The organism is Tateyamaria sp. LSS28 (assembly GCF_059611725.1).
The window spans coordinates 447,143-561,311 of record NZ_JCAPFI010000001.1; the positions used below are offsets into that span (position 1 = coordinate 447,143).

Below are 114,169 nucleotides of genomic sequence, written 5' to 3' on the forward strand. Positions count from 1 at the left end.
GTTGGCCAGACCCGATGCGTCCGCACCGTCGATGATACCAGTTTCCAGAGCCGTAAAGATCTCGGTGAAGTCCATCACGATGGGCGACGCGCCCAGCTTTTCAAAGATCTTGGTTTCCATGCCGGGAGGCGAACGGAATTTCCAGTCCTTGAAGTCGGCGACCTTCTCGATCGGCTTCGAGGACGCAAAGGATTCCTGACCGTAAACCCACCAGCCGATCAGCTCCATGCCGTACTTGTTGTACAGCGGCGCCGCAGCTTCCTTGCCACCGCCGAAATACAGCCAGCTCAGCTGCTGATAGGGGGTTTCATAGCCGCCCATGATGTCGCCCACGAACTGGAAGGCGGAGTTCTTGCCGGTCTGGTAGCCACCACCGGTCATGTCGCAGTCCAGGATGCCCGTGGAGGCCGCGTCGAAGGTTTCGACCGACTTCACGACGGACGAGCTGTAGAACATCTCGACTTCGATCTCGCCACCCGACATCGTCTGGATGTCTTCGATGTATTGCGCAGCGAGCTTGCCCGAGACAGTCTCGGGGGCATAGTGCGTTTGAATCCGTAGCTTCGTTGTTTCTGCCGACGCCGTAAGCGCCGTGGTGGCCGCAAGAGCAGCAACAGCAGCGACCGAAGCCGCCCTCTTCAGAAATGTCATGTCATCCTCCCTGACATTTTATGTGTGCGCACTTGGCAGGTTCGAACGCCCACCTTTTTGTGTCGTAAGGGAAGGCTATGCGCAGTTGCCCCTGTCGGACAACAAAAAAATGAAATTAGAGATATTTTTGAGATTTTTATGGAATTTCGTGATTTCGTGATTTATCGAAGAGATATATCACGAGTTCATACGACCCATGCCCTACGATACCGACATCTTCGAAACGCTGCGCTACCGCCTTATGACAAACGCTTTTGAGCATGGAAAAAAGGTGCGGGCTGAACACTTGCGTCAAGAGTTCGGCTGTTCTGCAAGCACGATTCGAGAGGTGTTGTTCAGACTATCGACTCTCGGTTTGGTTGAGTTCCAGGAACAACGCGGCTTTCGCGTTCCGAAAAAGTCACGTGAGGTGATTCACGAATTGACGCATCTCCGTGTGCTGCTTGAGGCCGAAGGTACGGTGATGTCGATCCGGCGCGGCGGCGTTGCGTGGGAGGCCCGGTTGACTGCTGCCCATCACCAGCTCAGCCACCTTGAAATGCGGCTGAACACCGCGACCGACCGATCACCTTTTGTCGACCTTTGGTTCGGGGCCGAGGCACAGTTCCATGAAACCCTCATTTCGGCCTGCGGATCGCAGACCCTAATCGATACCCATCACCGTGTGTATTGCCGGTTCCGCCAGCAATTGATGGTGGAGGACCGCGACTTCAATTTCATCTCGAACAACATCATGCACCATCAGCATATTCTGGATGCTGCGATGGCCGGGGACGAAGATCTGACCCGGCAGAAGATTCACGATCATCTGGCGAGACACCTGATGGATGCGGACCAGATCGAACCGGCCTGACACAACGGCGATCCACGGCCTGCACTCAGGTCGCGTTGACCTTCGCCCGTCCGCCGCCTAACACCCTATGCCACTCCAAACCCGATTCAGGCAGTAGCAAAAATGCGCGACCCACACGCCAAAACGCCAAACAAGGCGACCCACCTTGTCGTGGGAGATGGCATCACTGCGCTCGCTTTCGTAGAGCAGTGCCGCCTTGCCGCCGGTGATCACCTCGTCGTGTTGGGGCGAAGCGCATCCCAATTGGGCCGAGGTGCCGCATATGCAAAGGGTAGAGAAGACATACCGTGGCGATACGCCTATTTGCTCAACTCGCCGGCGGATGACATCGATCCTGCCTTTGCCCGCTGGCTGTCCGACCGCTGGGACATGGTGGCCGACACGATGACCGGACGCGCGCCGAACTGGATGCGGGCAGCGCAGCCGCTGGTAAACGCAGGGGACGTCTATGGCGTAAATGCACCCCGCGAATTCTACGGCGACTTCATGGAACAGCAAGCCAAAGAGGCTTTGGCGCGCCAAAGGGATCGGGGTGTACACGTGACCTTGATCGACGATTGTGCCCTCACCCTGCAAAGCGGATCAAATGGCACGACTATCCAGACCGAAGCCGGTCACACAATCACAGCCCGAGCCGTGGACGTTGCACCCGGCGGTCCGTCCACCCTGCGTCTCGAAGGCGATGACGGCGCATTTGCCGTCCCAAGCGTCTTTGGAAACGAGGAAGAGATCGCGGAACACATCAAACGTGGAGCCGAGGTTTTCTGCATCGGTGGAAATGCGGCGATGCTTGATGTGCTGCGCCTGTGCCAAAGCCTGATCCCAGAGGAACAGTTGCGCTTTATTGCCTGCGCCCCAGATGGCGAAATCCCCGCTGCACTTGTTCCGCGCCTACCCCGCAAACTGACCCGCCCCAATCTGTCATCCGGGCATGACACGGCTAAAACTTTCCTGGCCGAAGTCCAGCGCGAGATTGATTTGGCCCAAAAGGCCGGAGACGAAATGCGCGAGATCCGGGCGGGCTTTCGCGCGCATTTTCTGGCGAACCCGCTCACCAACTACATCGATGATGCAGATCAGGCCCGACGCGTCCCGGCGCAGCTGCGCTTCTGGTTGCGAGGCGGCACGCGAGACACGATCATGGACATGCACAGGCTGGTTGAAGAGGGCAGTGCACGGATGATTAAAGGCGCAGTCAAAGCCATTGAGCATGGGCCAGATGGGGCCAAAGTACGGATCGTTGACGCTGACGGAGGCGAGACGGTTCACAACACCGGATTTGTCATAAACTGTGCGGGTGCCGGACCAACCTCTCACTACGACCCATTGACCGAGAACATGCTCACTCAGGGCCTGATCGGCATCTGTCCAGTCTCAAAGGGCCTGACTGTAGGTCCGCAATGCAAAACCGGAGCATCCGGCGTACGTTACCTCTCCCCCGCCACAACGGTCATTGGAGACGAGGTCATGGCAATGCCGCTTTACGACGCCCACATGCTCCGCACCTATGCCGCACGGGCGGGTTAACGGCCACCCAACTCGTCCTCAATGTAAACATCGATGATCTCGCGGAACGTTTTCTCTGCCTCGAAGCCCAATGCCGTCGCTCGTTCCGGCGCGAAGTTGCGCGGCCAGCCTTCGACGATGTTTGCCACAGCCTCGTCACGCTGCGGTTTGATCAGCGCCACAACGTTGTTGCCAGCGACCTCACGCAGCGCCTCGATCTGTTCCGCCACGGTGCAACTGAGCCCCGGCAAGTTCAGCGCCCGCCGCCCTTCAAGCCGATCCGTGTCCAGAACGGCAGCATGGGCCAGAAACCCGGCCGCCGACCGCGGTGACGCATGCCAGTGGCGCACAGTGTCGTCCACGGGCAGGACGGCTTCCAACCCGTTCAGCGGCTCGCGGATGATACCCGAAAAGAACGACGATGCGGCCAGGTTCGCCTTGCCGGGTCGTACACAGATCGTGGGCAGCCGCAGCGACATGCCGTCAATGAAACCCTTGCGAGAAAAGTCTTGGACCAACAGCTCGCACGCAGCCTTCTGCGCGCCATAGCTGGTCTGGGGCGAAGTCAGGAACTCGTCCTCGATCTTGTCCGGGTACGGTCCGCCAAAGACAGCAATCGATGAGGTGAAGATCACCCGAGGCACATAAGCGCCGCCCGTAGCCCGGTGCTGTGCCCGTAGCGCCTCAAGGAAATGCCACATCGGCCAAAGGTTCGTTTGCCAGCCTAGATCAAAATTCGTCTCCGCTTCACCCGACACAATGGAAGCGAGGAAAAAGATCACGTCGAACCGCTCCGCTGCCAGAGCCGCCCCCTCTGCCAGAACCGACAGGTTACCGACGCGCTGGTCGTCACCCACAGCGTCTTTGGCAAATCCCAAATCGTGCAAAGTAACGCTGAAATCGCCAAAACCGGTCAGCCCTTGCGTTTCAAGCCTCTTTGCCAACTTCTGACCGACCATGCCGCCGCCGCCAAGAATCAGTATGCGTTTCATGCGCGATCCCCCTGCCGTGCCTTCAGTTCAAGATACAAACCTGAGTGATCCCGGTCCGCACCATTCATATGATCAACAAAATGGGCGAACCGATCCCGCACGTCCTGCACCATGGGCAGGGTCACACCAGCAGCCGATGCCTCGACCAATACGTTGTCCAGATCTTTCAGTTGAAACTTCGACAGTCCTCCGGGCTCGAAGTTACCAGTGGTCATGCGTTCCCCATGCTGCTGCAGAATGGTGCTGTCAGCAAAGCCACCTTTCAACGCGGCGCGCAGCGCGGCAGGGTCCGCGCCCCCCTCCTCGGCCAGCAGCATCGCTTCAGCCACAGCACCGATGGTCACTGCGACAATCGCCTGATTGCAGAGCTTCGACAATTGCCCAGATCCGGTGGGACCGACATGCACAGGCCGACCCATCTCTTCAAAGATCGGGCGCGCACGATTGAAGTCGGCAGCTTCACCACCAACCATGATGGCAAGGGACGCCGCCTCGGCCCCCTTGGTTCCGCCGGAAACCGGCGCATCCAGAAATCCGACACCCACCTTTGACAGCAGCGCACGGGCCTCGCGTGCCTCTGCCGGTTTGGTCGATGACATGTCGATCCACAACGCGCCCCTGGACAGGCTGGGCGATACCTCGGCAATGACAGACAGCACCGTGGGACCATCGCTCATCATCGAAATAACGACATCCGCCCCAGTCACTGCGGCATTCGTGCTGGCTGCCACCGCTGCACCCTCATCCGCGAGCGGCTCCGCCTTCACCTGCGTCCGGTTCCACACGGTGACCGGCACCCCAGCCCGCGCCAGGTTCCGTGCCATGGGAAAGCCCATCAACCCCGTGCCCAACAAGGCTACATTCTCGAACGCCATGACAATCCTCCGATTTTGCCGTGACGTCTGGTCAACTCCCACAGCTTGTCCTACGCTAACACCAAAACGCAGACCTTCGGGCTGCGCAACACCTGATCGGATAAGGGGGGAGTGCATGGGCCGTCTCGACGGAAAGCGCGCACTTGTGACTGCAGCAGGCCAGGGCATTGGCCGCGCCAGCGCATTGGCAATGGCGGAAGAGGGGGCAAAGGTCTTTGCCACCGATATCAACGCCGACGCTTTAAGCACATTTGACCACGCAAACATCGATGCTTTCCCTCTCAATGCGCGTGATGCAGCAAGCATTCAGGACGGGGTGGCCAAGGCCCAACCCGACATCCTGTTCAACTGCGCGGGTTTCGTACATCACGGCACGATCATGGACAGCACGGATGATGAATGGGATTTTGCCTTCGATCTGAATGTTCGGTCCATGTACCACACCATCCGCGCCGCCTTGCCGGGGATGCTGGAGCGCGGCAACGGCTCGATCATCAACATGTCATCGGCCCTCGGGTCCATCATCGGCGCGCCCAATCGCTTCATCTACGGCACGACCAAGGCCGCCGTCGTCGGTCTCACCAAATCCGTCGCCGTGGACTACATCACACAAGGCATCCGCTGTAACTGCATCTGCCCCGGCACCGTCGAAAGCCCCAGCTGGCACGACAGGGTCAAGGCACTGGGCGAACAGCTTGGCAGCTACGACAAGGCCATGGAACAATTCGTTGCTCGCCAGCCCATGGGCCGTGTCGCCAAGGCCGAAGAAATCGCCGCGCTTGTCGTCTACCTTGCCAGCGACGAAAGCGCATTCACAACAGGACACACCCACATCATTGATGGAGGCTGGTCAGGACAATGACCAAGAAAATCGGAATAGAAGACCTGCGTTCCCGCAAGTGGTTCATGAACCCGGACAACCCGGAAATGACCGCGCTCTACCTCGAACGCTACCTGAACTACGGGCTGACGCGGGAGGAGCTGCAATCCGGCAAGCCGATCATCGGCATCGCGCAAACCGGCAGCGACCTGTCGCCCTGCAACCGCCACCACATCGAGTTGGCGAAGCGTGTCCGCGACGGCATCGTGGCCGCGGGTGGCACCTGCATCGAAATCCCAGTTCACCCGATCCAGGAAACCGGCAAGCGCCCCACGGCCATGCTCGACCGCAACCTCGCCTATCTGAGCCTCGTCGAAACCCTCTACGGCTACCCGCTCGACGGCGTTGTCCTGACCATCGGCTGTGACAAGACCACCCCGGCCCTCCTGATGGCCGCCGCCACCGTCAACATCCCCGCCGTGGCGCTTTCGGTCGGCCCCATGCTCAACGGCTGGTTCCGCGGTGAACGCACCGGCTCCGGCTCCATCGTCTGGCAAGCGCGCGAGATGATGGCACGGGGCGAGATTGACGGCGAAGGGTTTATGGAACTCGTCGCCTCCTCCGCCCCTTCGGTCGGCTACTGCAACACGATGGGCACGGCCACGACCATGAACTCGCTCGCCGAAGCGCTCGGCATGCAACTCCCCGGCTCCGCCGCCATCCCGGCCCCCTACCGTGAACGCAGCCAGATCAGTTATGAGACCGGCAAGCGCATCGTCGACATGGTATGGGAAGACCTGCGCCCCTCCGACATCATGACGCGCGAAGCGTTCGAGAACACGATCGTCATCAACTCCGCGATCGGCGGGTCAACCAACGCACCCATCCACCTGAACGGCGTGGCCAAGCACCTCGACGTACCGTTGAACAATGACGACTGGCAGCAAGTCGGCCACCATGTACCCCTGCTCGTCAACCTTCAGCCCGCAGGCGAATACTTGGGCGAAGACTACCAGCATGCAGGCGGCGTCCCCGCCGTGATCGGAGAACTGATCGCCGCAGACCTGCTGCCTCACCCCGATGTCATCACCGCCAACGGCAAGACAATGCGCGAAAACTGCGCCCACCTGCGCAGCGAAAACACCGAGGTGATCAAGCCGGTGTCCGACCCGCTGAAAGCGGAAGCCGGGTTCATCAACCTCAAGGGCAACCTATTCGACAGCGCGATCATGAAAACCTCTGTGATTTCCGAGGAATTCCGCAACCGCTACCTGTCCAATCCCGACGACCCCGAAGCGTTCGAAGGGCGTGCCGTGGTCTTCGACGGGCCTGAAGACTTCCACCACCGCATCGACGATCCGGCGGAAAACATCGACGAACATTGCGTCCTCTTCATGCGCGGCGCCGGTCCCAAAGGATATCCCGGCGGGGCTGAGGTCGTGAACATGCGCGCGCCCTCCTACCTGCTCAAAAGAGGTATCCAGGCGCTGCCCTGCGTCGGTGATGGCCGCCAATCCGGCACCTCCGGCTCGCCCTCGATCCTCAACGCCTCGCCCGAAGCAGCAGATGGCGGCGGCCTTGCCCTCCTCGAAAACGGCGACCGCGTGCGGATCGATCTGAAGAAATGCACCGCCGATATGCTGGTGGACGACACCACGCTTAAGGCGCGCGCCGGAGCGATCATGGCAGCGGGCGGCTACCCCGTCCCTGAAAGCCAAAGCCCCTGGCAAGAGATCTTCCGCGACTACGTGGGCCGCTTTGACGAGGGCATGACCCTGCGTGGCGCCACAGAGTACCAAGACATCTCGCGCAAATACATGCCGCGCGACAATCACTAGAAAGGCCGTTCATGAAACTCGTAAGATACGGTGACACTGGTCACGAAAAGCCCGGCCTCATGGACGGCGACACCCTCCGCGACCTGAGCGGCCACATCGATGACATCCACGGCGCCACGCTGGACGACGCCACGGTCGACAAACTGCGTGCCATAGACCCGGCCACGCTGCCCGCAGTCGATGGCAATCCCCGCATCGGCCCCTGCGTCGGCAATATCGGCAAGTTCCTCTGCATCGGCCTCAATTACTCCGACCACGCCGCCGAACAGGGTCTGCCCATCCCCGAGCATCCGATACTGTTCTTCAAGGCAAACTCCGCCATCGTTGGCCCCAATGACGATGTGGTCATGCCGCGCGGCTCGCGGCGCACGGATTGGGAAGTCGAACTGGGCGCGGTGATCGGCAAGACCTGCAAGTACGTCTCAAAGGCCGACGCGCTCGACTACGTGGCAGGCTACTGCATCATCAATGACGTGTCAGAGCGCGAGTTCCAGCAGAACCTCACGGGACAATGGACCAAGGGGAAATCCTGCGACACATTCGGCCCCACAGGTCCGTATCTTGTCACTCGCGACGAAATCGAAGACCCGCAAGCGCTCGATATGAGCCTGTCGGTCAACGGCCAGCGGATGCAGACAGGCAACACCGCCACCATGATCTTTTCCGTGGCCGAGATCATTGAACACCTCAGCCAGCTCTTCACCCTGCACCCCGGCGACGTGATCAGCACAGGCACCCCTCCGGGTGTGGGCGACGGGATGAACCCGAAAACCTACCTTAAGGTGGGCGACGTCATGGAACTGGACATCGCTGGCCTCGGCACCCAACGGCAAGAGGTGAAACAGGATGCCTGATCTTCTGCAAATCGGCGGCATCACCGATACCATGCGTGACCGTCTGTCCGAGCGGTTCACCATCCATCAGGCCAGCGGCGATTATCCGGCAGAGGCGATCACCCATATCGTCACCAACGGCCATGACGGCGTGCCTGCGGATATCCTTGCCAAGTGCACAAACGCCAAGGTCGCTGCAAGCTATGGCGTGGGCTACGACGCGATAGACACCGACGCTTGCGTCGAACGGGGCATCATTGTCACCCACACGCCCGACGTGCTGAACGCCGAGGTGGCAACGACGGCGATCATGCTCATGCTCACCAGCTTCCGCAGTTTCCTGTCGGACGAGGCGCACGCCCGCTCCGGCAATTGGGAGAAAAACGGCAACGCACCCCTATCACGCAGCGCCGACAACCGGCGCGTCGGCATCCTCGGCCTAGGCCGCATCGGCCAGGCCATCGCGGACAAGCTCAAAGCGTTCGATGCCGACATCCACTATCACACCCGCAGCGAAAAGGACGTGCCCTACACCTACCACGCCAACCTCGTGGACATGGCAAAGGCGGTCGAGGTGATCATCTGCATCACCCCTGGCGGTCCCTCGACGCATCACATCGTCAACGCTGATGTGATGGAAGCACTCGGCCCCGAAGGGACGCTCATCAACGTCTCGCGCGGCTCGGTGATTGACGAGGCCGCGATGGTCGCCGCCCTCCAATCCGGTAAGCTCGGATACGCCGCCCTCGACGTATTCGAGGAAGAACCCAAAATCCCCGACGCGCTCAAGACCATGTCCAACGTCATCCTTCTGCCCCACGTGGGCAGCGCCACGCATGAAACGCGCGCCGCGATGGGCACGTTGGTCGTCGACAACCTCATCAGCCATCTCGACAACGGGCTGGTGATCACTCCCGTGCCGGAAACCAAGCATCTCAATGGCTAAGGTCACCGACGTCACTGCCCGCCTCTTCGCCGTGCCGCTCGACGAAATCCTCGTCGACGCCAAGCACGGCGATCACAGTCACTTCCACCTGATCACAGCGACGGTCACACTGGACGACGGGCGCACCGGCACGGGCTACACCTACAACGGCGGGCGCGGCGGGCATGCGACGGCAGCGATGATCACACACGATCTGGCTCCCTTCCTGATCGAGCAAGACGCAGAAAACGTGGAACAGCTCACCCACGCCATGAACGAACATCTGCACTACGTGGGGCGGGGCGGCATCCTGTCCTTCGCCATCTCCGCCGTGGACATCGCGCTGTGGGACGCGTGGCTGAAAGGCACCGGGCAATCGCTGGTGCAAGCCGCTGGCGGCGCATCGGACCAGTGCCGCGCCTATGCCGGCGGTATCGACCTCGGCTTTGACCTGCCAAAACTGTTGGACAGCATCCGGGGCTATCTTGCGCGCGGCCACAACGCGGTCAAAATCAAGATCGGCCAACCCACCGAAGCCGAAGATGTGGAACGGATCAAGGCTGTTCGCGACCTGATCGGCCCCGACATCACCTTCATGATCGACGCCAACTATTCGATGACCACCGATCAGGCAATCAGCCTTACCAACGCGGTCAAAGATCAAAACATCACGTGGTTCGAGGAACCGATTGAGCCGGACTTCTTCGAAGACTTCGCTGCGATCCGCGCGGCCACGGGCATGGCCACAGCCCAAGGCGAAAACCTGCATACCATGCACGAATTCCGCCGCGCCATGCCCCATGTCGATTTCATCCAGCCCGACGCATCAAACTGCCTTGGCATCACCGGCTGGCTTCAGGTGGCCAAGATGGCACAGGACGCTGGCGTCCCTGTGTGCAGCCACGGCATGCAGGAACTGCACGTTTCGCTGGTCTCCAGCCAACCCCATGGCGGCTGGCTGGAAGTGCACAGCTTCCCCATCGACCGCTACACGACCCGCCCGCTGGTGATCAAAGATCACCTCGCCGTTGCACCAAACGTGCCGGGAATCGGTGTCACGTTTGATTGGGATAAACTGACGCCACACGAGGTGGCGCTATAACGGCTTGGTGCCACAGTTTCAGGATGGCTTACACTCACGGGTCACAATGCATAAAACAGGCGGCTCTCCGAAAAAGCAGCGAACGCTCACCGATTATCACCGGCGCATAGAGCAGGTCGTGGACCTGATCCGCGCCCGTCCTGAACATCCGCATACAGTCAAAGAACTTTGCAAACAGGCGGCCTTCTCAGAGTTTCATTTTCACCGCGTGTTCCGCGCCGTGACCGGAGAATCCGTCGCACAGTGTATCATCCGTCTGCGATTAGAGATGGCCGCCAGCGCGCTGATCTATCGGCGGCAAAGGTCGGTCACGGACATCGCACTGACATGCGGATTTTCCAGCAGCGCAAATTTCTCCAAAGCCTTTCGGAAAGCTTATGACTGCTCACCGACACGGTATCGGCGTGATCGTCCTCCTGATTTCAGAATGCGCAGGATGAGAAAAGTCGCACGACCTGCACCAATGTATCCAGACGGCATGAGCGTCGACGTGGAAATCAAGACTGTGCCAGAACGCAGACTGGCAAGCCTCCGACTGGTCGGTCCTTACAGCCATGCAAGCATCAGCAAGCTTTATTCCGATTTGGGCAAATGGCACCTGTCGGCTCTTGAACAGCCTGCGCCCGACGAGGCTATCAGTATTACATGGTCGGACTCTGCATTGGCAGATCAGAGCACATGGAGGCTGGATGCCTGTTACGAAGTAGCCAAGGACACGAAGACAACAGGCCAAGTCAGGCTTCGCAGCCTCGCCGGGGGACGTGTCGCATGTATGAAAACAGAAGTCCCGGAAAACGAGATGCATCGTATCTCGGACTATTGGGATTGGTTGTTTTCCGACTGGTTGCCACAATCCGGGTACGAACCTGCGGATCGCCCCGCCTATGAGGTGTATCGCGGTGCCAGCAAGCAGCCCGGCTTCAACGTCACGCTCTGTCTTCCCTTAGCAAACAAACATGCGGAGCATGACGATGAATGACACCTACACTCTAAGCCCCATTGGGCAGTGCGAGATGATCGACGGGCAGTTTGCCGTGCGGTTGATACCTGACGTCAGACGCGGTCTGGAAGGGGTGCAGCCTTTCAGCCACGCCATAGCCCTTTGGTGGGCACACGAAGCGGACAGCGATGCGCAGCGCGCGCGCTACAGCATCGTGTCACCCTATACCGCCACCTCGGGGGAGTTAGGTGTATTTGCAACGCGGTCGGAAGCCCGACCCAACCCGATAGGTCTGTCAGTGTTTTCAGTTGCATCCGTCGATCTGGATGCTGGGATCGTGTTTTCCCACTACTTCGACATGTTGCCAGGAACGCCGGTCCTGGACCTCAAGCCATACTTCCCAGCCTCGGATCGTGTGGAAAATGCCCATATCCCAGACCATTTCAGCCATTGGCCCAACTCGCTTGAGGCATCCGCGGCGTTTGATTGGGAAAAGGAATTCAGAGCCTAAGGATCAGCACTCCGATCCGTTTACGTCGGCTCGTTTCTCGACGCAAAAGCCCGCAAGAGTGACGCACGGTGGCTTGATCCACCGTGCGTTTTGCTCATTTGGAGCTTGCTTGGCGGTCATCTTCGACTGGACCCAGCGCGTTCAGACCTTTCAGGATGTCGATGGCATAAGCCAACTGATAATCCTCTTCCCGTAGATCAGCAGCTGCTTGGGCCTTTGCACGATCTTCCTCGATCTGGCGCACCTGATCGTCAGTCAACGAGTCGTTGTCGAGGCTGCCGCGCAGATCGCCCTCGGTCCGGGGGCCGACTGCACTGGCCGGTTCATCCTCTTCCTCGGTCGTGGGGCTGCGGCGGGGCTGCTCTACAATGATATCAGGGCTTACGCCCAGCGCTTGAATCGACCGGCCTGACGGCGTGTAATACCGCGCCGTGGTCAAGCGCATGGCACCATCGCCGCGCAGTGGCATAACCGTCTGAACCGAGCCTTTGCCAAAGCTCTTGGTACCAACAACGATAGCCCGGCGGTGATCCTGCAATGCGCCCGCAACAATCTCGGACGCCGAGGCCGATCCGCCATTGATCAGCACAACAATCGGCTTGCCCTTCGCCAGATCACCCGGCGTTGCATTGTATCGGTCGCCGTCTACCGGATCACGGCCACGCGTCGATACGATCTCGCCTTTTTCCAGAAACGCGTCCGAAACACGAATAGCCTGGGTCAACAGCCCCCCGGGATTGTTCCGCAAATCCAGGACAAATCCGTTGACGTTGTTCATCCCGCCAAGGGTTTCGACCTCTTCTTCCAGCTTGGACATGAGGTTCGGCGTGGTCTTGTCGTTGAAGGTGGTCACACGCAACACAACGGTATCGCCTTGGGTCCGGCTGCGCACCGCCTGCAACTCGATCGTGTCCCGAATGATCGACACATCAAATGGTTCGTTCTCACCTTCACGAACAACTGTGATGATGATCTCGGACCCGACCGGGCCGCGCATGCGATCCACGGCTGCGTCCAGGGTCAGGCCCAGCATCGACTCTCCATCGACATGGGTGATGAAATCGCCCGCTTCGATCCCGGCTTCGGCGGCGGGCGTGCTGTCGATAGGCGACACAACCTTGATGAAGCCCTCTTCCTGGGTCACTTCGATTCCCAGACCGCCGAACTCACCTCGGGTTTGCACCTGCATCTGCGCCGCGTCATCTGGCGACAGATAGCTGGAGTGCGGATCAAGCGACGTCAACATGCCGTCAATAGCCGCTTCGATCAGCTCACCGGGCTCAACATCCTCGACATATTGGTTCCGGATGCGTTCGAAAATGTCGCCGAACAGATCCAGTTGTTCATATACGGTCGCACTCGAAGCACTTTCCTGCGCCAAGAGTGGCCCTGCAACCTGCGTCGTTGCGATTGCACCTGCCATCGTTCCGCCCAAGGCGGCCATCACGAATTTCTTCATTCCAGCTTATCCATCCTGTTCGGTGCTGAACCACGTGAGTGGGTCCATTGGCACATTATTCTCTCTTACCTCTATATAGAGCGTTTCCGAGCGGTCAGTACCACCCCCTTCACCACCTGTTGATGGGCCATTTTGTGCCGGAAGCCCGCCCATCAGGCCCAAAGGCGTGCTTGCTGCGATGATCTGTCCCGTCTCACCGTAGCTGATCGCCATCCCCGCGAGGATGATCAGGGTTTCGGGGCGTGGCTCAAGAATCGTGACAGTGCCAAAGTCCAGAAGCGGCCCGACGTAGCGCAATGTGGCCGCGGTTGGCGACGTTACCAGCGTGCCGGGGCGGGTCGCCAGCAGGATACCGGGGCGGGTGATACCAGCAGCATCAGGTTCTCCAGCACGCCGCAATATCACACCACGCGCGGGCATTGGAAACTCGCCAATCAGGTCATCGATCTGCGGAGGTGTCCAACCTGCATCCCCTTCGGCAATGCTGGCCAACCCGCTCGAAAACGCATCCAGAGTTTCCGCCGACGCAATCAGGATCGCGGTTCGCACCGGGTCTTCGGTAAACCGTTGGGGTAGATCTTTCCGTTCTGCCATCGCCTGGTTCAGTGCGGATCGCGCGGTCTGCACCTCGGACAACCCGGTTTGCAGCTGCTTTGCCGCCTGCTCCTGCAACACACGCAGACCTTCGACGTCGTTCAAGTCCTGCCGCAACTGGCTTGCGCGCTGGTTCAAGGCCGGGGTGAGTTCGGCCAACAACATCCCCGCACGTGCTGTTCCGTTGGGACCGTCGGGATGCAGAAAGGCCGTCGGTGACTGGCCCGGGCTCAGGGTCTGCAATACAGCAACAAGCTGAGCGATCTCGGCATCACGGGCCTGAAGCTGGCCGCGCAACTGTGCCTCTCGTATGGAGGCCCGGCGCAACCCTGCCCGCATCGCGGCAAGCCCGGCTTCGTAGGCGTGCACGGTGTCCGTCAAGGCACGCACTCGGTCGCGCGCGCTGTCAGCCTCTGACAGACGGACCGAGGCTGCCTCAAGCTGCACACCCGCGCCACGGGCAAGCGCACCAGCGTCTTCCTGCGCGGACAGAGGCAGCGCAAAACACATCAAAAGGGCTGCAGCCAGAAGTCTCATGTAATCAGACTGACGCCCGTCATTTCTTCCGGTTGCTCCAAACCCATGAGCTGCAGGATCGTCGGCGCCAGATCGGCCAGCTTGCCATCCCCGACCGTCCCTTCTGCACCAATCAACGCCACCGGGACCAGATTGGTGGTATGGGCCGTGTGCGGGGCGCCGGTCTCGGGGTCGATCATCGTCTCACAATTCCCATGATCGGCCGTCAGGATCATCGCACCACCAGCCTTTTCAAGCACCGGCAGAACGCGGCCCAAACCGGTATCCACGGCTTGGCAAGCCGCAATTGCGGCATCCAGGTCGCCCGTGTGCCCCACCATGTCCGGGTTGGCATAGTTGACGACAATCAGATTATAGCCCTCTTCAATGGCCGCAATGAACTTGTCCGTGACTTCGACGGACGACATTTCCGGCTGGAGATCATAGGTAGCAACAGCAGGAGATTTTGGCATCGCACGATCCTCTCCGGTCTCCGGTTGCTCTTCACCGCCATTCAGGAAAAAGGTGACATGCGGGTACTTCTCGGTCTCGGCCAGCCGGAACTGACGCAGCCCGGCCTTGGCGACCCACGCCCCTAGCGTATTCACGATCTCGGGCTTGGGATAGACAGTGGTCATGTAGGCGTTGTGTTCTTCCGAATAGTCCGCCATGCCGATCAGCCCGGACCACTCCGGACGACCTTCCGGCACGAAAGCATCAAAGCCGGGATCGCCCAGCGCCGCCATGATCTCTCGCGCGCGGTCGGCCCGGAAATTCAGACAGAACAGCCCGTCGCCATCCTTGGCGCCCTTGTAGCCGTCCATGACCGTGGCAGGAATGAATTCATCGGTCTTATCATCGTCATAGGCCGCTTCAATCGCCGCCTGCGCACTTTCAACGATGTGCGCATCGGCCCGCACCATCGCGGCAAAGGCCGTTTCAACCCGGTCCCAACGGTTGTCGCGATCCATCGCAAAGTAGCGGCCCGTCAGCGTCACGATCCGTGCGCCAGCGGGCAGGGCATCATGCAATTGCTCAAGATAAGTCAACGCAGATTTCGGGGGCACATCACGCCCATCTGTGATGGCATGGATCAGCACGGGAAGACCCGCATCGGTGCAAGCCTTGGCCGCTGCAACCATGTGATTGATATGACCATGCACACCTCCTTCAGACAAAACACCCATCAGGTGCGCGCGTCCTTCAGCCTCCTTGATCCGCGCAATCCAGTCAGTCAGGCGCGGGTTGCGGAAAAAGCTGCCATCCTCAATCGCCAGATCAATCTGGCCCAGATCCATCGCCACCACGCGACCGGCACCGATATTGGTGTGACCCACTTCCGAGTTGCCCATCTGGCCACGTGGCAGACCCACGTCCTGACCATGGGTTATCAGGGTCGCATGCGAACAGGTGTCCATGATGTGATCAAATGTCGGCGTCCGGGCAAGCTTCGGCGCATTGCCTGTTTCGTCCTCGCGCAGACCCCAGCCATCCAGAATGCACAAAACGACAGGTTTGGGTGGTGCCATTGCAGGATCCTTCCGATGTATCGTCTGCGTTCTACCGCGCGGCCATGCCGTTGGAAAGAAGGCTTGCGCAGCTCATGCGACGCACTAGGCTTCCAACCTACGGAGGGCAAAGGAATGAGCGAACACATGCTGGTGCACTTGAACGTCGTGCGCCCGGTTGGCCCGTTCAGCGCCAGTCACCCGCATGCGCAGTACTTCTTCGGTCAACTGCCCTTGGTCTTTGCCCGGGCCAAGGCCGATGACGGGATGTTTTGGCACAATCACGGCGCGCGCATGCCGGACGGAACCTATGGCGACATGGGGGATTTGCTCGCCCTGCAAACAGATCAGACCGAGGATAACTTTCACATCCTGACCATGGCCGGATGGCGTGACGTGCAGGCCATGCACCGCTTTGCCTACCGCGACGCGCTACACCGCGAGGGGATGAAAACCCTGCGCGATTGGGTGGATCGGTCAGATGGGCCGACAATGGTGATGTGGTGGGTGCCAAAGGGCACGCGGGTCAGCCTTGATGAGGGTTGGGAACGTCTGCACCTGTTGCGGCAGAACGGGCCGACCGAACAGGCATTTACCTTGCAAACCCGGTTTGCTCAGCCCGATTGATTACGTGATGCGATCTGGCAGGCCACGCCCATTGTTCCACCAACGATGGGGATTGTCGTTGTTCGGATCATAGGCGGCACGGCTCGCCCAATTCTCGCGCAGGAAAATCACGGGTTCTTCGTAGTGATGAACCTCCAAAGCGGCATCCATCACTTTTGCCAGCAGCGCCACATCGCGCTCGATGGAAATTTTCAACTCGACCATGGGATAGGTCTCGGTTCCTCCAGCCTCGAACCCCTCCACATGGGTTGTCGTCGTCGATCCGGGTTCAGGTTGCGCCGTCTCTGCTCCGACGGCCGAGATGCTGGCGTTGCGCTGATATCGACCATATCCCAACGGATGCACGGCCATCACCGCATCCAGAATGCGATCCGTGTCTTCAGGCACGGTCTGGATTTCAAGTGTCCACACGGGAACAAACGTGCCGGATGCGGCCTTGTAATCGGTGAGTGCTGTCATTGTGAGGCTCCTTCAATCCGGGTTGCCGCGGGTAAAACTGATCTTGGACAGATCGGGGGCGGCCTGCGTCGTCGGCAACACCTTAACTGGGGCCGCGCCCGGCGTGAGGATGTGGCGCAACAGGCCCACGGGATGCGCTCTCAGGGTCAGGCGCGTCGACACGTAATCTTCTACCACCTCTTCGCCCAAGCTCATCTCGGGCAACAGGGCCGCAGGCTCATCTACCACCTCACCATCCAGATCCGTGGCAAACAAGGGCAAGGCGGATCCGGGGACAATGGCCTTGGCCTCCCAAAGCGCCTCACGCCGATTGATGCCTGCAGTGGCAAAGGCATCCGCCTCGGCCAGCCGCACGATCACGGCAGGTCCCAGCCCTGCACGCCGCCACACGTCCCGCACAGAGCGGTAGCCATTCCCGCGCGCCGCGGTCAGCCAGCTGGCATCCTCCTCGCTCATCCCCTTGAGTTGCCGAAATCCCAACCGCAGGGCCAAGCCCCCCCTGCCATCAGGCTCCATCGTATTGTCCCAGAAACTGGCGTTCACACAGATCGGCCGTACCTCAACCCCATGCTCGCGCGCATCCCGGACGATCTGGGCCGGGGCATAAAACCCCATGGGCTGCGCATTCAGCAGCGCACAGGCAAAGATGCCCGGATGGTGGCATTTGATCCAGCTTGAGGCATAGACCAAGAGCGCAAAGCTCGCCGCATGACTTTCGGGAAAGCCATAGCTGCCGAACCCTTCGATCTGGGAAAAACACCGCTCGGCAAAGTCATCCTCATAGCCGTTCTTGCGCATGCCATGCAGGAACAGCGCCCGGAATTCACTAACACTTCCGTGCTTCTTGAAGGTGGCAAGTGAGCGCCGCAGCCGATCCGCCTGATCGGGGGTAAAGCCCGCCCCAACAATGGCGATCTGCATGGCCTGCTCTTGGAACAACGGCACACCCAACGTCTTGCCCAGCACCTGACCGAGTTCATCCGATGGAAAGGACACCTCCTCCTCCCCGTTCCTACGCCGGATGTAAGGATGCACCATGTCGCCCTGAATGGGGCCGGGCCGGATGATCGCCACCTCGATCACCAGATCATAGAAATTGCGCGGCCGCATCCGGGGCAGGAAGTTCATCTGCGCCCGGCTTTCAACCTGGAACACCCCGATACTGTCGGCCTTGCACAGCATGTCGTACACGCGCGGGTCCTCTTTGGGCAGGGTAGCAAGGGTGTAGCTTTGCTGATGGTGCATTTTCAGTAGGTCAAAGGCCTTGCGAATACAGGTCAGCATCCCAAGGCTCAGCACATCGACCTTCAGGATGCCAAGACTGTCGATGTCATCCTTGTCCCAGCAAATGACCGTGCGATCCTCCATCGTGGCGTTTTCGATCGGCACCAACTCGTCCAACCGCCCCTCGGTCACGATGAACCCGCCCACATGCTGGGACAGATGCCGGGGAAAGCCGTTGATTTCATAAACCAGCTCGATGGTCTGCCGCAGGCGACGGTCACGGAAATCAAGGCCGATCTCAGCCATCCGTTCCGCCTCCAACCCCTTGGTGGAAAAGAAACCCCAAAGCTGCGAGCTGAGGGCGCTGATCGTATCCTCGGTCAACCCCATGGCACGGCCCACCTCGCGGATGGCACGCTTGCCGCGGTAATGCACGACCGTGGCGCACAGGCCCGCGCGGTGGCGGCCATAGCGCTCGTAAATGTGCTGGATCACCTCTTCACGCCGTTCGTGTTCAAAGTCGACATCGATGTCAGGCGGCTCATCGCGGGCTTCGGACACGAAACGTTCAAACACCATCGTGCCCATCTCGGGACTGACCGAAGTGATGCCCATGCAATAACACACCACCGAATTGGCGGCCGAACCCCGGCCCTGACACAGGATGCCACGGCTGCGCGCAAAGTGGACGATGTCGCGGACGGTCAGGAAATAGGGTTCGTATTTCAACTTGGCGATCAGGGCGAGTTCATGACGCAGAAGCGTCTTGGCTTTCTCTGGCGCCCCGCCAGGATAGCGCCATTTTAACCCTTCATAGGCCAGCCGGTTCAGCCGCTGGCTGGGCGTTTCATTCCTGGTGATTTCCGACGGGTATTCATAGCGCAACTGGTCGAGCGAAAAGGTCAGGCTGTTCGCCAGTTGTCCTGCCCGATGCACCGCCTCCTCGTGGCCGGCGAACAACCGCAGCATCTCGGCCTCGCTCCGCAGCCGCCCTTCCCCGTTGCTGAGAGCCGCACGGCCCAGCGCATCGACGCGGCACTTGAGACGGATGGCACTGACCACATCCGCCAGCTTGCGCCGTGCGCCGTGATGCATACGGGGGGCAGCCGAGGCGAGAGTGGGCAACCCCAACATCCGCGCCTGATCCGCCAGCCGATCAAAACGAACCGTGTCACGCCCATCATAGCGCGGGGTCATCAGCACCTGGATGTTTCCAGCAAAGCGGCGCGTCAGCCGTCGCGCCGTTTGCATCCAATCAACCGCGCCGCCCTGCACCGTCTGCGCCTCTGGCCACAGAAGCAGATGCAGGCCTTCCGCAAACTCTTCGAGGTCTTGCAGGCTCAGATCACATGCGCCCTTTTCCGCTTTCAACCGACCCTTCGAAACAATGCGGCAAAGGCTGCGCCAGCCTTGCCGGTCAACAGGCAGGATAGTGATCGGGGGCGCATCGCTGAACAACAACCGGGCTGCCGGGATCAGGCGCGGAACCACCGTAATCGGTATGCTGGGCGGTACAGGGACATGATCAGGCTTTGGGGGGCCGATCAGACCATAGAGCGTGTCAAAATCCCTCCGCTCTTTGACACTGCGCGCAATAGCTTTGGCCTGCGTATGCGCCCGCACGATCCCCGCAACCGAATTGTCATCAGCAATGGCCAGTGCCTCCATCCCCAACAGGGCGGCACGGCTCACATACTCCTCGGGGTGAGACGCCCCGGTGAGGAAGGTAAAATTCGATGTGATCGACAGTTCGCAAAACATCAAGATGGCAGATTCGGTTACAGCAGGTGGACAGTATATTCACTTTTTGTTCTCATTTGAACGGCTGGATTTGGGGCTCTGCTTCATTATGCGGACTCTCCGGGCTTTTTAGGACCAGAGAAGCCCCTCTATTGCACAGCATTCGGGTCGCTTCGTGCCAATCGCCCGGTGCAAGATCGGCGGAAGGAGATATCATATGCCCAAATTCACAGCCCTGCCCACCGACCTCGTCCAAACCTACCGCGCTGGCGGACCGGATGCTTTTGGCAATCCGCCCGAACGCAAAATCTCGGACGGCGGTGCCAACCCCTGTCGCCACTGCCTGCGCAACATCCCTGCGGGCTCAGAAATGCTGGTCCTCGCCCACAAACCCTTTGATGGCACCCACCCCTATGCAGAGGTTGGACCTATCTTTCTATGTGCGGATGAATGTGCCCGTGGTGGCGGCGCCGATCTGCCGGACATCCTCACCACATCACCGGACTACCTGATCAAAGGCTACTCGGCGGACGACCGCATCGTCTATGGAACCGGAACGATCACGCCAACGCCCGACATTCAGACCCGCGTGGCCGCGATCTTTGCGGACCCGGACGTCGCCTATATCCACGTGCGTTCTGCCCGCAACAATTGTTACCAGACACGCATCGATCGCGACGCGTAACCCCTTGTGCGGTCTGCTGCCTTGGCCCATAAACGCGGGCGCACGCGCCCCAGCCAAGGATAGCCAACATGCCGATCGACGCGCCCGAAACCAAGACGGTCCACACCCACCGTGTGGCCTGTGACGGGAGCGAAGGGCCCCTGGGACACCCCCGGGTCTGGCTGCAGATTCCGGAAGACACCGGATGGGTCGAATGCCCCTATTGCGACTGCAAATATGTCTATGCGGACGAGGCAGAAAGCTAAGCGCTCAGTCGTCGATCACCTGATGGATCAACGCATCAACCTGGGCTTGCACACGCGTGTTGGCCTGCTCGATCTTTTCTGAAAGCTCGCGGATTTCCGTTGCGATAACGGCAAAGCCACGCCCCTGTTCACCAACATGCGCTGCCTCAATTGATGCGTTGATGGCAATGAGGCCGACGTTCCGCGAAATCTCACTGATCTCGCGCAGAGCAGTGCGGGCATCGGCGCCTGTCTGGTTTGCAGTTGCACGTCGGACGATCCGATCACTGTGCAAGTGTTCGCTCAACCGATTGACCAATTTCGCAAAGTGCTCGTTGAACGCACCTGCTGCAAAGCGCGTGACCTCGCGCACATCATCAGGCTTGCACGTTTCATTGGCAAAAGCTTTTGCCAGGTCTGACACGGCGGCCACGAAATGACCCATCTGTACAATACTGTCTGGCATGTCAGCCACGGTGTCGCGCAGCCATGCCAGCGCCACGGGGTCAATGCCCGGCTCGACCTCACCACCAGACAAAAGGCGCACGCCTGCATGCGCCCCCGGCATGGCACGGCCTATACCGGCAATACAGGCCTCACGATCCCGCGGATCGTCGAACAGCAACCCAGCGGCGCAGTACAATGTGGCCCGTGCACAATGGGACCGGATCATATCCACGGCGCGCAACAGTTCGACACGGGCGGCAATACCAGTCGCCCCCGACTGCTGCCCCAGAACATCCGTGATATCGGCCAAACGGTTCATCGCTTTCATATCGGACTTGTGGCAAATCCGGGTTAACAAAACGCTTGTGCTTTCCCCTATTCAGGAATCGTGGCACATCACCTGAACAACAAGAAACCAAGGGGGCGATGAACATGGCATTTGGTAAAGGGTGTCACCTGCATCTGATCGATGGCTCGGCCTTCATCTTTCGCGCCTACCACGCGCTCCCGCCGCTGACCCGCAAGTCCGATGGCCTGCCCATCGGGGCCGTCAGCGGGTTCTGCAACATGCTCTACAAGTATGTCGAGGGGAACCACGGCCCCGACGCACCCACACATGTCGCCGTTATCTTTGACAAGGGCAGCCACACCTTCCGCAACGACATGTACGACCAGTACAAGGCCAACCGAGAGGCTATGCCAGAGGATCTGCGCCCCCAAATCCCGCTGACCCGCACGGCGACCGAAGCCTTCAACATCGCCTGCAAAGAGAAAGAGGGGTATGAGGCCGACGACATCATCGCCACGCTGTCGGTGCAAGCACGCGAGGCCGGGGGCCGCGTCACCATCATCAGTTCTGACAAGGACCTGATGCAGCTTGTGGGCGGCGGCGTCGAAATGCTGGACGCGATGAAGAACAGCCGCATCGACCGCGACGGCGTGTTCGAGAAATTCGGTGTCTACCCCGAGCGTGTGGTGGATGTGCAGGCGCTTGCGGGCGACAGCGTCGACAACGTGCCCGGCGCACCCGGCATCGGGGTGAAAACGGCGGCGTTGCTAATCAACGAATACGGCGACCTCGATGCCCTGCTCGAACGGGCCGAAGAGATCAAGCAACCCAAACGCCGCCAGACCCTGATCGACCACGCCGACCAGATCCGCCTGTCGCGAGACCTTGCGAGACTCGACGAAAAGACGCCCCTCGACTTCACGCTCGATGACCTCGAAGTGCAGGACCCGAAACCGGATCAACTGATGCCGTTCCTCGCGGAAATGGAGTTCCGCACCCTCACCAAGCGCATCGCCGATCAGCTTGGCGTCGAAGCGCCCGAGATCAAGGAGCCGGCACCTGCGGCGCAGGACGCACCCGACGCGCCCAGCTTTGACGATGCAACCTACGAGCACGTGCAGAACGCCGACCAACTGCAAACCTGGATCGACCTGATCTATGAACGCGGATGGGTCGCCATCGACACCGAAACCACCGGCCTCAATGAAATGATTGCTGACCTCGTGGGCATCTCTCTCTCCGTGAACCCGGGCCATGCCTGCTACATTCCGCTGACGCACAAGCAAGGCGACGATGACCTCTTTGGCTCCGACGATCTGGCGGAAGGGCAGATGCCCTTCGAACAGGCGCTCGAGATGCTGAAACCCGTGCTTGAGGACGACAGCATCCTCAAGATCGGCCAGAACATGAAATACGACGCCAAGATCTTTGCGCGTCTGAACATCGACGTGGCGCCCATCGACGACACAATGCTGCTGTCCTACGCGATGCATGGCGGTCTGCATAATCATGGCATGGATACGCTGTCCGAACGCTATCTTGGCCACACGCCGATCCCGATCAAACCGCTGCTAGGGTCCGGCAAGTCGGCCAAAACCTTCGACCAAGTCCCGCTCGAAGACGCCGTGAAATACGCCGCTGAGGACGCCGACATCACTCTGCGTCTATGGCAGCTTTTCAAACCGCAACTGCACCGGGCGCAAGTCACCAAGGTCTACGAAACGCTCGAACGCCCCATGGTCCACACGCTGGCGGGCATGGAGCGCTCCGGTATCAAGGTTGACCGCGACACGCTTTCGCGCATGTCCAACGCCTTCGCCCAGAAAATGGCAGGGCTCGAGGATGAAATCTACGAACTGGCAGGCCGCAAGTTCAACGTGGGCAGCCCCAAACAACTCGGCGAAATCCTGTTCGACGAGATGGCAATCGAAGGCGGCAAAAAAGGCAAAACCGGGGCCTATGCAACAGGCGCCGACGTACTCGAAGACCTCGCGACCGAACACGAGCTGCCCGCCCGCGTGCTGGACTGGCGGCAACTGTCGAAACTGAAATCCACCTACACCGACGCGCTGCAGGACCACATCAACAAGGACACGGGCCGCGTGCACACGTCCTACTCCATCGCAGGTGCGTCCACGGGGCGGCTGGCGTCAACCGACCCGAACCTGCAAAACATCCCGATCCGGACCGAGGAAGGGCGGCGCATCCGCGAGGCCTTCGTCTCCGAACCCGGCAAAACCCTCGTAGCCCTCGACTACTCCCAAATCGAGCTGCGCATCCTCGCCCACATCGCGGATATCCCGGAACTGAAACAGGCCTTCGCCGACAACATCGACATCCACGCGCTCACGGCCTCGGAAATGTTCGACGTGCCGCTCGACGAAATGACGCCCGAGATCCGCCGCCAGGCCAAAGCGATCAACTTCGGCGTCATCTACGGCATCTCGGGCTTCGGCCTTGCGCGCAACCTGCGCATCCCGCGGTCCGAAGCACAGGGCTTCATCGACCGCTATTTCGAACGCTTCCCTGGCATCCGAACCTACATGGACGACACCAAGGCCTTTGCCAAAGAACATGGCTACGTCCAAACGCTCTTTGGCCGAAAAATCCACACACCAGAAATTGCCTCCAAAGGCCCCCGCGCCGGTTTCGCCGCACGCGCCGCGATCAACGCACCCATCCAAGGCACCGCCGCCGATGTCATCCGCCGTGCCATGATCCGCATGCCCGAGGCGATCAAGGACATACCTGCCGCTATGCTGCTGCAAGTGCACGACGAACTGCTGTTCGAAGTCGAGGACAGCGCTGTCGATGACCTGATTGGCGTGGCAAAGGAGGTCATGGAAAGCGCCAATGACCCCGTTGTGCATCTCGACGTGAAGTTGACGGTGGATGCGGGTCAGGGGCAAAACTGGGCCGAAGCGCATTGACGGAAAGGAGCCCAACATGACCATGATGCCTGCACCGGAGGACCTGGCCTTCCGCGACCAGTTCGAAGCAGGGCGCGTCGCGCCGGATGACTTCAACCACCGCGCCCACCTGCGACTGGCCTATGTCTACCTCTGCGAAGGGCCGGTCGATGCCGCCATGCCCCGGATGCGCGTAGCGCTCCACGCGTTCCTGAAAAGCAACGGCGTACCTGTAGACAAATACCACGAGACACTCACCCGCTCGTGGCTGATGGCCGTCGCCTATTTCATGGACAAGGCGACGCCAGCCGCCTCCTTCGACAGCTTCCTGAAACAGGATGACCGCCTGCTCGACACGCAGATCATGCTGACGCACTACCACAAAGATACCCTGTTCTCCGACGCAGCGCGCGCCGCCTTCGTGGCACCCGATCTGCAAGCAATCCCGCCCGCCCCGTAAGTTCACGTTAGGCATGGCACCCAGTACTGCGAAAATACTATGTTCGGCCTACGCATAGACGAAGACACCCAAGACTGGGTTATCGACTCTTTCTTCTGGGCCATCGACAACCACCTGATCACGCCCGGCACGCGCGCCATCCATGCGACCAAGTCCAACTTCCCGGCACCGAATGGCCCTCACCAAGAGGTCGCGCAGGCGCTGATCCACGCCATCCAGAAGCACCTTGGCATCGAAAATCAGGATATCGTCGCCGCACCTTTGAACGGCCTGCCTGCGGAATACCGGCATCAATATGGGCAATTCTCTTCTGTTGGCGGCACCTGGCAAAGCGACGGCACGCAGGCTCTCATTACCTATGATCCTGAAACCATCACCCAAAGGCGCGCCTTCCTGTCCACGCTCGTGCACGAGGTGATGCACCACCGCCTGCACATGACCGCGCTCGACATGCCCGGCGGACCCGAGGCCGAGGAGCTTTCGACCGATCTGCACTGCATCACGACAGGCTTCGGCGCGCTGCAAATGCAAGGTGCGGAAGAAGCCGGGTGGCAAGGGTACCTCAGGCAGGAAACGCGCGCCTTTGCCTATGCCGTGTTTCTTTTGCTGACAGAGCCTGACAGCAACACCCGTGACAATGGGTTACCATCTCGGTCGTCAAGACTGGTCAAAAAAGCATCCAAGCTGTTGCGGAACCGGCAAGACGACATGCATGAATTGCGGGATGCCTTGCACAGTAAGGGTTAACCATGATCCACACTTGGGAAGATCTCAAAACTCTTGGCCTGTCATTGGGTTTACCCAAAGTCGAAGTCGCAACAAGCTGGGGCAACGAAGCCCTAAAGGCCCATGGCAAGTTGTGGACATGGTGGTCGCCCTACGTGGACGCCGCCATCTTCAAGGGCAGCATCGACGAACGCGAAATGCTGATGCAAGCCGACCCCGACACGTTCGTCCTGCACCCCCATTACGCCAAGCACGGCTTCATCCTTGTCGCAGCTGGTCGGATCGATCCGGATTGGGCCAAAGCACGCCTCCGCAGCACGTGGCGCGACATGGCGCCAAAACGGTTCCTGAAATCTTACGATGCCGGTGAGGTGGACTAGACACCGCGCACCCAGCTGCTTTTTGAAAACCGCGCCCTGTCGCGCACCATGGTGCGATTTTAGCAGTTAACATCCAGTACCAGACCGCGCGCCGACCCAACCATCTGAAACCGCGCGAAAATCTCAAAGGCGTTAAAATCATGCAAATGAACCGAACAGCTTGTCCCCGCGGGGACAAACCCTAGTCCGGTCGCGTTATTGACGCCACAAACCGCCGCGCGACGGGCGCCACCACCAGCACAATCGGAAAGGCAACGGCCCAACTGGGCAGCCACGCGCCAATCCATTGACCAACGAAGCCTGCAACCATGCCCACAGCCAAGAACGTCGAAATTCCGGACACAAGAAACGACATCATGCCACTTAGGACAAATCCAAAAGCAATATGCGCATAGCGGGCTGGGATCATGACGAGGCTCCTTCTTCATCGCTCGGCGGCAAAGTGTTGTTCAAATCGTCGGAGCGCAATTCCACACCGGCGCACAGGCTCAGCGCATCCAGCCCAGTGTTTTGTCTGTGCGCCCATCCGTACGATACTCGGCACTGACCCAGCCATCGTACCCGCTCGCGTCGATAGCATCGAACAGGGCCGGGAAATCAATACATCCCTCTCCGGGCGCAACCCGCCCGGGCGCATCCCCGATCTGGATGTGCTGAATAAGGGGCTGCATCGCCTCGAAGGCACCCAGCGCGTCGCCGGTAATCTGCTGGGCGTGATAGCTGTCAAACTGCAGACCGATATTTGACCCACCCACAGCGTCGATCACTTCGGCAGCCAGCGCAAAGCTGTTCAAGAAATAGCCGGGATGACTTTCGCCACAGAGCGGCTCAAGCGTCATCGTGAGACCTTCCGGCAACGTGGCTGCAGCCCGTTTCAGATTATCGATAAGCGTTGTCTTGGCCGCGTCACCCGCACCATCACCGGTGATCACGTGAATGACTGACGCCCCAAGCGTTTGCGCGTAACGCACTGCCCGACGCATGTCATAGTCGAACCGTTTCTCGCTCCCCGGCACAGCCGCAAATCCACGCGCGCCGCCCGTGTAGTTTGGCCCAGGTGCATTCAGCAACACCATCTGCAACCCGTTGCGGTTCAAGGCTGCCAGGGTGTCAGGCGCAGGCACATCATAGGGTTGCTGCACCTCAACAGCGGCAAACCCGGCGTCGGCCGCCGCATCGAACCGATCAAGGTAGGGCAACTCCGCCCACAGATATGTCAGGTTGGCAGAAAACCGCGGCATAACGCGGAACCTAGCGCGCAGTTGTTGAGCATTCCAGCGCGATCAAAAGCGTTCGACCCAAGGGCGTAGACTCAACTCGTTTGACCATGTCGACCGGTGTTGGTCGATCAACTGCATGTAGGCCGTGGCGATCGCGTCCGGGTCCAGCATCTTGTCCGTTCCGTTATCCGTGCGTTCGGAGCGCGCCGTATTGGAAATTCCGCCATCAATGTTGACCCAAGCCACATGAACCCCCTTGGGATGCAACTCCCGCGCCATGGATTGGGCAAGGCCCCGTTGTGCGAACTTGCCCATGGCGAAAGGTGCGGACTGCGCAAAGCCTTTGACACCGGCCGAAGCACCGGTGAACAGAATGGTGCCGCGTTTACCGTCCTGCTCGTCCTGATCCTGCATGATGCGCGCAGCGGCTTGCCCCATCAGGAAAGACCCAAAGGCGGTAATCTCGACAGCACGACGCACCTCCTCGGGGTCAAGCTCCGCGATGGGTCCGCGCTGACGGGCGGATGGATTGTAGACGGCAACACGCAGTGGGCTCTCTATCGAGTCAAAAAGGGCGTTCATCTGTTCAGGGTCACTGCCGTCGATGGCCACGGTGCGGGCATTGGTTTCCGAAGCAAGCGCGACCAGCTTGTCGGTGTTGCGCGCGCCCAGAACCAGATCGTGACCTCGCGCGTGAAGTTGGCGTGCAACTGATGCGGACAAACCGCTGCCCGCGCCAATGATAACTGCTGTGCCATGGGTCATCGTCTTGCTCCTGCTGTCAAAGAATGCGGCGGACGACACGTCCGCCTTACGTGAAAAAGATGGCGCGGATTGGTGCGGTCGGCCAGTAGGCCCTTCTGCACACTGAATGTGCATGCGGTAAGGCGGAGGTCACCTCCGCCTTACAGGTGGTTGGACTGCGCGCTGGAAAATCGTAAGGCGCAGGTGTCCTGCGCCCCGCCCGTCAGGGCAACTCGTTCGACGGTATGATCCCGAAGAACTGGCCCTGCGACCACACCCCGAACCACCCATCGTGGTGGCTGCCAAGGTCAACAAGACGATAAAAACTCTTGCGGTCGATCAACGCCTCAAGGTCCGCCCGCATCAGAATGTAGGGCGACGGTTCACCTGTCTCCGGTTCGCGTTCAACGCGGATCGGATGATCCGGACCGGCCACAGCTACGTCATCCACATGGGTCACAAAGGTCAGCACCTGCGCCTCGCCGGTCCCCTCAGCCTCGAAATCGATGGCGACAAACGGAGCGTCATCGACCGTGATTCCCACCTTTTCGACCGGTGTAACCAGGAAATACTTCCCGTCCTCGCGCTTGAGAATGGACGAGAACAGCTTGACCAGCCCGGGCCGCCCGATCGGCGTGCCTTGATAAAACCAAGTTCCGTCCCGCGCGATCCGCATATCAAGGTCGCCGCAGAACGGCGGATTCCACAGATGCACCGGCGGCAATCCGCGTGTTTTTGCTGCAGTGATCGACGCCACAAGGCCATCTGCATCCGGTGTCACGGTTTTTTGTCCGCTCATATGTTTTGCCATTCTCAATTGAGGGAATAGGTTGGTACAGAAATATATATCCCGAATGGAAGAGATGTCATGACCGAAGCAGAGGACCTTGTTGCCGAAATCGAGACGCTGGGCAACAAGCTGGCAGAGGCCAAGGCCTCGATCACCAAGCGCTTCATCGGGCAGGAGCGGGTCGTGGACCTGACCTTGACCGCGCTGCTGTGCGGCGGCCACGGCCTGCTGATCGGTCTGCCCGGTCTGGGCAAGACACGTCTGGTCGAGACACTCAGCACGGTCATGGGGCTGGACGGCAATCGCATCCAGTTCACGCCTGACCTGATGCCGGCGGACATTCTGGGATCGGAAGTTCTGGACACAGCCGAGGATGGGACACGTGCTTTCCGCTTTGTACCGGGTCCGGTGTTCTGCCAGCTTTTGATGGCGGATGAAATCAACCGCGCCTCGCCCCGGACCCAGTCCGCCCTGTTGCAGGCGATGCAGGAAAAGACAGTGACTGTGGCCGGACAGGACCGCCCCTTGGGGACACCGTTCCACGTGTTGGCAACGCAAAACCCGATCGAGCAGGAAGGCACGTACCCGCTGCCCGAAGCGCAGTTGGACCGCTTCCTTGTCCAGATCGATGTACTCTATCCCGACCGCGAGACAGAAAAAGATATCCTGATTGCCACCACCGGGACAGAGGACGCGCAATCAACCGCCGTGTTCACCGGCGAAGAATTGCTGGCGGCCCAAACCCTGCTGCGCAGGATGCCCATCGGGGACAGCGTGGTCGAGATGATCCTGGATCTGGTGCGGGCCTTCCGGCCGGGTGAGGCCGATGCGTCCGACAAGGTACGCGAGACGGTCGCCTGGGGCCCCGGCCCCCGTGCGGCCCAAGCCTTGATGCTCGCCGTCCGCGCCCGTGCGCTGTTGCAGGGCCGCCTGGCCCCCTCCGCTGAGGACGTGATCGACATGGCCCGCCCTGTTCTGATCCACCGGATGGCATTGAACTTCGCGGCTCGTGCGCGCGGCGACAGCCTGTCTGACCTGATCGAAGAGACCGCCGCCGGTCTCAGCCGCAAGGAAGCCGCCGCGTGATCACCCCCCTCGCCCTGCGCGAAAAGGCCGAAACGCAAGCGGCCCGGCTGCCCGCGCTGCTGGCCCGGGCCGAGCAGTTGGCGGGCGCCGTTCTGTTGGGCGACCACGGCCGGCGTCGTGCGGGGATGGGTGACGATTTCTGGCAATACCGACCGGCCCAGATCGGCGACAGCCGCCGCTTGATCGACCACCGCCGCAGCGCCATGGGTGATGTGCAGTTCGTGCGAGAGCGCGAGTGGCAGATTGCGCAATCTGTGATGCTGTGGGTCGATCAGGGGGCAGCGATGCGCTTTGCCTCAAACAACGATTTGCCAACCAAAGCCGAGCGCGCCCGTGTCCTGGGCTTGGCCACCGCGATCCTTCTGATCCGGGGTGGAGAGCGTGTGGGCCTGACCGGAACCCGTCTGCCGCCCCGCCGGGGCAATACGCAAGTCCTGCGTCTGGCTGAGATGTTTACCGAGGATGCCGAGGAAGACTACGCCCCGCCGGAACACCGGGCCATGATCCCGCATGCGCGGGCGGTATTCATCTCGGATTTCATGGGCAATATCGACGATGTCAAAACCGCGCTGACCAAAGCCGCCGACCGGGGTGTGCGTGGCGTGCTGCTGCATGTCCTTGATCCAGCGGAAGAGGCGTTCCCCTTTCGGGGGCGCACCATCTTTGAAAGCGTGGGTGGGACGTTGGAGCATGAAACACTCAAGGCGTCTGACCTGAAGGATAGGTATCTGGAACGCCTTGCCGAACGGAAGGCCGAATTGCAGCACCTGTGTTCCGTTGCGGGCTGGCAATATGGTCTGCACCACACCGACACGCCTGCACAATCGGGCCTGTTGTGGCTGTGGCGCGCACTGGATGCAGGACGGGCGCGGCCATGACCGTGTTTGGCCCTATCGGCTTTGCTGCCCCGTGGTTGCTGGTGGCGTTGATCGCGCTACCGATCCTGTGGCTGATCCTGCGCGCGATCCCACCTGCCCCGATCCGCCAGCGCTTTCCCGGCGTGGCCTTGCTGCTCGGCTTGCAAGACGACGAAACCGTGTCGGACCGCACCCCGTGGTGGCTTTTGCTGATCCGGATGCTGGCCGTGGCCGCGATGATCATCGGCCTGGCTGGACCAGTGCTGAACCCTGAGGATGACGGCACAGCGGTTGAAGGGCCGTTGCTCGTGGCCGTAGATGGCAGCTGGGCCGGTGCCGCGCGGTGGCCGCGGCTTGTCCAGGCACTGGATGCCGAGTTGCGTCGCGCAGGCGCCAACGGGCGGCAGGTGGCGCTACTGGACTTTGCCGATCCTGAACAGCCCGTCTTCCGGGCTGCGAATGCGCTTTCGGCAACGCTGCCCGGTCTGGCTCCGTCGCCGTGGCAGCCCGCAGATGCGGCCGACATTGTGGCCGTCCTGCCCGAAGGCAGCTTTGAAACCGTTTGGTTCAGTGATGCGCTCGACTACCCGGCGCGTCCTGACCTGCTGTCGGCCTTGCAGGCAAGAGGACCAGTGCGGGTGGTGCAAAGCGCAACTGCCATCACCGCATTAACGCCCGCCACATATGCGGACGGTCTTGTGGAAGTAACTTCCGTGCGGGCTGACGATGGCCCTGAGCGCACGGTTGGTATTCTGGCGCAGGGCCGCGACCCCGCGGGGAACGCGACCATTCTGGCTCGCGCCAATGCGGTCTTTGATACAGGTGCAACCACGGCAACGGCGTCTTTATCTCTTCCAGCTGAACTGCGTGCACGCGTCACCCGTTTCGAGATTGCCAATGCCCGCTCTGCCGGTGCCGTCACATTGGTCGATGACAGCCTGCGCCGCCGCGAGATTGCCCTGATAGCAGGCCGCGAGGGACGCGAAGGGTTGGAGCTGTTGTCGCCCCTACACTACCTTGAGCGCGCCCTTGCGCCCAATGCAGATCTGTTGCGTGGGGCATTGAGCGATGTGTTGCCTGCAAATCCGGATGTGATCGTGCTGGCGGATGTCGCCACGCTGTCGGATGGCGAAACAGAGACAATTCTTGAATGGGTGGATCAAGGTGGATTGCTGTTGCGCTTTGCCGGCCCGCGTGTGGCGGCCAGCGACATCAGTCGCGGTGAACAGGACCCTTTGATGCCGGTGCGCCTGCGTGCCGGAGGCAGGAGCGTTGGTGGGGCCATGAGTTGGGGATCGCCCAAAACGCTGGCACCCTTCCGCGAGAACTCACCCTTCTTTGGCCTGTCAGTGCCCGATGACGTCGCCATCACAGCGCAGGTCATGGCCCAGCCTGACCCGACGCTGGCCGAAAGCGTGATTGCCGAATTGAGCGATGGGACACCCCTTGTGACGCGCAAGCGTGAAGGTCAGGGGCAGATTGTACTGTTCCATGTGACCGCAAACGCGGAATGGTCGTCCCTGCCCTTGTCGGGTCTGTTTGTTGAAATGCTTGAACGTCTGGCGGTCTCTGCCACCACTTCGTCGCCCGAGGCGGGTGATTTGGAGGGCACGATCTGGACGCCGGAGGTGGTTATGGATGGATTTGGCGCGCTACGCGATGCGGGTGCTATGCCCGGGGTGCCGGGGCCTGCACTGGTTAGCGACCCGACGGGGCCAAACCTGCTGCCCGGCGTTTATGTCTCGGGTGATCGGGCCTTGGCCCGCAACGTGCTGACAACCGACGCGACACTAGAGCCGGCCACATGGCCCGCCGATGTGCCGGTGTCGGGCCTGACTGCCGCACCTGAACGCCCGCTGGGTGGGATGCTGTTGGCTGCGGCCATCGGACTTTTGCTGCTGGATGTGTTGGCGTCCCTCGCCTTGTCCGGGCGATTGACGGGCCGCGTCCGCGCAACGACGGCGGCCCTGATTGGGGCCGCGATGTTGGTTGGTTTCACCGCGCCCGGCGCACAGGCACAAAACGAACCCGCGGATGAAGTGGCTGCCGCAGCCGAGGTTGTGCTGGCACATGTGGTCACCGGCAACCGCGATGTGGACGAGGTGGCGCAGGCCGGTCTGCGCGGTCTATCCGATACGCTGTTCTTCCGCACATCGGTTGAGCCCGCCACGCCATTTGCCGTTGATCTGGAAACGGACGAGTTGGCCTTTTTCCCGATCCTCTACTGGCCCATCACACCGGATCAGCCACGCCCCTCGCAAGAGGCTTATACAAAGCTGAACGACTATTTGCGGTCCGGCGGTTTGATCCTGTTTGACACCCGTGACGGCGATGTGGCGGGTTTTGGCGGCTCGACCCCGAACGGGCGCAAGTTGCAGGATTTGGCGGCCCCCCTGGACATTCCGGCGCTTGAGCCTGTGCCCCGTGACCATGTGCTGACCCGCACATTCTACCTGCTGCAGGATTTCCCCGGTCGCCATCAGAATGGCGAGGTCTGGGTCGAAGCCGCGCCACCCGGTGCTGAACAAGTCGAAGGCATGCCTTTTCGCAATCTCAACGACGGCGTGACCCCTGTGGTCATCGGCGGCAATGACTGGGCCTCGGCCTGGGCCGTGACATCAAGCGGGCAAGCCATGCTACCCGTGGGCCGTGGCTTTGGCGGTGAACGGCAGCGCGAGCTGGCCTACCGCTTTGGCGTGAACCTGGTCATGCATGTGCTGACCGGCAATTACAAAAGCGATCAGGTCCATGTGCCTGCCTTGCTGGATCGGTTGGGCCAATGACCGGAACGGTATTGTTTGATCCACTGCTGCCTTGGTCCGTGCTAGCTATTGTTGCTGTCTTGGCGATTGCCGGGGTTGTCCTGGCCCTGATGCGCGGCCTGAACGGCTGGGCTTTGCGCGGTATGGCAGCCCTTGTTGTGCTCGCAGCATTGGCGGGACCATCGTTACAACAAGAGGACCGCGCGCCTCTGTCCGACATTGTCATCGTCGCCGAAGATGAAAGTGCCAGCCAAAGGCTGCGGGATCGCCCTGATCAAACGACGTCCGCCGCTGATGCAATCGAAGCCGCCCTGTCCGCCCGCGAAGGCACCGAGGTGCGCCGTGTCACTGTCCCGGACGGCGAGGAAGACGCAGGCACCCGCCTGATGACCGCCCTGTCTGACGCGCTGGCCGAAGAACCGCGCGCCCGTGTTGCAGGCCTGATCGCGCTCAGCGACGGGCAAGTGCATGACGCTGACCTGCCCCTTGATCTGCCCGCCCCCCTGCACCTGCTGCTGACGGGGCGTGAGACGGATTGGGACCGCCGCTTGCTGGTCAAGAACGCACCAGCCTTTGCAATCATTGGCGAGCCTGTAACCCTGACCTTGCGGATCGAAGATATGGGTGCCGTCCCCCCGGATGTCGGGCTTGCCCCGCTTGATATCTCGGTCGACGGTGCGCCGCCGCAGCGCTTCAACGTGCGCACCGGCGAAGATTTCGAACTACCCATCAGTCTGCCCCATGGCGGTCGCAACGTGATCCAGTTCACTGTCCCCGAAGCGGACGGAGAGCTGACGGATCGCAACAACACCGCCCTGATTCAGATCAACGGCGTGCGAGACCGGCTGCGCGTGTTGCTGGTGTCGGGTGAACCCCATGCCGGTGGGCGGACGTGGCGCAACCTGCTCAAGTCCGACAGCTCAGTCGATCTGGTCCACTTCACCATTCTGCGCCCACCCGAAAAGCAGGACGGTGTGCCTGTGGGAGAGCTGTCCCTGATCGCCTTCCCAACCCGCGAGTTGTTTCTTGAGAAGATCGACGATTTCGATCTGATCATCTTTGACCGGTACAAGCGGCGCGGCATCCTGCCCGCCCTCTACCTCGACAACGTGGCGCGGTACATCCGCGACGGCGGCGCGGTGCTGGTCGCGGCAGGGCCGGATTTTGCCAGTGCCGACAGCCTGTATCGCTCGCCCCTTGGATCGGTGATGCCTGCTCAACCCTCGGCACGTGTGCTCGAGGAGGCCTTTCGCCCGCAAGTGTCCGAGCTGGGGCAAAAGCACCCTGTGACCACGGGCCTGCCTGCCGCTGGTGATTGGGGTCGCTGGCTGCGTCAGATCGATGTTGCCGCCGAGTCCGGCAGCGTGGTGATGGAAGGTGTGGATGAACGCCCCCTTCTGATCTTGGATCGGGTGGAAGAAGGCCGCGTGGCGCTTCTGGCATCGGATCACGCGTGGTTGTGGAACCGGGGTTACGAAGGCGGCGGGCCACAACTGGAATTGCTACGCCGTCTGGCCCACTGGATGATGAAGGAACCCGAGCTTGAGGAAGAGGCACTGACCGCCACCGCCACGGGTCAGTCGATGCGGATCGAGCGGCGCACGCTGTCCGATACCGTGCCTCCCGTGATCATTACCGACCCGTCCGGCAACGTGGTGGAACTGGAGATGACCGAAGTCAGCCCGGGCCGGTTCGAGACGCGGTACGAGGGGCCGGATATCGGTCTTTACCGTCTTGAGAATGGTGACGCGCGCACCGTCATTGGTTTGGGGCCTGCAGCGCCAAAGGAGTTCGAAGCCACGATTGCGACAGGCGACCTGCTTGGACCGCGCGTAGAGAGCACGCGTGGTGGCGTGCTGCGGCTGGAGGACGGCACGCCGCGCATTCGAACAGTGCGCGAAGGGCGGCCCGCTGCCGGGCGTGGCTGGATCGGGATCACACCGCGCGGCGCCTATGAAACGCAGGATGTACGCCAGATGGGCTTGCTGCCCCCTTGGCTGGTTCTGCTGCTGGCTTCCGGCTTCATCATAGGCGCATGGCTGCGCGAGGGGCGGCGCTAGGGTCGGACCTCGACCGCAGCGCGGGTTGAACGGCCCGATGCGTCGATCACCGCTATTTCGGAAAATCCGGTGTCCAGTGCGCCGATGGTGATTTGCCGGTCTCGTGCCCCTGTGGCGACCACGGCTCCGTTGACCAGAACGGTCAGGGGCAAGGCCCCGCCTGCCACCTTTACGACCGCATCGCGTTGCGCCAGCCGCGCGCCGTCCGGCGGAAAGACCATTTCTGGTCCGTCGCCCGTGTCCGTCCGTGCGCCAAAGCGTTGAAGGGGCAGCGGCAAATCCGCGGTTGCAAGCAGCAATGTGTCCGGCGGTGGTGGCGGGGCTGGTGCAAGCTGTGGCTTCAGGCGACCAAACGCCTCGAACAGGATCGGGGCCGCATGTGCGCCGCCGAAAGCGCCGGGCACAGGCGTGCCATCCGGCCGGCCTATCCAGACGCCGATGACATGCCGTCCGTCGAACCCGATAGCCCATGCGTCGCGGTGCCCGTAGGAGGTGCCCGTTTTATAGGCCAGCCCTGATGGCGCACCGGGCGGCGGCGCAATCCCCCGCAAGATATCACCAACTTGCCATGCAGCGCGCGGCGCGATCAGTGTGTTTGCGCGACCCGAGGCAAGGTGGCTGTAGACAGTTACAAGGCCTTCCAGACTGAGGCCCACGCCACCCAGCGCCACGGCAAGCCCCGCCTGCCCGCCCGGCAGCTTGGGCTTGGCACCAAGTGCGCGCAGCGCTGCCATAAGCCGTTCCGGGCCAAGGGCTTCGGTCAGGGCAACCGGTGGGATGTTGAGCGACAGCGTCAGGGCTTGCCGGGCCGTAGCATCGCCACGGAACACGCCATCGAAATTCTGCGGTGCGTAGCGGCCAAAGCGCGTGGGTCGGTCAGCAAAGACTGTTTCGGGATGCGCAAGCCCGCGGTCAAAGGCCAGCGCGTAGATCAACGGCTTCAGGGTCGAGCCAGGGCTGCGCTTGGCCCGTGTCATGTCGATGAACCCCGGTGTGCCACCTGTGTCGGCATAGTGCGGGGCGCCTACGCGGGCCAGCACCTCGCCGCTTTCGTGATCCATTACCATCAGCGCCAGCGAAACGCCTCGCGCCTGCAGCACTGCATGTAGTTGGACAAGATCGGACATGGTCTTTTGCACGCGCATCGACAGGGTCGTGTTGAAACGCTGTGTATCGGGATCCGCGGCACGCAAGGCGTCGGCGTGGTGTGGGGCCAACCGGGGCAAGGCGTGAGCCTGTGTGGGAACACGGGTATGCGACGGGTCGGCGCCGACGCGGGCTAGAACCCGGTCGCGTGCGGCTTGGGCGGTGTCTGGGTGGCGGTCTGGTCGCCGCGCCTCCGGTGCTTGTGGCAGAGCCACGAGCAGGGCCGCTTCCGCTTCGGTTAGACGCGTGGGTTCCTTGCCGAACCACGTGAACGTGGCGCTGCGAACCCCTTCGATCCGCCCGCCATAGGGGGCGTGTTGCAGGTAGAGATGCAGGATGTCGTCTTTGCTGAGGTGTCGTTCCAGCGCCCAGGCCACCCGCATCTGGCGCAGCTTGCCCTTGATCGATCCGGTGCCCGAGTTTTCGAGCAGACGAGCCACCTGCATCGTGAGTGTTGATCCGCCAGAGATAACGTGACCCGACCAAAGGGCCTGCCCCACGGCGCGTACCATGGCACGCCCGTCTACGCCGTTATGTTTGCGGAACCTCTTGTCCTCATAGGCGATCAGCATGTCGGTCAACCGTGGGTCAACGCCACCGCGGGGGACCGCCAGCCGTATCCGCCCGTTTTCGACCGCAAAGGCGCGCATCAGGTGGCCGTGCCTGTCGCGCATCTCCACCGATGTCTCGGCCAGCGTTGTGGGCAGCACCGTCCGCTCCACCCACGCATCCCACGCGTCATGCAGGCTGGCCACTGCGAGCATCGCGCCCGCGAGGGCGAACAGGGGGCGGTGCGGCCGTTTCACTCGGTCACGACCGTGCGGCTTGTGCCGGTGACCGCGCGATATTCCGCGCGGTACATGTCCTCGACCAACGCTGCGGGGTGGTGGAAATCGCCGGGGCTGACGGCGCGGGCGATGTAGGCGAGGCGGAATGTCTCTGACCCGCTGTGGTTCACCGCGGCAAGGAAGCGATCAGAGCGGAACTCGGCATGTTGGGTATTTGCCGTCTCCAACCAATCCAGGCCTGCCACGTCACCGGATCGGATCAGGTTCGGGTTGTCGATCTCGATCCCCGCTGGCAGCGGATCATCGACCATCAGCCGCGCACCGACTTTTTCGAACGGCGTGACCGTCAGCACGATCACGCGTCGTTCGCCTATGGTCCAAGGCCCATCGGCAGGTGCACCTTCCAGCGTGTAGGCATCGCGGGCGATGCTGTAGCCGTAGCCCCCTGCCTCGGGCGGGGTGAGCGGCACGCCGTAGGTGCTGAGCGTCACATTCTGGGGCTGGCCCGAAACATTGCGGATGATCGACGCTGCGTCGCCCAACACTCGGCTTTGGACCACTGGGCCGGACACCGGCGTGTCATCCACCGAAAGCACTGGTGTCCCAGCACCGTCGCGCAATGCCTGCGCGGCCATGAGAAGCTGAGCCGCCTCTTGGGTGGAGTACCCACCGCGGCCCGCCGTCACCGTTGCGGCAAGGCGGGACTGGTCGATACGGGTGCTGCCCGCCTCTGCCGCCAGATGCAGAAGGCCCGCCGCATCGCGCAAGGAAGTCCCGTAATCGGCGCGCCACAGGCCAGTGTCCGTGTTGTTCCGTAGCGCCAGGTCCTGCGCCAGACCAAAGAGCCGATCGGCGCGGGTCTGTTCCCCGTAGCTGGCGAGGGCTGCGCCCAGTTGTGCGCGGGCAAGCGGAGTAGAGAACGCTTCTGCCTTGGTATCAGCGTAGTAGCGCAGATCGCCAATTGATGCCGACCCGGCACGGGCCAGGACCATAAGAGCATAGGCGATATCTTCGCCCCCTGCATCGAAATCCGGGGCGTAGTTGATCCTGTTGCGCAGGTTATCTAGGGCAAGGCGCCGGGCGCGCTCCGGCACCGCGTGCCCTTGATCACTTGCCCGCAGGAGGAAATCGGTGACGTAGGCATCCAGCCAGAAATCCCCTGACTGCGCTCGCCAGAGGCCAAAGGCCCCGTTGCTGGCCTGTCGGGTCAGGACGCGATTGATGGCCGTCGTGATCCGCTGGTCGACATCCGCCAGACCCGCCGCCTGCGCCGTGCGCGGCAGGTAGAGCAGCGGCAGTGCTGCCGATGTGACCTGCTCGGTGCAGCCGTAGGGATACCGGTCAAGCTGCCCGATCAACCCCGGCATGTCGAACCGGGCGAGCGGTCCAGCCGCGAGCGTTGCCCTTGCGCTGTCGGGGCGGAGATCCGCAAAGACATTGTCGTCGAAAGTCAGCGCCTCACCCGCTGCCAGTTCCAGACGCTGGGTGACGGCTATGGTTGGGTCGTTGGCCCGAACGCCAAGTGTCAGCGACTTTGTCAGGACCATGCCATCAGGTGTGGTCAGCGCCACATCGATACTGTGATCTCCGATCTCTTGCGCCGTGAGGGGTAGGGACACGCGGACGGTGCCGTTGTCGGCCAGGTCAATGGTTTGTGGTGCTGCTCCGACCGATAGGCCGCTGCCTGACACTTCCAAAGGCATCACACCTGATGTGCCCGCGGCGTGCACGAATTCAAACTGTACGCGGCTTTGGTCCCCCGGGGCAAGGAAGCGCGGCAAGGCCGCCGAGATCACAACGGGGTCGCGCGCGATGAGGTCGGAAGCGGCTTGTCCGACGCCTTTGTCCGACCAAGCCACAGCCATTAGCCGGATCGTGCCGTTGAAGTTGGGACGCGGGATCATCACCTGGGCAACGCCGCTGCTGTCGACTGGGATTGGACCTGAAAAGGCGGCCATGACCGCCTCTGTTGGGGGCGGGCTTTGCCGTTGCATTGAATTGCCTGCATCCCCGCCAGACCGAACCATGCCCAGCGCGCCGCTTTGACCATCGATCAGGCGACCGTAGACATCGCGCAAGTCAACGCCAAGACGGCGCTGGCCGAAATAGTGACCTTGGGGGTCCGGTGCTTCGAAGCCCGTCAGGTTCAGGATACCGACATCGACGGCAGCGAGGGTGACAAAACCTTGAGCGCCTTCAAGACCATCAATGCGCACTGCCACCTCGGTCTTTCCTTCTTGGCCACCCACCTCTTCCGGGGCGTCGATGGCCACAGTCAGTGCTTTGTCCTCTGGATCAATGGCGGCATGGGCCAGTCCGAGCACGCGGGCCGGGCCGGGGTCGCTGGACACGCCTGCGCGCAAGACCGATGCAGTGACATAGGCACCTGTGCCCCAACCTTCCGTCACCTCAAGCGGGATCACCGTTTCGCCCGCGCGCACAGGGATGGCCTGCCGCGAGATCACGCTGCCGGACAGGACGGATACAAGCGCCACGCCGTCGTGGGGCGGCACAATCCGCAGTTGCGCGGTATCGCCAACCCGATAGTTCTCGGCATCGAGTGACAGCGTTAGGCGATCCGGGGTCGCGCTGCTGTCAGCAGCTCCATACCAGCCAGATGCAAATGCGACCGAGCTGGCGGTATAGGCCCCTTGCGTGCTTTCGACGACAAGCTCGTAGTCGCCCCATTCGGTGGGCGTATTGATCTGCACGGGCGCGTCGCCAAGAACCGCAGCGCCTTGAGACACGCGGATACGGCGCGTGATCGGTTCCCAGTTCCAGTTGCCGTTCAGTTGATACCATTGGTACCGTGTTTCGATCTTGTTGACTGTCCACTGCACCGGCAGGTCGGCGGGTGCATCAACTGCGATCACTTCGAAATCGGCGCTGCCGCCTTCGGGCAGGACATCGTCGAAAGCGGGTTTGATGCCGATCACCGTACCTTCAGGCGCAATGGGACGGGTCAGGCTGCGCTCAACCGGGCGGCCGCCACTGTCGGACACGCGGACAGTCGCCACGGCTTCGAGTAGCACGTCATCGGCTTCTACCTCTGGCCAAGGCAAGGACAGGTAGGACCGACCCTCCGCATCCGTGCGTCCGCCCTGCACGTAGCGACGTTGTGGAGAGAAAGCCGCGTCATGCCGGCCAAACAGATATCCGGGATACGCCGCGAGCCCGGTGCGTTGCCGCACCTGAATATCGCCTTCGACCGCTAGATCTGCACCGGGCGCACCAAACAGGTATTGCGCGTCCACATCCACGATTGCGGGGGCATCAAGGCTGAGCGGTGCGTCGTCAGCCGTCAGCGTCACATCGATACGGTCAGGGATGAAATCCTCGACCAGCACGGTTTCGGTGGCGAGCGCGGGCGCCTTCAGATCGCCCTTCACCTCGATCCGCCACGTCCCGCGCGGCACTGTTGGTCCAAGTGGCAGCGATACGACGTGGCCACCGCTTTGTCCGTTGGAACTTACCGTCCGGCTGTATTCGACACCATCCGGGCGGCTGAGAATGACCGTCAGCGGCAAGCCATCGATAGCTCGCGCTTTGTCGTCACGCGCCAGCGCTGTCAGGTAGATTGTGGCGCCGGGGCGATAGGCACCGCGATCTGTCGTCACAAACAGGTCAATCGGCGGCGCGGGCGGGCGTCCCTCGACCCCGCGGTCGGACAGATCAAAAGCCGGGTCCGTGAGCGGCAGGAATACGAAATCATCCGCTGTTTCGACCTGCACCATTGCCGGACGCGCGGATCCAAGTCCACGGGTCAAGCCAGTATCGAACTGGACAAACCCTTCGGCGTCTGTCTGCGCCTCTCCCAGCACCGCGTTGGCCTGAGAAATGAGCCGCACGGTTGCCCCGTCCACGGCACCGGCATCGCTAAGCGCCCGGACCGAGGCTGTCAGGCCGTCATTCCCCTGCCACGTGCTGAGCCCCAGATCGGACAGCACAAACCACTGCGTCGCGGCCACAACGTCATAGCCATCACGCCCCTGTTCGCGTGCGGACAGGACATAGACGCCGGGAGGCTGGTCGCCCAACGCCTCATCCAGAGGGAGACGCGTGCGCATTTCGGTATTGAGGTCATTCTGCACCTCGCCCGTGCCACGCCAGATCTCTTGCGCGATATCCGAATTGAATTGCTCAACCTGCCATTGCGACAGTGGGCGACCAAAGAAGTCACGGCGCAGGGATTGGATAAGGTTGCGGTCACTGACCCGGCTGAGCACGAGATCAACCTCGTTCACATTCACCGTCTCGATGGGGATGCTTGCCCCGGCCCCGCGGGCCAGAACGTAACCTCGCCCCGGAAAGCGAACGACCGGCGTGCGGTCGCGAACATAGAGATTAAGCGACACGTCCTTGGCCAGCACCTCTCCGCTTTCGGCTGGAAGGCCGGAGCGGAATGTGACGCTGTACCGCTCTCCGTGCCGCACCCCGTCGATGCACAGGTCGCGTCCATCTGCAGCAACGACAAGGCCGGGTGTCGCCGTACGCACGAACGGCTCGTAGTCCACGCCACCTTTTACCAAAGGTTCCGAGAAGGTGGCGCAGATGCGCGGGGCGGCACTGTCATTGTCCACCTGATGTTCGACAACACGGAAACCGTATTTTGCGATGGCTTCGTCCAACGCTCGGCCCACGTCATCGCGCGGCTGGATACTTTGCGCCAGGCGCAAAGCTCGGATCGTGTCGCGCCCCCGCCCGTTGAGCTCCAAGGCATCCGCAAGGGTTTGCAAGGCGCTGACCTGACCACCCGGGGTGTCAGCACGCAAGTAGCCGTTCAAGGCTGCAGGCACGGCAGCTTGCCGGGCGCTGCGACGCTGGCCTGACGGCACATCATCGCCTTGGCGCAGAGCGATGTAAGCGTAGCGTGTCCACAGGTCTGGCGCGTCCGTCAATGCAAGTGCCATTCCCGTCCAGCGCAGGGCTGCGGCCCTGTCCCCACGGTCCCACGCGGCGCGGGAGGCCGTCAGCGACGCGTCCAACGCCTGACCCGACTGGGCAAAGCGCAAACCAATGTCAGAGGCCAATCCGCGCGCCTCATCAAAATCAGCCTCGGGTAAATCCAACGCAGCGGCACGGCGCGCAGCCACTGTTTTCAGATCGTCAGATATGACAATCCGTCTGGCCGAGCGCGCACCGGCATAGGGCTGCTCTTCACTGATCTGGGCCTTGGGAAAACAAGCGTTTGACCGATCGTTGAACGTGAAGCCAATGCATGCATCATCCGCGCTGCAGGCCCGCGCGCAGGCATCAAACGTTGTATCGAACAGAGATGTGCGATCCTGACCAGGATAGTCGACATCCTGGGTCACGATATACCGATCATCCGGTATCGGACCCTGCCCCCACGCCGCCGCTGCCCAAAGTAGTGCAACCAGTCCAACCAACGCGTGGCGCATGATGCCGCTCCCAAATTCAATTTAAGAATTCCGTCAGTCTGACACGGCCCATGCGAGCGGCGCAACGGGCCACCGAAGCAGTTAAGCGGTTCTTCACCGTCGGCGTGACATATGATGTGGGAATCTTGTGTGGCGGAGGACCGGTATGAGTCTTGCAAACAAACTGGCAGAAGAGCGGCGCGGCCGTCTGGCCGCGGAACGTTTGCTTGAGCTGAAGGAAGCCGAACTGTCAGCCGCCAACCGCAAGCTGGGCAAACACGCCGCCGCCCTGCAGGGAGAAATAGTCGAAACCCGGGCCGAGGTGGCAACGGTCAAGACCGAGAATGAGCGCGTCAAAACCGAGCTTGGACAGGCCAATCAGAAAGTCCAGATCGCCGAACGCCGCCTGTGGCATTCGGTACAGACGATCACCGATGGCTTTGCGTTCTTCAACTCCGACAACCAGATGATCGCGGCCAACGCCAGCTACCTCGCGATCTTTGACAACATCGAAGCGATTCAACCCGGCGTGAACTACGTCACCATTCTGCAGGTGATGACGGACGAAGGTATCGTGAACACCGAAGGGATGGACGCCCAGGCGTGGCGGCAGAAGATGCTGGACAGATGGATGCAACCCCAACCTGATCCGGTGACCGTGCGGCTGTGGAACAATCAGTATGTCAAACTGGTTGACCGGCGTGGGCAGGCCGGGGACATCGTTTCGCTTGGCCTCAACATCACCGAATCCGTACGCTACCAGCAGGAACTCAAGACGGCCCGGGCAGAGGCGGAGGCCGCCAGCCGCGCCAAGTCGGCATTCCTTGCCAATATGAGCCATGAAATCCGAACGCCGATGAACGGTGTCGTGGGCATGGCAGAACTGTTGGCGGACACGGGGCTAAGTGAAGAACAACATCTCTATGTCGACACGATCAAGAACTCGGGCGAGGCGCTGCTTGTCATCATCAACGACGTTCTCGACTACTCCAAGATCGAGGCGCAGAAGCTGCAATTGCATCTTGAGCCCTTCGATCTTGAGCGCAGCATTCACGAGATCATCATGCTGCTTCAGCCCTCCGCACGTGACAAGGGTCTGACCCTTCTGCTGGATTACGACCTGTTCCTTCCGACCATGTATGTGGGTGATCCGGGACGTATCCGGCAGGTGCTGACCAACCTGATGGGCAATGCTGTCAAGTTTACCAGCGAAGGGCATGTATTGGTACGTGTCACTGGTGTTCCGGACCTGGAAGCCGGCCATGCGGATGTGACCATCGTGATCGAGGATACCGGCATCGGCATTCCAGAGGACAAGATCGATCACATCTTTGGCGAGTTCAATCAAGTCGAAAACGAACGCAATCGCCAGTTCGACGGCACAGGGCTTGGCCTTGCCATATCGCAGCGACTTGTGTCGCTGATGGAGGGCGAGGTTTGGGTTAGTAGCGAGGAAGGGATCGGATCGGTCTTTGGTTTCCGCATTCCGCTCAAGCTGAGCGAGGCAAAACTGCCAGAACATCCCCCGGTTCCGGAAGGGCTGCGGCGTGTGATGGTCGTTGATGACATTGAGGCCAACCGAACAATCCTTCAACGTCAGCTGGAGCAATTGGGTCTGGGCGTTGTGTGTTGCGCCTCAGGTGAAGAGGCGCTTGAGCAGTTGACCGACATCGACCTGATCCTGACGGACCACAACATGCCCGACATGGACGGCCTTGAGCTGGCCGAGGCCGTGCGTGTGACGGGCGCGAACACGCCAATCCTGTTGCTGAGTTCAAACCCGAGCTTTGCCACCAACGACCCCGGTGCCGAGCATCTGCATGCCATCATGCAGAAACCAGTGCCCCGCGCTGACCTGTTTGCACGGCTTGAAAGCGTTGGCCCCGTAATTGGTGCGAATGGCACCTCTCCCAAGCCGGTCGAAACGCGACGGATGATTGTGTTGGCAGCCGAGGACAACAAGACCAATCAGCTCGTCTTTGGCAAAATGGTCAAGGATGCGGATATCGATCTGCATTTTGCGAACAATGGGATCGAAGCAGTCGAGATGTTCGAAAAGATTTCACCAGACCTGATCTTCATGGACATCTCGATGCCCAAGATGGACGGCAAGGAAGCAACCGAAACGATCCGCGCGAAGGAGAAGGAGATCGGGGGCCACGTGCCCATCGTTGCGCTCACCGCGCATGCCATGGATGGTGACGACAAGGGGATTCTGGAGGCCGGTCTGGATCATTACCTGACCAAGCCCCTTCGCAAACCCGAAATCCACGGCATGTTGCACGACATGTGCCCCGACGGCGTCACCCCGCCCTTTGGCGAAGTGCCTAAAGAAGGTGCCGCTTAGTTTTTGGGATAGGGTCGGACAAACACCGGTTTGGCATCCGTAGACAGGTCCGGTTTGTATTCGTAGCCATCCGTATTGAAACTGCGCATCCCGTCCAGATCCGTGATTCTGTTCTGGATAATGTGCCGTGCCATGGCGCCCCGCGCGCGCTTGGCAAAGAAGCTGACGATCTTTGGGCCTTGCCCCTTGTCCTCCATGAACGCGGGCGTAATCAGCTGCAGCTTCAGCGCCTTTTCGGGCACGGCGCCAAAATACTCCTGGCTTGCGCAGTTCACGAGCATATCAGCGCCCGTCTGTTCGGCCTGCGCGTTCAGCGCCTTTGCCAGATCGGTCCGCCAGTAGTCGTATAGCGAGGCACCCCGGCGAGTCTTTAGCCGGCTGCCCATCTCCAAGCGGTAAGGCTGGATCGCATCCAATGGACGCAATAATCCATAAAGCCCCGAAAGAATGCGCAGATGGTCTTGGGCATAGGTCGTGTCATCCGCTGACAGTGACGCCGCATCCAGCCCCTGATACGTGTCCCCAGCAAAGGCGAGCATTGCGGGGCGGGTCGTTTCAGCACCCGGATCGTCGGCAAAGGCTTGAAACCGGTCGCGGTTCAAGCGGGCCAGATCATCACTCAGGTCCATCAGAGACTTGAGTTTGCCCAATGTCAGATTGCGTGCCGTCCGCGCCAAACGCACCGCGTCGTCCTGCATGGCTGGGGCCGTCGTCTGCACGTCCCGCTCTGCCCAATCCAGCCGTTTGGCCGGAGAAATCACCACCAGCATCTCTGCCCCTTCATCCTTATTCTCGCTGATCTAGCCCGCGGCCCGCAGCACGTCCAGAAACGCGGGACCAAAACGTTCCGCCTTGCGATCGCCCAGCAAACGTTCGAGCCCAGCATCATCATCAGGACGCAACTGCGCCACCTTCGCCAACTGAGACGCCGAACAGCTCAGCGGTTTGTCCGTGCCATCCCTGCCACGCGCCAATTCCGCCTGCACCGCCAGCAACTGGTCATAGATTGTGCCGGCGGTATGCCCCGCCAGTTTGCGGCGCGACGGGTGCACGGCCTCGGCCTCTCCATTGATCACTTCAAGGAAGGCAGATCCAAACTTCTCCAGCTTCTTGGCCCCGACCCCGTTGACCTGCGCCATCTTGTCCAGGTCCGCGGGACGCCGTTCGGCCATTTCAATCAAGGTACGGTCGGGAAAGATAACGTAGGCGGGCACTTTGGCCGCCTCAGCGAGTGCGCGGCGCTTGGCCTTGAGCGCTGACAAGAGCGGCGCGTCTTCCTCGGACACCATCGATTTTACCGCCGGCCGGCGTGCTGCTGCCGCCTTTATCGTATCTTTGCGAAGCGTGATCTGCGCCTCGTTCCGCAGGATTGGCAGGGCCGCATCCGTCATGCGCAGCGCGCCGTAGCGATCAGGATCGGGCCGAACAAGGTCATGGCCCATCATCTGCCGGAACACCGCCTGCCATTGCGGCTTCGAGTATTCCTTGCCCACGCCATAGGTGGGCAGGCTGTCATGGCCACGCTGGCGGACCTTGTCGGTCTCAATCCCCAGCAGGATGTCGATCAGGTGACCCGCGCCGAACCATTCGTCGGTGCGCAGCATGGCCGACAGCGCCTTGCGGACAGCTGTTGTGCCATCGAACACCTCAGCAGGCTGGTCACATAGGTCGCATTTGCCGCAACTGATTTCTGCCTCGCCAAAATAGCCAAGAAGCGTCTTACGTCGGCATTCCAGCGCTTCGGCCAGTCCAAGCAGCGCATTCAGGCGGGCATGGTCTGCCATGCGGCGTTCGGGTGGTGCCAGCCCTTCATCGATCTGGCTCCGGCGCAGCTTGATGTCGTCGGGACCAAACAGGGTCAACGTCTCGGCAGGTGCACCGTCACGGCCTGCACGCCCGATTTCCTGATAGTACGACTCGATAGATTTCGGCAGATCCGCATGAGCCACCCAACGGATATCAGGCTTGTCCACACCCATGCCAAAAGCCACGGTGGCCGCAACGATCAATCCATCCTCTTGCTGGAAACGGCGTTCGGCGATACGCCGATCTTCCGCCTCCATCCCGCCGTGATAATGGACTGCAGCGTGACCCGCCTCGCGCAGCGCTTGGGCCAGCGTTTCGGTCTTGGCCCGCGTGCCGCAATAAACGATGCCAGACTGCCCTTTGCGGGCGGCGGCGAAATTCAGGATCTGCGCGCGCGGGCCATTCTTGGCCGCAAATGCTAGATGGATGTTGGGCCGGTCAAAGCCGCGCAAGAAGGTACGCGGTTGCACGCCGTCAAACAGCTTCTCAATGATTTCGACCTGCGTTTCGGCATCCGCCGTTGCGGTGAACGCAGCCAGCGGCACGTCCAAGGCCCGCCGCAATTCGCCAATACGGAGGTAGTCGGGGCGGAAATCGTGCCCCCACTGGCTGACGCAATGGGCCTCGTCCACGGCAATCAGGTTGACGCCGATGCGGCGCAGCATACCGATGGACGACCCTGCAGCCAGCCGTTCGGGCGCAATATAGAGCAGTTTCAACTCGCGCCGTTCCAGCGCCTCCCACACGGCGTCCGTCTCTTCCGGCGTGTTGCCCGAGGTCAGGGCCCCCGCCTGCACGCCCGCTTCCTGCAATGCGCGCACTTGGTCGCGCATCAGGGCAATGAGAGGTGAGATAACAACCGTTACGCCATCACGGATCAGCGCAGGCAATTGGAAACAAAGAGATTTACCGCCGCCGGTCGGCATGATGGCCAAAGCGTTTTCGCCCATCGCTACGGCATCGACTATCTCTTCCTGCCCGGGGCGGAAGCCGTCGAACCCAAACACATCCCCTAGCAGCGTGGCAGCGCTGGCCATGTCCGAAACCCTGTCAAATTTTATGTAGTCTGCTCTTTGGATACAGACTCACATTTTAACGGGCCGTGAACAAGGGGGATCAGAAGAAGATGGCCGGCAGGATGATGCTGCGCAGGGCGATCACGATGACAAAGGCCACAAGCGGCGCCAGGTCTAGCGGATGCGTGTCTGGCATGAACCTCCGGATTGGCTGGTAGATCGGCTCAAGCAACCTGTTCAGCCCCGTCCAGATCTGCCCCACGATGGGCTGGTGCATGTTCAGCACCTGGAAATTGATCAGCCAGCTCATGATGATGTGGACGATCATGATCACATAAACGACGCTTAGAACCAGATCGAGCAGTTGATAGATCACCAGCATGGGCGGTTTCCTTCGTTATTCCAGCCACAGACCTAGGCCGTACGCCCATGTGGCGCAAGGTCACGTGGAACACCCATTGAACTTTCGCTGCAACGCGGCAACTAGGAGGGCAAGGAGTTAAGCCCATGTTTCCATTTGTTCGCCTTGCCAAAGAGATGGTCAAAGTCCGCCGCCAACTGCCGCTGGGATTGACCGACCTGCATGTGACACAGCACCGGGTGTGGCCCTGGGACCTTGATGGCTTCATGGAGCTGAATAATGGGCGTGCCCTGACACTGTATGATCTGGGCCGCCTCGGCCTTGGCCAGCGTGCGGGCCTCATCGATGTGCTCAGGGCCAATCGCTGGGGGCTGACCATGGCCGGATCATCCGTGCGCTATCGCCGCCGCCTGCATGCCTTTCAGAAGTTCGAGATGCGCAGCCGCGCCGTTTGCTGGGATGACAAGTTCACCTATCTGGAACAATCCATGTGGAAGCCGGATGGTGAATGCGCCAGCCACGTCCTGTACCGATCGGCTGTGACGGACAAGAACGGGATCGTCCCGCCCCACAAGGTTCTGGAAGCGATGAATCAGGACCCGACCTCTCCCGCCATGCCTGGCTGGATCGCTGCCTGGGTCAAGGCCGAGGCACAGCGCCCATGGCCGCCAATGCAGGAAACTGACATCCCAAGCCTGAAGTCTGTCGCCTAAACCTTTTCTTGCCACATGCCCCTCGGCCTGCTTTGGTCGCCGCAACAAAAAGACGAGGGACTTGGGGTATGGCGGAGATTGGGCTGAGAAAGCGCATTTGGGGCTGGATGGCGTTCGATTGGGCGACGCAGCCTTTTTACACGCTTGGGCTGACCTTCGTTTTCGGCCCCTATTTCGCAGCCGTATCTTTCACTTATTTTGAAGCGCAAACCACGGATATTGAGGCCGCCAAGGCTTCAAGCCAAGCACTTTGGTTCTGGGGTCAGACCATTGCCGGCCTGTTCATCGCCTTCACCGCACCCCTGATCGGGGCCTATGCAGACAGCACCGGGCGACGGATGCCGTGGATCTGGATGTTCAGCGCGATTTACGTCGCCATGACAGCGGCGCTCTGGTTCACCTTTCCAGACGCATCCACCCTGTTCCTGATCCTGATCGCTTTCAACATCGCTCTGATCGCGGCCGAATTCATGCTGATCTTCGTCAACGCAATCCTGCCGTCACTTGGGACCAAGGACGAGATCGGGCGCATCTCCGGCAACGGGGCTGCCATCGGTTATTGGGGCGGCGTGCTGTCGCTGTTCATCATGCTGCTGCTTTTGGCCGAGAATGACAGCGGCAAGACACTGGTCGGGCGCGATCCGCTGTTTGGTCTTGACCCCGACACCCGCGAGGGCACGCGGTCGGTCGGCCCCTTCATCGCCGCATGGTTCGCTGTTTTCATGATCCCGTTTTTCGTATGGGTGCGCGAGCCGCGCCAAGCCAACCGGACAGGCGGCGTGAAAGAGGCCATGGCCGATCTCAAGCAATCGCTGGTCGGTGCCGTCAAACGGCGATCGCTTTTGAACTTCCTTATCTCGTCGATGTTCTACCGCGATGCTTTGAACGCGCTGTATTCGGCGGGCGGCGTCTATGCCACGCTGGTCCTTGGATGGAGCATCATTCAGATCGGCATCTTTGGGATCGTCGGGGCAATCACCGCGGCTGTGGCAACACAAATTGGTGGTATCTTTGATGGCCGGTTCGGCCCCAAACCTGTGATCAAGGCCTGCTGTTTCATCCTGATTGGCGTCACCATCGTCATCGTTGGCATGAACCGGACCAGCCTTTTCGGCATCATTCCGCTGTCCGACGGGTCAGCTCTGCCGGACATGGTGTTCTATTTCTGCGGCGCTGCCATTGGCGGTGCAGGCGGCGCAATATATGCCGCATCCCGGTCGATGATGGTGCGGCACACACACCCCGAACGTCCAACCGAAGCCTTTGGCCTGTTTGCTCTGTCGGGCAAGGCCACTGCATTTCTGGCGCCATTCCTGATCGGTCTGTTTTCGACGCTGACAGGCAATGCACAACTGGGGTATGTTCCGGTCATATTGCTGTTTATCCTTGGCCTGTACCTGTTGCGCTACGTGCACCCCGAAGGAGACCACGCCCAATGGTCAAAATCCGACGTTCCCTTACCCTGATCACCGCCTTCCTGCTCTGCGCCTGCACAAGCGGCGCGGGGACTGACATTGACGGCACGCCCACACCGGATGTGGACCCTGCCACGCTGCAAAACATTGCCAAGGGGCAGTTTGGCGGTAAACGGCGCGCCTCGGCGCAGACGGCTGCGCCTTTTGGCGGGTATTCAAGGGGATGTTTGGCAGGTGGCGTGCAGCTGGCCGAAACCGGCCAGACATGGCAAGCCATGCGCCTGTCGCGCAACCGGAACTGGGGGCATCCCGAACTGGTGGACTATGTGCAGGACCTCAGCCGCAAGGCCGCTGCTCAACCGGGCTGGTCCGGCCTGTATGTCGGTGACATGAGCCAGCCACGGGGCGGCCCGATGCTGACAGGTCACCGCAGTCACCAGATTGGCCTTGATGCTGACATCTGGATGTTACCAGCTCGGAACCTGACGCTGTCTGCTGCGGAGCGTGAAAACATCAGCTCCATCTCGACCCGTCGTGCATCCGGAGCCTATACGAATTCCAGCTGGACCCGCGCCCATCACGAAATCATCAAGGCCGCCGCCAGCGACAGCAGGACGGCACGCATTTTTGTCTTCCCCGGCGCCAAGGTGCAGATGTGCAAAGACGAAAAGGGCGACCGCAGCTGGTTACGCAAGGTGCGTCCCTGGTGGGGACACCACTATCACTTCCATGTCCGCCTCAACTGTCCCGCGGGCACACGTGGCTGCGTAGATCAGGCCGCCCCGCCCCCCGGTGATGGATGTGCTGATGCGCAGCAGTGGGTGAACAATATCCTGAACCCGCCCCCACCCGACCCGAACGCCCCCAAACCCAGACCGCGCCGCGAACTGCGTGTAGGAGACTTGCCGCAACAATGCTCTGGCGTTTTGGCCTCGCGCTGATCCTGTCGGCAACAGCTGCGTTTGCCGAACCGCTCACCTTCATCCAAAGCTGGCCGCTCGCATCGGACCGGAAGGATTTTGGCGGTCTATCCGCTATTGAAATGTCAGATGCCAATTCAGCGATCGTTCTTTCGGACCGGGGCATGGCATTTGCGCTGATCTTGGACCGTTCAACTCGCAGCATAACGATTGAACCGGCTCCACAACCCTATCCCAACCAGGACAGCGAAGGGTTGGCGCGTTCCGGCGACACGCTGTACTTCAGCTACGAAGGGCCCGCAGCCATTGCTGCGCAGAATGGCACACTGATTCCTCCCCACCCGGATTTCGCCGGATATCATCCGAATGGGTCGTTGGAGGCGCTAGCCGCGGATGACGATGGCACGCTCTATACACTGCCGGAGCGGTCAGGTGATCTGGCGCGTCCGTTCCCCATTTACCGCTTTCAGAATGGCACTTGGGACATCATCGCAACCTTGCCGCGCACAGGACCGTTCCTGCCAGCGGGCGCGGATATCGGGCCGGACGGGCGGCTCTATATTCTTGAACGTACATTCACGCCTCTTGGTTTTCGCAACCGGATACGCCGTATGGATCCCAGCCAACCAGACACACCTGCCGAAACGCTGCTGACGACCGGAGCGGGGCAACATGACAATCTTGAGGGGTTGGCGATCTGGCAGTCAGACAGCGGCGCAACCTGCCTGACCATGGTGTCGGATGACAACTTCATATCGGTTCAGCGCACGGAATTGGTTGAATACGCCCTCACGGAAACCCTTGCGGGTGGCGCCACCTGCGACTAAGAGGCGCCCGTCCGGCATGTTGCCGGGCCAAGTCGCCGCTACCTTGCAAAAACGGGCACCAGATATGACACGCGCACACCTTCCCGGCATCATTGCCATGGCCATGATCGTCGTGGCCTCGAACATCCTTGTTCAATTCCTGTTTGGAAATTGGCTGACCTGGGGAGCATTCACCTACCCGCTGGCCTTCCTTGTGACGGACATCATGAACCGGGTCTATGGCGCGGGCCCGGCCCGCACGGTCGTCCTTGTCGGCTTCATCGTTGGCGTGTTTTGCTCGCTCATCGGCACCCAGATCATGCTGCAGGGTGACGGATTCACCTACCCCGCCGTGACCTTCCGCATCGCTATTGGCTCTGGCCTCGCCTTCCTGACGGCCCAGTTGCTGGACGTCGGCATCTTTTCCGCACTGCGCAACGGCACATGGTGGAAAGCGCCGCTGGCCTCGACCATCATCGGCAGTTCGGTCGACACGGCCATTTTCTTTACCCTCGCATTCTCAGCCAGCATGACATGGCTTGAGCCCGGCAACGATGTATCCTGGGCGGGCGAGGTTCTGCCCCTGCTGGGTGTCGGCCCCGAGGTCCCGCTTTGGGTGTCCCTGGCCGTTGCCGACTGGATGGTGAAGTTGACGCTGGCGCTTATTGCATTGGCACCCTTCCGCTGGGTGACCGCACGCGCCGGCACCGCGACCTAAATCTGTTGACTTTTGCAGGCGCTGTGCCACCATCACCTTGAGTTCAACATTTGAAAGGAGGTGATCCAGTGTCGAGAAAGGTATTGGAGAGAGGTGTCGGAACAGCTTGGGAGGTCTCCTGCTAAGGCAGTCCTTCGCGGTGCAGACCGCCAAGTTGGTCGGTTGATCTAACCGGCACAACCTCCGAAACATTTCGAGAAGGGCCGCCCACCGGGTGGCCCTTTTTCGTGCGCGCCACTCGGTGTATCCAAGGTCATGCTGCGGATTAATGACGACATCACCATTGAGGATTGGGAACTGAGCGAGCAGTTTGTGCGCGCATCGGGTCCCGGCGGGCAAAATGTGAACAAGGTGGCGACGGCGGTTGAGTTGCGGTTTGAGGCGGCAAGGTCACCTTCCCTTCCCGGCCCGGTCAAGACGCGGCTGCGGCGGCTGGCGGGGCGGCGCTGGACGACCGAGGGAGCGCTGATCATTCAATGTGATGAGACGCGCAGCCAGGCCAGAAACCGGGACATTGCCCGGCAGAGGCTGGTGGATCTGATCCGGAAGGCGCTGGTGGCGCCGAAAAAAAGGATCGCGACGAAGCCGACTTTGGGGTCAAAAAAACGCCGGTTGAAGGCCAAGAAAATGCGGGGGGACGTGAAGGCCCTGAGGGGCCGGATCGAGGAGTGATGGGCCCCGGAGAAATCAGGTGTCCCATGGTGGGACGGATTTCGGATCATGGGATTTCAATGGGTTATGGGGACGGTTTTACCGTTTGTTAGGGTTTGGGGAGAGTATACTCTTCGTTCTGGGAGACTTCTGACCTTCGGCTCAACAACAATTAATTTCGCAAAGCGCAGCAAGCGGACTTTGCAAAGTCAGATTTTCGGAGGTTTAATGAAGTTACTTCTTCAATGGGAAGCACCTAAAACGAGTCTATTAGCTTTCATCAGCCTTTGCTGCCAAAGAAAGGCGCCTCAGCGCGTTGCATAGAGTCTCCCACCAAACCGGTCCTTGAGACATTACTGTTCGGACATAGTGAAAAATGGCTGTCTCGTTTTGAAGTAAGAATTCAACCAAGTAATACGCCGTGATTGTGTGGGCGACAAAACCTCCCGGCGGGTCCTTGACGATGAACCATACCTTTCTCGTGACACTAGCAACGAAATTCCATGTCCATTCTTCGAACTCACCGTAGGCTGCGATGCCGGCGGGAGTATCATGTTGTGAAACGTCGGCGTTTTCGCGAGCAGGTAAAGTTGCCTCAGGAGAAACATGTTCCGATGCTTCAGCAGCGTTCAAAATTTCGATTAACGCACTTTGCCTAATAAGGTGATCTGCCGGTTTAAGATGCTTGGTGGCACGTTCTTCCACCTCGCGCGCACCGGGATGACCCAAAAACCATACTCTGTGGGTCTCAGACAAGTCCTTCAGTTTCGCAGCTACACTGGTTGGAAGTTCTTCGGCCTGTCGATTATTGTGGACGGCCATCTCGTGGGTTTCGAGGTGCGCTTGGAGACTATTGGCAACAGACCAAATGCTTCGTGCCCCGATTGCACTGGGGTTGCGCGAAATCAATCCGTTGTATCGCTCCAACGTAGCAGGCAAATCCGGAGCAACATTTGCAGCAAGCTCGACTATTTTTGCAAGTTCTTCGGACTTGCGCTGACATTCTTGTCTCAAGTCTTCCTGGTCGTTGTCGTCGCTTATCTCTAAATTTGGATCGACGAGTCGGATTGGCCCTTCATCGTCGACAACAAATTTCGGTCCATTAGCGATTTCTTCGGGGGGGTCGTCGACCTTGTTCTGTTCAAGCCAGACTCGAAAGTCCGCCAATTTGTCTTCGATGTTTGGAATGGTAGAAATACGATTGAGCTCATGGTCGCCGTCAACAGCAGGAACATCTTCGAAGTTTATCCACCCGATAGATGTTACGTGTGCTAACGGCTTTAGGTCTCGAATACTGGTACCCCTTAGCTCAATGTGAACTCCAGAAGGTAAGTCACGGACTTTATGCGGGATAACGCTTAAGTGCTGGAGAACTTCGTGTCCGTTTCGAAGCTCTGACACACCATACAGCCGCGGGCTTAATGAGACATAGTTCCATCGCTCTTCAACGGCTAGATCCAGTATCTCTTTTGCAAGCATGAATGCATCATGCTCAAGTTCAGCTGACATTGAATCACCGATTTAACTTCCGCGAGCAGTTTATGTTTTGTTGTTTCATCTGTAAATTCGACTTCTTCCAATCGCTTTTGACGGTGACATTCTTTGGAGCGTACGTCCGCTCTGGGCTGTCGGGGGACCTTGGGACGAGGTGCGGCGGATGCCCGTAGCCAGCCCAAACTCACGAATGCTGCACCTTGGCTCAATGTCCTCTATGGTGTGCCCAACACGTGCTAAGGCTATGTGGGTTAAACCAATCGATAGAGCAGAGGGAAGTTAGTAACCAATGAAATCCGACTACCTCATTCACGACCTAAAGAGTCATTGTCTAGTTCTTCAATCACAACTGAGTTTGCTTTCGGAACCAACAACAAAGAAGGGGAAACTGGCCTTAGATTCGGCAATGGAACGTTGCATTAAAATTGGCGAACTTGCCAATTCGATCGAAGCGGCGCTGCAAGACGAACTGCTATCTGGATCGATTTTCACACACCGACTGGATCTAGTTTGGCTTGATGACAACGTAGACGAGTTCACGCCCTACATCGACGAACTAAAAAAATACGGTATCGATATTACTCCAATTTCTGGTGTCCAAGAGGCGCTAGAACACATCCGCGAACAGCAAGTCGACGGCGCTTTGGTCGATCTAAAATTGGGGGGGAAAACAAGTGGACTGGAGTTCATTGATGCGACTGAAGGGCAAATCCCTTGTGTTGTGGTGTCCAGTTACCTCTATAATTCAGAGCTTCAGCGCATAGCCATCACCAAGGGTGCAGTTGGTGTTTTGGACAAGAACCTGAATGCACCGGGTTCGAATGCATCCTTTGCAAAATCAATCTTGGGTTTCTTTTCAGAGGAAAGGCGGATCAAGGCTCTTGAGGTGGAAATTACTCAAAATCCGGGAGAGTTGGATGTCAAAGTAAACAGGATTTTGGCATCGCTCGGTCAACTACCAGATGGAACAAAGGAAGAAATCCAACCGTTCTTGAATGAAATTCTGACCGAGCTTTCTAAGAGCGAACCCGATGTCAAAAAAATAAGTGCTGCAAGATCCGCCGCAAGCAACGTTGCTCAAGGCGCAGCCGGAAATTTGGCTGCGAATGGTGTCATACATTTACTAGGGGCATTGTTCTGACCACCAAACCAGCCATTGGTTTCGAATTCGGCAGTGCTGGATTGTCCGCGCGGCGGTCGCCAGAGCGCACAAAATGAATGTCCACATTGGGCTGGGGAGTGTTGGCACTCGGCTTGTTGGGTGCCATACAGATAACATGGAACTTACATACCCTATCAACCTGATAGGAGCCGATGAAGGTGCGGCTCAAGGCGACGTATTTACTCGTGATGGCGAGTTTCTGGGAACTTGGTCCTTTGAAAGAAACGAAGAAGACGAGACCGGTGTTTTTTATTTCATCGCGGATGGAGAGACCGAACCAATGTTTAAGGAGGAAGTTGCCCTCCTTAGCAGCGGCATGCACATAGGCTTTGCTGTGAAATTACTCTGTGGCTCTATCCGGGAATGGCACGACTAGTGCAGTTAAGTGTTGCATAACTCAAATGTCTCCTTAGGGCTGGGAGCCGTAATTGGTCTGGATATGGGGAAAGGCAGCTCGGCCCCGCAGAGCCTGACCAACACAAGCCCGTGGGGTGGTTTCGCACCGCACCTTCGGTTGCGCTTTATGGTCGCCAAGCAAATTCCACAGAAATGCTGTTCGGGGCAGCAGCCAAAACACCAGCCCGCCGGGACGGGCTTGTGTCGGACCGGCGCCTTCGGCTTGATTCCGGTCTGGTCAGTGACCTGAATGAACGCGGTTTCGTCCCGCAGATCTAACGTATGGGCCGTTCCAGCGGTGTCCGCTCCGGGCTGCAGTTTGATCTTTCGGCTTTGCGGCGCTAGCCATGGAGTTTGAAAGACTGACTTTCAGGCGGTGCGGGTGACATGACCATTCGATTGCTGCGCACCCTTGTTGCGGTCGCGGACAACAAGACGTTTAGCGCTGCGGCAGACGCCGTTCACGTCACCCATGCCGCTGTCAGTCAGCAAATGCGCGCGTTGGAGGCCGAGCTGGGCCTTGCCCTGTTCAACCGTTCAACGCGGACACCCGAGCTGACCCCCGTTGCGCATGAAGTTGTGGCAAAGGCGCGCAAGCTGATTTCTGATTATGACACCCTTGTTCCGTCCGTGCTGGCCGATGGTGGGTTGAGCGGTGTGCTGAAACTGGGCGCCCTTGGCACGACGCTGACAGGGCTGACGCCGCAGGCCATGGCCATATTCAAAGGCCGGTTTCCACGGGTGGGCCTGCACATCCGCCCCGGGCTGACGGGCACATTGCTGGCCGATATTGAACGCGGCCATCTGGATGCCGCGATCATCACCAAACCTCACCTCATGCCCGTGGGCATCGTGTTTCGCCCGTTGACCGAGGAGCCGATGCAATTGATCGCTGCCATGGAAGAGCAGGAAGATGACCCCATGCGGCTGCTTGCGACCAAACCATACATCCGCTTCAACCGGAACGCGGTGCTGGGGGTCTTGATTGACAATTGGATCAGGTCGAAGCGTATCCGCGTGACCGAGGCAATGGAATTGGATACGCCCGAAGCCATTGTCAGCATGGTGCATGCCAACCTGGGTGTGTCGATTGTGCCCGATCTTGCCGTGAAACCGTTGGAGACTGTACCCGTGAAGCGATTGAGCCTTGGTGCCGACGCACCGACCCGGGTGCTTGGGTTGGCCTTCCCGGAAGATCAGATCAAGATGCGGGCCGTTGATGAGATTTTCGATGCCCTGGCCGGGGTCATTGCGGCCGTGCGACCGCAGGGCATAGACACTGTATGACCACTGACATGATCCTGTTTCTTGCGCTGGGGGCTGCGGCGGGGGGCTTCATCAATGGCCTGTCCGGCACTGGCACCGCATTGTTTGCATTGGGCTTTTACCTAGTTGTTCTGCCACCCACGACGTCTGTTGCCATCGTGGCTTTGATGTCCGTGCTGGTGGGGCTTCAAGGTCTGTGGATCGTGCGCGCGTCCATCTTTGCCCGTCCGGACCGCTTGGCCCGTTTCATCCTGCCCGGGCTTGCGGGTGTGCCGCTTGGCCTGCTGTTGTTGGATGTCATTGACACCGGGACGCTGCGCATCGGGATTGCCGTGTTTCTGATTGTCTATGGCGGATATTTTGGCTTTCGCGCGGCACTGCCGTCATTTTCGCGCAAGACCCCCGTCATTGACGTGATTGTTGGTTTTCTGGGCGGTGTCCTTGGCGGTACGGCGGGTGTATCGGGTGCTTTGCCTGCCATGTGGCTGTCTGTGCGCCCGTGGACAAAATCCGAGACACGCGCTGTCATGCAGCCGTTGAACATGGTCATTCTGAGCACGACGGTCACCTTGCTTTTCTTCAAGGGGGCGTATGATCAGGCTGCGGTGAATGCGCTTATGATCACAATTCCCTGCGGGTTGGTCGCTGCACAGGTTGGGATCATGGTGTTTCGCCGGCTGAGCGATATCGGCTTTCGGCGTTTGCTGATCCTGTTGACCCTTGCGATGGGGGCAGGTCTGCTTTTGAGCGAATTGACGTAGGCGTGTGTCAGCCCAAGAGCGCGCCCAACACCAGATTTGCACCCAATACCGAAAACGCCGCCAGAAAGAGTGTCCTGAATTGTTCCGGGTTCGTCCGGTGCCTCAAACGCTCGCCTGCTGAAAAACCGATAAGCGCCGGGATCAGCAAGAAGGTGGAGACTGCCAGATCCGGGGCCGAACTGTGCCCGACGGCAACAAACATGATAAAGATCGAGACACTGCCTGCCGAGATCAGGAAGCCAAGCGCCTGCACAAAGGCGTCGCGGTCGAGCCGGAGGCCGGTCAGATACATGACCAAGGGCGGGGCCCAAGCGGCCGTCAAGCCTCCGATCAAACCGGCGATTACGGCGCTTAACCCTTCGAACAGGCGCACCCGATGCGACGGGATGGCAGGCACCATGTTGCGCCAGCTGAGAAAGCAGAACGCGAGAACGAAAACACCCAAGGTCGCACGCAGAAATGTATCGGGCGCGGATTGGCTGAACCAGACGGTTGCGGCCACGAACAGGATCAATATGGCCGCGTAACGCCAATGCTGTTTGACACACCCGAGCCTGTCCGGACCACGCCAGAACTGCCAGACATTGCTGAGCAGCATGGGGACGACGACCAACGACACGGCAGACCTGGTATCAAGCTGAAATGTGAGAAGGGTCAGGGCCACTGTCGGCATCCCCAACCCGATAAAACCCTTCACCGTGCCTGCCAGCAACAGGACGGCGCTGGCAAACGCGATCAGGGACAGGTCGGGCATGGATGCTTCAGATCACCTCGTCCGCGCGGTCGTCACTTTCGCCGTAGCGTTTGAGGACAGCCGGTTTGGTGCCTTCGTACACCCGGGCCACGTTTTCGGCAATCTTGGCGTTTTCGCGCTCAAACAGGCAGTCTCCGTTCATGTCGGATGCGACAATGAACGGTCCCATGCGGTTGCATTTGATGACCCACATGGCCTGGGCCAGGCCCAGTTCCTCGTTCCAATGCACCGCTTCGACGTTCTCCACGCCGCGACCAAGCAAGGCACCGGTGCCATAGCCCACCGTGGACAGGTAGACGGCTCCGTTTGGGACGAAGTACTCTTTGTAGTCCTTGGAGGTCATGCCGCCCTTGCCCACGATCAGCTTGGCCCCGGTCTTGGCCATCCATTCCGGCAGCCATTTGGCAAAGCGGAAGGAGGCGGTGGCGGTGACGGCCCCCATATCAAAGCTGCCATCGGGGTTGATGCGGGCCGCTGGCGAGCAGTGGAAGTTGGTCGCCGATTGGCTGGGCAGTTCCATTGGGATATTCGCCTTGTCCTCAAGCGCGCGCATGTAGACGCCTTCGCGCGCCGTGTACATGAGGCCATCGAGGTAGACGACGTCGCCGAGGCGTAGGTCGGCGATGGCCTCATCGGTTGGGGTGGTCGATAGAACGATTTCGCGCATGTTTCACTCCACGATCAGAACTTGGCCCGTCACGGCACCTTCGACGGATTTCACATATGCCGCTCCGACCTTTTGCGACGACACCGGGATATGCCCTCTGAACCAGTTGCCATAGCGGGGCATGGAGGTTTCGAGCACTTCAGGGCTGACCACATTGATGCGCAATCCGCGTGGCATCTCAAGCGCGGCGGCCTTCACAAAGCCACCCAAGGCCCCATTGGCAGCGGCGGCGTTTGTGGCCATCGGGACCGGATCGCGATCCAATACACCGCTTGTTAAAGTGAATGAACCGCCGTCGTTCAGGTGATCCAAGCCTTGCAGAATCAGATTGATCTGACCCATCACTTTTTGGGTGAGACCGATCATGAAGGTTTCTTTGGTCTGATCCACAAGTGCCGCAAAATGCGCATCGCCTGCTGTAGAAACAAGCGCATCCAATGGGCCGACCTTTTTGTACATCTCGGCTACGGAAGTGGGATCGGAGATATCGACTTGAACATCGCCCGAAGACCGCGCTGCCCGGATGATCTCGTTGCGTTCAGACAAGGCGTCGCAGGCAGCTTGACCGATGTCCCCATTTGCACCAACTACGAGGACCTTCATTCCGCGGCCTCTCGTTGCGGTTCCCATTCAACGGTTTCGCGGCGCTGGTAGTCAGTGAACCAGTCGGGATCCGTGCGATGTTCCACCCGGCCATCCGCGTGGATGCGGGCGACTGCGCGGCGTGAGGATAGGCAGAAGGCGTGCACCGACATAGGCATCCCGCCCGTGTGGCAGTACCCGACCTCGATATTGCAATCGATCACCATGTTCTTGCCAACAAAGCCCATGGCGCCCATGCCGATGGAGTTGCCGAGGTCCTTGAACTCATCCTCCATCTCGGCGATCCGCGGGTCGGAATTGCGGCTGCCCACGATGCGCAAGGTCGAGGCACGTTTGCCCAGCGTCATGCAGATGTCCTTGGACCCACCGAGGCCAATACCGATGATGGCCGGCTGGCAGGCAAGGCCGCGTTTGCCGAACGCCATGAGGCTATCGAGGTAGAACCGCTTGATCCCTTGAATGCCATCGCTGGGAAACAGCATCCGGTAGTCGGTGCCGAACAGCCCGCCCTTGTGCACGGTGATCAGGTCGATCCATTCGCCCTGCGGCTCGAACCCGTATTCGATTTCGGGTGCACCGATGCCGACGTTGTTGTCGTGATCCGTGCGCCACAGCGGGTGCACGCGGTTGGGGCGTAGGGGCACGCCGTTGGTGGCGTTGGCCGTGGCGCGGCGCAGGGCGGCTTCGAGGGCGACCATACCGCCCTCTACCCGCGCCTCGTTCCCCATCTTCACGAACCAGCGCGGCACACCGGTGTCGCCGCACATGGCGCGACGGTCTTCCCTGGCCGCTTCGTAGTTGTCGAGCATGGCCTTGAGGACGAAGGAGGACAGGTCGCCGTCTTCGGTCTTGGCCGCGTGTTGCAAGCCGTCGAGGTAGTCCTGCGGGATTTCGATGGCCGCCTTGTCCATGAGGATTTCTGCGGTGGATTGGATGAGGGAGATGGGGATCATGACGTGAGACCTAAGTTAGCGTTTCTGCTGAATCGAAGATTACACTGCTGAGTTCGCGTTCCGTTTCTGGAGTCCATTGAGCATCCTCGTATCTGACCCAAAACCGAGTTGCTCTCAGTTCTCTCTTGAGATCATAGAGAAAAGATAGAACACCGGTTACATCGCTGACATCCTCTGGAAAGAAAGTGAATTCCACATCCGCACTGCCGTCATCCATCCATTCGACGTAACACTGCGCTTGCCCAAAAACTGCTCTTCCCGATTGGAGTAAAATGAGTAACGCGCTAGAGGTGGAACAGGCAGGTTCTGAAAGCTGATCGAAAGCAACGTCGTTACCGTCTTGGTCAAACACTTTGATGGTTTTGAAATGCTCGTCAAAGTACTTGTAGACTTCGTTGATACAGACGTGTTCCACACCCACAAAGTTGACGTCTCTGCAAGATCCGTCGGCATCTAGGACAGCAGCTCGAATTTGATCAGTTAGTTGGTTCATTGCGCCGCCACCAAGGTCTCTGGCTCGCCTTCTGGCAAAATCGTTTTGCCCGGTCGGACGATTGTGAATTGAACGGGTTCGCGGGTGACGTTGACCTCTTCGCTTTCGAGGGTCGCGACTGTGAAATCGCTGTTCTCTAGCCCCCCGTCATCCGGGAAATCCTCGCGGTAATGCGCCCCACGCGAGTTTTCGCGGGCGATCCCGGCCTTCGTGATCACTTCGGAGATGTCGCAGAGCGAGCGGAGGTTCAGCCAGTCGTGCCAAGTGAGGTTGAAGGCTAGGTTGCTTGCGTCCACGCCTATATCCATGAGCGCATCGGATACCGTGGCAATACCATCCAAGCCACGCTTCATCCCCGATTCGGTCCGCATAACGCCGACCTCTTCCCACATGAGGTCCTGCAGTTGTTTCCGCAAGGGCAGGATCAAGTCGGGTTTGCGGGTGAGCGGATAGGTCGCGCGTTCGAATTCGGCCGCCAGCACGTCTTCGTCCGGGGCGCGCAGGGTCATGCCCGCCACATCGCGCCCCATCGTGTCGCCCGCGATGCCGCCATAGACGGTCGAGTTGGCGACCCCGTTGCCGCCCAGCCGGTTCGAGCCGTGCGCGCCGCCTGCATCCTCGCCCGCGACATACAGACCCTCCATCGTCGTGCGCGTATCCACATCGACCACAACGCCGCCCATGAAATAGTGGGCGGTCGGCACGACCTCGACCTTGCCTGCGGCCAGATCGAAGCCACTGTCGGCACAGCGTTTGACCATGCCTTTGAATTTCTGAGCCACCCAGTTCGGGCCAAGGTGGGACATGGAGATGAACACGCCTTCCTGATCCGGATTGTTGTTCTTGCGCATCTCGGCATAGATGCCGCGGCTGACGACATCGCGGGTGGCACGCTCGCCCTTGCCGTCGTAGTCGAACATGAAGCGCTGGCCGGCGTGGTTGATCAACTGCCCGCCTGCCCCGCGCAACCCTTCCTCAAGCACCGTTCCAGTCATGCGCGTATGGTCACCAGCGAGGAGGCCCGTGGGGTGGAACTGTACCATCTCCATGTCACGCAGCTGCAAGCCTGCGCGCAGGGCCATGGCGAGGCCGTCCATCGTCTTGTCCCCCGAGGGGGTGTGGTATTTGTACATGGTTGGGCCACCGCCCGTGGCCATCAGCACAGTCTTGGCGCGGACCAGACGAAAGCGTCCGGTGCGCATGTCGATCATCAGGACGCCCGCCAGCGCGGAGCGATCTTTCGTTGGAATGAGGCCCACCGCCCGGTGTTCTTGCATCTTCTCGACGCCACTCGCCAGCACCTTTTCCATCAGGCGGTTGATGATCTCGATCCCCGTCAGATCGCCCTTGTGCACGGTGCGGTCGGCGGTCTGGCCCGCGAATGCCTTTTGATGAAGCGAGCCATCCGGGTTGCGGTCGAAGAAGCACCCGACCTCATTCTCCAGCTCGCGGATGCGCACCACGGCCTGTTCGCACAGGCGCCACGCCATGTCCTGATTGGGCAGCCACTTGCCGCCCTGGATCGTGTCCATGAAGTGCCGCTCAACCGTGTCGCCGCCGCCAAGTGCCACGTTGTAGCCGCCCTGCACCATGCGGGTGCAGCCGCATTTGCCGATCAGCCCCTTGACCGCGATGGTGATCTTGGTGCCTTCCGGTGCAGTTTGCTGGGCGTGGAGTGCTGCGAACAATCCCGCGCCCCCGGTACCGAGGATCAGGATGTCTGTGTCGTGGCGTTCGATATCGCTCAGTTTCATGTCACACCGCCTGCATCAAAAAGAGCGTGGCGATCAGGAATGACAGGGCCGTCGCACCTGCCGCGAGCGTCTTTTGCGGTGGTGTCCAGGGCAGCCATTCCATCGCCATGAGGCGCAGGCCACCGAACATGTGGACGGCCAGCAGAAAGACCAGTCCGACCTCTGCCAATTTGACCGCGCCGATGTCTGTCAGCGCTAGAAAACCATCCAGCCGCGCGGGGTTCGTCAGGGCCAGCGACAGGATCCAGAAGTGGAAGGGCAGGAACAGGGCGAGGCCGAGCCCCGACAGCCGGTGCAGGATATAGGCGAGCCACAGGGGATGCGCCCGCGATGCTATGCCTGCGGCCCTCATGCGAATGTCACGGCCCAGACGGCCCGTGCCCCCAGTGCGAAGAGGGCAAAGCCCACCACCCACATGAATACCTCGAGCGCTGTGCCTTTCAAACCGCCCCACTCATGCACAACCGTGCGCAGGCCAATGGCGCCGTGGATCGACACGGCGGCAACGAACAGGCCGTAGAACAGAAACCAGGCGATGGACCCTTGGGTTCGACCCAGGATTTCGGCGGCGCTTAGCCCCCCTTGGATTGCATAGATCATCACGGCGAGGTGGCCGAGCACCAGCGGAGCCATCAGGAGGGCCGTGATCCGTTGCAGCATGTAGAGGCGCAAGCTCAGCATCAGCGGCCCCTCCGGAAAAACGACTTGGCCGTTTCGCGTTTCAGACCGGCGATGGCGGACATCGGGTCGAGATCGTTTGGGCAGTAGGTGGTGCAGGAGCCCATCGAGTGGCAGTTATGACAACCGCCACTGCCCGAAACAGCGTCGAGGATGGCCACGCGCCCTTCGTCCTTTGCGTCATTGAGCAAGGTCCATGCGCGTTGCAGCGCAGCCGGGCCAAGGTAGTCGGGGTTGCCCGCAACGGTGTCACAGGCCGCATAGCAAACCGAACAATTGATGCATTCGATCCCGGCATTTGCCTCGACCCGTGCTTCGCTGGTTTCGTCCACGGGAGCGATTGGGTCGTCGCGGGTCAGGGTGCCATGATGCACCCCTTCGGCCCCGACCCATTTGTCAAAGAACGGGTCCATATCGACGACCAAATCCTTGACCACCGGCAGATTGCGCAGGGGGCCAATAGTCACCGCGTTGTCCTTGAGGACCTTGGACATGTGCGTGCGACAGGTCCACCGGGGCACGCCGTTCACCATCATCGCGCAACTGCCGCACATCCCCACACGGCACGCAAACCGGTAGCTGAGCGTTGGGTCGGCATTCTGCTGCACCCAAGACACAACGTCGAGAACGGTTTGGCTTTCGTATGCGGGCACGTCGAACACATCCCACGTGTCCGGGCCACGTTCGATGGTTACCTTGAGCGAATGTGCTGTCATGGTTGGCTGGGACTTTCCCGGGCTGCATGTTTCGTGTCAGAGTATAGCTTACAGAAATGCTTAATGAGTGCGATAATTTCTGAAGCTTCTTGTTAGAAAAGCTTACAATTATTCGATCCGGATGGCTGGATGACACAAAGTTCCGAACCAGACCTGAACACTGCATTGGCCGAACGCTATTCGGACGCGCCCGATACGGGGACGCCAGAGGAGCCGCTGCTGCAATCGATGGCGGCCCGCGGGTCGTGCCGCGCCTTTGAAGCGACACCGGTTCCGGACGACCTGTTGCAAACGCTCTGCGCCATTGCGCTGGCGTCGCCCACCAAAAGTGACCTGCAGCAGCGCGACATCGTTGTGTTGCAATCGCCCGCAGCGCGTACGCAGCTTGCAAAGCTTGTGTCCGGCCAAGCATGGGTCGCTCAGGCGCCCATGCTGTTGGTATTTTGCGGAAACAGCCGGCGTCAGCGGTTGTTGCACACCTGGCATGACGTGCCGTTTGCCAACGATCATATGGATGCGGTCATCAATGCGACGGCAGATGCGGCCATCGCCCTTGGTGCATTCGTTACAGCGGCTGAAGCGGTGGGCTTGGGATGCTGCCCAATCAGCGCCGTGCGGAACGACGCGCAAGCCGTATCTGAGTTGCTCGGGCTGCCGGATCACGTGTTTCCCTTCGCCGGTCTGGCGCTGGGGTATCCGAGCGATGCGCCCGAGATCGCAAAGCGACTGCCGTTGAGCGTCACGTGCCATGTGGATCGGTATCAGGAGGATGGTCTGCGCGACGCGGTTCACGCCTATGACGCAGATCGTGCCGAAGCGCAGCCATATGCAAAGCAGCGTTTTGTCGAAGCGTTCGGAGAAGCGGAGCACTACACTTGGTCAGACGACAAGGTGCGCCAATACAGCCAGCCGGAACGTGCAGGTTTTGGCGCGTATCTGCGCAGGCAGGGCTTCTGCGTCGACTAGGACGCTAGGCTTGGAAATTGGTGATGACAGCGGTGCCCGGCGGGGTCGGGCCATGCATGGCCCGCAATTCGGCGCTGGCACCGGACAAGGGAACCTCGCGCGCCACCATGGGGCTCAGGTCAACATCGCCCCGCTCGATCATCGACAGGAGCGACGGGTACTTCCAGGCGGGCATGCCGCGTGTGCCGAAGAAGGACAGCTGCTTGGTATAGATCGCCCGCATGTTCACCTGCATCATGCCGGAACCCGCTGGCATACCCACATGCACGTGGCGGCCCAAGGTGCGCAGGCAGTCCACCGACGCGTTGGTGGTCGTTTCGACCCCAAGGGCTTCGACAGATACATGGGCGCCGCCGCCGGTGATGTCACGGATCGCTGCGGCCGCGTCGGTGTCGGCTGCGTTTACTGCTGCATCCGCGCCAAGGGACTTGGCATGGGTCAGCTTTTCCTCGACCACGTCCACAACAACCACCTGTGCCCCAAGCATCTTGGCCAAGAGCAGCGTGGCAAGGCCAATGCCCCCGGTGCCATGTACGGCCACCCATTCGCCCGCCCGCGCATTGGCCCGATCGGTCAGTGCATGCCACGCGGTGGTCACCCGGCATCCAAGACCGGCGGCCAGCGCGGGTGTCATCGTATCGGGCAGGTGCACCAGATTGTGGTCAAATGGCGCGGCCACGTATTCCGCATAGGCGCCCGGCACCCCGAAACCCGGCACCACCTGGTTTTCGCAGGTATTGGACACACCGGTGTGGCAGGCTGGGCAGTCGCCGCAAGACAGGATGAAAGGTGCGATCAACCGGTCGCCCAGCGCGTGTTTCGCATGTGGTCCCGCATCGACCACCGTGCCGCAGTATTCGTGGCCGAGGATCGATCCGTCTTGGACGCGAGGATGTTCACCGGTCCATCCGTGATAGTCGGATCGGCAAACGCCACAGGCCGCGACCTCGAGAACGACGCCGTTGTCGGGGCAAACCGGGTCGGCCACCGTTTCGATCGACAAGTCTTGGCTGAATGTGCGGACGACGGCTGCGCGCATGGAGACACCCGGAAGCTGTTTCGAATGTGGCAGATGATCTGCCCTTGGACCCGTTTACCCGCCAAGCAAAAGAAATCAAAAAGTATTCTCAGCCTTCGGCACCTTGCCTGTTTTGGCATATGTGCCAGCCCTGCGTGCCCAGAATGGGCGATCCACCCATCGTTGTTCGGTGCTGTAGACCTGATGCAATGCCGTCAGATACTGTTCGACCCCCTTGGCAACATTTTCGGCGTAGGCGTGCATCTTGCCCCGATCCTGCGCGACAAACGCATCCGCAGCTTGTATGGCGGACCAAAGCGCAGTTGTCATGCCGTGCGACGAAAGAGGGTCAAACGCTGCGGACGCGTCTCCTATCGCGACCCATCCAGCGCCGATGGCGGGGGCGATCCAGCTGCTGTTTGTCGTGATCCGCTTGGCATCGTCGCTTATCCGATAACCGTAGTCCGAGAGATAGGCTGATATGGCCTTGGTTCGATGCGCATTTTCCTCGAGCTGCGCGTTGTCAAACCCGGGCAAGTCCGCGTCTGAATAGAAGTTCACAATGACGCGCTGATCAGCCAAGACGGACATGTACCACCATCCGCGCGCTTCGGCCTCGATCAGTGTGACGGGCCGTGGGTCTTCCAGCGCCGAGCTGGTGAACAAAGCGTATTGGCAGCTTAGTTTGTCGGCTTGAAACCGGGTTGCAAACTTTGATGCGACAATTGCCTTCCGTCCGGTGGCATCGAACACGAAACCCGCCTTGATCTGATTGTCGCCGGTATCAAGGTGCCAAAGCCCGTCGGCAACGCGCAGGTTGCCAACGTCCTGTTCAATCCGTTGGGCACCCGCAGCGACCGCCTGTGCCGTCAGGGCGTCCTCGAACGCGCCGCGATCCAGCACGATAGGTGGGCCTTCGAGATGAACGATTGCATTGCGTTCGACCAGCATGTCGCTGCCCCAGGCCGAATAGGTGCTGTGGGCATGCCGGTGGACTTCGGACCGCAGCATCGCGTCTGATCCGAGTGTTTTCAGCAGCGGAATGGCGGCGGCGTTGAGGTGTTCGCCCGGTTTGAAGGTATCCTGCCGGTTCTGCGCGATCCAAACGGGGTGTAGGCCGCCCTGCGCCAAACGCAACGCAGCCGCGGCCCCCGCGATCCCGCCCCCGAGGACGGCAACCTGATGGATCAATTGGGCAACATCCCCTGGCTCGGGTTCCAATCGAACCGGGTTTCCATGTTGTCGGCGTGCTGCATCTCGACAAACACATCACCTTGGGGTGACGGCATCCTGACGACAAACCCCATCCGTTCCCACACAGTGATCATGTTGGTGATCCCATCCCAGTAGCTGGAATTGGCGTGGTACCCGATGCCTGCGACGCCACGCGACCAGTTGACCCGGCTTGTAAGGAACTTGTCCCGCTCGGCTTCGGTCAGGGTCTCATCAAGGCTGGCGGCGTAGTAGGGTTCGGGCAACACATCGATGGGCAGCAAGGCTGGCCACCACACGGCGGTGGGATAGTTCTGCTGCAGCAGCACCTGTTGGCAACTGAACGCATCGCATTGCCATGGCAGGCCCATCCACCGAGTCAGGTCGCCTGCCATCTGTGGTCCGATTGCGGGCGGCGTATCTTCAAATCCTCCGAATGCAATCTCGGGCGTCAACAAACGGCCAAGGTTCTGGTTCAGGCTTGGTCGATCCCCATGCGCGATGCGGAATGGTTCAGCTGTTTCATCGTAGTTGCGCGCATACATCTCTTTGAGCCGCAGGTAGTAGGTCAGTTCCACCCCGGGATGGAACGCCCCTCCGGAACAGGGTTCGAGCGCGGCTTGGGTCAGCGCCCCCGGCTGCAATTCGAGCGGGATGTCATCGAAGCTTTGGTAGTCTGCTATCGGATCCTCGGGGGATTGTCCGTCATAGTCGTCGACAAAGTCACCCGCCGCCCAAGCAACTAGATAGTCATATTGCAATTTGGGGAACTGGAACCACTGCAGGGGGCTGCCGTCATAATTCACGCCATCGCCCAGCATATAGGGGATCTTCAGTCGCTCTTCGATGTAGGACGTGTCAGTCAGGTTGTAAGGGTTGCGGAACAGATCGAAGATAGACTGCCGGAACGCCGCATTCTCTGGCGACGGGTCAGCAAGTTGCGCCACATATGCAGGGTCGCTCAGGTCTCCAATCGCCATCCAGCCCTGACGCAAGTTAGCGGCTTGCGTCACCCACTCCATCAACGCAACCCGCCTGAAGGTTGGGTAGACGTATGTCATGAATGAGATCGGAAGCGCTGGCGCGTCTGACCAGCCTTCCTGCACGTTCAGGTCGGCGACCAAGTCGTAGAGCGTGGTGATGGGGGGAATTTCCGGCGCGAAGTTTGGACCGACACAGGCCACCCATGACGGTTCAGCCTCAAGCATCTGATCGCCAATTTGCACCAGCGCGGTGACCGGTCCATCGCACCAATCGTCATGCCACGCGTTGTTGTCTGCAAAGCTTGTGATTGCGGCATTGCTGGGTGAATTGGACACGCCATCTGGTGGGACCACCAGCAAGCGCCCGGAATCGTCCGTGCGAAGTTGACCCAAACCGACCGAGATTGCGTCAGCCTGCCCACCCCAGAACGTCCCTTCGAATTGGTAGGTGGGATCGTTGCCAGCCTGATTGGTGCCAAGTCCCGAGATTTCGCGCGCGCCACCATCAATGATCAGGTTCTCTTCGCGGTCCGCATTCGTGACAAAGTATTGATTGCGCTTTTGCGAAGGCAGGCCGGGGGCCAGATCACCATTGTCGAGCGGATTGTTGAACCCGTACCAATTCGCCTTTGTGTTGGCCAAATGGACGCCCCATGTGATGTCCTCGCCCGTGACTTCGCCAATGATCCTGTCCTCTGCGTCAAAGGCATAGACGCGAAAGCGCTGAACTTGCTTTTTGACCTTCTCAAGCCCGTCCTTGAAATTGCCGTCCTCGGGCTGCGGTGGCAGACCCGGCACTTCGGGCGCATAAAACCATTTTGGTGATCCCCCCACGCGGCAAATGCCCAGCGCGGGGTAAATCCGCACTTTGGCAATAGCAGCGTCGGATGCTGCCAGTTCGTAGACATTTTGTGTATTTATGTTCGCCCGCGCAGGCCAAGGTGCCCCTGCGATCAATGCTGCGCTTGACGCCATGCCAAGAAACTGGCGACGGGATTTGAAATCTGAACGATCTGACACAATACACCTCTTTAAAAAATTCCTTCGAGACGAGCGTCTACGCAAAGGCTCAAAAAATCAACCATAAGGTGTGCGGTTCAGCTGGATAAAATGCAATTGCGGATTTGACCAAGCAAAGCGTTTACAAACGCAAGCGCATGGGGGTTTTAGCGCAGTTGAGCACTGTCCCCTTGTATCTTCAGCTTCCAATCTTCGATCAATGTACCTTTGGTTTTCAGGCGGCTGGCCAAATAGTACAGGCGCTGTGTTGCCGGACCATTTGGTGCCGTTTCAAAGCGCTGTTTGAGGTAGTAGGGCGGAATGGCCTGAGAATAGAGTGCGGCCGAGACGGTCACATCCTTGGCGTCGACACCGGATGGCAGCGCGATCTTGTAGGTCAGTTCATCTTTTCCCGCTTTCACGCCCTCATCATGCTCTGCCCGGCCTTCTGGCATTGTTGCTTTCATAAAGGCGGCTGTGACCTCTGACGTGCCAAACCGTTTCACGAACGCCTCGGTGCCGGGTTCGGCTGCACCCCATGGCAGCAACCGGTTGTCCTTGGGGTGATAGACCCGATGTACGAAGCTGGTCGTGAATTCCCTTTTGGCGTTCTGCGTGAGCTCTTCGTAGATTTGGACCTGTGTCTCATCATCAATCAGATTGTAATGTGGCTGATACAATGCCTCGGTCGCGCCTTCGGGCACAAAATCCAGGAACTCGGTTTTCAGGGGTTGCTTGTCCGGTCCGATGATCACCCCAGCACCGTTTGTGCAACCGGAACACCAAAGCTGCGTGCCACTGCCATCGGTCACTCGAACTTCGAGAAATGCGCGGCGGAAGCCGACGCCGGATGGCAGACGGTGACCGGTCTTGTTATCGACGCTAACCACGGCTTCGAGCGTGCCATTGCTTTCCGTCAGGCTTTCGATTGCAACATCTGCCGTTTCATCCCGCGCCTGCAGCGCCATCGTGTCGAGTGACAGCTGCGCGCCGTTTGTCGCGTAAGTCATTGGATCTTTGGGACCTAATCCCATCTCTTCGTCGAATTGCGACAACATTTTCACCATAAAGGCGTTGAGACCGACAAAATTGTGACGTTTGTAGGTGTCGCGAAACGGCACATCGATCTCTTCATGCGGTAGCGCGTTGGGCACTTCGGGCAGGTTGGTGTCCTGGATTGATGCGATTTGCGTGGTCAGGCTTTCGATATTCACCGTCCCATCCAGCGTCTCGAAGTTGCTTTTCATGTGGCAGTCCTGACAGGACTGCGCCGTGCCCGCATCGGCGAATTCACTGTTCTGCCATTCGATGAATGTCGCCTGTTCAACCGAGTGCTGAAACTGCACCAGCGGCTCGCGATAGGTGACGCCAAACTCATCCTTCAGGAACGCAACCGCATTCTTTGCAGAGTCGTTGAGGATAGCTTGTTCGGCAGGTGTGAACCCGGGCAATGGCTGATCAGTTGCGGCATCCACATTGGGCAGGTTGATCGTATGGCAGGCGCCACACATCTCGCTGTCTTTGATGTAGTCATTGTGCAGCGGCGTGATGCCCATCGCATTCTGCATCGGCTTTTGTCGGACGTCAGAATACGGGCCGATCAATTCATCCGCCGCGTTCATGCGGAACACCCCGGTTGTGCCGTTCATCAGATAGGTATCGAGTTTGTTGTAATCCGGTTGTCCATCCGCCCGCTCTGGCGGCGCGATGTGGTGGCACACGGCGCACGAGATGCCCTCGCGCGCGAGGTTTCCATATTCGTGATAGGGGTAAGTGCCGTCCGCGATTTGCTGGTCTTTCTCTTCCAGCGTCAGCGGATCATGCAACAGGACGTATTCAGGTTTGAAGTTATTGCCGTCCAGCCCGAGATCGGGATTGGCATGTGCGTCAATCTCAAGCTGGCGCTGTCCCATGGCACCGTGACAGGACAGGCATGTCGTGCCCAGGTTGCCGGACAAGTCGCCGACACCGGCCTGTTCCAGCAGCGCAAACTCTGATTCCAGTTGCGCATAGAAAATCGGGTCGCGCCCGGCCAGACCCATGGGGGACCAACGCCATTCGCCGTATTCCGAGATGTTGTAGCCATCGCCATAGTTCGGGCCGTTCTTGATGAACATGGTCACGCCTGATGGCGCGCCGCCCAGGCCGCCATGGCATCCAAGACAGTTGTCGGAGGTCAGGAAGTGCTGGGTGTCATTGGGGCGGGCGGGCACATGGTCCAACCATTCGCTTGGCAGGGTCTGCAAGTTGGCCCGCGTAATATCGACCCCGCCCGTGCCGGGGAACATGGCGGTGAACTCAGGGTTCTGATCGACGGGAGACGCGGTTGCGGCCGCCACATGTGCGGCGCGCATGGCGGCCGGATCGTGGGGATCGTTCAAATAGGCTTCGATCAACGTCGCCAGATCCACACCGAATGCAGGTTTTTGCTGTTTTGGCAGGTCTCGCCAGCTTTCATCGACGCGGAAGATTAACGGTTCGCCCGGATATCCTTCGATGTTCTCGAGTGCGGAAAAGATCAGCTCTTCGGCCGCAGACGCATGGCAGCGCATGCACATCCCGTCGCCGCCCGCTCCGAGCGGTGGGCTGTAGGGCGGCTGGAAATTGTCGATGACCGGCTTGCGCGCTTTCATGTCGTCCTTGTCGGCGAAATAGACCGAGGCAAAGAACCATCCGCCATGCGACAGCTGGCTGTCCTTGACCATGACCGTCCAATTCAGCCCGCCGGTGTCATAGGCATAGTCGGCCATTTCCTTGGCGACTTTTTCGGGGTCATCCTTGTATTTTTCGACAAGCGCCGCGTGATGTTCGTTGTATTTGGCAGACGGTGGATTCACCATTTCCTTGATGACGATTGCGCCATCTGCAATCGCGCCCTCGCGGCCGTTTTCCAGCCAGGACATGATTTCAGGCGAGTAGTACATCCGCACTGCCGGATGGATGCCAAAGCTCATGTTGAATACGAACGGGCCGGTATCTCGCCAGCTTTTGTCACGGTTCCAACCGAGGCCGACATATTCGCGTTTGGCGATCCAGGGGAACAACGCCCTCTCGTAATCGATGAGTGGCAGGCTGGAAGGCAGAGGAAGATCGGCGGGCCGGGATTGGGTCGGTTCACCCGCTGCAAATGTTGCGGTCGCGCCGACCATCGGCAGCAGTAAAAGCAATGCAAAAGCGAAAATACGTGCCCGGAACATCAGCAATCCCCCAGATTGTCTATGCGAAACAGTATTCCCGCAAAACGTGTTCTGACAAACTGTTTTGGTGTCAAGAATTGTTACAGTGGGGTTCTGTGGCCGGCCTGATGGTCTTGAGCAAGGTCGTCTGCAGCTGTCTTACAGGGCATATCAACGACCCACGATTTCATCGTCACTCGTGTGATCGGTCGGAGCTTTTGGCTCAAACGGCTCAGGTTTGATGTGATGCCACCGCACCGTTTGAGCCAAAGGGCGACGCCCCGTGCGGGGCGTAACCCTACAGGAAGTCGTCGCGCCGGGGCGTGAAGCTGTCGATCAGCGTCCCGGGCGCGAGGCAGACGCAGCCATGTGTCTGCCCCGATGGAATGACAAAACTGTCCCCCGGACCAACAACGCGCTTTTTATCCCCCAACGTGAATTCGAAGCGCCCGCTTTCCACATAGGTGGATTGAACGTGGGGATGATCATGCAACGCGCCGATGGCGCCTTCCGCTGAGAAACGGAAGGCCACCACCATCATCTGGGGGTGGTCAGCCAGCACTTGACGTGTGACGCCCTCGCCCGTCTGAACGACCGGATGGTTCGGAGTGCCGGTCATGAAAACAGCATGCCGCCGTTGATGTCGATGTTTGTTCCGGTGAGGAAGGCGCTGTCATCACAGGCGAGGAACAGCACCAGGTTCGCAGCATCTTCGACACGGCCCTGCCGCTTGAGCGGAGCGTTCGCTTCGAACCCGCGGCGGCCTGCGTCGGGTGTGTGGATGTTGTGGAAATCGGTGTCGATCATACCGGGGCAAAGCGCGTTGACGCGGATATCCGGGCCCAGTTCCTTGGCCAGACCACGTGTCATGGTCATGACGGCCCCCTTGGATGTGGCATAGGCCACCGCACCTGGCCCACCCCCGTCACGTCCGGCCTGGCTGGCAAGATTGACAATGGCCCCTTGCGACATGTGAGCAAGGCAGGCCTTTGTCATCAGGAAAGTGCTTGTCAGGTTCAGGGACATGACAGCATTCCAATGATCCACGTCCATCTCGGCGATGGTCTTGCGTGCGATCAGGCCCCCGGCATTGTTCACGAGGATGTCTACGCCACCGAAGGTCTCGACCGTCTTGGTCACCAGTGCATCAACATCCGCTGTTTTGTTCAGATCACCTTGGATCGCTATGGCCTTGCCTCCAACCGCCTCGACCTGCGCCACCGTCTCCTCTGCGCCCTTTGAGCTGGCGAAATAGTTGATGGCGACATTGGCCCCTTCGGAGGCCAGTTTCACGGCAACGGCACGTCCAATGTCGCGGCCACCTCCGGTCACGATGGCGGTTTTGCCTGCAAGTTTCATAAAGCTCTCTCCTGTCAGGGCGGGCGCTATGCGGCCCGGGGGTTCGGGATGATTGAGGTTCTCGGGATCAGGGGAATGCCCCGGGCATGAGGGTTCTGGGAAGCCACAATATGATGTCGGGAACCGCCGCGAGGAGGATCAGGATCGCCAGCATCGGGGCCAATATGATCGCCACTTCGCGCAGCACCTGCACCACGTTGAGGCCGCCGATAGCTGATGAAATCAGCAAGCATAACCCGTAGGGCGGCGTCACCAATCCGAACGCCAGCGACACGATCCCGATGATCGCGAACGCGATGGGGTCGACCCCGCCCGCCTGCGCCACCGGCATCAGAACTGTGCCTAGGATGATGATGGTCGGGATCGCATCGATGAACAGCCCGAAGATCAGGAACAGTGCAGCGATGACCAACGCGGTGCCGAACGGGCCGAAGTCCCACGCGGTCAGGATACCGACGATCAGGCGCGGCGCGTTGTAAAACGACAAGAGCCAGCCAAAGGCCGTTGCAGTGCCGATGGCGAACAGGGAAATCGCAGCGAACCGCGCGGTGTCGTACAGGATGAAGCCAAGATCGCGTGGTTTTACCGTTCGGTAGACGAACATGCCCAGGATCAGGGCATAGCCTGCTGCGATGATGGCGCTTTCTGTTGGCGTAACGATGCCACCCACGATGCCGCCAATCACGAAGATCGGCGTCAGCAGCGCAAGAGCGGCCCCTTTCCAGGCTGCGAGGAATTCACGCCAGTCCGGTCGCGCCGTCACGGGATAACCGCGTACCTTTGCAAAGCCATAGACCGTCGCCATCAGCGCCAGTCCAATCATCACCCCAGGTATGGCGCCCCCCAGAAACAGCGCCCCGACCGAAACCTGCATCACCCCGCCCCAGACGATCATCAGGATGGACGGCGGAATGATCACCCCCATCACGGACGAACAGGCGGTGATCGCGACGGCAAAGCGGGTGTCATACCCTTCCTTCTGCATGGCGGGGATCAGGATCTTGCCAATCCCGGCAGCATCCGCAGTGGATGAACCGGAGATACCGGCAAACAACATGGAAACGGCGACATTCACATGCCCAAGCCCGCCGGGCAGCCAGCCCGTGAGCACGCGGGCCAGTTCGATCAACCGATCCGTGACTTTGCCACTGTTCATCAGATTTGCCGCAAGCAGGAAAAACGGCACGGCCAGAAGGATGAACGAGTTGTAGGACTGGAACATCCGGTCCAGCACGATGAACGGCGTCAGGCGCAATTCGATCAGGACAACTGGCACCGTGGATAGGCCAAGCGCAAAGGCCACAGGAATTCGGATCAGGATGAGGATGAGGAAGCCCGCAATGAGCATGAGGCTCGCCGTGGCAGTGTCGAGGATCATTGGGTCGCTCCGGCGGGTTGGCGGAATGCCAGGAATTCCTGCACAAGTCGGTAGCTGGCAAAAATGGACCAAATCACGCCGACAACTGGCAAGGAAATGTGGGTGATCAGAAGGTTGGCGCGCATCATCACCGACCGTTGGTTGCTGCCAAACTCGGCGTATTCGATCCCGTAGATTGCAAACATCAGCCCGAATATGAGGATCGCCAGATGAACAATGCCGTTCTGGATCAGACGCAGCACGGGGCGCTGTGCATCCGGGATCACACGCACATCGAAGTGTGTGCCATCCCAGACAGCCACCATTGATCCGATCATGACGATCCATATGAAGATGAATGTCGCCAGTTCCTCGGTCCACAGATACGTAGGGATCAGGCCGGTGTACCGAGAGATCACCTGCATCGCGACCGGGATGGCCAGAACGCCCATCAGCACGCCGAGCAAGATACGAAGACCGATGCAAAATCGGTCTAGAAGTCGTCCAACCATGTTCTGTCCTATGCGGGAGTGTCCCGAAACCGGGTCAAAGAGCCGACGGACGGCACCCCCGAAAGGTGCCGTCCGTCATCATGAAATTACATCCCGCGGATGCGCTCAAGCAGTTCGGTTGCACCCAGCTCTGCAGCATAAGCGTCCTGGACCGGCTGCACGAGTTCGAGCATCTCTTCACGTCCGGCGAAGTCGTGAACCTTGATCTGGCCGGCGTCCGCCATCGCCTGTAGCTTTTCACCGTCCTGCCCGCTTTCAAGGGCACGACCAAATGAACCGGCCTCCGCCCCTGCGTCCATGATGGCAGCCTGCAGATCGGCGGGCAAACCGTCAAAGATCTTTGCCGACATCACGATGGGACGCACTGTGATGGTGTGCTGTGTCAACGAGATATGTGGAGCAACCTCGTAGAACTTCAGGTTCTGGATTGACGCCGCTTCGTTTTCGAAGCCTGCGATCACACCGGTCTGGATGGCGTTGTAGACCTCGTTATACGCGATGGCCGACGGCGCGGCACCCACGGCCGAGAATGTCTGTGCCTGGATTGGAGCACCCATCACCCGCATCCGGTGACCGGCGAGTTCTTCCATATTGGTGATTGGTTCGGCCGAGGCGAGGTTGCGCACACCGCCGCCGTGATAGCCAACAATGACAATTCCAGCAGCTTCGCGCAGATCAGCCTCAAGCGGTTGCAGCGCGTCCGATGACAGAACCGCGTTCCAATGGTCGAGATCCCGGAACAGGAAAGGCATGTCCATCAATGGAATCGATTCCGAAAAGACGGCCATGTTGGACGGTGCGAGGATCGTATAGTCGACCGCCACGCCCTGATTGAGATACGTCACATAGTCGGACTCAACGCCCAGTTCCCCGTTCAGACGCAGATCGAATGCGACCTCACCGTCATATTTATCGGCAACCAGCCGTTCGAATTCGCGCAGGGTCTGAGTGAACGCATGTTCTTCGTCGAACATGCTTGCGCCCCGCAAGGTTACGTCGGCTTGTGCGATGGAAACGCCGCCGATCAGGACAGCAGCAGCGGTCGCTGCCTTCAGTGAAAAGTTAAACATGTGAGCCTCCCATTCATGTTCTGGTCTTCCTGTGCGGTTGCCGTCCTCCTCAGACGGAAACCATAGTGGAAGGCGTAGGCTTGCGGGTCTTAAGCTGAATCATGTGGAGCCGAGTGAGCCGTTGATTGCTGGCCACTGCAAATCCCACGAGACTTCACTCCTATCGACCCGGTTGTCCCGTCCCTTCCTGAAGTGAAGATAGGCAACACGAAAACTTGCATACTAGTCAACAAGAAAGTTTACATTTTACGGTATCTGTTTATTTTCAACGTTGCGGAGCGCTGTTTCAGATGTTGTCTGGTATACAGAAATGGGGGCTTCCCAAGCCTTGTATCTTTGGCAGAATGCGCCAATCGAATATCGGAAAGACGAACACCAATGGCATCCACAGAGACCGTCGATCGCATCACCAGCACGGACCGCATCTTCGACGAATTGTTTGCTCGAATCGTCGGGCTTGATCTGCTTCCCGGTACAAAGATTTCTGAGACGGATGTTGCGAAGTCTTTCGGATATTCACGCCAGCCGGTGCGCGAGGCGTTTACGCGGCTTGCCAATCTCAACCTACTGCTGATCAGGCCCCAACGGGCCACGATTGTTCGCCCATTCTCGCGCGATTTGATTGCAAATGCACGGTTCGTGCGCGCCGCCATTGAACTTGAGGTGGTACGCACTGCCGCCCAGTCACGGAACGTGGCATTCGATGCCGATCTCAAGGCGAGTCTGCGCGGTCAGCGGGATGCAATTGCGGCGGAGGACACGAAGGCGTTTCATGATCTGGATTACGACTTTCACCGCTTGCTTTGTCTGTCGGCCGGCCGCCCCTTTGCATTCGAGATGATCGCTGCAAACAAGGCACAGGTCGACCGGTTGTGCATGTTGTCACTCACCAGCACTGAGGCCATGCAAACGCTGTACGAAGATCACGATGGGCTGGTGCAGGCGCTGCTTGGACAGGATGCGGAAGCCGCTGATCGCATTCTGCGTCAACACCTTAACCGTCTCGACCCGATCATCGACGCGATCTATACGACGCATAAGGGCTATTTCGAAGAATAGACACACCATGCGGATCGAGGATGAGGGGATTTTTGGCGCCCAGAAAAGGCATCATGGTCCCTTTCATGCACCTTCTTGAGAATCCCTGCGCCAAGTTTTTCGTGGAAAAATTCATTTATTTCAATGCCTTTGCCTTCAAGGGCTCCGTTTTCCTTCATGTTGTTCCTTGAAAAACCGGCGGATACATCAGAATGGCAGAGAACAAGCTGCACGTAACGACCATAAAAAGCGCGGGGCCCGGCCTGCTCGGCGACGGCGGCGGGCTCTATGTCAAAAAACAGGGCGTGAGCGTCGGGCAGTGGCACTAACGGTACTCGTTTGCGGGTGCCCGCGTTGAAATGAAGCTTGACTGCTGGCCTGCTATCAGTTGGAGCGAAGCGCGCGAACTGCGCAATAGATATTGAACGTTTCTTAAGACAACTCGCAAGGACCCGCGCGCGGAGCGTGACCAGCACGGGCGTGAAGCCGAGCAATACCGTTAGATGGCGGCTTTGAGCCCGTTCCGACCAAAATGCGGCATGGCGGCGAATGTCTGCTCCCAGTTCTGCCCAACGGGCTTCGATAAGCTATCGGTGCGACTGTCCCGTCAGTCTTCTCTTGATCTCAAATAGGCAATCAAGGCTGCTCTGTCTTGCTCCGCATCAAAACCGTCAAAGCCCATAGACGTACCTGGCACGAGTGCTTTTGGTGACTTCAGGAAACTATCTAGGAGCGCCTCGTTCCAAGCACCCTGCGCGTGTCCAAATGCAGATAGCGCAGGAGAATAGCCTTCGAACGAAGGGTCAGCGGCGATCCGTTTTCCCACAATTCTGGTCAGGTCGGGTCCGACCGCCAACTCGCCCGTTGCGCTGTGGCACAATACGCATTGGGCGAATAGCTGACGCCCGCGTTCAATAGGATCATCTGGAAGCGTGTCCAATATAGTGCCCGTATATTTGGCGCGCATGGCCAACAGATCAGCCGACTGAGCATCTGACAGACTGTTTCTTACGTTCAGCATGGCCAGCGCCTGCGCCCAGGTCATGCTGGCTTCGATCTCCCCCACGGATGCGCCAATCTGCGCGACCGGAGAAGCATCAATTGTGGCACCGGACAAAGCACCTTCAAGCGTCCGCATCAGTTGCGCCCGCACTGCGAGAAAATCCTCAAATACCTCAGCATTCTGGATGGCAGCTGCGTCGAGCATCTGTTGCTGATCTGGCCTCAACAACGCCAACACTTCATTCGCAACAGAGCCACGCTGCACACCGTGGTTCGATTCTATGCGCAAGCTGACAAATCCAAAATGCTGACTGGGCTTTCCGACGACTTCGAAGTCATTGAACTCCTTCGAGCCTGTGGTCCAGCTCAGCAGGCGGGCAGCAAAGTTCACAAGCTCTTGCTTGTCTTCTTGCGACAGTCGCAACCGTGCAGGTTGCCGGGCGATTTGGTCACCCTGACCCGAGATGTGCGCGGTTCTAACGTTGTGCAGAGCCATCTGCTGATCAGGGGTTAATGTCTGGGCGACATCGCCCAGCCGCTGTCCGATGACCCGCCCAAGCTCGGCCTCGGCTGCGCCGTAGACACGACCAAGTTCTAGAAAGGCCTCTTCAGAAATGACTTCTCCAACCAGCATACCCTCAAGCGCGCGATTCATCTGATGGCGCGCGTTCAGGGTCCGCTCGTGCGCTGGCTTCTGATCCTCTAGCAGTGCAACAAGCCCGCGGCGTTGGTCGTCGGTCAGGACAGCCAGCGTGTCTTGCGCAACCGCACTGCGGGTCAAACTTTGTCCGCTGGAAACACGCAGAGCCACGAAACCAAAGAAATTGGCCGTACGACCAACAGAGATGTAGTCGTTGTTGGATGAACTGCCCGTCAGCCAGGTGAGTGTTCTGGAAGCGACAGCTTCGCGCAACCGCCGCTCATCAACTTGTTGATTGGTGATGTCGCGGAGGGCTACTGCTCTATCCTGCGCAAAAGCCGAAAAGGAAAGAAGTGGGACGGCGATTAAAGCCAAAAGCACGCGGGATCGAAAACTCATGGACATGGCGACCTCACCTGTTTGTTCTACTTCTAATACGGGGAGGTTGGGGCTTTCCGTCGAAAACGTGCCCTTCGTTTTCGGTCAATGCGCCCCGGAGACCGGCATGGTTCTCTCATTGCAGGGGGCTCAGCCGGTTAGAGACGCCCTACATGAACCTGTCATCCTGAAACGACTTCACTGCCCAGTCGATAAACACACGCACACGCGCTGAAAGCTGGCGACTTCGCGGATACAGCAACGAGACAGGTACAGAGGGAACGTCATACTTTGCCAGAACTTGAGTAAGACGCCCAAGCCGGAGATCGTCGTCGATGTGAAAGAGCGGCATCTGCGCCAGGCCAAAACCAAGCAAGGTGGACAAACGATAACTCTCCGGACCATTGACCGAAACCTGTGTCGGCGGCCTCAAACTCTTGATTTGGTCTTTTACAATGAAGTCGAGCGGAACGACCGCGCCTTTCGTCATAGGCCAAATACCAACCATTTTGTGGGTTTCCAGATCGCTTAGCGAGATTGGTTCGCCGAACTTCTCCAGGTAGTCACGTGAAGCACAGGTAATCCTTTTCGCCATACCCAGTGGTCGCACGATCAGATCGCTGTCTGGCAGCTCACCCCACCGCAAAGCACAATCGACACCTTCCTCGACCAGATCGACCCACCGGTCTCTTTCGCTGATGGATATTTCGATCTCGGGGTATCGGGCTAGGAAGTCCGGCAGACCCGGCATCAGAAAGTGTCTGGCCAACGTGCCCTGGACCTCAATCCGCAGGTGGCCTTTCGGTGGCGCGCCGACAAAGGCACTGTCGGCCTCTTCAACGTCGTTAAGTATCGAAAGGCATCGCTGATAGTAGGCTTGCCCATCAAGAGTTGGGCGCACGACACGCGTCGTACGATGGAGCAATTGCACACCAAGCCGTTGCTCCATCTGCTGGATCACTTCCGTGACGGTGGATCTTGGTGTCCCGGTATCGTGGGCGGCGTCGGTAAAGCTGCGGCGTTCGACGATCCGCACAAAAAGCTGCATTGCCTCAAACCGGTCCATTGCACCCTCATTGTTCGCTTGGGGCGAATAGTGATGTCAAAATATACCCCGTTATCCCGCTCCATCACCAGCATATCTTCCGGCCATCGTCAGCATGGTGCTGGCGCACGGAAAGGAGACATCATGACCAATACAAAATCTAGAACAGCAATTGTCACCGGCGCTTCCCGTGGAATTGGTGCAGCCGTTGCCGAACGTTTGGCATCCGATGGCCTTAATGTCATCGTGAACTACTCTGGCAGCGAAGAAGCGGCCGCGGCCGTCGTCAACAAGATTGAGGCCGCAGGTGGCAAGGCCATTGCTGCCAAAGCAGACGTATCCGATGCTGAGGCTGTGCGACGGATGTTCGACGCAGCTGAGACCGCCTTCGGAGGTGTTGCTGTGCTCGTGAATAACGCAGGCATCATGAAGCTGGCTAAGATCGCTGACAGCGACGACGACCTGTTCGACGCGCATATTGCCGTCAATCTCAAGGGCACGTTCAATACCATGCGCGAGGCCGCGGACCGGCTGCAAAGCGGTGGAGCAATCGTCAACTTCTCGACCAGTGTCGTGGGCACAAAGCTTGAGACTTACGGGGTGTACACGGCGACCAAGGCGGCCATCGAAACGCTGACAGGCATCCTCTCAAAGGAGCTGCGCGGGCGCAACATCACCGTCAACGCCGTGGCACCTGGGCCGACCGCCACCGACCTATTCCTCGACGGCAAACCGCCTGAGTTGATTGAGCGTTTCGCAAAGATGGTCCCGCTCGAACGGCTCGGGGAACCCCGCGACATTGCCAATGTCGTATCATTTCTGGCCGGAGAGGACGGTGCTTGGGTCAACGGGCAGACAATACGTGCAAACGGTGGATTGGTCTGAACGGACCAACCAACCAGCCGAAAACCAAGGAGCAATCAAAGTGACAAAAGGATCAGAAAAACAGATTGTCGTCATTACCGGCGCATCAAGCGGTTTTGGCGAGATGACGGCGTACGCCTTGGCCGATGCAGGTCACACTGTCTACGAGTCCATGCGCGGCACGAGCGGCCACAACGCAGATAAGGTCAGTGCCGCAAAGGACTATGCCATCAAGAACAAGGTCGATCTGCGCGTGATCGAAATTGATGTGGTCGACGAGGCATCCGTTGCTGCCGGGATTGATCAGGTTTTTGATGAGGCGGGCCGCCTTGACGTCATTGTCCATAACGCGGGCCATATGTCATTCGGTCCGGCGGAGGCGTTCACGCCCGAACAGATGGCGCAGCTCTACAACATCAATGTGTTATCGACACAGCGCGTGATGCGCTCGGCACTGCCGAGAATGCGTACACAAGGCCGCGGGCTTGTTGTCTGGGTGTCCTCATCAAGCGCCCGAGGCGGCACGCCGCCGTTTCTGTCGCCCTATTTTGCCGCCAAGGCGGGTATGGATTCGCTCGCTGTATCTTACGCTTCTGAGCTGGCCCGCTGGGGGATCGAAACCTCGATCATGGTGCCAGGCGCCTTCACTACCGGGACCAATCACTTCGCGCATGCCGGGCAACCTGACGACCAGGCTGTTACCGACGCCTATCTGTCTGGCCTCTATGAAGACGTGCCTGCAAGGGCACTCGATGGGCTGCGGTCGCTCGAGCCCGCCGACGCAGACCCGTCCGCCGTGGCACAAGGCATCGTCGAGATTGTGAACGCGCCATTCGGAAAGCGACCGTTCCGGGTTCATGTTGATCCGTCACATGACGGATCAGAAGTTGTCAGCGGGGTGGCTGATCGGGTGCGAGCAGAGATGTTCCGGCGGATCGGTCTGGAGGACTTGTTATCTCCGATTGAACAGGCATCAAGCTGATCCATGAGTTAAAGCTGTGGCATTGCCGAACGAGTCTTCGGCAGTACCACATCGAGCGTCGCACACCGTACCTGCCAGATTATTGCACTCGCTCTATCATGGGCGTCTCGTTGCCGCGCAGGGTAAAAACCTCAACGCCACTACCGGTGACCGCAACCGTATGTTCGAACTGAGCCGAGAGCTTTCTGTCTTTGGTTATGACTGTCCATCCGTCGCTCTCGGTTGTGACCATGCGACTGCCCCTATTGACCATCGGCTCGACGGTGAAAACCATGCCTTCGCGCAGCTTCAAGCCCGTTCCCGGTCGTCCGAAGTTCAGCACCTGCGGTTCCTCGTGCATCTCGCGACCGATGCCATGTCCGCAATACTCCCGTACAACAGAGCAACCGTTCTTTTTGGCGTATCTCGCGATGGCAAAGCCGATATCTCCCAAGTGTGCTCCGGGCCGCACCTGTCTTATGCCTTGCCACATTGCCTCTTGGGCGATCCGTACCAACCGTTTCGCAGCAGGTGGGGCATTGCCGACCAGATACGTCTTGCTTGAATCCGCTATGTAACCGTTCTTTTCGAGCGTGATATCGAAATTGACGATATCGCCGTCACGGATGATTTCATTCGGGTTTGGTACGCCGTGACAAACAACGTGATTAATCGAACAATTCAGGACATATTCGAAACCATATTGGCCCTTACTCGCCGGACGGGCGTCGAGGTCGACGGTGATGAAACGGTCGACCAGATCGTTGACTTGCAATGTCGACATGCCTTCAAGCTTCTGTCTGTCCAGCATCTCGAATACCGACGCTAGCAATCTGCCGGACAGGCGCATCAGATCCAGTTCGTCGGGGGTCTTTACCATGTTACGCTGCCGCGACGTCCGCGACACGTACCTGCGCCGCTTCCAGCTGCATCTTCACGATGTCGTTGAAGGACAGGGTCGGGTTGGCTTCGGCCAACATGCCGATCTTCATCCAGAACTCTGCCTGCGCATTGATGGACCGGCACAGCACACTGCTGGCCCGACGGACCTCTTCATGTAGGTCGTCGTTGATTTTCACGATGCCCATCTGCGTCTCCTCGATCTCAAACATACGAATCGTATATGTTTCATATCATCATTGGTCGATCTGATGTTAAAAAAACGTAGTCGCGTGCGTTCACGAAAAATATTGAGTCGGTTGGTTCCCACGATGGGCGATGCCGTACATCACCTCTTGCTCCAAACATCCACATTGGCGGCGATGAACTCCTCCAGCGCGTGCGCTGGTCGTCCGGCCATGCGCGGCACGGCGTCGGTGATGCGATCTTCTGAACCCGCAGCGATGTCAGCATCCATCTGTGCAAGTGTCTGGGCATAGGCTTCTGGCAGGCCGGATTGATCCCTATGTCGCGCGGCAAGCTCATCCACGCTCAGGTGATGGTGCATGACCGGGCGCTTCAACACATCGCTGAGCGTCGCCGCCACATCATCATAACTGAGTGCCGCAGGTCCGGTCAGGATCATGTCGCCTGACACACATTCTGGCTGGGTCAATGCTTCGACTGCGACGGCTGCAATATCCTTTGCATCGATGAACCCGATCCGCCCTTGATCTGTCGCGGTGTAGATCGCGCCCTGATCGCGGATGGTCGCAAGGTGCTGGCCATCAGAGAAATTCTGCATGAACCATGTCGGACGCAGAACCACCCATTCCGGCGCGTGATCGCGCAGCCAGGCATGTACCGCGCCCATCATCGGCCCACCCGGTTCCAACGAGGATGCGCTGAGCAGGACGAAGCGTCTGACGCCATTGCGGATCGCGAGTTCCATGAACGGGATCATCACGGGCAACGGTTCAGCGATGCCACTTGGCGCGACGAGATAAATGCTTTTGACGTCTTCCAGCGCTGCCGCCCAGGTGGTCTCAATCATCCAATCGAAGCGGATGTGGTCTTTGGCGCCGGGATTGCGTGTTGCGACGCGATGCCGAAGGCCGCGGGCGGAAAGCTGAGCGGATACACGGCGTCCGGTGGTGCCGGTCCCGCCCGTGACAAGGATTGTATCAGGCACGGGTAAAACCCTCCCCCTCAGGCTGGGGAACAGCGTCTCCGGTTGCAGCAAGCGTGATCCGTGGATCCCAATAGTCGGCGTAATAGACAATTTTGCCGTCGCGCGTTTCGATCACCGATATCCATTTCTGATCGTAAGATGCACCGGTTCGACCTTCGCCGCTGCCGCGAAACTCCAGCACGACTTTGTTGGGGTCCGCCATTTCGCTGACCCGCAGGTCAAAGAAATCGTCGATGCGGATCAGGTCGGGCAAAACCATCAGGTAACGCTCCAACGCATCTCGACCGTCGATTCGGGCAATGAATCCCGGCGGTGCATAGGGAGCCTCAAACACACAGTCCTCGGCGATCATGTCGAGGAACCCTTCCGCGCCCGGGGCAAGCCGGGCACCGAGCCCTTCACGCAATATGCCGGCGAGTCCTTCAAAACGGGTTTGCTGAGTGGTCATTGACAAATCTCCTTTTTGGATGGAACGCTATCGTATCGACCATATAGGAGATCAACGGATGGAACGCAACCGTTCCGACGAAAGTTTGGCAGCAAATGCATCCACGCGTGCGCCCAGCGGAGCGGCCGTGATGCGCTCGTCCGTGACCGATGCACTGACCCGCGCGTTTTTTGAGGAATGGGCGCAGACAGGTCTTGGTGCGCTTAGCCTGGAACGCGTCGCCAAGCGGGCCGGTGTTGGAAAAGCAGCGCTCTATCGGCGCTGGTCGTCAAAACAGGACATGGCGATCGAACTGATCAAGACGGTTGGCCTGAACCTCACACCCATCCCCGACAGCGGGTCGTTATTGGGGGACCTGCGGCTGATCCTGTTGTCGCTGCGCCAGACGCTTCGCCACCCGCTAGTCCGGCGCATTCTGCCCGACCTGCATGCCGAGATGGCCAGAACCAGCGCATTGAGCGCCGAGATAAGGAACACTCTGCAATATGAGCGGCGCGAACGCGGTAAGGTGATCGTCGATCGGGCCATCACACGTGGTGAATTAACTGCAAGTGCGGACCGCGACCTTGCCAACGACGCGCTTGCAAGCATCCTTTATTGGCGAGTCATCGTGACCGGAGGTCGCGTCAGCAGGGTGGAAATAGACAAAATCGCACAGTTCATCGCTGCAGGTCTTGGCCGTCAGTGAAGCAGGTCTGCATGCTCTTTGATCTCTCGCGCGTATTCTGTAGGTGGGCGTCCGACGATGCGGGTAAACGCCACGCTGAACGCGCTTGGAGAGCCATAGCCGACGCTGTAGGCGATCTCTGAAATAGAGCTGTTGCCGGCGCATAGCTTGTCCTTGGCCAACGACATCCGCCAGTTTTGCAGATATTCGATCGGCGCCATGCCAACCACGCGATTGAATTTCGCGAAGAAGGCCGACCGCGAAAGTGCGGCTTCGCGTGACAATTCATCGACAGTCCAGCCATGTATGGGGTCTTCGTGAATGAGGCGGATTGCCTGCGCGATCTGATCGTCAGCAAGCCCGCGCACAAGCCCCGAAAAGCCGCCTTCGTCTGGAAGGGCGCGAAAGGCTTCGATGCACAGGACTTCGAGCAGCCGATCAAGGATCACATCGCGCGCATTGCGCCGGTTTCGATACTCGTCGTCTACCAAACGCGCGAGCGCGGCCAAGCGATCATTTTTCCGGATAATGACAATCTGCGGCAAGAGCGAGACCAGCAAGGACGCGTCAGGCGAGCCGAAGAGGCAGTACCCGATCATCATCCTGACATCGATCGGCGCATCCGGGTCGCCCACGCGATATTCTCCGCCAGACAGATCAACGGGAAGCGCCAAAAGGGCATCGCCGGTGACTTCGACCTTGCTCGATACCGTGAAATCGGCGGCCGAGGGGACCAACAGGAAGTCGCCAGCCTCGATGACGACTTCCGCCTGTCCATCCGGCTGGAATCGAAACCCTCCATCCAGCGCCAGCCCATAGAAGACCCGGTCCGTGACTTCACGGCGTACACGCCAAGCGCCGCCACCATACACCAGCTTCATCGCGGCAGGCTGTGGCTGCAGCAGGGAAATCACATCGGTCAGTGGATCGGTCAAGACAAGACTTCCGCAAATGAATACCGGATTTTTAGCCATCGATAGTACACACTCCGGCTGCTATTTTGTCAACAGAGGAGAACCAAACAGAAATAGGAGGTCTGAATGAAAACCGTACTCATTACAGGGTGCTCCTCCGGATTCGGACTGGAGACAGCATTGTTCTTCCTCAGCAAAGGGTGGTCCGTCATCGCGACGATGCGCACCCCACGCGAGGATCTGTTCCCGCCGAGCGACCGCCTACGGGTGCTACCACTGGACACGACCGATCCGGATAGCATCGCGGTCGCCATTGACGCTGCCGGTCCCATTGACGTGCTGGTCAACAACGCGGGCATCGGAATGCTGAGCGCTGTCGAGGGCCCCGACATGGCACACGTTCGCGCCATTTTTGAAACCAACACCCTTGGCACAATCGCCATGACCAAGGCGATCCTGCCTACGTTTCGGGAACGCGGCACAGGCGTGATTGTGAACGTCAATTCCAGCACAACGATGAAGCCGTTTCCGCTGTTTTCGTTCTACTCCGCCAGCAAGGCGGCGATCATCGCGTTCAGCGATTGCCTTGCGCTTGAAATAAAAGAGTTCGGCGTGAGGGTAAAAGTTGTCATTCCCGGGCAGGCCGAAACGCGCTTTGCCGAAAATGCGCAGTCGCGCGCATCGGACGGCATTCCCGCAGCCTATGCGGACTTCGCCAAAAAGACGCTTGCCGGTCTGGCTGCTCCCTTGGCCACAACGAAGATCGAAGACGTAACCGAAGCGATCTGGCGGGCTGCAACCGATCCGGACTGCCCTGACCACCTTCCTGCGGGTGCGGATGCCTGGGCCCTCGCCAACACGGCATCTCAAACCTCATCACCTCAAACCCAAACCAGCTGATCGAAAGGAAAATCTCATGTATCTTGTATTTGGAGCAACAGGAAATGTCGGCGGCGAAGTCGCGACACAGCTCTTGCAAAAAGGCCATGGAGTGCGTGCCTTTGTCCGCGACGAAGCCCGTGCCAGGAAGCAACTGCCAGAGGGTATCGAATTTGCTGTCGGCGAACTTGATGACGCCAAAAGCATCGCCGAAGCGACACAGGGCGTGGAGGGCGTATTCTTCATGCAGGTCGGCCCATCCGTCGAGCAGGCGCAAAGCATGGTCGACGCGGCACATGCCGCCAACGTGAAACGGATCGCCCTGCTCTCATCGCTTGGGACCAGCCTGCAACCCTATCCAATGATCGGTGCCATGATTGCCGCGCGCGACGAAGTCTTCCACAAATCGGATCTGGATGTGACCTATCTGCGGGCCAATGGGCTCATGTCCAACGCGCTCTGGTGGCTTGACGCGATCAAGAAAGAGGGCCGCGTGGTGGACGCGACCGATCCCGGCACCCTCGCAATCGTCGATCCCTATGACGTGGCGCGTATCGCCGTGCTGGCGCTGACCGAGCCGGGCCATGCTGGCAAGGGATACATCCTGAACGGCCCCGAGGCCCTGAGCGCCCGCGAACAGGTCGCAATCCTCTCTGACGTGATCGACCGACCCATCGAGTTCAAATCAGTTACGCCTGAGGAGCTTGAGCATCGACACATCGCGGACGGCATGCCAGAGTCAAATGCCAATGCCCTGCGCAACCTCAACGAGGTGTTCCGTGCAGGACGTGCTGGCTTTCTCGCCGATGACATCGCGAACCTGTCCGGTACCGCGCCGCGCAGGTTCCGCAAATGGTGCGAAAAGCACGCGGACGAGTTTGCGTGACTTTGTAGCTGACTCGGCCCGACGTAGGGGTCCTGTCGATCCCTGCGTTAAAGTCGTTCCGGTGTTAGAGTATTAAAGCACGCCGATCCGGATGACGTGTGAGAAGCAGGTAAGCGTTTAGTTTTAGTACCATCGTGTTGTGAACACTGCAGATAGGCGGCTCGCCAACGGCGTCCAGCGCATGGAAGACATGACGCAGTTTAGCCGGTAGAAGGCCGTGGATGAGCTTTTAGTGAAGAATTTCTGCAACGCAGCCAATGTCAGCTTCGCTGATCGGACCGAACAACTTTCAGATCATTCTTCTATATTGTATCTCAGAAGTAGAGGCTGATCGGGCGGTGTGTATTTTGTGTTTAAAGCGGGCCGTCAAGTCAGAGACCTTTGTCGACTCTACTTGAAATCGACGTAGCCGTGGGAACTGGCGTGGCTCTGCAATTCGCTGCAAGCCACCGACCAAGCCTGATCGCCCTCGCACAACGCTGAACGCAAATAGGCCCATGTCATGCGCTGGACGACCGCCAGGCGATCTGGATCCTCATCACTTGTTTCCTTGGCGTCGTAACCTGAAACGCCTCCCAACCCGTGTTTTCCCCCGATCAGGGTCAACATGCTGTCTGCACCCGGTCCGTTACGGAATGGATCCCTGTACCAATCCGCCCCGCGAACGGTAAGATGCGCGGCCAGGTCGGCGTCACCAGCGACCACCAGCGTTTTTGTCGTCATATGTGAGAAATCCGGATTCAGGGCCGAATAGTTCTCTCGCGCATTGTCGCTAAGGCTGTCGCCGCCGTTACCTGGGGCGGCCAGAAGTACGCCAACCTTGATGCGCGGCTCGATCATATTGACGTCCACCGCATCCGGATCCTTTGGATCGGTCAACCGGGCACCAAGCAGCATGCCAACGGTCTGTCCGCCAAGGGAATGCCCGACCGCTGCGACTTTGTGGTGATCAAGGCGTCCGGCAATGGCCGGGATCGAAGCCTCAATGTCTTCCAGATGATCAAGGATCATAGACATATCCTGAACGCGCGACCGCCAGAACAAGGGGCCGCGGGGTGCATCGGCCGGAAGGCCAGCAACCTTTGAATTTACGTGGGTCGGTTGAATTACGACAAAGCCGTGCGCGGCATAGAAATTTGCAAGCGGAGCATAGCCGTCCTTGGAGGGGATGTAGAGAGAAGGTCCGTGGCCGTGCGACAGCAGAATAATCGGCAGGTCGTAGCCGGTTACAGGCGCGGTGATGCGCATTTCCAACGGCACGCCCCGATCTGGGGCCTCCAACGTCACCGGGTTGATGGAAATCGTCTGAGTGGGTTCATTGACGGGAATGTGACGGGCGTCGGTTATGAGGTTGTTCATTGCTCCACTCTCCTTTGCTGTAATTGGGATTGCCCTGAAGAGGGTCACGATGTCCGGGACAGCCAAAACTGCCGCAACATCCCGTTATCTATGTCTGCTGGATACGGCCCGGCGGGTCCTGCCGCCTTTGTGGCTTGGGGGCTAGTGAATTGCGAATGGCAGTCATGGGGCATTCTCCTTTCATGTGAAATTTCTGGTCAGGAGGAACGAACCTCACTATTAGAAACGGAACGTTGCTCCGAATTCATACACGGAACACCGTTCCGTATGTCAATATTAAACGGATCACCATTCCGTTTTCTGTTTTGGAGACTGAATTGAACCCGTCAAAAACAGACAATAAGAACGGCGCCAAGCCGATTAAACCAAGGGAAAAACGCGTCCGCGCAGACGCGCAGCGCAGCACCGATGCGCTGCTGGAAGCCGCTAAGTCGGTCTTTGCAACATCGGGCGTCGACGCCCCGGTTCGCGAAGTCGCGGAAAAGGCGGGCGTGGGAATCGGTACCGTCTACCGGAACTTCCCGCAGCGGTCGGACCTGATCGCTGGCGTATTCCGGCGGGAGGTTGACGCGTGCGTGGCCGAGGCGGAAAAGCTGTCAGGTGCGCACTTTCCGCTGGATGCGCTGTCGCGCTGGCTGCATCGCTACACCCTGTTCATCACGACCAAGAAGGGGCTGGCGTCCGCGCTGCATTCCGGCGATCCCGCCTTTGCTACCTTACCTGAATATTTCCGGAAAAACTTTGAACCAGCGCTCACCGCTTTGCTGGAGCGGGCGACAGACGCAGGAGACATCAATGGCAAAGTCGAACCCTACGACCTGTTGCGGGCAATCGGGAACCTTTCGGTGGCATCCGGTGAGGATGGTGCGGATCATATCCGTCGCATGGTGGATCTCATGATCAGGGGGCTGCGATTTGGTTCGGCCGGTTCCGGCGGTCCTGATGCCCGACAGAACGATGTTTAGCCAAAATGTAGCGTCCTGATGTATTCGCCCAGCATACCGATTAAGCGACGGACCCGCACGTCCAACAGACGCCGGTGTAGATAGAGGGCAACGATGAGAACCATACCGAAACTCACCTGCGGCAGAACATGTTTAACGCGGCCCTGGGCATGGTACGTGGTCCCGTCCTCTTCGTGCAAAATCCAGCCTTGCCGCTCAGAGCAGCGCCTCACTTCGCAGCAAGGCCCGAACGACAAAGCCCTGATCGGGGGAAGTCACGACAATGCGGACCGACAGATCAAAGCCCGCCTCGATGACATTGTCGACCCGGTCCGAAAAACTCATCTCGATCTGCGTCTCCGGCCAACGCTCAAGATGACGATAGACCCAGCAGGCGGCGCCCAAGACCGTCAGGTGCAATGATCCGCAGCGTTCCGCGTGGTATGCTGGAAGCGCCCGCAACACTATCATCGGCGGCCTCGATAGCCACGCGGATAGCTTGCCCGTGTTCTTAAAGGCTACGACCGACAATATCGTTCAGATGCGCATCTACGTGACGGACCTGCGTGCTGAGAAGCAAGAAATCGCTATTATCGAAGTCATCCGGTTTCTGAATGGTGCCCGGCCAAGCCTGACCGGCATTCGCGTTCAGGCCCTTGCAGGCCCAGACCTTCAGATCGAGGCCGAGATGGTGGTGCAGGTCAAAAGCTAATGCAAACCAGCGCCCGGTGATATTCTAGCCCGCGACCCCAAAACGCATCCGGTAGGTGTTCGGCGATACGCCTGTCAGCTTTTTGAATACTTTTCGAAAGGCGGCAGGGTCTTCATAGCCGATGCTCCACGCGATCTGATCGACGGTTTTCTGCGTCAGTTCGAGGCTCTCACGCGCCTTGGCGATGCGGACATTCTGGACATATTGGGTGGGCCTCAACCCGGTTGCCGAAGAAAACCGGCGCAGAAATGTACGTTCGCCCAAGCCTGCAATTGCAGACAGTTCGGCCAAACTATGGGCCGTGGCCGGTTGTGCATGCACATGTTGTTGGGCCTGCAGAACAGGGCCGTCTCTGTGATCGAAGCGGGGCAGAAATTGCGCAAATGGCCGCTGAGAGCTGCGAGGTGGATCGACAAGCAGAAATCGCGCGGTCGCCAGCATGATGCTTGGCCCCATCAGGCGTTCGACAAGCGTCAGACCAAGGTCGGTCCACGCAAGAATCCCACCCGCCGTGATGATGTCGCCATCGTCCAGAACCATGTGTCGCTCGGCGACGTCGATTTTGGGAAAGCGGCGCGACAGCTGGTCAGCAAATGCCCAGTGGGTCGTGATCTTGCGTCCATCCAGCAGCCCGGTGTCGGCCAGGACAAACGCGCCGGCACATACCGAACAGATCCGCGTACCAGCGCCGTGCCAGCTATTCAGCCAGGCAGCCTCTTCAGGCATGTCAGACATCTGATCGGGCATAACGATGCTCGGTGGCAGGATGATGTAGTCAAGCCTGTGATCCTGCCCGGGATGGCTGTCCCAGCTGCAGACCGGTGGGGCATCCGGGTCGCTGACATTTCGGGTCCAGTGGGTGACGCGAATGTATGACCGCTCCGCCTCGGCCGTCCAATCCGTAGCGATCCGGAACAGATCCGTCATGCCGTACACGGATGACAATTGGCAGCCCGGATAAGCGAGCAGGCCGATTTCGGCGACGCATCTCATCATCTGATTGTCAGTTTTGCCTTGGTATTTGTCAATATCGCCAATCCTGAACGCCATTTGAACCGCCTAAATCTCATCCTGTCGAAACAACGACATCAACTTTGGAGCTGTACCGATGACTGAACAGACCAACACCAAATTCACACCCAACCGGCGCGATGTGCTGCTGATGGGTACGGCCGCTTCGGTCGCCTTGGCCTTGCCATCCATCGCACTGGCGCAATCACAAATCGATCTGAAAGGAACTGATCCAATGTCTACTTTCACCACAACCGACGGAACCGAAATCTTCTACAAGGACTGGGGCCCGAGAGATGGCCAACCCATCTTTTTCCACCATGGCTGGCCGCTTTCCAGCGATGACTGGGACAATCAGATGCTGTTCTTCGCGTCAAAAGGTTACCGCGTCATCGCTCATGACCGCCGTGGGCATGGCCGTTCGGCCCAGACTGATGTCGGTCACGACATGGATACCTATGCCGCTGATGTGGCGGCATTGGTCAAAGAGTTAGACCTGCAAAATGCAGTTCATATCGGCCACTCGACCGGCGGTGGGGAGGCAGCACGATATGTCGCGCGTGCCGAACCCGGGCGCGTCGCCAAGGCCGCTTTGCTTGGGGCGATCCCTCCGCTGATGTTGCAGACTGATGCGAACCCCGATGGCATTCCCAAGGAGGTCTTTGACGGGTTTCGGTCCGCCTTGGCTGCAAATCGTGCACAGTTTTATCTTGATGTGCCATCGGGTCCGTTCTTCGGTTTCAACCGCGAAGGGGCCGAGGTGAGCCAGGGCCAGATCCAGAACTGGTGGCGCCAGGGCATGATGGGCAGCGCATCCGCGCACTACCAGTGCATAGAAGTCTTTTCTGAAACTGACCAGACCGAGGACCTCAAGGCAATCGATGTGCCGGTGCTTGTTATGCACGGCTCTGACGACCAGGTGGTGCCGATATCGAATTCGGCAGAGAAGGCCGTGAAGCTTTTGAAGAACGGGACGTTGAAGGTTTATGACGGGCTGTCACACGGGTTCTTCGCCACGCATCCAGACGTCGTCAACACAGATCTGTTGGGGTTCATCGAAGCCTGATCACAAATGGCTGCGGAGGAGGCATGTCCTCCGCAGCTTTAGACGAAGCGGCCATTGGCGCCGTTGCAGCGAAAGGTCGCTTCGTCCCGCAGCGTGCAAGCCCGCTGGCCGTCTGACTTTGCGGTTGCGGCGAAGGTCCGGTCTGGTGAAACTGCGCCACAGCGCTTGACGATGAAGCGAATGGCTGGCTTGGGCCGCTCATACTTGAGGAGATAGACGCAACGTTCGCAATGACGGCCAAACCATTGCGCAAAAACAATACAATTTGTGTGGCCGTGATGAACCCGAGATTGCCCTCAAGCACGGCAGCATTTGAGCCAGGTAGCTCACTGCTTAAGAACGACACCCGCTTCTGTCATTTCAAATACCTCCAGATGAATGCCGGACGCCGAAACCCCCTGTCGGACCGCTGCCTTTACCTGCTCGAGATGGGTCGGATCCGACATGGCAGCATCTAGCGTGACGCTGACCAAGATGGTCTGCAGATAGTGCGCCTTGGCCATCTCCTGTTGGGTTGCATTGTCCGATGAAAGCAGTGCAGGAAATGTGGCAATCGCAGGGTTTTCAGCTATCTCCCGTCGCACGCGCTGAAGGTGAATATTGCACATAGGTTAATGTTATCGGACCACTTGAAAAGGTCCAACAACTTGGCGTCTGCATTGTCTAGCAGGGGGGGAAGTATCTAAGCGAACCCTAGATGGATGCCGACAATCAGTTCAGTTGCTGCTTCGGTCGAAAGGACCAATGCAAATAACGTGTTCGAAACAGAAAAAAGACCTGCGCGCGCCGGGTACGGCACTCCAAGCCGGGAATGAAACACATCCGATGGCCCCGCAAAGCGCAGGAATGTCGCTGCATCGTTTCAGAGTCAGAGACCGGTGGCCAATCGCACTTGTGTGTCCGCGTCAAAAACGCTTGCGCAGCCGCGGTCGAATGAAAGCGGAACCCCGTTCGAGCCCGGCGCAAATCGTGCTGGCATACGTGCCAAAACGTCGACACCTGCCCATTCGAATGTCAGAAACGTGTCTGAACCGGTGTCTTCCATCATGCTTGGGTTGGCCTCAACGAGCGCACTTTCTTCGGCAAAGATGAAATGCTCCGGTCGGACACCGACAAGCACGTCCTGTGGCACGTTGGAGAGTGAGGTTGCGATCCGGCTATCGCCTATCTGCAAATGCCCATCTGCAAAGGTTGCCGGGATCAAGTTCATCGGCGGCGACCCCATAAAGTCTGCCACAAAGGTATTGGCGGGCATGTCATAGATCTCGGTCGGTGTCCCGATCTGCTGCACATGGCCACCCTTCAGAACGACGATCCGGCTTGCGAGTGTCATGGCTTCGACCTGATCATGGGTGACGTAGACGATGCTTGCGCCTGTCTGCATGTACAACCTTTTGATCTCCGCGCGCATCTCGACACGTAGCTTTGCGTCCAGGTTCGAAAGCGGCTCATCGAACAGGAACAGCCTTGGGTCCCGTACCAACGCGCGCCCCATCGCAACACGCTGGCGTTGCCCGCCAGACAGTTGGCTCGGTTTCCGGTCCAGTAGATGGTCAATTTGCAGCAACTCGGCCACCGAAACGATTTTCTGCTGTATCTTGGCCTTCGGCATACCGCGGATCTTCATCCCGAAACCGATATTCTCACCCACGCTCATGGTCGGATAAAGAGCGTAGGATTGGAACACCATCGCGATGTCGCGGTCCTTGGGTGGTTCTTGCGTCACGTCGCGCCCACCGATGAAGAGCTGGCCCGAACTGATCTCTTCCAGCCCCGCGATGCAATTCAGCAGCGTGGACTTGCCGCACCCCGAGGGACCGACAAGCACAAGGAATTCACCCTCGGCCATATCGATATCAAGATCGTGCAAAACCTCGACTGCGCCGTAGGTTTTGCGCAAACCACGCACCGATAAGGCAAGGGGGGTATCAGTGTCATCGAGGGCCATCGGATATCTCCGGTTTTGGGGCGGGCCCGGTAGAGCCGCGAATGATCAGATCGGCCTTCAGCGTCACCTGAAGCTCATGTGCCGGGGTGCCGTTCAAGTGATCGACCAACATATGCGCCAGCGGTGCGCAGGCATCACGCATCGGCGCGCGCGTGACCGTCAGCGCCGGTTCGAAATTGATTGCGCGGGTTTGCGGCAGCGCGTCATCGTGGGCCATGACCGATACATCGCCGGGCACACTCAGCCCGCGATCGCGAATGGCACGCATGGCGCCCGCCGCAATAACGGTCGATGCGCAGATAATAGCGGTCGGCGGGGTGGCAGCTGACAGAAGATCAAGCGCCTGAGAATAGCCGTGGCTTTCCAGGCTCGCGCCTGTCCTTATCAGGTCTTTGTTCAATCCGAAATCTTCCATCGCGGCCTCGAACGCGGCGAGGCGATCATGCGCAAACGCGGCCGACACTTCGCCGTTGATCAGTGCAATTCGCCGATGGCCCAACTGCGCCAGAAGCCGAACGGAATCAGTCGAGACCGAAAAATTATCTATCCCGAAAGTCGGGTAGTTCGGGCACGCCCGATCCTGACCGTGTAGCACAAATGGGATGCCACGCTCTTGCAGAAAAGAGACCCTGGGGTCGTCAGGGACCGGCGCATTTAAAATGAAGCCATCGAGGACATCGCGTTCCAGCATCCGCTGATAGGGCAGCACTGGATCCTCAGCCTGATCGACGGCCAGTACCAGATCGATTTCGCGCTCAGACAGCGCGGCCGTCAGCCCTGTTAACATCTCAAAGAAAGTCTGGTCGGCACTCATGTCCGGCTTGATCTTTACGATCATGCCGACCATTCCGGAACGCCCAGTCACAAGCCGTTGCGCCACTCGGTTCGGGCGGTAGCCGAGCCGATCTGCAGCCTCCCGCACCCTATTGCGGGTTGTTTCCTTGACCTCGGGAAACCCATTCAAAGCACGACTGACGGTTGCCACCGACAGCCCAAGCTCTTCCCCGATTTTCTTCAGCGTTGCCAAGGGTGGACCTCAAAGCGTTTTAAAAAACTGCGCGCAGTGTGCAAAAACAGTGCCAGCATACATCAAAGAAAACAAATTTAAAACGTTTTGAATAGTGTTGGATTTCTTGGTACGTTCTCCGCAGAATCGTCCGGAGGTTTTCATGTCAGACTGGTGGCGCAACGCCGTGATCTATCAAGTTTACCCGCGGTCCTTTCACGACTCAGACGGCGACGGCGTTGGAGACCTGAAGGGCATCACTCGTCGCCTGCCGCACATCGCCTCTCTCGGTGTCGACTGCATCTGGTTAAGCCCTGTCTTCACGTCGCCGCAAAAGGACATGGGCTACGATGTGTCTGACTATTGCGATGTTGATCCGCTCTTCGGCACGCTGGCGGATTTCGACGCGCTCATCGCCGAGGCGCATCGCCTGGGCCTGAAAGTCATCACTGATCAAGTCCTGTCCCACACCTCTGACCAGCACCCATGGTTTCGCGAAGCGCGCGTCAGCCGCGACAACCCAAAGGCTGACTGGTATGTCTGGGCCGACCCGCAGCCCGACGGATCACCTCCGACGAACTGGCACAGCCATTTTGGCGGGGCGGCATGGGAATTCGATCCGCAGCGCGGACAGTACTACCTGCACAACTTCCTCGCCGCGCAGCCCGATCTGAATTTTCATAATCCAGACGTACAGGACGCGATCCTGGATACATGCCGCTTCTGGCTTGACCGTGGGCTTGATGGCTTCCGTCTCGATACCGTGAACTACTACGTTCACGACCAGCAGCTACGGTCGAACCCGCCGGCGCAGGTCGCGCCGCAGGTGATGGCGACTGACCTCTTCGGGATGCAGGACAACATCTACAATAAGAACAGACCCGAAAATCTGGCCTTTCTGGAACGGTTGCGTGCACTGACCGATGAATACGCTGATATCATGATGGTCGGGGAAGTGGGCGACATTGGCACCCGCTCCATCCGCATCATGGGTGAGTACACCGAAGGCAGCGCGCGCCTGCACATGGCCTACAGTTTCGCCATGCTCAGCCCGGAATTCAGTGCCGATCACTTCCGCACCTGCATCGAAGGTTTCCAGCAGGGGGCACCGGGTGGGCACCCCAAATGGTCCTTTTCGAACCACGATGTAGAACGCCATGTCAGCCGCTGGTCGCAAAACGCAACCTCCGAAGATAATATTGCGCGGCTGGCCTGCGCGATGCTGGTGTCCTTTGAGGGCGCGATTGGCATCTACCAAGGCGAGGAATTGGGCCAGACCGAGACCGAATTGGTTTACGAAGAGCTGACCGATCCACCTGCGTTGCGATTCTGGCCCGGCATCAAGGGCCGCGACGGCTGCAGGACGCCCATGGTTTGGGAGGCCGAGGCGCCGAACGCGGGCTTCACCTCTGGCAATCCCTGGCTGCCCGTTAAAGCTCCGCAAGCGGCCCGTGCCGTCGATCTTCAGGAGGTGGCCAACGACTCGGTCCTGCATTTCTATCGCAACGCCATCGCCTTCCGCAAAGCCAACCCTGCGCTGCAATCAGGCCGCACCGCGTTCCTGACGGCCCCAAAGGCGGTTCTCGCTTTCCGGCGTGAGACCGCCGAACAGACGCTCACTTGCGCCTTTAACTTGTCGAAAGAGCCGCTGACGCTGACCCTCTCGGACGCCGCCAACCTGACGGGTCCGTACAACGCGGCGCTTGAAAACCAAACCCTCACGCTGCCCGGCAACGGGTTCGCCTACCTCAGCCATGACGGGCACCTGTCCTTGTCCGCCTGAAACGCATCTCTGGGAGGATACCATGAGAACGACCACCATCCTGACCACCGCAGCGTGTCTGCTTACCACCGCGATCCCTGCCGCCGCCTTCGACGACGACAGCCTTACGATCTGGACCGGCAGCAACCGGGACCGCGATCAGCTTATGGCCGCCACCTCCGCCTTCACCGAAGACCTCGGGATCGAGGTGATCGTCGAGGTTGTCGATCCCGACCTGCCACAGAACTATCAGCAGGCAGCCGCCACCGGAGATGGCCCTGACATCTTGATGTGGGCCCACGACCGCTTTGGCGAATGGGCGAGCGGCGGCCTGATCCAACCGGTTTCCCCCGCGGCCGGATGGATCGAAGGTGTCCTTCCTTCCGCTATGGAAGCGGTGCAGTTTGACGGGAAGACGTGGGGTTATCCCGTCGCGGTTGAGGCCGTCACGCTGGTCTACAATGCCGATGTGATCGATACCCCTCCTGCCTCGTTTGAAGAGATCATTGCAACCGGCGAAGCCAACATCCTCTGGGACTACAACAACACCTATTTCACGATGCCGATGCTGATGGCAGGTGGCGGCTATGCCTTCCAGAAGGTCGATGGAAGCTATGATGGCAGCCAAACCGGTGTCGCCACTGACGGCGCAATCGCAGGTGCCGAGGTTCTGGCGGCGCTGTTCGAGAACGACATCATGCCCGAGGGTGTCGACTATGGTGTGATGGATAGTGCAATGGCCAGCGGTGATGTCGCCATGGTCCTCAATGGACCGTGGAGTTGGGACGGCTATGCCGATGCTGGTATCAATGTTGCTGTGGCTCCAATCCCGTCTGTAAACGGTAACACCGCGCCACCCTTTCTGGGCGTCCTATCGCTTGGCATCAACGCGGCTACACCCAACGCCGATCTCGCGGTGGAACTGATCGAAAACTACCTACTGACCGATGAGGGGCTGGCCACTTGGAACGCCAACGGAGCCCTGGGCGCAGTGGCCGACATCTCTGCCGCCGAAGCGCAAGGCGATCCGCTCGTTTCCGGAATGCTTGAGGTTGCAGCCAACGGTGTTCCGATGCCCTCGAACCCCGAAATGGGGGCTTTCTGGGCGGCCATGGGGCCCGCGCTGACGAACATCACATCGGGCACATCCGCGCCGGTCGATGCGCTGAACGACGCCGCCACGCGGATCATGGAAGAATAAGGTCCACGGGGTGGCCTTGTGCCTCCCCAATCGCCATGACCACCCGCACCGATATTCACGCACAGCCAGCCTCGGCCTTGCCTCGCGTCATGCTTGTCGCTGCTTTTTTTGCTGTGCTCTGCGCGGTGGCCTTCTATCTCTACCAGATCGCGCAACCGCTCTTCGGGGCGATCGTTCTTGCTCTGGCGACAGGCTTCGCCGTCGTCTTCGGGGCCAGCCGCTTCTACGGCGCGCGGTTTATCTTTCCCGGCATCGCAGCGGTCCTGATCTTCATCGCCTTTCCGGTGATCTACACAATTTACATCGGCTTCACGAATTACAGCAGCTCCAACCTGCTGACTTACGACCGCACGGTCGAGGTCCTGACCTCACGCGCGTCGGTCGATCCGGCGACGGAGCAGCCTTTCGCTGTGGCACAGGATGATCGCGGCTACCGCATCTGGTTGCCCGAAAGCGCCCTTTTGTCCGAACCTGTCACCCTCACCGGCGAGGAAACCGCCACGCTTTCCGAGGCCCAGGCACCCGACACCCTGCTTGAAAGGCGCGCGGCTGTGCGCCTGCGCTCGGGCCTCCAAACCCTGACCCTGACGCTGCCCGATGGCACGAAGCTCCAAAACTCGGGCCTGCGGACATTCGGCACCGTCACGGCTGACTACACCCGCACTGGCCCGGACGAGTTGACACGCTTCGACGGCATGGTCTTGCGCGCTGACCATTCCACAGGCTTTTTCACCGACACCGCGGGTGAGCGGGTGCCGCCCGGTTGGCGGGTGCCGATTGGCTGGGACAACTTCGAACGCATTTTTCGATCCGAAGGCATTCGTGGCCCGATGCTTCGCGTCTTCGTCTGGACGTTCTTCTTCGCCTTCGCCTCGGTCCTATTGACGTTCACTCTAGGCCTGACGCTTGCCGTCATCCTCCAATGGCCGCATCTGCGTTTCAAGGCGATCTACCGAATCTTGTTGATCTTGCCCTATGCGGTGCCCGCCTTCATCTCGATCCTCGTATTTCGTGGGCTGTTCAACCAGAATTTTGGCGAGATCAATTTGATCCTTGAGGCGATCTTCGGCATCCGGCCGAATTGGTTCACCGACGGCACATTGGCGCGGACTATGGTTTTGGTGGTGAACACCTGGCTCGGCTACCCGTACATGATGCTGCTGGCGATGGGGTTTCTTCAAAACGTGCCCGAAGATCACAAGAAATCCGCAGCACTCGAAGGAGCGTCCTCTGTCCGCATCTTCTTTACCATTACGCTGCCGCAGATCATCCCGCCGTTCCTGCCGCTTCTGATCGCCAGTTTCGCGTTCAACTTCAACAATCTCGTCCTGATCTTCCTGCTGACCCGCGGCTTGCCCGACATTCCCGGCACCGTAATCCCAGCGGGCGAGACAGACATTCTGGCAAGCTTCACCTACCGCCTTGCCTTCGACAATGCCGGTCAGCAGTTCGGGTTGGCCGGGGCGATTACGCTGCTGATCTTCCTGGTCGTGGCTGCGATTTCCTATGCCAATTTCGTGGCGATGCGCCGCGCCGCTGAAAAACGGTCGGGGAGGGCGTGATGTATCGCGGCAAAGTATTTAGGATATCCTCTGGATACACCGGTTTCGTATCCGGTAATCTCGGCATGCCGGGGCGCGTCTCATGATCGTCGAACGCCCTCGCGACCTTCTGATCAAGAAGGTCCTTGCCCACGGCTTCCTGCTGGTCTTCCTTGGGCTGATCCTCTTTCCCTTCATCGTTGTCCTGTCGATTTCTTTCCGTGAAGGCAATTTCGCCGTAGGCAGTATCATCCCGGAAAACCCCACATTGGAACATTGGGTCTTGGCGTTCGGGTTCGACTATACCCGAGCCGACGGCACAGTGGTTGAACCGCCCTATCCGGTTCTGCGTTGGATGTGGAATTCGATCAAGATCGGCTTGATCGCCAGCACCGGTGTTCTGGCTGTGGCCACAATCTCTGCATATGCGTTCAGTCGGATACGCATTCGCGGCAAGGGCGCGATGCTGGATGGTCTGTTCCTGATCCAGATGTTCCCAACGACGCTGGCACTGGTTGCGATCTATGCCATTTTCGACACTTTGGGTGAGGTCTCACCCATCCTCGGCCTCGACAGCCACCTCGCGCTGATCCTGATCTATATGGCCGGAGTGACGCTCCATATCTGGACGATCAAGGGCTACTTTGACAGCATCGACACCGCACTCGACAAGGCCGCCGCCATAGATGGCGCGACTCCTTGGCAGACATTTCGCTTCATCTTCCTGCCACTCGCCGTTCCGATAATGTCTGTCGTTTTTGTCCTCGCCTTCATCGGTTTCGTCAATGACTATCCGATCGCTTCCGTCCTCATCCGGTCCGAGGACCAGATGACGCTGGCTGTCGGCAGCCGCCTCTACCTGAATGAATTCAGGTACTTGTGGGGGGATTTTGCTGCTGCCGCCATCCTCTCGGGCTTACCGATCACCGTTGTTTTTCTCATTGCTCAACGCTATCTCGTATCGGGTCTCAGCGAAGGTGCCGTCAAAGGCTAGGCACCTGTTGCGACGGAGAGTTTCTTCAACGAGCCATTCTCTATCCGCCGCAATGCGATCCGCATCATGCGTGGACACGAAAGCCCCGAACCTTTGGCAGCGCCTTGGCAGTCTTCAGCTATGCCGCAATCAGTCTGACCATTTTTTCCGGGGCAGCGAACGTCGGCACCCCGCCGAAAGTGGTTTTCGCAGTTCTCGCAATGTGCGCAAACTGTGAGCTTGAACAGGTCACGATTGTGTTCTTGCAGCAAATTTTGGAAATGCGGGCTGCACACGCAGCATCGGTACCAAGCGCTGAAAGCGCAGGTTTGGGCCGTCTCTGCCGACGCAAATGTTGGCCGTCTGCGCTTCGCTGATATTAGCACAGGCTGCAGCATCCGACACTTCGGGCTGTAAACTGCACCTTCTCCACTTTCGCTGACAAAGCATCGAATTGACGGATGAGCCACCTCGTTGCGGGTCATTGCTATCCGCCAGATGACATGTTCATTCATTGTTAACTTTTGACACCGCACGCGCCGTTAACCACGGCAAATCACTACATACGTCTCCGAAGGGGTGCACAGGGGGTGTACGGATGCTGCACGGGGGGTGGCAGCGGCTTTTTCCAACAGAATAAGGCGTTAACGCGTGTTTGGTCGACGTAGCGTCCGTTTCCGCCGTTAACCGTTGCGCGTACGGTGCGGCCCGGCGACGGCCGCAACCCCCAGAATGATGCCCGACAGGGTCGCAATCATCCCGGCCGCGCTGACTGATGCATCGGCCCCGATCCACAGCGGCCCATACCCCGCCAGTACATATCCCAGCATGGCAGCCAGCGCCGCAAACACCACCGACCACGCCACCTGATGGCCCAACCGGTTGGTCATCATGCGCGCCGCGGCGGGTGGGCAAATGAACATGGCAATCACGATGATCGACCCCACCGCATCAAAGGCTGCAACGGCGGCGATGGCCGACATGATCACCAGCGCTAGGCCCAGCGGTGCCGTGCGAATGCCAAGGCCTCGGGCAAACCCTTCATCAAAGGTAGACAAGGCCAGAGGGCGCCAGAAAAGCCATAAAAACAGAGCAATAACCACTAACGCCAGCGCCATGCGGGGCAACTCCACCGGCAGCCCCGCAAGTGCTGCAGGGTCCAAAAGCGAGGCCCATCCCGTCGCATCCAGCCAGATCAGGCTCTCCAGATTTCCATACAAGGCATGCTCGACATCCAAGTGGACTGAGGAGGTATCCGACTGCTCCAAGAGCAGCACCCCCCCCGCAAACATGGCCGTGAAGATGACCCCCATGGCCGCCCCCGCCTCGATCCGACCCAGACGACGCACGGCTTCGATTGCAATCACAGCAATGACCGCAGCCGCAGCCGCCCCCAGCAGCATCGGGCCCGTGGCAATCAGCCCTGTGACCAAAAACGCCACCACGATCCCCGGCAGCACCACATGGCTGATCGCATCACCAATCAACGCTTGCCGTCGCAACAGCAGAAAATTCCCCGGCAATGCACAAGCCACGGCCACCAACACTCCGATCAGGATCGGCGGCAGGGACAGGGCAACAAACTCCGCCCCCATCACGCTACCACCTGCGGTGCGTCGATTTTCCCATCAACTTCAGTGAGTTGGTCAGGAGTCAAAACATCCTCAATCGGCGTCAAACCATCATATCGCGTGGCCGCCAAGGCATAGGCTTGGTCCCCTCGAACAATGGCCCACCGCGTCTCATCGAGCAGCGCTTTCGAAGCCGCCGCCTGCCCCGCCTGTGTCGGCACACCGTCGGGCAGAACCAAGCCTGCACGCTCCAGCAATCGGCGCGTCAGAACCTCATAGATCGGCTGGCCCTGCGCAAGCGCCAAAAGCCCTTGCCGCACATGTACCCGGCGTTGATAGCGCAGATGGGTCAGAAGCGAGGCCAACACCCCGCGACGAGGAGAGAATAGCAAAGAAAACAAGAAGATGGCAAACCCTACCAACACGACAATCGGCCCAGTGGGTAGGGCAGGCGCTGTCGCCGAACTGGCCGCACCGACATAGCCCGACACGCCCCCCACGACACCTGCAATGATCACCACATGGTCCGAACGTTCCGTCCAGAACCGGGCCGTCACCGGCGGCACAATCAACAGCGCCACAATCAGGATCAGCCCCACAACCTTGAGGCCCACGACCGTCACCACCAGAACAATGCCCATCATCGCCAGATCGATGCGCGGCAACGACCATCCTGTCGCCTCGGCATAGCCGGGATCGAAGGCCGCCAAGCCCAACGGCCTGCGCAAGATAACAACCAGCGCCAGCACCAATGCTGCAGACACAGCCAACAGGATTGCGTCGCTGCGCAACATGCCAGCGGTTGAGCCCAGCAGGAACCCTTCCAGCCCCGCTTGCCGCCCTGCATTCATGGTTTGGATGACAGTCAGAATGACGATACCAAAGCCGAAAAACACTGACAAAACAGCACCAATGGCCGCGTCTTCGCCCAATCGGGTCCGGTCCGTCAACCATTGCACGCACAGCAACCCGAACGCTGCCGACAACCCGGCCCCTAGCAGCAAACCAAACAGCGACCGCCCTTCACCACCCATCGCCACCATGACGACAAAGGCCAGCCCGACCCCGGGCAAAGTGGCATGGGAAATCGCGTCGCTGACCAACGCGCGTTTGCGCAGAAACAGGAACGTGCCCGCGACACCAGAGGCGATGCCCAGCAGGGCCGCCCCAATGGTGACAAGCGTGGCGTTGTAGCCCAGCTGCAAAAGCAGCGCGTCGGCCAACATGACTTAGCCCGCCACGCTTTCAGGATCCGCGCGTGCCGTGGTTAAACGGCCACCATAAGCGGCCTGCAAGTTGTCTTCCGTGAACGCCTCGGCCACCGGCCCGGCAGCCACCACTTGGGTGTTCAGCAAAAGCACATCGTCGAAGTAATCCGGCACGGTGGCCAAGTCGTGATGCACGGCCAGAACGGTCTTGCCGGCATCTCTAAGCCCTTGCAGAACTGCGATAATAGCCTTTTCTGTGGCGGCATCCACACCGGCAAAGGGTTCATCCAGAACGTAGATATCCGCCTCTTGCGCCAGCGCCCGCGCCAAGAAGACACGCTGCTGTTGACCGCCAGAGAGCTGTCCAATCTGGCGGTGCGCAAAGTCTGCCATGCCAACGCGACCCAGACACTCCTGCGCCAGTGCCTTATGCTGGCCCCGAATGCGGCCCAGCAGGCCAAGCTTGCGGTACATCCCCATCATCACGACATCGATGACACGCACCGGAAAATCCCAGTCCACACTTGCCCGTTGCGGGACATAGGCAATCCGATCGCGCATGTCCGCCATTGGTTCGCCAAAGACCGTCACCGATCCAGCAAGGGGCGCGATCACACCCAAAGCCGCCTTGAGCAGGGTCGACTTACCTGCGCCGTTCGGCCCAACGATGGCCGTCATCGCACCCGCACGCACCGTCATGTCGACCGAGAAGATGGCGGGTGTCTGACCATAGGACACCGTCATGCCGCGCACCGCCAGCGGGCTCGCTGCACGCGTGGCCAGGTCGGTATCCTGCGATGTCACAAGGGAAATGTTCATGCAGCAGCCTTCAATTTGCCCAGCCGTCCACCGGCGGGCGCGTCTATGCCCAAAGCACGGGCAATGGTTGTCACGTTGTGATCAATCATGCCCAGCCAAGTGCCTTCATAGGTGCCATCGGGACCCATAGCGTCACTGAACAGCGATCCGCCAATGATCACATCATGGCCCTGCGCCGCGGCCCCTTCGATCAGCGCTCGGACGTTGCGATCAGACACGGATGTTTCCACGAACACGGCGGGCAACTGGCGTTCAACGAGCAGATCAACCAGCTCTCCGATACGGTTAAGACCAGCCTCGCTTTCGGTTGAGATGCCTTGAATGCCCATCACTTCGAAATCATAGGCTGTTCCGAAATATCCAAACGCATCATGGGCCGTCAGCAGCACGCGCCGCTCTGCGGGAACACTCGCCAACAGGTCGCGCGCATAGACTGACATCGCTTCCGCCTCAGAAACGAAAGCGGCAGCGTTCGCCTCAAACATGCTGCGCGCATCGGGGCGCAGGTCAGACAGTGCATCGACGACAGTAGGCACACACTGCACCCACAGATCCGGGTCCATCCAGACATGCGGATCGAAGCGACCCTCGTAGTCCTCATGCGCGAACAGCAAAGAAGGGTCCAGCGTTTCAGCAATCGCATGCACCTTTTTCTTGCGGCTCAAATCGAAGAAGAAATCCTCCATTTGCGCCTCAAGATACAGACCGTGCCAAAGAACCGCATCCGCACGGGTCATGGCGGCAATGTCGCTGCGCGTCTGACGATAGGCGTGCGGATCAACGCCAGCGCCCATCAGCCCTTTGACCGTGACCTGATCACTACCGATGGACCGCGCCATGTCCGCGATCATGCCCGTGGTGGCAACGATGTTGAGGGGAGAGGATGCGGCATAAGTAGGGGCAGCGGCCAATGCACCAAGGCCAGCCAACAAAGCACGACGGGAGAGCGGAAAGGGGGTTTTCTGTCTCATACGGATGAATATGAGAATCATTCGCAAGAAGTCAATAAGAATGCGAATGACTCGCAATAACACGCCTAGATATCGGAAGGCTCTCACTCAAACGTGATTAAAAACCGCGCACCATCACCCTCTTCTTGCAGCACAATCTGCCCACCACGCGCCTGCACCAGACTACGAACGATACTCAGCCCCATGCCGGTGCCACCCCGTTCCCGGCGCGTGGTAAAGAACGGGTCAAAGATGCGATCACGGTTGCCCGGACTGATCCCGGGACCATCATCCCAAACATCCAGCCCGGCCACAGACACACGCAGCGACAGTTTGTTCGCCCCATGAGCTGCAGCATTTCCAGCAAGCTGTGTCAGGATGGCTTTGAGGTCTTCCGCACTGATCGGCAGCATACCATCGGTTTCGACGTTCAGCGCCACATCCGTTTTCAGACTCTCTATCGCATCCGACAAACGTACAGTCCCCGGCCCCGCTGACGTAGCGGCATGCGCATGTCGCGCAAGATCATCGAGCAAGTTCTGCATACGGGCCGAAGCATCCGTGATCGTATTGCTCAATACCTTGGCATCCGCACCGCTGGCACCGGCCTGCAACAGCTCTGCCGCTCCCCTGATCGCGGTTAAAGGTGACTTCAACTCATGCGTTACATGATCCGCATAGGCCTGCAGACTGTCAGCACGGCTTTGCAGGCTATCCCCCATGCCCATGACGCTGGAGGCAAGGCCCATGAACTCAGGCGTGCCTAGATGCGTAGGCGCATCTGGCCGCGCACCCTTGCGCACCTCTTGTGCATATCGATCCAGTGACCAGACCGGGCGCAGCACAAGCCGCCAGAGCAAGAAGCCAAGCACCGCAGTCGCAACAACGGCGATCCAGGCGATCAGCCATGCCGCTTCGCCCCACCCCATCACGTTGCCCCACAGGCGCAGGTTGACGATCCCAAGGATCGGTAAGGTCAGAACTGCCGCCAGTGTGCCCCCAAGGACAAAGACAAGGGGCGGGCGCCATTTCTTTATGATCCTACGCATGGCCCCATCCGAATGCCGATGCCATGCACCGTTTCGATGGCGTCAGAGCACCCTGCCGCCGCCAGCTTGGACCGAAGGTTGCGCAAATGGCTATCCAGCGTGCGGTCGCTGACCTGCCCACCCGCGCCATATAGCGCATCCACCAAGGCCGGTCGGGCTGACACGCGGTCGGGATGGGCCATCAGATGGGCCAGAATCTCCATTTCGCGCGCGGTGAGGGTCAGCGGCGTGCTGTTGACCACACAAAGATGCCGTGCTGGATCAACGCGCAGCAAGCCGCGCGTCCAGGTCGGTGCCGCAACAGGCCGCGCGCGCTTCAGGATCGCACCGATCCGCGCCACCAGCTCCCGCGGGGAAAAGGGTTTGGTAACATAGTCGTCGCCACCCAGTTCAAACCCCAAAACGCGGTCAATCTCGTCCTCGCGCGCGGTCAGGAACAGGACCGGCGTCTGGTCCGTTTCCCGCAAGCTGCGGCAGACAGCCAGCCCATCCATTTCCGGCAAGCCAATATCCAGGACAATCAGGTCATAGCGCCTGGACCGCGCTTTGGTCAGGCCCTCGATCCCGTCACCCGCTTCGTCCACTGCGTGACCGGCCTGCTGCAAGGCAATGCGCAGAACAGACCGGATATGCGGGTCGTCGTCGACCACCAACAGATGGGTCTTGGTCATGGCATGGCGGGATCAGTCAACATGGACGTAAGGCTATTGCGCGTCCGCCAGTTGCGAAAGCCCCATTCGCGCCAATTGTCCGGCTGGAAGAGATGCGGTTGGGTGTATTCTGACGCACAGGCCGCGCTCCAGTTGTGCCCAAAGGTCGATGCCATTGCGGGGATCACATCTTCGGACAACTGGCAAAGCATGAACATATCTTCGTGCACCGGTTGGCTCAGGTTGTGCCGTGCGACTGTGGCATCGAAACTAACGAAGGCACAAAGGTACAGAACCCCAGCCCCCATCACACCGCTGCGCAGCATCATCCAGGCGGCAGGCTTGTCCCGCCAGATCTGCCAGACAACAAGACCCAGCCCAGCTGCAACCAAAACCATCCAAATATACGCGGCCAGCCGGAGGCGTGTCAGACCAAAGGCATCGACATAAATATCCAAGCGCCAGACAGATGCGACAACCAATGCCATGGTCTGAGCCAACCAGATCAGCATCAACCACCGCAGCACAGAACGTCCGGCCAAAAAGGGGCGGGCCATGACAGCAAACAGCCCGGCCAGTAGCGCAGTCACCAGCAGCGGATAAGCGCCACGATGAGCGTATGCCGCCGGACTGATCCCATCGGGCAGGCCTGCATCCCCATAAAGAAACAGCACATCCATCCCGGTTTGCACCGCAAACAGCGCGTTGAACGCAATCAGCGACCGCGCAACAGAGCCTGCATTGATCACACCCTCGCGCCGCACGGTCGCACGCTGTGGCTTGCGTGCGCGCAGACGTTCCCGCATCCGCCAAGTGACTAGCGTGGGCCAGATGGTCGCCGCCAGAAACAGCCAGAACCACACACGCCACCAATCGGGCGCCGGTAGCTCAAGCGCCGTAACGCCGCTCACCCAACGGTCCAGAACCGGGTTTGCGGCAAGGATCAACAGGGCAAAAATCAAGCTTGTCCCCGCGGGGACACCCCAGGCCATCACCAAGCGCCGCAGGTCCATCCGGGCCAAATTGAGATCGCTCAACCGACGCGCGCCCTGCGACCCATCCTGAAAGGTCTGCGCAGGAGCGACCCACCACAACCGCACCGCGCCCCGCAGCAGATCAAGGCGGGAAACCCCTGCAATGGCAGCAGTACAAAGCGAAAGCCCGACAAGCGCAATCAGCAGGGACAAAGGCTGCACCAGCTCGATCAGCGGCAACAGGCTGAGGACCGCGCCCGTCGCGATCCCGACCCGCGTGCGCACGGTCAGCCGCGGCCACGCCAAACCAAGACCCGCAAACAGCACAGCCCCGAAAAAGATCGCGATGTTCAGCCCCGCCACCGTGTCCCATACCAGCACATCACCCAAGGCAATCAAAGCAAGCAGCAGCAGCGCCTTGCCCCCATCCAACCGCCGCACCTTGCGTCGTTGTTCCGTCTTGTCTGCTGGTGCATCCAGCCACCAGCCATCCTGCTCCATCGCCAATGGCACACCGGGTATCGTCAAAGCTTTCACTGTCCTGCCTCTCTTCGTCACTTGCTTTGCGGGCAAGCTGACAGACGTTGGTGCAGATCAACCGCGCCCATTTGTGCAGAGCTTGTGCAGAGGGGTGGTGGTTGCCAAAACCGCCCGGTCATGCCACTTCGGGACTCTGTCGCCGTCCGGAAGGATCACGAAGATGCAGACCACCACGACCACAGACACCACCGCCACGACCCACCTGCCGCAGGTCACCGAACCGCGCAATCCCGGCATGAAGCTGGATCTGGATTGGGTCGCGCGCGTGCAGGCCAACACCTCGGCCATCGAAAGGCGCTGCGCGACGCTGCCCGGACGCCGGTCGATCAAGAAGGACCATCAGGCCGCGTGGCTCCTCAAGGCGGTCAGCTGTATCGACCTGACCACGCTGTCCGGCGACGACACGGAACGGCGTGTGCACCGGCTCTGCGCCAAGGCGCGCCAGCCTGTCAGGGCCGAGATGCTGGAGGCGCTTGGCATGCCCGGTCTGACCACGGGTGCCGTCTGTGTCTATCACGAGATGATCCCTGCCGCTGTGACAGCCTTGAAAGGCTCCGGCATTCCCGTGGCAGCTGTCTCTACTGGCTTCCCGGCGGGCCTGTCCCCCTTCCACCTGCGCATTCAGGAAATCCGAGAAAGCGTCGCGGTAGGGGCAGAAGAGATCGATATCGTCATCACGCGCCGCCACGTGCTGGAAGGCAATTGGCAGGCTCTCTATGACGAAATGGCAGAGATGCGGGAGGCCTGCGGTGACGCCCATGTCAAAGCGATCCTCGCCACCGGAGAATTGGGCAGTCTGCGCAACGTGGCCCGCGCGTCGCTGGTCTGCATGATGGCTGGGGCGGATTTCATCAAGACCTCGACAGGCAAGGAAAGCGTGAACGCCACCTTGCCTGTCACTCTGGTGATGATCCGGGCCATTCGTGACTATTACGAACACACCGGCTATCGTGTGGGGTACAAACCGGCGGGCGGGATTTCCAAGGCCAAGGACGCCCTCGTTTACCTGTCGCTGATCAAGGAAGAGTTGGGCGACCGCTGGTTGCAACCGGACCTGTTCCGGTTTGGCGCATCCTCGCTGCTGGGCGACATCGAACGCCAGTTGGAACACCACCTGACCGGTGCCTATTCCGCCGGATACCGTCACGCGATTGGCTGACCGGAATTTTAAAAAAATTCCGGAACGTTTTCTGTGACAGAAAACGGGACCCGGATCGAAACGAAGGACGACATGATGACCGTCAAAGAGATTTTCGAGAACATGGATTACGGCACCGCACCGGAAGCAGCCAGAGATGCCCTCGCCTGGATCGTTGATCAAGGCGCACGGTTCGGCCATTTCATCAACGGCCAGTTCACCGATCCTTCGGACGGCTTTGAAAGCAAGAACCCTGCCACGGGCGAGGTACTCGCTACCCTGTCACAAGCCACGCAAACCGATGTAGACGCAGCCGTCAAAGCGGCCCGCGCGGCCCAGCCCAAGTGGGTCAAGTCGGGCGGCCATGCGCGTGCCCGCATCCTCTATGCCATTGCGCGGCTCTTGCAGAAACACAGCCGTCTCTTTGCCGTGCTCGAAACCCTCGACAACGGCAAACCCATCCGTGAAAGCCGCGACATCGACATCCCCCTCGCCCAGCGCCATTTCTACTACCACGCAGGCATGGCGCAATTGATGGAATCGGAACTGCCCAACCGCGATGCACTGGGCGTCTGCGGCCAGATCATCCCATGGAACTTCCCTCTGTTGATGTTGGCATGGAAAATCGCGCCTGCCCTCGCCATGGGGAACACGGTTGTTCTGAAACCCGCCGAATACACATCGCTGACTGCTCTGCTGTTTGCAGACATTTGCCGTCAGGCCGGTGTCCCGAAGGGCGTGGTCAACATCGTCACCGGCGACGGCGCGGTGGGCGAGATGATCGTGAATGCTGACGTGGACAAGGTCGCCTTCACAGGCTCCACCGCCGTGGGCCGCCGCATCCGCGAAGCGACGGCTGGTACGGGCAAGGAACTGACGCTCGAACTGGGGGGCAAATCCCCCTACATCGTCTTTGACGATGCCGATCTGGACTCAGCCGTCGAAGGGTTGGTCGACGCCATCTGGTTCAACCAAGGACAGGTCTGCTGCGCTGGCTCACGCCTGCTGGTGCACGAACCCGTGGCCGAGGCGTTCTATGCCAAGCTGCGGGCCCGGATGGACAAGCTGCGCATTGGCGATCCACTCGACAAATCCATCGACGTGGGCGCGGTCGTTGACCCGGTTCAGCTGGATACGATCAGCAAGATGGTCAGCAGCAACACTGCTGGACAGGTCTATCAACCGTCATCGTCCCTACCCGCAACTGGCTGCTACTACCCACCGACCCTGATCACCGGCCTGAACACGGCTGACCCGCTGATGCAGGAAGAGATTTTTGGCCCCGTCCTTGTCTCGACCACGTTCCGCACCCCGTCAGAGGCCGTGGAGCTAGCCAACAACACCCGCTACGGGCTGGCCGCAACGCTTTGGACCGAAAACGTCAACCTCGCGCTCGACGTGGCGCCGAAACTGGCGGCAGGCGTTGTCTGGGTGAATGCCACGAACCTCTTTGACGCGGCCGCAGGCTTTGGCGGTGTACGCGAAAGTGGTTTTGGACGTGAAGGCGGCTGGGAAGGGCTACAAGCCTATACCAAGCCCAAGGGATCACCCAAGGCGCTGAAGTCGATTACGGCCTTCACGGGCGAGGACACCCCAAGCGACCCGCTGGACCGGACCGCCAAACTGTACATCGGGGGCAAACAGGCCCGTCCTGACGGCGGGTACTCCAGCAATGTCTACGGCAAGAACGGCGCGTTGCTCGGCCAGTCCAGCCTTGCCAACCGCAAGGACGTACGCAACGCAGTCGAAGCGGCGTCAGCCGCCAAAGGATGGGCCAAGACCACCGGCCACCTGCGCGCACAAATCCTGTACTACATCGCCGAAAATCTCGCTGCACGAGGAGACGAATTCGCAAACCGCCTGAACGCCCTGCAAGGCGGCCGTTCTGGCGACAAGGAGGTCGAGGCAAGCATCCAACGCCTGTT

General features: G+C 59.6%; 106 protein-coding genes and 1 pseudogene (2 of these 107 cut by a window edge). 49 read left to right on the forward strand and 58 right to left on the reverse strand.

Annotated elements, in window-relative coordinates; genetic code table 11:
- Positions 1–651 carry the 5' portion of a TRAP transporter substrate-binding protein gene (locus AC53L6_RS02385; RefSeq protein ID WP_299600077.1) on the reverse strand. The gene continues 375 nt to the left of window position 1, outside the view, so 651 of the gene's 1,026 nt are visible here — the first part of the coding sequence; it begins with the start codon at positions 649–651; its stop codon lies beyond the left edge, outside the window.
- A gap of 196 nt (positions 652–847) precedes the next feature.
- Here AC53L6_RS02385 and AC53L6_RS02390 point away from each other — a divergent pair, with 196 nt between their 5' ends.
- Both AC53L6_RS02390 and AC53L6_RS02395 read left to right on the forward strand, forming a co-directional pair.
- Positions 848–1,504: a GntR family transcriptional regulator gene (locus AC53L6_RS02390; protein WP_496906663.1), complete on the forward strand. Its 657-nt coding sequence runs from the start codon at positions 848–850 to the stop codon at positions 1,502–1,504.
- A 102-nt stretch (positions 1,505–1,606) separates the two neighbouring features.
- Positions 1,607–3,031: an FAD/NAD(P)-binding protein gene (locus AC53L6_RS02395; RefSeq protein WP_496906664.1), complete on the forward strand. Its 1,425-nt coding sequence runs from the start codon at positions 1,607–1,609 to the stop codon at positions 3,029–3,031.
- Here AC53L6_RS02395 and denD read toward each other — a convergent pair.
- Both denD and AC53L6_RS02405 read right to left on the reverse strand, forming a co-directional pair.
- The gene (gene denD, locus AC53L6_RS02400) at positions 3,028–4,002 is read right to left on the reverse strand and encodes a D-erythronate dehydrogenase (RefSeq protein WP_496906665.1); all 975 of its coding nucleotides are present in this window, start codon (positions 4,000–4,002) and stop codon (positions 3,028–3,030) included. The two genes, AC53L6_RS02395 and denD, sit on opposite strands and share 4 nt — an antisense overlap.
- The gene (locus tag AC53L6_RS02405; protein WP_496906666.1) at positions 3,999–4,877 is read right to left on the reverse strand and encodes an NAD(P)-dependent oxidoreductase; all 879 of its coding nucleotides are present in this window, start codon (positions 4,875–4,877) and stop codon (positions 3,999–4,001) included. The genes denD and AC53L6_RS02405 overlap by 4 nt, the downstream gene beginning before the upstream one ends.
- A gap of 115 nt (positions 4,878–4,992) precedes the next feature.
- Between AC53L6_RS02405 and AC53L6_RS02410 the strand changes: the two genes are divergently transcribed.
- The 8 genes and pseudogenes from AC53L6_RS02410 to AC53L6_RS02445 all read left to right on the forward strand — a co-directional run bounded on the left by AC53L6_RS02410 (position 4,993) and on the right by AC53L6_RS02445 (position 11,846).
- Positions 4,993–5,739 (forward strand): SDR family oxidoreductase, encoded by a 747-nt coding sequence (locus AC53L6_RS02410; protein WP_496906667.1) that lies wholly within the window; start codon positions 4,993–4,995, stop codon positions 5,737–5,739.
- Complete coding sequence (locus AC53L6_RS02415) at positions 5,736–7,535, forward strand: IlvD/Edd family dehydratase (RefSeq protein WP_496906668.1); 1,800 nt, start codon at positions 5,736–5,738, stop codon at positions 7,533–7,535. Before AC53L6_RS02410 ends, AC53L6_RS02415 begins: the two co-directional genes overlap by 4 nt.
- Positions 7,536–7,546: 11 nt before the next feature.
- Positions 7,547–8,389, forward strand: coding sequence for a fumarylacetoacetate hydrolase family protein (locus AC53L6_RS02420; RefSeq protein WP_299701338.1), 843 nt, complete (start codon positions 7,547–7,549; stop codon positions 8,387–8,389).
- Entirely contained in the window at positions 8,382–9,314 is a 933-nt protein-coding gene (locus AC53L6_RS02425; protein ID WP_496906669.1) for a 2-hydroxyacid dehydrogenase, read from the forward strand. The genes AC53L6_RS02420 and AC53L6_RS02425 overlap by 8 nt, the downstream gene beginning before the upstream one ends.
- Positions 9,307–10,395 carry a mandelate racemase/muconate lactonizing enzyme family protein gene (locus AC53L6_RS02430; RefSeq protein WP_496906670.1) on the forward strand — a complete coding sequence of 363 codons (1,089 nt, stop codon included), beginning with the start codon at positions 9,307–9,309 and terminating at the stop codon, positions 10,393–10,395. Before AC53L6_RS02425 ends, AC53L6_RS02430 begins: the two co-directional genes overlap by 8 nt.
- Before the next feature lie 46 nt (positions 10,396–10,441).
- A pseudogene (locus AC53L6_RS02435) lies at positions 10,442–10,789 on the forward strand (helix-turn-helix domain-containing protein); the annotation flags it as partial.
- An 84-nt stretch (positions 10,790–10,873) separates the two neighbouring features.
- Positions 10,874–11,374: an AraC family transcriptional regulator gene (locus AC53L6_RS02440; RefSeq protein WP_496906986.1), complete on the forward strand. Its 501-nt coding sequence runs from the start codon at positions 10,874–10,876 to the stop codon at positions 11,372–11,374.
- The gene (locus tag AC53L6_RS02445) at positions 11,367–11,846 is read left to right on the forward strand and encodes a TrmO family methyltransferase domain-containing protein (protein ID WP_299745038.1); all 480 of its coding nucleotides are present in this window, start codon (positions 11,367–11,369) and stop codon (positions 11,844–11,846) included. Before AC53L6_RS02440 ends, AC53L6_RS02445 begins: the two co-directional genes overlap by 8 nt.
- A gap of 94 nt (positions 11,847–11,940) precedes the next feature.
- Here the strand turns inward: AC53L6_RS02445 and AC53L6_RS02450 are convergent, their stop codons facing one another.
- The 3 genes from AC53L6_RS02450 to gpmI are packed head-to-tail and all read right to left on the reverse strand — an operon-like array spanning position 11,941 to position 15,944.
- Positions 11,941–13,305: a S41 family peptidase gene (locus AC53L6_RS02450; protein ID WP_299209662.1), complete on the reverse strand. Its 1,365-nt coding sequence runs from the start codon at positions 13,303–13,305 to the stop codon at positions 11,941–11,943.
- Positions 13,306–13,311: 6 nt separating this feature from the next.
- A complete protein-coding gene (locus AC53L6_RS02455) occupies positions 13,312–14,436 on the reverse strand; it encodes a murein hydrolase activator EnvC family protein (protein WP_299600100.1) in 1,125 nt (374 codons plus the stop codon).
- A complete protein-coding gene (gpmI, locus tag AC53L6_RS02460; protein WP_496906671.1) occupies positions 14,433–15,944 on the reverse strand; it encodes a 2,3-bisphosphoglycerate-independent phosphoglycerate mutase in 1,512 nt (503 codons plus the stop codon). The genes AC53L6_RS02455 and gpmI overlap by 4 nt, the downstream gene beginning before the upstream one ends.
- A gap of 114 nt (positions 15,945–16,058) precedes the next feature.
- Here gpmI and AC53L6_RS02465 point away from each other — a divergent pair, with 114 nt between their 5' ends.
- On the forward strand, positions 16,059–16,550 hold the full coding sequence (locus AC53L6_RS02465; RefSeq protein WP_496906672.1) for a DUF3291 domain-containing protein: 492 nt from the start codon (positions 16,059–16,061) through the stop codon (positions 16,548–16,550).
- Here the strand turns inward: AC53L6_RS02465 and AC53L6_RS02470 are convergent, their stop codons facing one another.
- Both AC53L6_RS02470 and AC53L6_RS02475 read right to left on the reverse strand, forming a co-directional pair.
- Positions 16,551–17,009 (reverse strand): hypothetical protein, encoded by a 459-nt coding sequence (locus tag AC53L6_RS02470; protein ID WP_496906673.1) that lies wholly within the window; start codon positions 17,007–17,009, stop codon positions 16,551–16,553.
- Between the two features lie 12 nt (positions 17,010–17,021).
- Positions 17,022–19,994, reverse strand: coding sequence for an error-prone DNA polymerase (locus tag AC53L6_RS02475; protein WP_496906674.1), 2,973 nt, complete (start codon positions 19,992–19,994; stop codon positions 17,022–17,024).
- A 196-nt stretch (positions 19,995–20,190) separates the two neighbouring features.
- Here AC53L6_RS02475 and AC53L6_RS02480 point away from each other — a divergent pair, with 196 nt between their 5' ends.
- Both AC53L6_RS02480 and AC53L6_RS02485 read left to right on the forward strand, forming a co-directional pair.
- On the forward strand, positions 20,191–20,658 hold the full coding sequence (locus tag AC53L6_RS02480) for a DUF1203 domain-containing protein (protein WP_496906675.1): 468 nt from the start codon (positions 20,191–20,193) through the stop codon (positions 20,656–20,658).
- A gap of 68 nt (positions 20,659–20,726) precedes the next feature.
- The gene (locus tag AC53L6_RS02485; RefSeq protein ID WP_299209681.1) at positions 20,727–20,903 is read left to right on the forward strand and encodes a zinc-finger domain-containing protein; all 177 of its coding nucleotides are present in this window, start codon (positions 20,727–20,729) and stop codon (positions 20,901–20,903) included.
- Between the two features lie 4 nt (positions 20,904–20,907).
- Here the strand turns inward: AC53L6_RS02485 and AC53L6_RS02490 are convergent, their stop codons facing one another.
- The gene (locus AC53L6_RS02490) at positions 20,908–21,657 is read right to left on the reverse strand and encodes a methyl-accepting chemotaxis protein (protein ID WP_496906676.1); all 750 of its coding nucleotides are present in this window, start codon (positions 21,655–21,657) and stop codon (positions 20,908–20,910) included.
- 98 nt (positions 21,658–21,755) lie between these two features.
- Here AC53L6_RS02490 and polA point away from each other — a divergent pair, with 98 nt between their 5' ends.
- Genes polA through AC53L6_RS02510 form a run of 4 tightly spaced genes read left to right on the forward strand, consistent with a single transcriptional unit; the run spans position 21,756 to position 26,093 of the window.
- Positions 21,756–24,548 (forward strand): DNA polymerase I, encoded by a 2,793-nt coding sequence (gene polA / locus AC53L6_RS02495; protein WP_496906677.1) that lies wholly within the window; start codon positions 21,756–21,758, stop codon positions 24,546–24,548.
- A gap of 16 nt (positions 24,549–24,564) precedes the next feature.
- Positions 24,565–24,987: a hypothetical protein gene (locus AC53L6_RS02500; protein ID WP_496906678.1), complete on the forward strand. Its 423-nt coding sequence runs from the start codon at positions 24,565–24,567 to the stop codon at positions 24,985–24,987.
- A 39-nt stretch (positions 24,988–25,026) separates the two neighbouring features.
- Positions 25,027–25,734, forward strand: coding sequence for a hypothetical protein (locus AC53L6_RS02505; RefSeq protein WP_496906679.1), 708 nt, complete (start codon positions 25,027–25,029; stop codon positions 25,732–25,734).
- A 2-nt stretch (positions 25,735–25,736) separates the two neighbouring features.
- The gene (locus AC53L6_RS02510; protein ID WP_496906680.1) at positions 25,737–26,093 is read left to right on the forward strand and encodes an MmcQ/YjbR family DNA-binding protein; all 357 of its coding nucleotides are present in this window, start codon (positions 25,737–25,739) and stop codon (positions 26,091–26,093) included.
- Positions 26,094–26,274: 181 nt separating this feature from the next.
- Here the strand turns inward: AC53L6_RS02510 and AC53L6_RS02515 are convergent, their stop codons facing one another.
- The 4 genes from AC53L6_RS02515 to AC53L6_RS02530 form a co-directional block, all read right to left on the reverse strand.
- The gene (locus tag AC53L6_RS02515; protein ID WP_299770915.1) at positions 26,275–26,502 is read right to left on the reverse strand and encodes a DUF2798 domain-containing protein; all 228 of its coding nucleotides are present in this window, start codon (positions 26,500–26,502) and stop codon (positions 26,275–26,277) included.
- A 79-nt stretch (positions 26,503–26,581) separates the two neighbouring features.
- Positions 26,582–27,334, reverse strand: coding sequence for a hydroxypyruvate isomerase family protein (locus AC53L6_RS02520; RefSeq protein ID WP_496906681.1), 753 nt, complete (start codon positions 27,332–27,334; stop codon positions 26,582–26,584).
- Positions 27,335–27,376: 42 nt separating this feature from the next.
- Positions 27,377–28,078, reverse strand: a complete 702-nt coding sequence (locus AC53L6_RS02525) for an SDR family NAD(P)-dependent oxidoreductase (RefSeq protein WP_496906682.1) — start codon at positions 28,076–28,078, stop codon at positions 27,377–27,379.
- 202 nt (positions 28,079–28,280) lie between these two features.
- Positions 28,281–28,856 (reverse strand): DUF1285 domain-containing protein, encoded by a 576-nt coding sequence (locus tag AC53L6_RS02530; RefSeq protein WP_496906683.1) that lies wholly within the window; start codon positions 28,854–28,856, stop codon positions 28,281–28,283.
- 69 nt (positions 28,857–28,925) lie between these two features.
- Between AC53L6_RS02530 and AC53L6_RS02535 the strand changes: the two genes are divergently transcribed.
- The 4 genes from AC53L6_RS02535 to AC53L6_RS02550 are packed head-to-tail and all read left to right on the forward strand — an operon-like array spanning position 28,926 to position 35,612.
- Positions 28,926–29,933: an AAA family ATPase gene (locus tag AC53L6_RS02535; protein ID WP_299600131.1), complete on the forward strand. Its 1,008-nt coding sequence runs from the start codon at positions 28,926–28,928 to the stop codon at positions 29,931–29,933.
- The gene (locus AC53L6_RS02540) at positions 29,930–30,811 is read left to right on the forward strand and encodes a DUF58 domain-containing protein (RefSeq protein ID WP_299701280.1); all 882 of its coding nucleotides are present in this window, start codon (positions 29,930–29,932) and stop codon (positions 30,809–30,811) included. The genes AC53L6_RS02535 and AC53L6_RS02540 overlap by 4 nt, the downstream gene beginning before the upstream one ends.
- On the forward strand, positions 30,808–33,573 hold the full coding sequence (locus AC53L6_RS02545; RefSeq protein WP_496906684.1) for a DUF4159 domain-containing protein: 2,766 nt from the start codon (positions 30,808–30,810) through the stop codon (positions 33,571–33,573). Before AC53L6_RS02540 ends, AC53L6_RS02545 begins: the two co-directional genes overlap by 4 nt.
- Entirely contained in the window at positions 33,570–35,612 is a 2,043-nt protein-coding gene (locus tag AC53L6_RS02550; protein ID WP_496906685.1) for a hypothetical protein, read from the forward strand. Before AC53L6_RS02545 ends, AC53L6_RS02550 begins: the two co-directional genes overlap by 4 nt.
- On the opposite strand, the gene pbpC is transcribed toward AC53L6_RS02550, so the two are convergent.
- Both pbpC and AC53L6_RS02560 read right to left on the reverse strand, forming a co-directional pair.
- Complete coding sequence (gene pbpC, locus AC53L6_RS02555; RefSeq protein ID WP_496906987.1) at positions 35,609–37,522, reverse strand: penicillin-binding protein 1C; 1,914 nt, start codon at positions 37,520–37,522, stop codon at positions 35,609–35,611. The genes AC53L6_RS02550 and pbpC overlap by 4 nt on opposite strands.
- A gap of 38 nt (positions 37,523–37,560) precedes the next feature.
- On the reverse strand, positions 37,561–42,948 hold the full coding sequence (locus AC53L6_RS02560) for an MG2 domain-containing protein (protein WP_496906686.1): 5,388 nt from the start codon (positions 42,946–42,948) through the stop codon (positions 37,561–37,563).
- A gap of 145 nt (positions 42,949–43,093) precedes the next feature.
- On the opposite strand from AC53L6_RS02560, the gene AC53L6_RS02565 reads away from it, so the two are divergent.
- On the forward strand, positions 43,094–45,274 hold the full coding sequence (locus AC53L6_RS02565) for a response regulator (RefSeq protein ID WP_496906687.1): 2,181 nt from the start codon (positions 43,094–43,096) through the stop codon (positions 45,272–45,274).
- On the opposite strand, the gene yaaA is transcribed toward AC53L6_RS02565, so the two are convergent.
- The 3 genes from yaaA to AC53L6_RS02580 form a co-directional block, all read right to left on the reverse strand.
- On the reverse strand, positions 45,271–46,044 hold the full coding sequence (yaaA, locus tag AC53L6_RS02570) for a peroxide stress protein YaaA (RefSeq protein ID WP_496906688.1): 774 nt from the start codon (positions 46,042–46,044) through the stop codon (positions 45,271–45,273). The genes AC53L6_RS02565 and yaaA overlap by 4 nt on opposite strands.
- A 30-nt stretch (positions 46,045–46,074) precedes the next feature.
- Positions 46,075–48,117, reverse strand: a complete 2,043-nt coding sequence (gene recQ, locus AC53L6_RS02575; protein WP_496906689.1) for a DNA helicase RecQ — start codon at positions 48,115–48,117, stop codon at positions 46,075–46,077.
- A 79-nt stretch (positions 48,118–48,196) separates the two neighbouring features.
- The gene (locus AC53L6_RS02580; protein WP_299745098.1) at positions 48,197–48,478 is read right to left on the reverse strand and encodes a YggT family protein; all 282 of its coding nucleotides are present in this window, start codon (positions 48,476–48,478) and stop codon (positions 48,197–48,199) included.
- A gap of 125 nt (positions 48,479–48,603) precedes the next feature.
- Here AC53L6_RS02580 and AC53L6_RS02585 point away from each other — a divergent pair, with 125 nt between their 5' ends.
- From AC53L6_RS02585 to arfB, 6 genes are all read left to right on the forward strand, one after another.
- Positions 48,604–49,170, forward strand: a complete 567-nt coding sequence (locus AC53L6_RS02585; protein ID WP_496906690.1) for an acyl-CoA thioesterase — start codon at positions 48,604–48,606, stop codon at positions 49,168–49,170.
- Between the two features lie 68 nt (positions 49,171–49,238).
- The gene (locus AC53L6_RS02590) at positions 49,239–50,636 is read left to right on the forward strand and encodes an MFS transporter (protein WP_496906691.1); all 1,398 of its coding nucleotides are present in this window, start codon (positions 49,239–49,241) and stop codon (positions 50,634–50,636) included.
- Positions 50,606–51,526, forward strand: a complete 921-nt coding sequence (gene mepA, locus AC53L6_RS02595) for a penicillin-insensitive murein endopeptidase (RefSeq protein ID WP_496906692.1) — start codon at positions 50,606–50,608, stop codon at positions 51,524–51,526. Before AC53L6_RS02590 ends, mepA begins: the two co-directional genes overlap by 31 nt.
- Positions 51,499–52,332, forward strand: a complete 834-nt coding sequence (locus AC53L6_RS02600; protein ID WP_496906693.1) for an esterase-like activity of phytase family protein — start codon at positions 51,499–51,501, stop codon at positions 52,330–52,332. The genes mepA and AC53L6_RS02600 overlap by 28 nt, the downstream gene beginning before the upstream one ends.
- Before the next feature lie 64 nt (positions 52,333–52,396).
- The gene (locus AC53L6_RS02605) at positions 52,397–53,029 is read left to right on the forward strand and encodes a queuosine precursor transporter (protein WP_496906694.1); all 633 of its coding nucleotides are present in this window, start codon (positions 52,397–52,399) and stop codon (positions 53,027–53,029) included.
- Between the two features lie 255 nt (positions 53,030–53,284).
- Entirely contained in the window at positions 53,285–53,701 is a 417-nt protein-coding gene (gene arfB / locus AC53L6_RS02610; RefSeq protein WP_299209751.1) for an alternative ribosome rescue aminoacyl-tRNA hydrolase ArfB, read from the forward strand.
- Between the two features lie 249 nt (positions 53,702–53,950).
- On the opposite strand, the gene AC53L6_RS02615 is transcribed toward arfB, so the two are convergent.
- Positions 53,951–55,189, reverse strand: coding sequence for a hypothetical protein (locus tag AC53L6_RS02615; protein ID WP_496906695.1), 1,239 nt, complete (start codon positions 55,187–55,189; stop codon positions 53,951–53,953).
- Between the two features lie 274 nt (positions 55,190–55,463).
- Here AC53L6_RS02615 and AC53L6_RS02620 point away from each other — a divergent pair, with 274 nt between their 5' ends.
- From AC53L6_RS02620 to AC53L6_RS02640, 5 genes are all read left to right on the forward strand, one after another.
- Entirely contained in the window at positions 55,464–56,315 is an 852-nt protein-coding gene (locus tag AC53L6_RS02620; protein WP_496906696.1) for a hypothetical protein, read from the forward strand.
- Between the two features lie 136 nt (positions 56,316–56,451).
- A complete protein-coding gene (locus tag AC53L6_RS02625; protein ID WP_496906697.1) occupies positions 56,452–56,712 on the forward strand; it encodes a hypothetical protein in 261 nt (86 codons plus the stop codon).
- A gap of 110 nt (positions 56,713–56,822) precedes the next feature.
- Complete coding sequence (locus tag AC53L6_RS02630; protein WP_496906698.1) at positions 56,823–57,011, forward strand: hypothetical protein; 189 nt, start codon at positions 56,823–56,825, stop codon at positions 57,009–57,011.
- Between the two features lie 108 nt (positions 57,012–57,119).
- Positions 57,120–58,019 (forward strand): LysR family transcriptional regulator, encoded by a 900-nt coding sequence (locus AC53L6_RS02635; RefSeq protein ID WP_299211574.1) that lies wholly within the window; start codon positions 57,120–57,122, stop codon positions 58,017–58,019.
- Positions 58,016–58,759, forward strand: a complete 744-nt coding sequence (locus AC53L6_RS02640) for a sulfite exporter TauE/SafE family protein (RefSeq protein ID WP_496906699.1) — start codon at positions 58,016–58,018, stop codon at positions 58,757–58,759. Before AC53L6_RS02635 ends, AC53L6_RS02640 begins: the two co-directional genes overlap by 4 nt.
- A gap of 7 nt (positions 58,760–58,766) precedes the next feature.
- Here the strand turns inward: AC53L6_RS02640 and AC53L6_RS02645 are convergent, their stop codons facing one another.
- From AC53L6_RS02645 to AC53L6_RS02685, 9 genes are read right to left on the reverse strand one after another with little or no spacing between them, the layout of a single operon-like run.
- The gene (locus tag AC53L6_RS02645; protein WP_496906700.1) at positions 58,767–59,513 is read right to left on the reverse strand and encodes a sulfite exporter TauE/SafE family protein; all 747 of its coding nucleotides are present in this window, start codon (positions 59,511–59,513) and stop codon (positions 58,767–58,769) included.
- 7 nt (positions 59,514–59,520) lie between these two features.
- Positions 59,521–60,180, reverse strand: coding sequence for a fumarate hydratase C-terminal domain-containing protein (locus AC53L6_RS02650; RefSeq protein ID WP_496906701.1), 660 nt, complete (start codon positions 60,178–60,180; stop codon positions 59,521–59,523).
- A gap of 3 nt (positions 60,181–60,183) precedes the next feature.
- On the reverse strand, positions 60,184–60,783 hold the full coding sequence (locus AC53L6_RS02655; protein ID WP_496906702.1) for a short chain dehydrogenase: 600 nt from the start codon (positions 60,781–60,783) through the stop codon (positions 60,184–60,186).
- Positions 60,780–61,736, reverse strand: a complete 957-nt coding sequence (locus AC53L6_RS02660) for a fumarate hydratase (protein ID WP_496906703.1) — start codon at positions 61,734–61,736, stop codon at positions 60,780–60,782. Before AC53L6_RS02660 ends, AC53L6_RS02655 begins: the two co-directional genes overlap by 4 nt.
- Positions 61,737–61,746: 10 nt before the next feature.
- Positions 61,747–62,229 carry a hypothetical protein gene (locus tag AC53L6_RS02665; protein WP_496906704.1) on the reverse strand — a complete coding sequence of 161 codons (483 nt, stop codon included), beginning with the start codon at positions 62,227–62,229 and terminating at the stop codon, positions 61,747–61,749.
- A complete protein-coding gene (locus AC53L6_RS02670; RefSeq protein WP_496906705.1) occupies positions 62,226–63,983 on the reverse strand; it encodes an L-aspartate oxidase in 1,758 nt (585 codons plus the stop codon). Before AC53L6_RS02670 ends, AC53L6_RS02665 begins: the two co-directional genes overlap by 4 nt.
- 1 nt (position 63,984) lies before the next feature.
- Entirely contained in the window at positions 63,985–64,335 is a 351-nt protein-coding gene (locus AC53L6_RS02675; protein WP_496906706.1) for a succinate dehydrogenase/fumarate reductase transmembrane subunit, read from the reverse strand.
- Positions 64,332–64,664, reverse strand: a complete 333-nt coding sequence (locus tag AC53L6_RS02680; RefSeq protein WP_496906707.1) for a succinate dehydrogenase — start codon at positions 64,662–64,664, stop codon at positions 64,332–64,334. Before AC53L6_RS02680 ends, AC53L6_RS02675 begins: the two co-directional genes overlap by 4 nt.
- The gene (locus AC53L6_RS02685) at positions 64,664–65,377 is read right to left on the reverse strand and encodes a succinate dehydrogenase/fumarate reductase iron-sulfur subunit (RefSeq protein ID WP_299600206.1); all 714 of its coding nucleotides are present in this window, start codon (positions 65,375–65,377) and stop codon (positions 64,664–64,666) included. The genes AC53L6_RS02680 and AC53L6_RS02685 overlap by 1 nt, the downstream gene beginning before the upstream one ends.
- 129 nt (positions 65,378–65,506) lie before the next feature.
- On the opposite strand from AC53L6_RS02685, the gene AC53L6_RS02690 reads away from it, so the two are divergent.
- Positions 65,507–66,343, forward strand: coding sequence for a nitroreductase family protein (locus tag AC53L6_RS02690; RefSeq protein WP_496906708.1), 837 nt, complete (start codon positions 65,507–65,509; stop codon positions 66,341–66,343).
- Between the two features lie 4 nt (positions 66,344–66,347).
- Here the strand turns inward: AC53L6_RS02690 and AC53L6_RS02695 are convergent, their stop codons facing one another.
- The 9 genes from AC53L6_RS02695 to AC53L6_RS02735 all read right to left on the reverse strand — a co-directional run bounded on the left by AC53L6_RS02695 (position 66,348) and on the right by AC53L6_RS02735 (position 78,029).
- The gene (locus tag AC53L6_RS02695) at positions 66,348–67,382 is read right to left on the reverse strand and encodes a zinc-binding dehydrogenase (protein ID WP_299770831.1); all 1,035 of its coding nucleotides are present in this window, start codon (positions 67,380–67,382) and stop codon (positions 66,348–66,350) included.
- A gap of 75 nt (positions 67,383–67,457) precedes the next feature.
- Complete coding sequence (gene goxB / locus AC53L6_RS02700) at positions 67,458–68,552, reverse strand: glycine oxidase maturase GoxB (protein WP_496906709.1); 1,095 nt, start codon at positions 68,550–68,552, stop codon at positions 67,458–67,460.
- A complete protein-coding gene (gene goxA / locus AC53L6_RS02705) occupies positions 68,549–70,576 on the reverse strand; it encodes a CTQ-dependent glycine oxidase GoxA (protein WP_496906710.1) in 2,028 nt (675 codons plus the stop codon). Before goxA ends, goxB begins: the two co-directional genes overlap by 4 nt.
- 146 nt (positions 70,577–70,722) lie before the next feature.
- On the reverse strand, positions 70,723–73,752 hold the full coding sequence (locus AC53L6_RS02710; protein ID WP_496906711.1) for a hypothetical protein: 3,030 nt from the start codon (positions 73,750–73,752) through the stop codon (positions 70,723–70,725).
- Between the two features lie 277 nt (positions 73,753–74,029).
- Complete coding sequence (locus AC53L6_RS02715) at positions 74,030–74,350, reverse strand: cupin domain-containing protein (RefSeq protein ID WP_299701178.1); 321 nt, start codon at positions 74,348–74,350, stop codon at positions 74,030–74,032.
- Positions 74,347–75,090 (reverse strand): SDR family NAD(P)-dependent oxidoreductase, encoded by a 744-nt coding sequence (locus AC53L6_RS02720; RefSeq protein ID WP_496906712.1) that lies wholly within the window; start codon positions 75,088–75,090, stop codon positions 74,347–74,349. Before AC53L6_RS02720 ends, AC53L6_RS02715 begins: the two co-directional genes overlap by 4 nt.
- Before the next feature lie 67 nt (positions 75,091–75,157).
- Positions 75,158–76,468, reverse strand: coding sequence for a TRAP transporter large permease (locus AC53L6_RS02725; protein ID WP_496906713.1), 1,311 nt, complete (start codon positions 76,466–76,468; stop codon positions 75,158–75,160).
- Complete coding sequence (locus tag AC53L6_RS02730; RefSeq protein ID WP_299211628.1) at positions 76,465–76,959, reverse strand: TRAP transporter small permease; 495 nt, start codon at positions 76,957–76,959, stop codon at positions 76,465–76,467. Before AC53L6_RS02730 ends, AC53L6_RS02725 begins: the two co-directional genes overlap by 4 nt.
- Positions 76,960–77,045: 86 nt before the next feature.
- Positions 77,046–78,029 (reverse strand): TRAP transporter substrate-binding protein, encoded by a 984-nt coding sequence (locus AC53L6_RS02735; RefSeq protein ID WP_299211631.1) that lies wholly within the window; start codon positions 78,027–78,029, stop codon positions 77,046–77,048.
- Between the two features lie 378 nt (positions 78,030–78,407).
- On the opposite strand from AC53L6_RS02735, the gene AC53L6_RS02740 reads away from it, so the two are divergent.
- Positions 78,408–79,088 (forward strand): GntR family transcriptional regulator, encoded by a 681-nt coding sequence (locus tag AC53L6_RS02740; RefSeq protein WP_496906714.1) that lies wholly within the window; start codon positions 78,408–78,410, stop codon positions 79,086–79,088.
- On the opposite strand, the gene AC53L6_RS02745 is transcribed toward AC53L6_RS02740, so the two are convergent.
- The 3 genes from AC53L6_RS02745 to AC53L6_RS02755 form a co-directional block, all read right to left on the reverse strand.
- Positions 79,073–79,543: a hypothetical protein gene (locus tag AC53L6_RS02745; RefSeq protein ID WP_496906715.1), complete on the reverse strand. Its 471-nt coding sequence runs from the start codon at positions 79,541–79,543 to the stop codon at positions 79,073–79,075. The genes AC53L6_RS02740 and AC53L6_RS02745 overlap by 16 nt on opposite strands.
- Before the next feature lie 131 nt (positions 79,544–79,674).
- Entirely contained in the window at positions 79,675–81,108 is a 1,434-nt protein-coding gene (locus AC53L6_RS02750) for a c-type cytochrome (RefSeq protein WP_496906716.1), read from the reverse strand.
- A gap of 148 nt (positions 81,109–81,256) precedes the next feature.
- Positions 81,257–82,153: a LysR family transcriptional regulator gene (locus tag AC53L6_RS02755; protein ID WP_496906717.1), complete on the reverse strand. Its 897-nt coding sequence runs from the start codon at positions 82,151–82,153 to the stop codon at positions 81,257–81,259.
- Between the two features lie 123 nt (positions 82,154–82,276).
- On the opposite strand from AC53L6_RS02755, the gene AC53L6_RS02760 reads away from it, so the two are divergent.
- Together AC53L6_RS02760 and AC53L6_RS02765 are read left to right on the forward strand one after the other, a co-directional pair.
- The gene (locus AC53L6_RS02760) at positions 82,277–83,017 is read left to right on the forward strand and encodes an SDR family oxidoreductase (RefSeq protein WP_299203673.1); all 741 of its coding nucleotides are present in this window, start codon (positions 82,277–82,279) and stop codon (positions 83,015–83,017) included.
- Positions 83,018–83,057: 40 nt separating this feature from the next.
- Entirely contained in the window at positions 83,058–83,978 is a 921-nt protein-coding gene (locus AC53L6_RS02765) for an SDR family oxidoreductase (RefSeq protein ID WP_496906718.1), read from the forward strand.
- Between the two features lie 79 nt (positions 83,979–84,057).
- Here AC53L6_RS02765 and map read toward each other — a convergent pair whose 3' ends face one another.
- The 4 genes from map to AC53L6_RS02785 all read right to left on the reverse strand — a co-directional run bounded on the left by map (position 84,058) and on the right by AC53L6_RS02785 (position 86,476).
- Complete coding sequence (gene map / locus AC53L6_RS02770) at positions 84,058–84,837, reverse strand: type I methionyl aminopeptidase (protein ID WP_496906719.1); 780 nt, start codon at positions 84,835–84,837, stop codon at positions 84,058–84,060.
- A 1-nt stretch (position 84,838) separates the two neighbouring features.
- On the reverse strand, positions 84,839–85,069 hold the full coding sequence (locus AC53L6_RS02775; RefSeq protein ID WP_496906720.1) for a ParD-like family protein: 231 nt from the start codon (positions 85,067–85,069) through the stop codon (positions 84,839–84,841).
- 116 nt (positions 85,070–85,185) lie between these two features.
- Positions 85,186–86,028 (reverse strand): ergot alkaloid biosynthesis protein, encoded by an 843-nt coding sequence (locus AC53L6_RS02780; RefSeq protein WP_496906721.1) that lies wholly within the window; start codon positions 86,026–86,028, stop codon positions 85,186–85,188.
- Positions 86,021–86,476, reverse strand: coding sequence for a nuclear transport factor 2 family protein (locus AC53L6_RS02785; protein ID WP_299203687.1), 456 nt, complete (start codon positions 86,474–86,476; stop codon positions 86,021–86,023). Before AC53L6_RS02785 ends, AC53L6_RS02780 begins: the two co-directional genes overlap by 8 nt.
- 19 nt (positions 86,477–86,495) lie before the next feature.
- On the opposite strand from AC53L6_RS02785, the gene AC53L6_RS02790 reads away from it, so the two are divergent.
- Entirely contained in the window at positions 86,496–87,164 is a 669-nt protein-coding gene (locus AC53L6_RS02790; RefSeq protein WP_496906722.1) for a TetR/AcrR family transcriptional regulator, read from the forward strand.
- On the opposite strand, the gene AC53L6_RS02795 is transcribed toward AC53L6_RS02790, so the two are convergent.
- Positions 87,158–88,078, reverse strand: coding sequence for a helix-turn-helix transcriptional regulator (locus AC53L6_RS02795; RefSeq protein ID WP_496906723.1), 921 nt, complete (start codon positions 88,076–88,078; stop codon positions 87,158–87,160). The genes AC53L6_RS02790 and AC53L6_RS02795 overlap by 7 nt on opposite strands.
- A gap of 105 nt (positions 88,079–88,183) precedes the next feature.
- Between AC53L6_RS02795 and AC53L6_RS02800 the strand changes: the two genes are divergently transcribed.
- The gene (locus AC53L6_RS02800) at positions 88,184–88,957 is read left to right on the forward strand and encodes an SDR family oxidoreductase (RefSeq protein ID WP_496906724.1); all 774 of its coding nucleotides are present in this window, start codon (positions 88,184–88,186) and stop codon (positions 88,955–88,957) included.
- A gap of 16 nt (positions 88,958–88,973) precedes the next feature.
- Positions 88,974–89,822: an NmrA family NAD(P)-binding protein gene (locus tag AC53L6_RS02805; RefSeq protein ID WP_496906725.1), complete on the forward strand. Its 849-nt coding sequence runs from the start codon at positions 88,974–88,976 to the stop codon at positions 89,820–89,822.
- 390 nt (positions 89,823–90,212) lie between these two features.
- On the opposite strand, the gene AC53L6_RS02810 is transcribed toward AC53L6_RS02805, so the two are convergent.
- The gene (locus AC53L6_RS02810; RefSeq protein WP_496906726.1) at positions 90,213–91,181 is read right to left on the reverse strand and encodes an alpha/beta hydrolase family protein; all 969 of its coding nucleotides are present in this window, start codon (positions 91,179–91,181) and stop codon (positions 90,213–90,215) included.
- A 305-nt stretch (positions 91,182–91,486) separates the two neighbouring features.
- On the opposite strand from AC53L6_RS02810, the gene AC53L6_RS02815 reads away from it, so the two are divergent.
- On the forward strand, positions 91,487–92,146 hold the full coding sequence (locus AC53L6_RS02815; protein WP_496906727.1) for a TetR/AcrR family transcriptional regulator: 660 nt from the start codon (positions 91,487–91,489) through the stop codon (positions 92,144–92,146).
- A 195-nt stretch (positions 92,147–92,341) separates the two neighbouring features.
- Here AC53L6_RS02815 and AC53L6_RS02820 read toward each other — a convergent pair whose 3' ends face one another.
- Entirely contained in the window at positions 92,342–92,596 is a 255-nt protein-coding gene (locus tag AC53L6_RS02820; RefSeq protein ID WP_496906728.1) for a hypothetical protein, read from the reverse strand.
- A 34-nt stretch (positions 92,597–92,630) separates the two neighbouring features.
- On the opposite strand from AC53L6_RS02820, the gene AC53L6_RS02825 reads away from it, so the two are divergent.
- Positions 92,631–92,837, forward strand: coding sequence for a RidA family protein (locus AC53L6_RS02825; protein WP_299600270.1), 207 nt, complete (start codon positions 92,631–92,633; stop codon positions 92,835–92,837).
- Positions 92,838–92,861: 24 nt separating this feature from the next.
- On the opposite strand, the gene AC53L6_RS02830 is transcribed toward AC53L6_RS02825, so the two are convergent.
- Positions 92,862–93,833 carry a GlxA family transcriptional regulator gene (locus tag AC53L6_RS02830; protein WP_496906729.1) on the reverse strand — a complete coding sequence of 324 codons (972 nt, stop codon included), beginning with the start codon at positions 93,831–93,833 and terminating at the stop codon, positions 92,862–92,864.
- A 112-nt stretch (positions 93,834–93,945) separates the two neighbouring features.
- On the opposite strand from AC53L6_RS02830, the gene AC53L6_RS02835 reads away from it, so the two are divergent.
- Entirely contained in the window at positions 93,946–94,914 is a 969-nt protein-coding gene (locus AC53L6_RS02835; RefSeq protein WP_299203715.1) for an alpha/beta fold hydrolase, read from the forward strand.
- 326 nt (positions 94,915–95,240) lie between these two features.
- On the opposite strand, the gene AC53L6_RS02840 is transcribed toward AC53L6_RS02835, so the two are convergent.
- The 3 genes from AC53L6_RS02840 to AC53L6_RS02850 all read right to left on the reverse strand — a co-directional run bounded on the left by AC53L6_RS02840 (position 95,241) and on the right by AC53L6_RS02850 (position 97,889).
- The gene (locus AC53L6_RS02840; protein ID WP_496906730.1) at positions 95,241–95,522 is read right to left on the reverse strand and encodes a hypothetical protein; all 282 of its coding nucleotides are present in this window, start codon (positions 95,520–95,522) and stop codon (positions 95,241–95,243) included.
- A 260-nt stretch (positions 95,523–95,782) separates the two neighbouring features.
- Positions 95,783–96,862, reverse strand: coding sequence for an ABC transporter ATP-binding protein (locus tag AC53L6_RS02845; protein ID WP_496906731.1), 1,080 nt, complete (start codon positions 96,860–96,862; stop codon positions 95,783–95,785).
- The gene (locus tag AC53L6_RS02850) at positions 96,849–97,889 is read right to left on the reverse strand and encodes a LacI family DNA-binding transcriptional regulator (protein WP_496906732.1); all 1,041 of its coding nucleotides are present in this window, start codon (positions 97,887–97,889) and stop codon (positions 96,849–96,851) included. Before AC53L6_RS02850 ends, AC53L6_RS02845 begins: the two co-directional genes overlap by 14 nt.
- A gap of 142 nt (positions 97,890–98,031) precedes the next feature.
- Between AC53L6_RS02850 and AC53L6_RS02855 the strand changes: the two genes are divergently transcribed.
- The 4 genes from AC53L6_RS02855 to malG all read left to right on the forward strand — a co-directional run bounded on the left by AC53L6_RS02855 (position 98,032) and on the right by malG (position 103,366).
- Entirely contained in the window at positions 98,032–99,651 is a 1,620-nt protein-coding gene (locus AC53L6_RS02855; protein WP_496906733.1) for an alpha-glucosidase family protein, read from the forward strand.
- 22 nt (positions 99,652–99,673) lie between these two features.
- Positions 99,674–100,831, forward strand: coding sequence for a maltose/maltodextrin ABC transporter substrate-binding protein MalE (malE, locus tag AC53L6_RS02860; RefSeq protein WP_299701119.1), 1,158 nt, complete (start codon positions 99,674–99,676; stop codon positions 100,829–100,831).
- A 35-nt stretch (positions 100,832–100,866) separates the two neighbouring features.
- Complete coding sequence (malF, locus tag AC53L6_RS02865) at positions 100,867–102,393, forward strand: maltose ABC transporter permease MalF (RefSeq protein WP_496906734.1); 1,527 nt, start codon at positions 100,867–100,869, stop codon at positions 102,391–102,393.
- 82 nt (positions 102,394–102,475) lie between these two features.
- Entirely contained in the window at positions 102,476–103,366 is an 891-nt protein-coding gene (gene malG, locus AC53L6_RS02870) for a maltose ABC transporter permease MalG (protein ID WP_299202616.1), read from the forward strand.
- A 662-nt stretch (positions 103,367–104,028) separates the two neighbouring features.
- Here malG and AC53L6_RS02875 read toward each other — a convergent pair.
- The 7 genes from AC53L6_RS02875 to AC53L6_RS02905 all read right to left on the reverse strand — a co-directional run bounded on the left by AC53L6_RS02875 (position 104,029) and on the right by AC53L6_RS02905 (position 111,103).
- Positions 104,029–104,943 (reverse strand): metal ABC transporter permease, encoded by a 915-nt coding sequence (locus AC53L6_RS02875; RefSeq protein ID WP_299701116.1) that lies wholly within the window; start codon positions 104,941–104,943, stop codon positions 104,029–104,031.
- Positions 104,940–106,142: a metal ABC transporter permease gene (locus AC53L6_RS02880; protein ID WP_496906735.1), complete on the reverse strand. Its 1,203-nt coding sequence runs from the start codon at positions 106,140–106,142 to the stop codon at positions 104,940–104,942. Before AC53L6_RS02880 ends, AC53L6_RS02875 begins: the two co-directional genes overlap by 4 nt.
- 3 nt (positions 106,143–106,145) lie before the next feature.
- Positions 106,146–106,943: a metal ABC transporter ATP-binding protein gene (locus AC53L6_RS02885; RefSeq protein ID WP_299600297.1), complete on the reverse strand. Its 798-nt coding sequence runs from the start codon at positions 106,941–106,943 to the stop codon at positions 106,146–106,148.
- Entirely contained in the window at positions 106,940–107,914 is a 975-nt protein-coding gene (locus AC53L6_RS02890) for a metal ABC transporter solute-binding protein, Zn/Mn family (protein WP_496906736.1), read from the reverse strand. The genes AC53L6_RS02885 and AC53L6_RS02890 overlap by 4 nt, the downstream gene beginning before the upstream one ends.
- Positions 107,915–107,997: 83 nt before the next feature.
- Positions 107,998–108,942 carry a sensor histidine kinase gene (locus AC53L6_RS02895; RefSeq protein WP_496906737.1) on the reverse strand — a complete coding sequence of 315 codons (945 nt, stop codon included), beginning with the start codon at positions 108,940–108,942 and terminating at the stop codon, positions 107,998–108,000.
- Positions 108,927–109,613 carry a response regulator transcription factor gene (locus AC53L6_RS02900; RefSeq protein ID WP_496906738.1) on the reverse strand — a complete coding sequence of 229 codons (687 nt, stop codon included), beginning with the start codon at positions 109,611–109,613 and terminating at the stop codon, positions 108,927–108,929. The genes AC53L6_RS02895 and AC53L6_RS02900 overlap by 16 nt, the downstream gene beginning before the upstream one ends.
- Positions 109,610–111,103, reverse strand: a complete 1,494-nt coding sequence (locus AC53L6_RS02905; RefSeq protein ID WP_496906739.1) for a DUF4153 domain-containing protein — start codon at positions 111,101–111,103, stop codon at positions 109,610–109,612. The genes AC53L6_RS02900 and AC53L6_RS02905 overlap by 4 nt, the downstream gene beginning before the upstream one ends.
- A 163-nt stretch (positions 111,104–111,266) precedes the next feature.
- Here AC53L6_RS02905 and deoC point away from each other — a divergent pair, with 163 nt between their 5' ends.
- Positions 111,267–112,265, forward strand: a complete 999-nt coding sequence (deoC, locus tag AC53L6_RS02910; protein ID WP_496906740.1) for a deoxyribose-phosphate aldolase — start codon at positions 111,267–111,269, stop codon at positions 112,263–112,265.
- A 75-nt stretch (positions 112,266–112,340) separates the two neighbouring features.
- Positions 112,341–114,169, forward strand: partial view of an aldehyde dehydrogenase family protein gene (locus AC53L6_RS02915; protein ID WP_496906988.1) — the 5' portion only. Its footprint extends 514 nt past the window's final position; the window shows 1,829 of its 2,343 coding nt (coding positions 1–1,829); it begins with the start codon at positions 112,341–112,343; its stop codon lies beyond the right edge, outside the window.

What these genes read in the sequence shown, in the direction of transcription:
- AC53L6_RS02390 (WP_496906663.1), top strand. Translation starts at nt 848, where the DNA reads ATGCCCTACGATACCGACATCTTCGAAACGCTGCGCTACCGCCTTATG.
- AC53L6_RS02395 (WP_496906664.1), top strand. Translation starts at nt 1,607, where the DNA reads ATGCGCGACCCACACGCCAAAACGCCAAACAAGGCGACCCACCTTGTC.
- denD (WP_496906665.1), bottom strand. Translation starts at nt 4,002, where the DNA reads ATGAAACGCATACTGATTCTTGGCGGCGGCGGCATGGTCGGTCAGAAG.
- AC53L6_RS02405 (WP_496906666.1), bottom strand. Translation starts at nt 4,877, where the DNA reads ATGGCGTTCGAGAATGTAGCCTTGTTGGGCACGGGGTTGATGGGCTTT.
- AC53L6_RS02410 (WP_496906667.1), top strand. Translation starts at nt 4,993, where the DNA reads ATGGGCCGTCTCGACGGAAAGCGCGCACTTGTGACTGCAGCAGGCCAG.
- AC53L6_RS02415 (WP_496906668.1), top strand. Translation starts at nt 5,736, where the DNA reads ATGACCAAGAAAATCGGAATAGAAGACCTGCGTTCCCGCAAGTGGTTC.
- AC53L6_RS02420 (WP_299701338.1), top strand. Translation starts at nt 7,547, where the DNA reads ATGAAACTCGTAAGATACGGTGACACTGGTCACGAAAAGCCCGGCCTC.
- AC53L6_RS02425 (WP_496906669.1), top strand. Translation starts at nt 8,382, where the DNA reads ATGCCTGATCTTCTGCAAATCGGCGGCATCACCGATACCATGCGTGAC.
- AC53L6_RS02430 (WP_496906670.1), top strand. Translation starts at nt 9,307, where the DNA reads ATGGCTAAGGTCACCGACGTCACTGCCCGCCTCTTCGCCGTGCCGCTC.
- AC53L6_RS02440 (WP_496906986.1), top strand. Translation starts at nt 10,874, where the DNA reads ATGAGCGTCGACGTGGAAATCAAGACTGTGCCAGAACGCAGACTGGCA.
- AC53L6_RS02445 (WP_299745038.1), top strand. Translation starts at nt 11,367, where the DNA reads ATGAATGACACCTACACTCTAAGCCCCATTGGGCAGTGCGAGATGATC.
- AC53L6_RS02450 (WP_299209662.1), bottom strand. Translation starts at nt 13,305, where the DNA reads ATGAAGAAATTCGTGATGGCCGCCTTGGGCGGAACGATGGCAGGTGCA.
- AC53L6_RS02455 (WP_299600100.1), bottom strand. Translation starts at nt 14,436, where the DNA reads ATGAGACTTCTGGCTGCAGCCCTTTTGATGTGTTTTGCGCTGCCTCTG.
- gpmI (WP_496906671.1), bottom strand. Translation starts at nt 15,944, where the DNA reads ATGGCACCACCCAAACCTGTCGTTTTGTGCATTCTGGATGGCTGGGGT.
- AC53L6_RS02465 (WP_496906672.1), top strand. Translation starts at nt 16,059, where the DNA reads ATGAGCGAACACATGCTGGTGCACTTGAACGTCGTGCGCCCGGTTGGC.
- AC53L6_RS02470 (WP_496906673.1), bottom strand. Translation starts at nt 17,009, where the DNA reads ATGACAGCACTCACCGATTACAAGGCCGCATCCGGCACGTTTGTTCCC.
- AC53L6_RS02475 (WP_496906674.1), bottom strand. Translation starts at nt 19,994, where the DNA reads ATGTTTTGCGAACTGTCGATCACATCGAATTTTACCTTCCTCACCGGG.
- AC53L6_RS02480 (WP_496906675.1), top strand. Translation starts at nt 20,191, where the DNA reads ATGCCCAAATTCACAGCCCTGCCCACCGACCTCGTCCAAACCTACCGC.
- AC53L6_RS02485 (WP_299209681.1), top strand. Translation starts at nt 20,727, where the DNA reads ATGCCGATCGACGCGCCCGAAACCAAGACGGTCCACACCCACCGTGTG.
- AC53L6_RS02490 (WP_496906676.1), bottom strand. Translation starts at nt 21,657, where the DNA reads ATGAAAGCGATGAACCGTTTGGCCGATATCACGGATGTTCTGGGGCAG.
- polA (WP_496906677.1), top strand. Translation starts at nt 21,756, where the DNA reads ATGAACATGGCATTTGGTAAAGGGTGTCACCTGCATCTGATCGATGGC.
- AC53L6_RS02500 (WP_496906678.1), top strand. Translation starts at nt 24,565, where the DNA reads ATGACCATGATGCCTGCACCGGAGGACCTGGCCTTCCGCGACCAGTTC.
- AC53L6_RS02505 (WP_496906679.1), top strand. Translation starts at nt 25,027, where the DNA reads ATGTTCGGCCTACGCATAGACGAAGACACCCAAGACTGGGTTATCGAC.
- AC53L6_RS02510 (WP_496906680.1), top strand. Translation starts at nt 25,737, where the DNA reads ATGATCCACACTTGGGAAGATCTCAAAACTCTTGGCCTGTCATTGGGT.
- AC53L6_RS02515 (WP_299770915.1), bottom strand. Translation starts at nt 26,502, where the DNA reads ATGATCCCAGCCCGCTATGCGCATATTGCTTTTGGATTTGTCCTAAGT.
- AC53L6_RS02520 (WP_496906681.1), bottom strand. Translation starts at nt 27,334, where the DNA reads ATGCCGCGGTTTTCTGCCAACCTGACATATCTGTGGGCGGAGTTGCCC.
- AC53L6_RS02525 (WP_496906682.1), bottom strand. Translation starts at nt 28,078, where the DNA reads ATGACCCATGGCACAGCAGTTATCATTGGCGCGGGCAGCGGTTTGTCC.
- AC53L6_RS02530 (WP_496906683.1), bottom strand. Translation starts at nt 28,856, where the DNA reads ATGAGCGGACAAAAAACCGTGACACCGGATGCAGATGGCCTTGTGGCG.
- AC53L6_RS02535 (WP_299600131.1), top strand. Translation starts at nt 28,926, where the DNA reads ATGACCGAAGCAGAGGACCTTGTTGCCGAAATCGAGACGCTGGGCAAC.
- AC53L6_RS02545 (WP_496906684.1), top strand. Translation starts at nt 30,808, where the DNA reads ATGACCGTGTTTGGCCCTATCGGCTTTGCTGCCCCGTGGTTGCTGGTG.
- AC53L6_RS02550 (WP_496906685.1), top strand. Translation starts at nt 33,570, where the DNA reads ATGACCGGAACGGTATTGTTTGATCCACTGCTGCCTTGGTCCGTGCTA.
- pbpC (WP_496906987.1), bottom strand. Translation starts at nt 37,522, where the DNA reads ATGCTCGCAGTGGCCAGCCTGCATGACGCGTGGGATGCGTGGGTGGAG.
- AC53L6_RS02560 (WP_496906686.1), bottom strand. Translation starts at nt 42,948, where the DNA reads ATGCGCCACGCGTTGGTTGGACTGGTTGCACTACTTTGGGCAGCGGCG.
- AC53L6_RS02565 (WP_496906687.1), top strand. Translation starts at nt 43,094, where the DNA reads ATGAGTCTTGCAAACAAACTGGCAGAAGAGCGGCGCGGCCGTCTGGCC.
- yaaA (WP_496906688.1), bottom strand. Translation starts at nt 46,044, where the DNA reads ATGCTGGTGGTGATTTCTCCGGCCAAACGGCTGGATTGGGCAGAGCGG.
- recQ (WP_496906689.1), bottom strand. Translation starts at nt 48,117, where the DNA reads ATGGCCAGCGCTGCCACGCTGCTAGGGGATGTGTTTGGGTTCGACGGC.
- AC53L6_RS02580 (WP_299745098.1), bottom strand. Translation starts at nt 48,478, where the DNA reads ATGCTGGTGATCTATCAACTGCTCGATCTGGTTCTAAGCGTCGTTTAT.
- AC53L6_RS02585 (WP_496906690.1), top strand. Translation starts at nt 48,604, where the DNA reads ATGTTTCCATTTGTTCGCCTTGCCAAAGAGATGGTCAAAGTCCGCCGC.
- AC53L6_RS02590 (WP_496906691.1), top strand. Translation starts at nt 49,239, where the DNA reads ATGGCGGAGATTGGGCTGAGAAAGCGCATTTGGGGCTGGATGGCGTTC.
- mepA (WP_496906692.1), top strand. Translation starts at nt 50,606, where the DNA reads ATGGTCAAAATCCGACGTTCCCTTACCCTGATCACCGCCTTCCTGCTC.
- AC53L6_RS02600 (WP_496906693.1), top strand. Translation starts at nt 51,499, where the DNA reads ATGCTCTGGCGTTTTGGCCTCGCGCTGATCCTGTCGGCAACAGCTGCG.
- AC53L6_RS02605 (WP_496906694.1), top strand. Translation starts at nt 52,397, where the DNA reads ATGACACGCGCACACCTTCCCGGCATCATTGCCATGGCCATGATCGTC.
- arfB (WP_299209751.1), top strand. Translation starts at nt 53,285, where the DNA reads ATGCTGCGGATTAATGACGACATCACCATTGAGGATTGGGAACTGAGC.
- AC53L6_RS02615 (WP_496906695.1), bottom strand. Translation starts at nt 55,189, where the DNA reads ATGTCAGCTGAACTTGAGCATGATGCATTCATGCTTGCAAAAGAGATA.
- AC53L6_RS02620 (WP_496906696.1), top strand. Translation starts at nt 55,464, where the DNA reads ATGAAATCCGACTACCTCATTCACGACCTAAAGAGTCATTGTCTAGTT.
- AC53L6_RS02625 (WP_496906697.1), top strand. Translation starts at nt 56,452, where the DNA reads ATGGAACTTACATACCCTATCAACCTGATAGGAGCCGATGAAGGTGCG.
- AC53L6_RS02635 (WP_299211574.1), top strand. Translation starts at nt 57,120, where the DNA reads ATGACCATTCGATTGCTGCGCACCCTTGTTGCGGTCGCGGACAACAAG.
- AC53L6_RS02640 (WP_496906699.1), top strand. Translation starts at nt 58,016, where the DNA reads ATGACCACTGACATGATCCTGTTTCTTGCGCTGGGGGCTGCGGCGGGG.
- AC53L6_RS02645 (WP_496906700.1), bottom strand. Translation starts at nt 59,513, where the DNA reads ATGCCCGACCTGTCCCTGATCGCGTTTGCCAGCGCCGTCCTGTTGCTG.
- AC53L6_RS02650 (WP_496906701.1), bottom strand. Translation starts at nt 60,180, where the DNA reads ATGCGCGAAATCGTTCTATCGACCACCCCAACCGATGAGGCCATCGCC.
- AC53L6_RS02655 (WP_496906702.1), bottom strand. Translation starts at nt 60,783, where the DNA reads ATGAAGGTCCTCGTAGTTGGTGCAAATGGGGACATCGGTCAAGCTGCC.
- AC53L6_RS02660 (WP_496906703.1), bottom strand. Translation starts at nt 61,736, where the DNA reads ATGATCCCCATCTCCCTCATCCAATCCACCGCAGAAATCCTCATGGAC.
- AC53L6_RS02665 (WP_496906704.1), bottom strand. Translation starts at nt 62,229, where the DNA reads ATGAACCAACTAACTGATCAAATTCGAGCTGCTGTCCTAGATGCCGAC.
- AC53L6_RS02670 (WP_496906705.1), bottom strand. Translation starts at nt 63,983, where the DNA reads ATGAAACTGAGCGATATCGAACGCCACGACACAGACATCCTGATCCTC.
- AC53L6_RS02675 (WP_496906706.1), bottom strand. Translation starts at nt 64,335, where the DNA reads ATGAGGGCCGCAGGCATAGCATCGCGGGCGCATCCCCTGTGGCTCGCC.
- AC53L6_RS02680 (WP_496906707.1), bottom strand. Translation starts at nt 64,664, where the DNA reads ATGCTGAGCTTGCGCCTCTACATGCTGCAACGGATCACGGCCCTCCTG.
- AC53L6_RS02685 (WP_299600206.1), bottom strand. Translation starts at nt 65,377, where the DNA reads ATGACAGCACATTCGCTCAAGGTAACCATCGAACGTGGCCCGGACACG.
- AC53L6_RS02690 (WP_496906708.1), top strand. Translation starts at nt 65,507, where the DNA reads ATGACACAAAGTTCCGAACCAGACCTGAACACTGCATTGGCCGAACGC.
- AC53L6_RS02695 (WP_299770831.1), bottom strand. Translation starts at nt 67,382, where the DNA reads ATGCGCGCAGCCGTCGTCCGCACATTCAGCCAAGACTTGTCGATCGAA.
- AC53L6_RS02710 (WP_496906711.1), bottom strand. Translation starts at nt 73,752, where the DNA reads ATGTTCCGGGCACGTATTTTCGCTTTTGCATTGCTTTTACTGCTGCCG.
- AC53L6_RS02715 (WP_299701178.1), bottom strand. Translation starts at nt 74,350, where the DNA reads ATGACCGGCACTCCGAACCATCCGGTCGTTCAGACGGGCGAGGGCGTC.
- AC53L6_RS02720 (WP_496906712.1), bottom strand. Translation starts at nt 75,090, where the DNA reads ATGAAACTTGCAGGCAAAACCGCCATCGTGACCGGAGGTGGCCGCGAC.
- AC53L6_RS02725 (WP_496906713.1), bottom strand. Translation starts at nt 76,468, where the DNA reads ATGATCCTCGACACTGCCACGGCGAGCCTCATGCTCATTGCGGGCTTC.
- AC53L6_RS02730 (WP_299211628.1), bottom strand. Translation starts at nt 76,959, where the DNA reads ATGGTTGGACGACTTCTAGACCGATTTTGCATCGGTCTTCGTATCTTG.
- AC53L6_RS02735 (WP_299211631.1), bottom strand. Translation starts at nt 78,029, where the DNA reads ATGTTTAACTTTTCACTGAAGGCAGCGACCGCTGCTGCTGTCCTGATC.
- AC53L6_RS02740 (WP_496906714.1), top strand. Translation starts at nt 78,408, where the DNA reads ATGGCATCCACAGAGACCGTCGATCGCATCACCAGCACGGACCGCATC.
- AC53L6_RS02750 (WP_496906716.1), bottom strand. Translation starts at nt 81,108, where the DNA reads ATGAGTTTTCGATCCCGCGTGCTTTTGGCTTTAATCGCCGTCCCACTT.
- AC53L6_RS02755 (WP_496906717.1), bottom strand. Translation starts at nt 82,153, where the DNA reads ATGGACCGGTTTGAGGCAATGCAGCTTTTTGTGCGGATCGTCGAACGC.
- AC53L6_RS02760 (WP_299203673.1), top strand. Translation starts at nt 82,277, where the DNA reads ATGACCAATACAAAATCTAGAACAGCAATTGTCACCGGCGCTTCCCGT.
- map (WP_496906719.1), bottom strand. Translation starts at nt 84,837, where the DNA reads ATGGTAAAGACCCCCGACGAACTGGATCTGATGCGCCTGTCCGGCAGA.
- AC53L6_RS02775 (WP_496906720.1), bottom strand. Translation starts at nt 85,069, where the DNA reads ATGTTTGAGATCGAGGAGACGCAGATGGGCATCGTGAAAATCAACGAC.
- AC53L6_RS02785 (WP_299203687.1), bottom strand. Translation starts at nt 86,476, where the DNA reads ATGACCACTCAGCAAACCCGTTTTGAAGGACTCGCCGGCATATTGCGT.
- AC53L6_RS02790 (WP_496906722.1), top strand. Translation starts at nt 86,496, where the DNA reads ATGGAACGCTATCGTATCGACCATATAGGAGATCAACGGATGGAACGC.
- AC53L6_RS02800 (WP_496906724.1), top strand. Translation starts at nt 88,184, where the DNA reads ATGAAAACCGTACTCATTACAGGGTGCTCCTCCGGATTCGGACTGGAG.
- AC53L6_RS02805 (WP_496906725.1), top strand. Translation starts at nt 88,974, where the DNA reads ATGTATCTTGTATTTGGAGCAACAGGAAATGTCGGCGGCGAAGTCGCG.
- AC53L6_RS02810 (WP_496906726.1), bottom strand. Translation starts at nt 91,181, where the DNA reads ATGAACAACCTCATAACCGACGCCCGTCACATTCCCGTCAATGAACCC.
- AC53L6_RS02820 (WP_496906728.1), bottom strand. Translation starts at nt 92,596, where the DNA reads ATGATAGTGTTGCGGGCGCTTCCAGCATACCACGCGGAACGCTGCGGA.
- AC53L6_RS02830 (WP_496906729.1), bottom strand. Translation starts at nt 93,833, where the DNA reads ATGATGAGATGCGTCGCCGAAATCGGCCTGCTCGCTTATCCGGGCTGC.
- AC53L6_RS02835 (WP_299203715.1), top strand. Translation starts at nt 93,946, where the DNA reads ATGACTGAACAGACCAACACCAAATTCACACCCAACCGGCGCGATGTG.
- AC53L6_RS02840 (WP_496906730.1), bottom strand. Translation starts at nt 95,522, where the DNA reads ATGTGCAATATTCACCTTCAGCGCGTGCGACGGGAGATAGCTGAAAAC.
- AC53L6_RS02845 (WP_496906731.1), bottom strand. Translation starts at nt 96,862, where the DNA reads ATGGCCCTCGATGACACTGATACCCCCCTTGCCTTATCGGTGCGTGGT.
- AC53L6_RS02855 (WP_496906733.1), top strand. Translation starts at nt 98,032, where the DNA reads ATGTCAGACTGGTGGCGCAACGCCGTGATCTATCAAGTTTACCCGCGG.
- malE (WP_299701119.1), top strand. Translation starts at nt 99,674, where the DNA reads ATGAGAACGACCACCATCCTGACCACCGCAGCGTGTCTGCTTACCACC.
- malF (WP_496906734.1), top strand. Translation starts at nt 100,867, where the DNA reads ATGACCACCCGCACCGATATTCACGCACAGCCAGCCTCGGCCTTGCCT.
- malG (WP_299202616.1), top strand. Translation starts at nt 102,476, where the DNA reads ATGATCGTCGAACGCCCTCGCGACCTTCTGATCAAGAAGGTCCTTGCC.
- AC53L6_RS02880 (WP_496906735.1), bottom strand. Translation starts at nt 106,142, where the DNA reads ATGTTGGCCGACGCGCTGCTTTTGCAGCTGGGCTACAACGCCACGCTT.
- AC53L6_RS02885 (WP_299600297.1), bottom strand. Translation starts at nt 106,943, where the DNA reads ATGAACATTTCCCTTGTGACATCGCAGGATACCGACCTGGCCACGCGT.
- AC53L6_RS02890 (WP_496906736.1), bottom strand. Translation starts at nt 107,914, where the DNA reads ATGAGACAGAAAACCCCCTTTCCGCTCTCCCGTCGTGCTTTGTTGGCT.
- AC53L6_RS02895 (WP_496906737.1), bottom strand. Translation starts at nt 108,942, where the DNA reads ATGCGTAGGATCATAAAGAAATGGCGCCCGCCCCTTGTCTTTGTCCTT.
- AC53L6_RS02900 (WP_496906738.1), bottom strand. Translation starts at nt 109,613, where the DNA reads ATGACCAAGACCCATCTGTTGGTGGTCGACGACGACCCGCATATCCGG.
- deoC (WP_496906740.1), top strand. Translation starts at nt 111,267, where the DNA reads ATGCAGACCACCACGACCACAGACACCACCGCCACGACCCACCTGCCG.